At 40.2% G+C, this 115,343-nt stretch carries 80 protein-coding genes and 1 riboswitch (1 of these 81 only partly in view); of the genes, 52 read left to right on the top strand and 28 right to left on the bottom strand.

All coding sequences use genetic code 11. The features are described 5' to 3' along the window. Nucleotides 1–85: 85 nt before the first annotated feature. From ACRD69_RS10925 to ACRD69_RS10740, 38 genes are all read left to right on the top strand, one after another. On the top strand, nucleotides 86–3,268 hold the full coding sequence (locus ACRD69_RS10925; protein WP_430815120.1) for a SusC/RagA family TonB-linked outer membrane protein: 3,183 nt from the start codon (nucleotides 86–88) through the stop codon (nucleotides 3,266–3,268). Nucleotides 3,269–3,313: 45 nt separating this feature from the next. Further along, nucleotides 3,314–4,897, top strand: coding sequence for a RagB/SusD family nutrient uptake outer membrane protein (locus tag ACRD69_RS10920; protein WP_430815119.1), 1,584 nt, complete (start codon nucleotides 3,314–3,316; stop codon nucleotides 4,895–4,897). 39 nt (nucleotides 4,898–4,936) lie between these two features. After that, on the top strand, nucleotides 4,937–5,902 hold the full coding sequence (locus tag ACRD69_RS10915; RefSeq protein ID WP_430815118.1) for an Ig-like domain-containing protein: 966 nt from the start codon (nucleotides 4,937–4,939) through the stop codon (nucleotides 5,900–5,902). Nucleotides 5,903–6,038: 136 nt separating this feature from the next. Beyond that, nucleotides 6,039–7,094, top strand: coding sequence for a family 16 glycosylhydrolase (locus tag ACRD69_RS10910; protein WP_430815117.1), 1,056 nt, complete (start codon nucleotides 6,039–6,041; stop codon nucleotides 7,092–7,094). Nucleotides 7,095–7,103: 9 nt separating this feature from the next. Beyond that, nucleotides 7,104–8,384, top strand: coding sequence for a glycosyl hydrolase (locus tag ACRD69_RS10905; protein ID WP_430815116.1), 1,281 nt, complete (start codon nucleotides 7,104–7,106; stop codon nucleotides 8,382–8,384). Between the two features lie 31 nt (nucleotides 8,385–8,415). Beyond that, entirely contained in the window at nucleotides 8,416–9,711 is a 1,296-nt protein-coding gene (locus ACRD69_RS10900) for a cellulase family glycosylhydrolase (RefSeq protein WP_430815115.1), read from the top strand. 157 nt (nucleotides 9,712–9,868) lie between these two features. Next, on the top strand, nucleotides 9,869–14,611 hold the full coding sequence (locus tag ACRD69_RS10895; RefSeq protein WP_430815114.1) for a glycosyl hydrolase: 4,743 nt from the start codon (nucleotides 9,869–9,871) through the stop codon (nucleotides 14,609–14,611). A 194-nt stretch (nucleotides 14,612–14,805) separates the two neighbouring features. Continuing rightward, nucleotides 14,806–20,835, top strand: a complete 6,030-nt coding sequence (locus tag ACRD69_RS10890; RefSeq protein WP_430815113.1) for a PKD domain-containing protein — start codon at nucleotides 14,806–14,808, stop codon at nucleotides 20,833–20,835. A 326-nt stretch (nucleotides 20,836–21,161) separates the two neighbouring features. Beyond that, complete coding sequence (locus ACRD69_RS10885) at nucleotides 21,162–23,087, top strand: DUF5005 domain-containing protein (protein WP_430815112.1); 1,926 nt, start codon at nucleotides 21,162–21,164, stop codon at nucleotides 23,085–23,087. 88 nt (nucleotides 23,088–23,175) lie between these two features. Further along, a complete protein-coding gene (locus ACRD69_RS10880) occupies nucleotides 23,176–24,687 on the top strand; it encodes a sulfatase family protein (protein ID WP_430815111.1) in 1,512 nt (503 codons plus the stop codon). A gap of 194 nt (nucleotides 24,688–24,881) precedes the next feature. Next, complete coding sequence (locus tag ACRD69_RS10875; RefSeq protein WP_430815110.1) at nucleotides 24,882–25,844, top strand: sialate O-acetylesterase; 963 nt, start codon at nucleotides 24,882–24,884, stop codon at nucleotides 25,842–25,844. Between the two features lie 12 nt (nucleotides 25,845–25,856). Then, nucleotides 25,857–27,644 carry a sulfatase-like hydrolase/transferase gene (locus tag ACRD69_RS10870; protein ID WP_430815109.1) on the top strand — a complete coding sequence of 596 codons (1,788 nt, stop codon included), beginning with the start codon at nucleotides 25,857–25,859 and terminating at the stop codon, nucleotides 27,642–27,644. A gap of 65 nt (nucleotides 27,645–27,709) precedes the next feature. Beyond that, entirely contained in the window at nucleotides 27,710–29,359 is a 1,650-nt protein-coding gene (locus tag ACRD69_RS10865; RefSeq protein WP_430815108.1) for a sulfatase family protein, read from the top strand. A 271-nt stretch (nucleotides 29,360–29,630) separates the two neighbouring features. Continuing rightward, nucleotides 29,631–30,941, top strand: coding sequence for a T9SS type A sorting domain-containing protein (locus ACRD69_RS10860; RefSeq protein WP_430815107.1), 1,311 nt, complete (start codon nucleotides 29,631–29,633; stop codon nucleotides 30,939–30,941). 206 nt (nucleotides 30,942–31,147) lie between these two features. Beyond that, on the top strand, nucleotides 31,148–34,318 hold the full coding sequence (locus tag ACRD69_RS10855) for a SusC/RagA family TonB-linked outer membrane protein (protein WP_430815106.1): 3,171 nt from the start codon (nucleotides 31,148–31,150) through the stop codon (nucleotides 34,316–34,318). A gap of 19 nt (nucleotides 34,319–34,337) precedes the next feature. Further along, the gene (locus ACRD69_RS10850) at nucleotides 34,338–35,900 is read left to right on the top strand and encodes a RagB/SusD family nutrient uptake outer membrane protein (RefSeq protein ID WP_430815105.1); all 1,563 of its coding nucleotides are present in this window, start codon (nucleotides 34,338–34,340) and stop codon (nucleotides 35,898–35,900) included. Nucleotides 35,901–36,146: 246 nt separating this feature from the next. Next, complete coding sequence (locus ACRD69_RS10845; RefSeq protein WP_430815104.1) at nucleotides 36,147–36,761, top strand: RNA polymerase sigma-70 factor; 615 nt, start codon at nucleotides 36,147–36,149, stop codon at nucleotides 36,759–36,761. A 183-nt stretch (nucleotides 36,762–36,944) separates the two neighbouring features. Continuing rightward, on the top strand, nucleotides 36,945–37,952 hold the full coding sequence (locus ACRD69_RS10840; RefSeq protein WP_430815103.1) for a FecR family protein: 1,008 nt from the start codon (nucleotides 36,945–36,947) through the stop codon (nucleotides 37,950–37,952). Between the two features lie 61 nt (nucleotides 37,953–38,013). Beyond that, on the top strand, nucleotides 38,014–41,361 hold the full coding sequence (locus ACRD69_RS10835; RefSeq protein ID WP_430815102.1) for a TonB-dependent receptor: 3,348 nt from the start codon (nucleotides 38,014–38,016) through the stop codon (nucleotides 41,359–41,361). Then, nucleotides 41,358–42,869, top strand: coding sequence for a RagB/SusD family nutrient uptake outer membrane protein (locus ACRD69_RS10830; RefSeq protein WP_430815101.1), 1,512 nt, complete (start codon nucleotides 41,358–41,360; stop codon nucleotides 42,867–42,869). The genes ACRD69_RS10835 and ACRD69_RS10830 overlap by 4 nt, the downstream gene beginning before the upstream one ends. Nucleotides 42,870–43,106: 237 nt before the next feature. Next, nucleotides 43,107–45,434 carry a GH92 family glycosyl hydrolase gene (locus ACRD69_RS10825; RefSeq protein ID WP_430815100.1) on the top strand — a complete coding sequence of 776 codons (2,328 nt, stop codon included), beginning with the start codon at nucleotides 43,107–43,109 and terminating at the stop codon, nucleotides 45,432–45,434. A 164-nt stretch (nucleotides 45,435–45,598) separates the two neighbouring features. Next, nucleotides 45,599–47,086 (top strand): sulfatase family protein, encoded by a 1,488-nt coding sequence (locus ACRD69_RS10820; RefSeq protein WP_430815099.1) that lies wholly within the window; start codon nucleotides 45,599–45,601, stop codon nucleotides 47,084–47,086. 272 nt (nucleotides 47,087–47,358) lie between these two features. Then, nucleotides 47,359–49,839, top strand: coding sequence for a DUF5005 domain-containing protein (locus tag ACRD69_RS10815; RefSeq protein WP_430815098.1), 2,481 nt, complete (start codon nucleotides 47,359–47,361; stop codon nucleotides 49,837–49,839). A 173-nt stretch (nucleotides 49,840–50,012) separates the two neighbouring features. After that, a complete protein-coding gene (locus tag ACRD69_RS10810) occupies nucleotides 50,013–51,389 on the top strand; it encodes a sulfatase family protein (RefSeq protein WP_430815097.1) in 1,377 nt (458 codons plus the stop codon). Between the two features lie 5 nt (nucleotides 51,390–51,394). After that, nucleotides 51,395–53,752: a GH92 family glycosyl hydrolase gene (locus ACRD69_RS10805; protein ID WP_430815096.1), complete on the top strand. Its 2,358-nt coding sequence runs from the start codon at nucleotides 51,395–51,397 to the stop codon at nucleotides 53,750–53,752. Nucleotides 53,753–53,763: 11 nt separating this feature from the next. Then, nucleotides 53,764–55,191 (top strand): sulfatase family protein, encoded by a 1,428-nt coding sequence (locus tag ACRD69_RS10800; RefSeq protein WP_430815095.1) that lies wholly within the window; start codon nucleotides 53,764–53,766, stop codon nucleotides 55,189–55,191. Nucleotides 55,192–55,196: 5 nt separating this feature from the next. Continuing rightward, entirely contained in the window at nucleotides 55,197–56,756 is a 1,560-nt protein-coding gene (locus tag ACRD69_RS10795; RefSeq protein ID WP_430815094.1) for a sulfatase family protein, read from the top strand. 7 nt (nucleotides 56,757–56,763) lie between these two features. Then, nucleotides 56,764–58,308 (top strand): sulfatase family protein, encoded by a 1,545-nt coding sequence (locus tag ACRD69_RS10790; protein ID WP_430815093.1) that lies wholly within the window; start codon nucleotides 56,764–56,766, stop codon nucleotides 58,306–58,308. Between the two features lie 66 nt (nucleotides 58,309–58,374). Continuing rightward, nucleotides 58,375–59,352, top strand: a complete 978-nt coding sequence (locus ACRD69_RS10785; protein WP_430815092.1) for a hypothetical protein — start codon at nucleotides 58,375–58,377, stop codon at nucleotides 59,350–59,352. Nucleotides 59,353–59,413: 61 nt separating this feature from the next. Continuing rightward, nucleotides 59,414–59,785 carry a hypothetical protein gene (locus ACRD69_RS10780; RefSeq protein ID WP_430815091.1) on the top strand — a complete coding sequence of 124 codons (372 nt, stop codon included), beginning with the start codon at nucleotides 59,414–59,416 and terminating at the stop codon, nucleotides 59,783–59,785. A 178-nt stretch (nucleotides 59,786–59,963) separates the two neighbouring features. Further along, the gene (locus tag ACRD69_RS10775; protein WP_430815090.1) at nucleotides 59,964–60,131 is read left to right on the top strand and encodes a hypothetical protein; all 168 of its coding nucleotides are present in this window, start codon (nucleotides 59,964–59,966) and stop codon (nucleotides 60,129–60,131) included. Between the two features lie 954 nt (nucleotides 60,132–61,085). Next, nucleotides 61,086–62,027 (top strand): TIGR04222 domain-containing membrane protein, encoded by a 942-nt coding sequence (locus ACRD69_RS10770; RefSeq protein WP_430815089.1) that lies wholly within the window; start codon nucleotides 61,086–61,088, stop codon nucleotides 62,025–62,027. Continuing rightward, nucleotides 61,979–63,046, top strand: coding sequence for a radical SAM protein (locus ACRD69_RS10765; RefSeq protein WP_430815088.1), 1,068 nt, complete (start codon nucleotides 61,979–61,981; stop codon nucleotides 63,044–63,046). Before ACRD69_RS10770 ends, ACRD69_RS10765 begins: the two co-directional genes overlap by 49 nt. A 106-nt stretch (nucleotides 63,047–63,152) precedes the next feature. Then, the gene (locus tag ACRD69_RS10760; RefSeq protein ID WP_430815087.1) at nucleotides 63,153–63,800 is read left to right on the top strand and encodes a hypothetical protein; all 648 of its coding nucleotides are present in this window, start codon (nucleotides 63,153–63,155) and stop codon (nucleotides 63,798–63,800) included. 190 nt (nucleotides 63,801–63,990) lie between these two features. Next, nucleotides 63,991–65,463, top strand: coding sequence for a DUF5687 family protein (locus tag ACRD69_RS10755; RefSeq protein WP_430815086.1), 1,473 nt, complete (start codon nucleotides 63,991–63,993; stop codon nucleotides 65,461–65,463). Next, nucleotides 65,463–66,203, top strand: coding sequence for an ABC transporter ATP-binding protein (locus ACRD69_RS10750; protein WP_430815085.1), 741 nt, complete (start codon nucleotides 65,463–65,465; stop codon nucleotides 66,201–66,203). Before ACRD69_RS10755 ends, ACRD69_RS10750 begins: the two co-directional genes overlap by 1 nt. Nucleotides 66,204–66,619: 416 nt before the next feature. Beyond that, nucleotides 66,620–68,167 carry a beta-N-acetylhexosaminidase gene (locus ACRD69_RS10745; protein WP_430815084.1) on the top strand — a complete coding sequence of 516 codons (1,548 nt, stop codon included), beginning with the start codon at nucleotides 66,620–66,622 and terminating at the stop codon, nucleotides 68,165–68,167. A 391-nt stretch (nucleotides 68,168–68,558) separates the two neighbouring features. Beyond that, complete coding sequence (locus ACRD69_RS10740; RefSeq protein ID WP_430815083.1) at nucleotides 68,559–69,665, top strand: methyl-accepting chemotaxis protein; 1,107 nt, start codon at nucleotides 68,559–68,561, stop codon at nucleotides 69,663–69,665. A gap of 51 nt (nucleotides 69,666–69,716) precedes the next feature. On the opposite strand, the gene ACRD69_RS10735 is transcribed toward ACRD69_RS10740, so the two are convergent. The 3 genes from ACRD69_RS10735 to ACRD69_RS10725 are packed head-to-tail and all read right to left on the bottom strand — an operon-like array spanning nucleotide 69,717 to nucleotide 71,741. Then, the gene (locus tag ACRD69_RS10735) at nucleotides 69,717–70,256 is read right to left on the bottom strand and encodes an RsmD family RNA methyltransferase (RefSeq protein WP_430815082.1); all 540 of its coding nucleotides are present in this window, start codon (nucleotides 70,254–70,256) and stop codon (nucleotides 69,717–69,719) included. Beyond that, nucleotides 70,247–71,101, bottom strand: coding sequence for a DUF3822 family protein (locus ACRD69_RS10730; RefSeq protein ID WP_430815081.1), 855 nt, complete (start codon nucleotides 71,099–71,101; stop codon nucleotides 70,247–70,249). Before ACRD69_RS10730 ends, ACRD69_RS10735 begins: the two co-directional genes overlap by 10 nt. Before the next feature lie 7 nt (nucleotides 71,102–71,108). Next, nucleotides 71,109–71,741: a hypothetical protein gene (locus tag ACRD69_RS10725; RefSeq protein WP_430815080.1), complete on the bottom strand. Its 633-nt coding sequence runs from the start codon at nucleotides 71,739–71,741 to the stop codon at nucleotides 71,109–71,111. Between the two features lie 89 nt (nucleotides 71,742–71,830). Here ACRD69_RS10725 and ACRD69_RS10720 point away from each other — a divergent pair, with 89 nt between their 5' ends. Next, the gene (locus ACRD69_RS10720) at nucleotides 71,831–73,255 is read left to right on the top strand and encodes an ATP-dependent DNA helicase (RefSeq protein ID WP_430815079.1); all 1,425 of its coding nucleotides are present in this window, start codon (nucleotides 71,831–71,833) and stop codon (nucleotides 73,253–73,255) included. 213 nt (nucleotides 73,256–73,468) lie between these two features. Here ACRD69_RS10720 and ACRD69_RS10715 read toward each other — a convergent pair whose 3' ends face one another. From ACRD69_RS10715 to ACRD69_RS10695, 5 genes are all read right to left on the bottom strand, one after another. Further along, complete coding sequence (locus tag ACRD69_RS10715; protein ID WP_430815078.1) at nucleotides 73,469–75,217, bottom strand: phospho-sugar mutase; 1,749 nt, start codon at nucleotides 75,215–75,217, stop codon at nucleotides 73,469–73,471. 35 nt (nucleotides 75,218–75,252) lie between these two features. Continuing rightward, a complete protein-coding gene (gene rfbD / locus ACRD69_RS10710; protein ID WP_430815077.1) occupies nucleotides 75,253–76,122 on the bottom strand; it encodes a dTDP-4-dehydrorhamnose reductase in 870 nt (289 codons plus the stop codon). Next, complete coding sequence (rfbC, locus tag ACRD69_RS10705) at nucleotides 76,122–76,682, bottom strand: dTDP-4-dehydrorhamnose 3,5-epimerase (protein WP_430815076.1); 561 nt, start codon at nucleotides 76,680–76,682, stop codon at nucleotides 76,122–76,124. Before rfbC ends, rfbD begins: the two co-directional genes overlap by 1 nt. A gap of 185 nt (nucleotides 76,683–76,867) precedes the next feature. Continuing rightward, on the bottom strand, nucleotides 76,868–77,812 hold the full coding sequence (locus ACRD69_RS10700; RefSeq protein WP_430815075.1) for a UDP-glucuronic acid decarboxylase family protein: 945 nt from the start codon (nucleotides 77,810–77,812) through the stop codon (nucleotides 76,868–76,870). Between the two features lie 87 nt (nucleotides 77,813–77,899). After that, on the bottom strand, nucleotides 77,900–79,225 hold the full coding sequence (locus ACRD69_RS10695; protein ID WP_430815074.1) for a UDP-glucose dehydrogenase family protein: 1,326 nt from the start codon (nucleotides 79,223–79,225) through the stop codon (nucleotides 77,900–77,902). A 354-nt stretch (nucleotides 79,226–79,579) separates the two neighbouring features. On the opposite strand from ACRD69_RS10695, the gene rpsA reads away from it, so the two are divergent. The 12 genes from rpsA to ACRD69_RS10635 all read left to right on the top strand — a co-directional run bounded on the left by rpsA (nucleotide 79,580) and on the right by ACRD69_RS10635 (nucleotide 98,178). Then, a complete protein-coding gene (gene rpsA, locus ACRD69_RS10690) occupies nucleotides 79,580–81,436 on the top strand; it encodes a 30S ribosomal protein S1 (protein WP_430815073.1) in 1,857 nt (618 codons plus the stop codon). Nucleotides 81,437–81,454: 18 nt separating this feature from the next. Further along, nucleotides 81,455–81,811 (top strand): STAS domain-containing protein, encoded by a 357-nt coding sequence (locus ACRD69_RS10685; RefSeq protein ID WP_262327134.1) that lies wholly within the window; start codon nucleotides 81,455–81,457, stop codon nucleotides 81,809–81,811. Continuing rightward, a complete protein-coding gene (locus tag ACRD69_RS10680; protein WP_430815072.1) occupies nucleotides 81,811–82,728 on the top strand; it encodes a ribonuclease Z in 918 nt (305 codons plus the stop codon). The genes ACRD69_RS10685 and ACRD69_RS10680 overlap by 1 nt, the downstream gene beginning before the upstream one ends. Before the next feature lie 245 nt (nucleotides 82,729–82,973). Next, entirely contained in the window at nucleotides 82,974–86,045 is a 3,072-nt protein-coding gene (locus tag ACRD69_RS10675; RefSeq protein ID WP_430815071.1) for a SusC/RagA family TonB-linked outer membrane protein, read from the top strand. A 36-nt stretch (nucleotides 86,046–86,081) separates the two neighbouring features. Beyond that, entirely contained in the window at nucleotides 86,082–87,569 is a 1,488-nt protein-coding gene (locus ACRD69_RS10670; RefSeq protein WP_430815070.1) for a RagB/SusD family nutrient uptake outer membrane protein, read from the top strand. 73 nt (nucleotides 87,570–87,642) lie between these two features. Further along, entirely contained in the window at nucleotides 87,643–88,938 is a 1,296-nt protein-coding gene (locus tag ACRD69_RS10665; protein ID WP_430815069.1) for a hypothetical protein, read from the top strand. A gap of 106 nt (nucleotides 88,939–89,044) precedes the next feature. Further along, nucleotides 89,045–90,070 carry a LacI family DNA-binding transcriptional regulator gene (locus tag ACRD69_RS10660; protein WP_430815068.1) on the top strand — a complete coding sequence of 342 codons (1,026 nt, stop codon included), beginning with the start codon at nucleotides 89,045–89,047 and terminating at the stop codon, nucleotides 90,068–90,070. Nucleotides 90,071–90,188: 118 nt separating this feature from the next. Beyond that, nucleotides 90,189–92,822 carry a glycoside hydrolase family 2 protein gene (locus ACRD69_RS10655; RefSeq protein ID WP_430815067.1) on the top strand — a complete coding sequence of 878 codons (2,634 nt, stop codon included), beginning with the start codon at nucleotides 90,189–90,191 and terminating at the stop codon, nucleotides 92,820–92,822. 255 nt (nucleotides 92,823–93,077) lie between these two features. Next, nucleotides 93,078–93,938, top strand: coding sequence for an ROK family protein (locus ACRD69_RS10650; RefSeq protein WP_430815066.1), 861 nt, complete (start codon nucleotides 93,078–93,080; stop codon nucleotides 93,936–93,938). Nucleotides 93,939–93,986: 48 nt separating this feature from the next. Next, on the top strand, nucleotides 93,987–94,859 hold the full coding sequence (locus ACRD69_RS10645; RefSeq protein ID WP_430815065.1) for an ROK family protein: 873 nt from the start codon (nucleotides 93,987–93,989) through the stop codon (nucleotides 94,857–94,859). 134 nt (nucleotides 94,860–94,993) lie between these two features. After that, a complete protein-coding gene (locus ACRD69_RS10640; RefSeq protein WP_430815064.1) occupies nucleotides 94,994–96,778 on the top strand; it encodes a glycoside hydrolase family 9 protein in 1,785 nt (594 codons plus the stop codon). A 134-nt stretch (nucleotides 96,779–96,912) separates the two neighbouring features. After that, nucleotides 96,913–98,178, top strand: a complete 1,266-nt coding sequence (locus ACRD69_RS10635; RefSeq protein ID WP_430815063.1) for a family 8 glycosyl hydrolase — start codon at nucleotides 96,913–96,915, stop codon at nucleotides 98,176–98,178. A 142-nt stretch (nucleotides 98,179–98,320) separates the two neighbouring features. Here the strand turns inward: ACRD69_RS10635 and ACRD69_RS10630 are convergent, their stop codons facing one another. From ACRD69_RS10630 to ACRD69_RS10535, 20 genes are all read right to left on the bottom strand, one after another. Continuing rightward, nucleotides 98,321–99,364, bottom strand: a complete 1,044-nt coding sequence (locus ACRD69_RS10630) for a permease (protein WP_430815062.1) — start codon at nucleotides 99,362–99,364, stop codon at nucleotides 98,321–98,323. A gap of 61 nt (nucleotides 99,365–99,425) precedes the next feature. Continuing rightward, a complete protein-coding gene (locus ACRD69_RS10625; RefSeq protein WP_430815061.1) occupies nucleotides 99,426–100,124 on the bottom strand; it encodes an aromatic aminobenezylarsenical efflux permease ArsG family transporter in 699 nt (232 codons plus the stop codon). 1 nt (nucleotide 100,125) lies between these two features. Further along, nucleotides 100,126–100,584, bottom strand: coding sequence for a nitrophenyl compound nitroreductase subunit ArsF family protein (locus ACRD69_RS10620; RefSeq protein WP_430815060.1), 459 nt, complete (start codon nucleotides 100,582–100,584; stop codon nucleotides 100,126–100,128). 36 nt (nucleotides 100,585–100,620) lie between these two features. After that, nucleotides 100,621–100,848, bottom strand: a complete 228-nt coding sequence (locus ACRD69_RS10615) for a thioredoxin family protein (RefSeq protein ID WP_430815059.1) — start codon at nucleotides 100,846–100,848, stop codon at nucleotides 100,621–100,623. 59 nt (nucleotides 100,849–100,907) lie between these two features. Further along, a complete protein-coding gene (locus tag ACRD69_RS10610; RefSeq protein WP_430815058.1) occupies nucleotides 100,908–101,207 on the bottom strand; it encodes an ArsR/SmtB family transcription factor in 300 nt (99 codons plus the stop codon). Nucleotides 101,208–101,284: 77 nt separating this feature from the next. Continuing rightward, entirely contained in the window at nucleotides 101,285–101,659 is a 375-nt protein-coding gene (locus tag ACRD69_RS10605) for a DUF1987 domain-containing protein (protein ID WP_430815057.1), read from the bottom strand. A gap of 480 nt (nucleotides 101,660–102,139) precedes the next feature. Next, the gene (locus ACRD69_RS10600) at nucleotides 102,140–103,066 is read right to left on the bottom strand and encodes a molybdenum cofactor synthesis domain-containing protein (protein ID WP_430815056.1); all 927 of its coding nucleotides are present in this window, start codon (nucleotides 103,064–103,066) and stop codon (nucleotides 102,140–102,142) included. 35 nt (nucleotides 103,067–103,101) lie between these two features. Then, a complete protein-coding gene (moaC, locus tag ACRD69_RS10595) occupies nucleotides 103,102–103,551 on the bottom strand; it encodes a cyclic pyranopterin monophosphate synthase MoaC (protein ID WP_430815055.1) in 450 nt (149 codons plus the stop codon). A gap of 5 nt (nucleotides 103,552–103,556) precedes the next feature. Next, a complete protein-coding gene (locus ACRD69_RS10590; protein ID WP_430815054.1) occupies nucleotides 103,557–104,357 on the bottom strand; it encodes a GTP 3',8-cyclase MoaA in 801 nt (266 codons plus the stop codon). Further along, a complete protein-coding gene (locus tag ACRD69_RS10585; RefSeq protein ID WP_430815053.1) occupies nucleotides 104,341–105,516 on the bottom strand; it encodes a molybdopterin molybdotransferase MoeA in 1,176 nt (391 codons plus the stop codon). Before ACRD69_RS10585 ends, ACRD69_RS10590 begins: the two co-directional genes overlap by 17 nt. Then, nucleotides 105,513–106,043: a hypothetical protein gene (locus ACRD69_RS10580; protein ID WP_430815052.1), complete on the bottom strand. Its 531-nt coding sequence runs from the start codon at nucleotides 106,041–106,043 to the stop codon at nucleotides 105,513–105,515. Before ACRD69_RS10580 ends, ACRD69_RS10585 begins: the two co-directional genes overlap by 4 nt. Then, nucleotides 106,040–106,585 carry a molybdenum cofactor guanylyltransferase gene (gene mobA / locus ACRD69_RS10575; RefSeq protein WP_430815051.1) on the bottom strand — a complete coding sequence of 182 codons (546 nt, stop codon included), beginning with the start codon at nucleotides 106,583–106,585 and terminating at the stop codon, nucleotides 106,040–106,042. Before mobA ends, ACRD69_RS10580 begins: the two co-directional genes overlap by 4 nt. After that, entirely contained in the window at nucleotides 106,585–107,316 is a 732-nt protein-coding gene (locus ACRD69_RS10570) for a sulfite exporter TauE/SafE family protein (RefSeq protein ID WP_430815050.1), read from the bottom strand. Before ACRD69_RS10570 ends, mobA begins: the two co-directional genes overlap by 1 nt. Nucleotides 107,317–107,445: 129 nt before the next feature. Continuing rightward, a riboswitch (molybdenum cofactor riboswitch) is annotated at nucleotides 107,446–107,583 on the bottom strand. Nucleotides 107,584–107,706: 123 nt separating this feature from the next. Further along, a complete protein-coding gene (locus ACRD69_RS10565; protein ID WP_430815049.1) occupies nucleotides 107,707–108,327 on the bottom strand; it encodes a rhodanese-like domain-containing protein in 621 nt (206 codons plus the stop codon). Nucleotides 108,328–108,403: 76 nt separating this feature from the next. Continuing rightward, complete coding sequence (locus ACRD69_RS10560) at nucleotides 108,404–108,994, bottom strand: YeeE/YedE thiosulfate transporter family protein (protein ID WP_430815048.1); 591 nt, start codon at nucleotides 108,992–108,994, stop codon at nucleotides 108,404–108,406. 13 nt (nucleotides 108,995–109,007) lie between these two features. After that, complete coding sequence (locus tag ACRD69_RS10555) at nucleotides 109,008–109,532, bottom strand: YeeE/YedE thiosulfate transporter family protein (RefSeq protein WP_430815047.1); 525 nt, start codon at nucleotides 109,530–109,532, stop codon at nucleotides 109,008–109,010. 34 nt (nucleotides 109,533–109,566) lie between these two features. Beyond that, nucleotides 109,567–110,508 (bottom strand): NrfD/PsrC family molybdoenzyme membrane anchor subunit, encoded by a 942-nt coding sequence (gene nrfD, locus ACRD69_RS10550; protein WP_430815046.1) that lies wholly within the window; start codon nucleotides 110,506–110,508, stop codon nucleotides 109,567–109,569. A gap of 18 nt (nucleotides 110,509–110,526) precedes the next feature. Further along, nucleotides 110,527–111,060 carry a 4Fe-4S dicluster domain-containing protein gene (locus tag ACRD69_RS10545; protein ID WP_430815045.1) on the bottom strand — a complete coding sequence of 178 codons (534 nt, stop codon included), beginning with the start codon at nucleotides 111,058–111,060 and terminating at the stop codon, nucleotides 110,527–110,529. Between the two features lie 12 nt (nucleotides 111,061–111,072). Continuing rightward, nucleotides 111,073–113,307 (bottom strand): molybdopterin-containing oxidoreductase family protein, encoded by a 2,235-nt coding sequence (locus ACRD69_RS10540; RefSeq protein ID WP_430815044.1) that lies wholly within the window; start codon nucleotides 113,305–113,307, stop codon nucleotides 111,073–111,075. Between the two features lie 671 nt (nucleotides 113,308–113,978). After that, nucleotides 113,979–114,149, bottom strand: coding sequence for a (2Fe-2S)-binding protein (locus ACRD69_RS10535; RefSeq protein WP_430815043.1), 171 nt, complete (start codon nucleotides 114,147–114,149; stop codon nucleotides 113,979–113,981). Between the two features lie 560 nt (nucleotides 114,150–114,709). On the opposite strand from ACRD69_RS10535, the gene ACRD69_RS10530 reads away from it, so the two are divergent. Next, nucleotides 114,710–115,343: the beginning of a SusC/RagA family TonB-linked outer membrane protein gene (locus tag ACRD69_RS10530; RefSeq protein WP_430815042.1), read on the top strand. The gene runs 2,570 nt beyond the window's last position; only the first 634 of its 3,204 coding nucleotides appear in the window; the start codon lies at nucleotides 114,710–114,712; the stop codon falls past the right edge of the window.

The following is a 115,343-nucleotide window of genomic DNA, read 5'->3' as shown; positions in this document are numbered from 1 at the left end:
TATTGGATCGGACGATAATATTCTTGCAATCCAATCAGATTTCTGATGGGGATAAAGAGTTCGATAACCAAGTAGAAAGAATCTAATGAAACGCATTTTTAGTTTGTTAATAGCAGCTATAGTATCGCTTAGTCTGTATGCGCAGGAACAATGGACCATTAGTGGAACATTAACCGGTAAGTCAGATGGATTGCCGATTGCCGGAGCTGCTATTATTGTAAAAGGAACCGCACAGGGAACCATCACTGATTTTGATGGAAATTTCAATCTAACAGTTGAACCTCAGAGCACAATCGCCATTTCTATGATTGGCTTTAAAGCTCTTGAGAGAAAAATAACCAGTAATAATATGGTTTTGAACCTTCAGCTGGAGGAGGATAATATATTAATTGACGAAATAGTTGCTGTTGGATATGGTACCATGCGAAAGAGTGATCTTACTGGAGCAGTGGCTTCAGTAAAGGCTGATGATCTGCAAAAGACACCTGCTGCCGGTTTAGACCAGGCCTTACAGGGAAAAGTTGCAGGAGTGACTGTTAACGCCAATAGTGGTCAACCGGGTGAAGCCGCAGTCGTTCGTATTCGCGGTATCGGAACAGTTAATAATAGTGCACCGATCTATGTGGTGGATGGAATGATCGTACAAGATATCTCTTTCCTGAGTCCCAATGATATTGAATCAACAGAAGTTTTAAAAGATGCTTCATCAACAGCTATTTATGGATCAAGAGGCGCCAATGGGGTTATACTTATCACAACCAAGAAGGGTAAGAAAGGTATGACCAACGTCACTTTAAACTCTTATGTAGGTGTGCAGAACCGCTGGAATAAGTTGGATTTAATGCAACGTGATGAGTTTGCCGAAACGTTGATGCGCATTAATCCAAAAGCATCTTCAATTGCCTTGTACCAGCAAGAAGGCTTCAATGCCTGGATGAAGCTGAATGTGGGAGACTCTCCTTACTTTCCCTTGCTAAAAACAGATGCAAATCCCTATGGAATGGATTATGCTTCGGTGGAGACCGACTGGCAGGATGAGGTATTTCAGGAGAATGCTGTTATACAAGACCATTACTTATCCATCAGTGGAGGAAGTGAGAACAGCACATATGTCATGAGTGCCAGTTATTTTAATCAGGATGGTACTATAAAGGGCTCTAACTTTGAGCGCTTAACATTACGAATTAATAGTTCTTTACAGGTTAACAAGTGGCTGAAAGTCGGACAAAACCTTGCTTTTGTAAATGCTACAGGGCGAAATGCAATGCATAACAGCTCTAGTCCGGGAGCATCTATTCTATCAGGTGCTATTGCAATGGCGCCGTGGGACCCGACACATTACCCCGAAGGCTCGATCAATAAGCTTGGTCAGAACTTAGGGGGACAGATTTCAGCAGCGTCTAATTTCAAGAATGTGACTAACCCGTTCTCAATGGTAACACATAATCACCCCGAGAGTATTACTGAACGTTGGGTGGGTGATATGTATGTTGAGTTAACTCCGATCAAGAATCTTAAATGGCGCTCAGCCATCAGTATGGATCTGGCCAATAATCGTTACCGTGGCTTCGGTGATGAATATCAGTATTCCGATTACGATAAGCGAAACAAGAACTTTCTGTCAAGTAATATGCAGCATTATCGTACTTTGATTATTGAGAATATTGCCAACTATAATTTAGATATTAATCGTCACAGTATCTCATTGATGGCTGGTCAAACAACAGAACAATGGGAAAACTACGGTATGGGAGGAGCAGGTGCATCAATCCTTAACCCTGTTGAATCGAACTGGTACCTGTCTAAAACAACAGAAGATAAAACCGAATCAAGTGATAATGTAGGACGTACGCGTATGTTCTCATTACTTGGACGTCTGCATTATTCTTTCAATAAACGTTACCTGCTTACTTTGAATTTCAGGGCCGATGGTTCAAGTAAGTTTCCTGAAAATGTTTGGGGCTACTTTCCTTCAATGGCAGTTGCGTGGCGTTTGAGTGAAGAGAACTGGATGCAGCAATTTGAGTCTCTGGATTATTTAAAAGTACGATTTGGTTGGGGGCAAATAGGTAACGATAAAATTGCATCCAACAGCTTTGCTACAACCATGTTTGAATCAAATAATGTATTTACAGGATACCCATTTGGATATTCACAAACACTTGCTAATGGAGCGGCGGTTCTAACTTATGCAAACAAAGGCGGAAAATGGGAAACAACCGAGCAGTTGAGTGCGGGGATCGATTTTGCCTTCGGTAACGGATTTATCAATGGTAGTCTGGATGGATTTATCCGTGATACCAAGGAGATGTTGTTAGGAGTGAAAGCGCCTGCACAGGTTGGTAACCGTTTCGATCCATTAGCAAATGTAGGTACAGTAAGGAATCAGGGTATTGAGTTATCTCTTGGACATCAAAGAAAAGCCGGTAATCTGTTTTATTCAATAAGTGGTAACGTATCATTCATTGAAAATGAGTTGACAGCATTGAATGGTGGTAGTCCTGTATATGGAGACCGCACATTGAGCGATGAAGGTTTAGCTCTCTATACACTATGGGGGTATCAGTTCGAAGGTGTATATAAGTCTGATCAGGAAGCTTTGGATCACCTTTGGTCATACAGTCCTGAAGAAATTGGTGTTCATGCAGGAGATGCACGTTATAAAGACATCAGCGGACCAGAGGGAGTGCCTGACGGAAAAATAGATGATTTTGACAAAACAGATATCGGAAATCCTTTTCCATGGCTAACCTACGGTTTAAACCTGGAAGCTGAATATAAGGGATTTGACTTACAGGTGTTTTTTCAGGGTGTATATGGAAACGAAATATATAATGCAGTTCTCCATCGTACCGAAGGATCTGGTAATGAGTCAACATTAAGCACAACGATGCGCGATGTGTGGGTCGATTATTCAGACACAATGAAAGAAAGTATGGAAAGCTATGGCGTTGACTGGACACAGCTTATAAACCCCGATGGGAGCATTCCAAGCCCGGTTGGTAATCCAATGAACCGTGAAACATCTGACCGTTTAGTAGAAAGTGGTGCTTATCTGAGATTAAAAAACCTTCAGTTAGGTTATACCATTCCAAAGCGAATAACTGAAAAGGCGAATATCTCACGTTGCAGGTTGTATGTGAGTGGAAGTAACATATTCACCATAACAGATTACTCTGGCTATGATCCGGAAGTAGGAAGTGGAATTGACTATGGAAACTACCCACAGGCCAGAACATTCACTGTTGGTGTTAACCTCGACTTCTAAACGATTTTCAGACAGTTATTCATTATCCGATTAAAAATATAAACAATGAAACAAACATATATATATACGCTTGCTTTAGCTCTGCTGGCGATCCTGTTCAGTTCATGTGAATCATGGCTCACAGAGCCATCTCCGGCTGTTACGGAATTGGAAGATTATTTCATCTCAGGCGAGTCAGGTATCTATACAACCAACGCGGCCTATGTGCCATTATCATGGGAGTATAACTATACCTACTACAGTAATTTCTTTATCGGAGATATCATGTCAGATGATGCCTTAAAAGGAGGTCAGAACATCAGTGATATGGCAGATGCCTATGACATGGAAAACTTCAAAACGATAGCTAACAATGGATTATTACTGGATTATTACAGGGCACAGTACCAGGGTATCGGGCGCTGTAATCTGGGACTTAGAGAAATTCCGCTATTGGAAGTAGATTCTGCCATGAATGAAAGAATGCAGAAGCGTTTACTGGGTGAGTTAAAATTCTTAAGAGCAACCTACTATTTCAACCTGGTACGGGTATTCGGAGGGGTTCCAAAGGTTGATTATGTGATTGAATCAGCAAATGACTGGCAGCAACCACGTGCAAGTGCTGAAGAGGTTTATGGTTTGATAGTAAGTGATTTGGAAGAAGCGGAATCTTTGCTGTGGCACAAAAGTGAATATGCCGATGAGGAGCAGGGACGAGCAACCAAAGGCGCCGCACAGGCTATGTTATTAAAGGTTAGTTTGTACACGAAGGATTATGATAAAGCTGAAGCATGGGGTCGAAAAATAATTGGAGATGGTGAATATGGTTTATTAGGCAATTATGCCGATAATTTTACTTTGCCTGAAGAAAATGGATGGGAGTCAGTTTTTGAGGTCCAATATGCAGATGATCCGACAGGCGATTACGGTGGATCAAACGGAGAAGGCGGTAATGGCTTTACCCGCGGAACATTCTCTATTATTTTAACCCGCTCACGCTCTTCTTTATTAGGTGGTGGATGGGGATTTAACAAGCCAACTCAGAATTTATATGATGAATATGAAGCGAACGATCCACGACGCGATGCAACCATCCTGAATCCGACAGATGATCAAATCGAGAATCCTGAGCAGGAGATCTACCTGGGTTCAAGATATCTTAATCGTAAAGCAGGTTTTTACGACAGCGATGGTATGGCCATTGAAATATCACATCATGCACGTGGTCCATTGAACCGTAAGGATATCCGTTATTCAGATGTACTATTGATGTATGCTGAGGCTTGCTGTGAAAAAGGTAATCTGACAGATGCCAAAAATGCATTGGAAGAAGTAAGGTTACGCGCACGCCATGGTGATGCAGGTATTCTGCCCGAATTCCCGAACTATAATGGTTATACAGATACACAAGATGATTTAAGGAAAGCGATTCGTCATGAGCGCCGAGTAGAGCTAGGCATGGAAGGCCACCGCTGGTATGATCTGTGCCGATGGGGTATTGCCAAAGAAGTGATGGACGCCTACAAAGCTACTGAAACACCAGAAGCACAAAGCCACATGGCTGAGTTTATCGCCGGTAAACATGAGCTATTGCCTATACCAAGTAAAGAGATCGAATTAAATCCAATGGAGCAAAATCCATTCTATTAAGAATACATACAAATTAGTAATAATTAAAGTTTTATGACTATGAAAACAAATGCAATCAAATTTTTATTAGCAGGTTTTGTAGCCCTTTTTATGGCTAGCTGCGGAGGTAGTGATGATGATCCTAAGATTGAAGTGACAGGTATTGCCATCGATCAGAGTACCCTTGAGGTTGAGGTTGAACAAACAGCTAACCTGGTGGCTAGTTTACTACCGGCTGAAGCAGATGGTGCAATTACGTGGAGTTCGTCAGATCCAAGTGTAGCTGCTGTAAACGAAGGTGTTGTAACAGCACTAAGCGAAGGAGATGCTACAATTGTTGCGGCACACGGTGTTTTTACAGCAAGTTGTGCAGTAACTGTAACACCTAAACCAATTCCATTGCACGAAACACTTAAAGGTTCAAATTACACCATCGTACAACTTGATGAAACATCTTATACTGCAATCCAGGATAAAGTGATCAATGATGTACGTCCTGATGATGAGAATAAATTCCTTTACGTTTGGGACGGAACCTTTACCGGTGGAACATCTAACGGGCCTAACTTCTATGGTCATACAGAAGGTTGGGTGAGCCTGATCGTAGGTGGTGCCGGATGGTCAGGTGCCGGTTATTTCGTAGGTCCTGATTATGCACAGGTTGATTTGACTGATATGTATGCTAATCCTGATGATTATGTATTCCATATTGGAATGAAGAGTGCACAGGAAAGTAGTTCATACCTTCTTATTTTCAGCGATGGTACTGCAGAAGCTAAGATTTGCGTTGGATCTGAGGATTTCAATGATGGAGGAACGATTTTCGAAGCTTACAAAGATTTTACCCGTGATGGTGAGTGGAATTCCATTGAAATTCCAGCAAGTAAATTAAGAGAGCTGGGTGTATTCTACAACCAGACATTTAACGATACGAATGTGTTTGCTTTCCTTGCCGGTGGCGTACAGGGTACAACAATGGATTTTGATGCGGCTTTCTTTTATAAAAAGCCTGCTGCAACTGAATAAAGAAGAGGGGTAGAACCCGTCGTGTTTCAAAAGTAGTTACTGAAAGTTGCTGATGTATAATGGTTAAATGCTGTTGTTCTTTAGCTTCTTTCAGTGGCGACTTTACCAATTAATTACTCAAACAAAAATAACTACAATGCAACATTTGTCAGCTTTTATATTAGTGTTATCGCTATTGATATTATCCAGTGCATCTTGTTCTGAAGATAATGTAGATGAACTGAAAGAACTTGAATTGAGTCACAATGAGATGACTTTAGAGGTGGGCGAAAAATCAATTATACAGGTAACTCAGGCACCTTCTGTATCAGCACCGGTCATATGGTCTTCGAATGATGAAACTGTCATCGATGTATTTCACGGCAATGTGACGGCTTTAGCAAGCGGAACGGCAAATGTTACGGCAACAATGGGAGAGTATTCCGCTACTTGTGTGGTAACCGTACCAGAACGCAGTTACGAAATGGTTTGGGAAGAGAATTTTGACGGTAACTCCCTTAATCCTGATAACTGGACCTATGAGGTCAATGGCAGTGGGGGTGGAAACCAGGAGTTGCAATATTATACAGACCGCACAGATAACCTTAGGGTTGAAGATGGTTTATTAACCATTGAGGCCAGGAAAGAAGAGTACAGTGGAAAGCAGTATACATCGGCCCGCATTGTTAGTAAAAACAAAAAAGACTTTACCTATGGAAAAGTAGAGGTGCGCTTAAAAGTACCTAAAGGGCGCGGAACATGGCCGGCATTCTGGATGCTGGGTTATGGTGGATGGCCCCAGGCCGGTGAAATTGATATCATGGAGCACGTTGGATATGATCCGAATACATTTCACTGTGCTTTACATACAGCCAATAAAAATGGCATGAATGGTCAGAATATGCACGGAAGTCAAAGCCTGGATGAGCCTGCTGCCGATAACTGGCATATCATTACAATGGAGTGGGTCGAAAAAGAGTTTATGGGCTATGACCGTATTCACATTTATGTGGATGGAGTAAAAACAAAAACATTTGGCGAAACAGCCCAATTGCAGGATTCAGGCGACTGGCCGTTCAATGACCCATTCTACTTCATTATCAACCTGGCTATTGGTGGTACCTGGGGGGGGGCTCATGGAGTTGATGATAGCATGTTTGAAAATCCGGTGTTGTTTCAGGTGGATTACATTAAGGTTTATCAATTACAATAATATATAAAAATGAGAACTGTTGCTTTACTATTGTTTGTGGTGTCATTGCTGACTGCCTGTAAGTCTGATGACACCGATAAGTACGTCCCACGTGAACCGGTTTACCAGGGTAAAAGTGTAAAGCGTGGTGTCTCATTTTCTTTTCAGTTTGAAGAAGATGTATTGGCATTAAGTCCAGGTACTTCATGGTCTTATAATTGGGGACCATCTCAAAATATAAGCTACCAGGCGGTAATGACTGAACATGAAATAGACTTTTGTCCAATGGCCTGGAATGGCATTGATGAAGTTGTTTTAGCAGAATACCTGCAACGTAACCCGGCATGCGAATACCTGCTGGCATTTAATGAGCCAAACCTCACCGATCAGGCCAATATGACACCTTCTCAAGCAGCCGAGCGCTGGCCTGCTATAAAAGAAGTTGCTCAAAAATATAAGCTTAAAATTATTTCACCGGCAATGAATTACGGAACATTGTCGGGGTATCACGATCCAATTGTTTGGTTGGATGAGTTCTTTACATTGATACCCATAGAAGATATAGAAGGCATCGCTATTCATTGTTATATGCCGAGTGCTTCAGCTCTGAAATCTTATGTGGAGCGCTTTAAAAAATATGGTAAACCAATATGGCTTACCGAGTTTTGCGCCTGGGACGGACATGTAACACCCGATAGTCAACGAAAATATTTATCCGAGGCTTTTAACTACCTGGAGAATGACCCTGATATATTACGCTATGCCTGGTTTATACCACGATCAGGAGGCGGGCATGACAGATTTCCTTATATGTCACTCTTAAAAAATTCTTATCCGGTGGAGCTAACCGAGTTGGGTATGATCTATAATCAGATGTCTGCTTTCGATAAGAGTATATTCTATGTGGAACAACAACAAATTGAAGCTGAACACTACTCAGATATCTGTATTACTGAAAGTATTGGTAAGGCCGGATGGACAAACGGGCCGGCTTTACGATTAACGAGCGATGCTCCCAGCGAAACTCTGGAGCTATATAATTTCCTGAATGGTCAATGGGTTGACTATCAAATTCAGGTTGATAGAGACAAAACATATGAGCTTCATATTCGATATGCTACATTTATTGATACTGACCTGGAAATATATAGTGATGGTGAATTAAAGGGATCTGCCACTTTAATTAACACCTCCCAGGATTATGTATGGAATACTGCAATCATACCTGTTAAACTCAATAAAGGACAACAGACCCTCAGATTAAAAGTAGCTGACGGAAAAACGTGTATCAACTGGCTCAGATTTCTTTAGTTTTAAAATGACATATCTAAAATACCTAATAATGAAAACCTCCTGTATTTATATCGCATTGGTCGTAACGCTGCTTTCATCGTGTATTCATCCGAATGAAAAGGGCAGTACAGCTAAAGCCATTGTTTCACAGGCGAAGAGTCCTAAAAGGGGAGTATCATTTGGTTATCAGTTTGTAGATGATATTAACGTATTGAGCAAAGGCATTTCATGGTCCTATAACTGGGCTCCGGCACAAGATGAAATGTTTGATAAAGTGGCCAGGGAGAAAGCCGTTGATTTTTGTCCTATGGCCTGGAATGGAATTGATAAGGAGGTGCTGAGGGACTATGTAAAGCGCAATCCGGACTGCAGCTATTTACTGGCCATCAACGAACCTAACCTGGTCGATCAGGCCAACATGACGCCCCGGGAAGTAGCAGATAAATGGCCGGATATCAAATCAATAGCCAGTGAGCTTGGTCTGAAGGTCATTTCGCCGGCTATGAACTACGGGACATTAGAGGGGTATCATGACCCTGTCACCTGGCTCGACGAGTTTTTTACTTTAGTGCCAATTGATGAAGTGGATGCCATTTCAATTCATTGCTATATGTCACATCCTTCTGCAGTTAAGTGGTATATAGAGCGTTTTAAAAAATATAACAAACCAGTTTGGTTAACGGAGTTTTGTGCATGGGATGGTTTGAATGAAGAAACATATACAGCCGCAGACCAACAAATGTTTATGTCTGATGTCATTAACTACCTGGAGTGTGAACCATTAATTGAGCGTTACGCCTGGTTCTTGCCAAGAGGTGGAAAAAGTGAGAAAAGTTTTCCGTACATGTTTCTTCTTAAGAATTCCACTTCCGTTGAATTAACTGATCTGGGAAAGGTTTATACACAGTTGTCCACCATGGACAAGAATACCTATTACACACCACAGCAAAAAATAGAAGCAGAGCACTATAGCTCCATTTGCATTAGCGAGTGTATAGGTAATGAAGGGTGGATAGGCGGTCCTCGTGTTCGTGTTTGCACAGATGCTTCAGATGAATCTTTAGAACTTTTTGATTTTAAAGAAGAACATTGGGTGGAATATCAGATTGAGGCTCCCGAAGAAGGAGAATATGAATTTGATATTCGATATGCCAGTGAAAATGGCGCGCAAATAGACCTGAATATTGATGGCTTGCCAAATCATACTTTACTATTAAGTAATACGGGGGGAACGGAAGCCTGGCAAACGGTTCAGGCATCAATTAAGTTATTAAAAGGAAAGCAAACGATACGGATTAAACTCAATTCAGGTGTAATGATGTTAAACTGGTTTTCATTTAGTTAACATGACACAAGAATAGGAGATAAGAAGTTATAACACGATACATCAGGGAGTTTTCAAAGTTGAGATAGTCACTTTGTTAGTTTGATCTCCGCCATGTGAAAGCATTTGATTCAGTAAAATACAGCTAGTAAAAGTTAATAAATTCAAGAAAAAGATCATGAAAAAATTTTGTACGTTAATGCTGATACTGGCATTAAGTTCGGTATATCATCTTCATGCACAGGTGGTCAATGTTGGAAGTGGAAGCTATACCACTCAGCATCCCGGTGTTGATGAAGCCGGTCGTAATGGTTATCCGTCTGGTACACCACAGCTAAGTGGTAATGCCGTGGGTAAACCTGTGCCAACCAATGATTGGTGGTCAACGCTTGTAAAAGAAGATCATGCCAACAACCTGTTTAACTATCCAATGGGCTTCAGAACCCTTAATTCGGGCCTGCTTATCAGCTATATTCCATGGGGTGTTTTTGATGATCTGGAACCTATTATTGTTGGGGTAACAGACTTAAATGCAAGTAAAGCGACTGTTGCTGATCATAGTGATTGGACGGTAACAATGAACTGGACCAATGATACACATAACTTTGAAGCTACGGCCGGTATTGGGATGCCATTTGTTTATTTTAATAAAGCTGCTTCTGATATAGCACGTGTTACCGTTAACCATGGTACAGTGACTGTTTCGGGGGAAATGTTGTTAATTGAAGATGCCCACAGTAATGCAGATTTTATAGTCTATGCTCCGGCAGGAAGTGTCTGGGAAACAAATGGAAGTGACTATACTTCAAGCTTAAATGGGAAAAACTACTGGTCAATAGCCATGGCCCCGCAATCTGCAACGAATCTGTCAACTATTGCAAACGATTTTAAGAAATATGCTTACGTATTTCCGACTAATACCACCACATCATGGAGTTTTGATGAGACAAATTCTGTATTAAGAACAGATTTTGTTGTAGAAACAGACGTTAAAGAGGGAACAAATACAGATATGCTGATTGGCTTATTGCCGCATCAGTGGGCTAACCTGGCTTCTGACTCACCTCAGCCAGAGGAGGAATCTTACGCGTCTGTCAGAGGAGAATTAAAAATGTTAGCCGGTAACACCTTTAGTGTAGAGAATACCTTTCATGGTATTTTGCCAACACTACCTTATGTTACAAATTATAGTGACGGTTTTGATCTGGGCGCGTTAAGCGATAAGGTGCAGGCTTTGGAGAACGATGAATTAGCTACATGGACAGATTCTTATAACGAGGGCCAGGTGATGAACCGTTTGATCCAAACCGCTCGCATAGCCGATTTAATGGGAAACACCGCATCGCGTGATAAAATGATCGCGACTGTTAAAGAAAGGCTGGAGGATTGGTTAACATACGAATCAGGTGAGGTGGCTTTCTTATTTTATTACAATGATACATGGTCGGCTATGCTGGGGTATCCGGCAGGTCACGGACAGGATAGCAATATTAATGACCATCATTTTCATTGGGGATACTTTATTCATGCTGCTGCATTTATGGAGCAATATGAACCTGGCTGGGCAGCAGAATGGGGTGATATGATCAATATGCTTGTTCATGATGCTTCAACACCAAACAGGAACCACGATAAATATCCATTCCTAAGGAATTTCAGCCCATATGCCGGGCATTGCTGGGCCAATGGATTTGCAAGTTTTCCGCAAGGTAACGACCAGGAATCCACTTCTGAGAGTATGCAGTTCCATTCGTCATTGATACACTGGGGAACCATAACAGGAAATGATGAGATCAGAGATTTAGGAATTTATCTGTACACAACTGAGCAAACCGCAATTGAAGAGTACTGGTTTGATATGTATGAGCGAAACTTCAGAGCCGAACAACAGTATAGCCTGGTATCGCGGGTATGGGGTAACTCATACGATAATGGAACATTCTGGACTGCTGATATAGCAGCGTCGTACGGTATCGAAATGTATCCGATACACGGTGGATCCTTATACCTTGGGCATAACACCAATTACGTGCAGAAGCTTTGGACAGAGATCACCCAAAACACTGGAATTTTAGGGAATGAAGAAAATCCAAACTTATGGCACGATGTCATGTGGGAATACCTGGCTTTTATTGATCCGGCAGAAGCGATCCAAATGTATAACTCCTATCCCGACAGAAATTTAAAGTTTGGTATATCCGATGCCCAGACCTATTACTGGCTTCATGCTATGAATGCCCTTGGTACCGTTGAGACAACCATAACCGCAGATTATCCGATGGCTGTGGCATTCAATAAGAACGGTGAAATAACCTATGTGGCTCATAACTATTCAAATACGGATATCGCAGTTACATTCTCTGATGGATACGCATTTATGGTGCCTGCCAATACTATGGTAACCAGTAAAGATGTGGAGGTGGATGCAACGCTTACTTCCAGCTTTTCAAGTGCCTTTGTTAATGGAAGTGTTGACCTGACAGTGACTTTAGGTAGCGGCAGCACTACCAAGGTGGAGTTCTTAAGTGGAAGTACTTCGGTCGGCGAAGTAACAAGTGCACCCTATGAATTAAAAGTAAGTAACTTGTCTGCAGGAGTGCATAAGTTTTATGCGAAAGTTTATGATGGAGAAGTCTTTGGTGTTACCAATGTCGTGTCTGTAGTGGTAGGTCGGCAATTACCTTATACGGGAAGTCCTGTTGCCATACCAGGTGAAATAGAACCCGGCAAATACGATGTTTTTGAAGGTGGCCCGGGTCAGGGAATAGCTTATAATGATCTGTCAGCTAATAATGAAGGTGGATATCGGTCTGAAGAATATGTTGATGTTCTTGAGGTAAATGGAGAAGGAGCCACAGTAGGATGGATTTCAGGTGGTGAATGGATGGAATACACCATTGATGTTGCAGAGTCTGGTTTACATGATCTGTCATTTAGATATGCATGTGGAAATAATAATGGTGGTGGTCCCTTTTATCTGGAATTAGATGGTAAGAAGATCAGTGATGATATTTCAGTTGGAGCCACTCATGCTACCAATGGTTGGGACACTTGGGCATCAGCAACAGTGAATGATATACCCTTGACGAAAGGAGTGCATATACTACGAATAGCTTTTGATAGTGGAGAGTTGAACCTGGGTAAACTGACATTTACATACGCCTCAGCCTTGCCATATAACCAGCCGGTGGCAGTTGCAGGAGGGAACAAGAAAGTATTACTACCTGCTTCATCAGCAAGTCTCGATGCAAGTGGAAGTGAGAGTCCTGGCGCATTACCTTTAACTTACAAGTGGACGCAACTATACGGACCTTCGGTAATTACATTTAATGATGCAGCTGCTGTTCAACCAGTACTTTCTAATTTGGAAGAGGGCATATACGCTGTTGAACTGGAGGTCGATAATGGAACTTACAATGATAAGGATGAATTATTGGTAATTGTAAGTGCAACTGAAAATATTGAACCAATGGTGTCTGTTACTTCACCGGAAGAAGGTGACTTTTTTCTGGCTGGAGATCAGATCACTATTACTGCCAGTGCCAGTGATCTGGATGGTACGATTCAACAGGTTGAATTTTATCAGAATGGCAGCTTAATAGGTACTGATACATCTTCTCCCTATTCAATGTTATGGACAGGTGATGCCGGAGAATACGCGATCACTGCTAAAGCAAGCGATGATGGAGGAGCTGTTGTCACTTCTCAGGCGATCAATATTTCATTTTTAGAGGTGATGTCATGCAGTGAAACATCGACTGAAGCACAACAGGGAACCTTTGATCTGGGTTACGAAGCGACCTTTGAAACAGTTGGAACAGATGTACATGTGAACTTTGAACTATTCGATGAAAAATTAGGCTTAATAGCTTATTTATGGGTGCAGGAGCCATTCTCCGAGAAAAGTATGGACCATGTTGAAGGACAAAAATTCTCGACTGTTCTTTCAGGTCAAACACCCGGAGAAACGCTGAACCTGGCATGCAAATTTGCTTACGCCGGTGGAGCTTCAGTCACTAAATACTTGTCTTATATCGTTGGTAGTAGTTGTACTCCGGATTTTGAGGCACCAACTGATTTTACTGCTGAAGTTGGTACTATAACAGCAACCAGTGTGGAGCTATTATTAGGTGCTGTGGATAATTCAGGTGCTTTGGTTTATAACATCTCTTATGGTGGTATAACAAAGATAACAACAGCGGTATCAGGAGAAATAAAATCCTGTGTGGTGGCCGGCCTTAGCCCTAATACAACTTATTCATTCTCCGTTTCAGTGACCGATAACTCAGATAATCAGGCGGCAAATAATCCGATCGTTCTGGAAGCCAGCACAACAGAGAGTAATAATACCGATTGTTCAGGTCTTTCAGCTGAAGCGTCACAGGGAACTTTCTCAGTTGGTTATAACTATGGCTTTGAAACCTCTGGTACTGATGTGGATGTGACATTTGAGTTGCTCGACAACCAATTGGGTGTTGTGGCCTATCTCTGGAATATGACCTCTGGTTTTGAAGAATCACCAATGTCTGATAATAATGGTGTTTTCTCAATTCGCTTAACCGATCAGGTTCCGGGGACAGAGTTGCAGCTTGCATGCAAATTTGCCTATGCAGGCGGTTTGTCCGTAACAAAAACGTTCACTTATACTGTTGGTGACAATTGTACTTCAACGTCTATTGGTAATACTTTTGGAAATGGGCTCCGTTTTTATCCAAATCCTGTAACTGACTTATTAACAATTGAATTACCGGATGAGTTATGTGCTATTCGGGTTTATGATACAAGGGGGAATTTATTAGATAGCATAGAAAGTGCTTCATCACAAGTGCTTTACCAGATGAGTTCATACCCACAGGGCGTTTATGTGTTCGAAGTTATATCAAATAGTGACAAACAGGTTTTTAAAGTCATTAAGAGATAGTTTTTAAGCCATTAGATTTCATAATGAATGTGATTTAAATTCAAGCAGGACTGGTGATCTTTTTCATCAGTCCTTAACAATCTATGACAATGAAACACCTCATGAGAACTGTTTCTAATACGTAAGATACATTCATAGGGAGTACGGTAGCTATCGTACCCATCGATTGCATTGAAAGTTAAAATAATAATGAGATGAAAATTTCGATCAATATATTGGTTATACTTCTTCTTGGGCTGGTAAGTTTGCAGACAGTCAATGCCCAGGTTGGCCAGATCATTTGGGAAGATAACTTTAATACCCTGGATACGGACAGGTGGAATATCACCTCCGGAGATGGTTGCCCTGAGTTATGCGGATGGGGTAATGAAGAGTTGGAATATTATCATCCTGATAATGTAAAGATTGAAGAAATTCCCGGTGAACCAGGGAATTTTGCCCTTGTCCTGGAGGCACGCTCTGAAGTAATGGGCGATAAGTCATTTACCTCGGGAAAAGTAACTACAGAAAATAAGATTGCCGTTAAGTACGGAATGATCGAAGTCAGGATGAAAGCGCCTGATGTGGAAGTAGGCCTGTGGCCTGCCGTTTGGCTGCTGGGAACCAATCACAGTGCTGTTGGCTGGCCGCAATGTGGTGAGATCGACATAATGGAAATGGGGCAGAAGCAAGTGTTTTTATCCAATAAAGGCATTGGAGATGCGTCCCCTAATCAGGTGGCAGGATCAAATCTGCTGTTTTTTGATGATGAAGCTTGTACCAGCGAGAACGCTGATTGTGCTGCCAGTATTGCTTTTGATAATTATTACTGTACACCATACAAAGCGGGAGTGCCTTTAAACGAACGTTTTGTTATTTACCGCTTATACTGGGATGATCAGGAAATAAAATTCACGGTTGAGGACAATGGTGTAACCCATGAGATGTATGCAGGACCTTTCCCCATTGGTCATGCCGCACAAGAGTTCAAAAAGCCATTTTATCTGCTGATGAACCTGGCAGTGGGTGGTAATTTTACCGATGCTGAAAATGTCGGTCAGGTAACAGCGTCTCTGCCTGGTAAAATGTATATAGATTATATCCGCATCAGGAAATGGAACGGAAAGGGAGAAGTTACCGATACCAATGAACTGTTGGCCAATGCCGGAGGTGATATGAATGTGGCAGAAGGTGAAACGGTCACGCTTAATGCAGCGGGTAGTTATGGTAGTATCGCTTCCTATGTGTGGAGTATCGGTGAAACGGTTTTAAGCAATGAAGCCTACGCTGAAATTGAACTGCCTGTCGGAGTGCATAACATTAAATTGACTATCGCCGATGCAGGGGGAAACTCTGCATCGGATGAAATTGTTGTCCAGGTTGGTGATGAAAGTATCGGCGAGATTTTGTGGGAAGAAAACTTTGACTCTTTTAATTCAGATATCTGGAACGCAGTGACAGGTAACGGATGCCCTGAATTGTGTGGATGGGGTAATGAGGAATTACAATCCTATCAGCCAAATAATGTTTTAATTGAGGCAATAGAAGGTGAAGAGGGAAACAATGCTTTGGTACTGGAGGCAAGGCATGAAAATAATGGTGAAAATGAATTTACATCAGGAAAAGTAACAACCGAAGACAAACTGGCCATTAAATACGGCCTTATTGAGGTGAGAATGAAGGCACCCAATGTTGAAAACGGATTATGGCCCGCGGCCTGGCTTTTAGGCATTAATCATCGCGAAATAGGCTGGCCCTATTGTGGTGAGATGGACATGATGGAGATGGGGCACGCCGATAAAGAACGATTGAGGCAAGGCTATGGCGGTGTTTCCAGAAACAACTATGTTGGCGCAAACCTTATTTGGTATGAATCGGGAGCTTGTGCTGAAGATAACCCTACATGTGCTGCCAGTATTGCCTGGGATACTTTTTATGACAAACCCTATGTCGCTCCAACGGGTCTAAACAACCGGTATGTCATCTATCGAACCTATTGGGATGAAAATGAAATACGATTAACAGTAGAGGATGAAGGCGTTGAATATGATTTATATGAAGCGCCTTTTCCAATTACTGATGTTACGGATGCTTTTAGAAAGCCTTTTTATTTTATACTGAACCTGGCTGTTGGTGGTCAATTTACAGGTCTTTTGGAGCCCAATGATATTACAAGTCCGTTACCCAACAAGATGTATGTGGATTATGTCCGCGTACGCAAGTGGAAAGGGAGAGGCGAGGTTTCATACGTCGATGGTAATTCGCTGGCAAATGCTGGTGCTGATCAGGCTATTGTAGATAGCGATAAGGATGGCGTTGAGACAGTATCACTTAATGGAACCGGTAGCTACGGTGATATTGTCAGCTATGACTGGTCGGAAAATGGTGCGCAAATTGCCATTGGTGAAAATCCCACGATCGAACTTACAGCAGGAAATCACTTTCTAACATTGACAACCACCGATGCTAATGGATTTGTATCACAAGATGATGTAATGATCGATGTTCGTGAAATTATATGGGAAGATAATTTTAACAGCCTAAACACGGAGATATGGAATGTTGATACCGGAGATGGCTGTCCTGACCTATGTGGTTGGGGTAATGAAGAGCTTCAGTATTATCATGAAGATAACGTATACACTGAAGAGATTTCATCCGAACCGGGAAATCATGCCCTGGTTCTGGAAGCAAAAAAGCAAAGCATGGGATCCGGTGCATTCACTTCAGGTAAAGTAACGACTCAAAACAACATGAGCATCAGGCATGGACTTGTGGAAGTCAGAATGCAGGTGCCGGACCTGGAAACAGGTTTATGGCCGGCTGCCTGGATGCTTGGGATCAATCATGAAGAAGTTGGCTGGCCGCGCTGTGGAGAGATCGACATGATGGAAATGGGGCAGAGGGAGCAGTTCAGAATTGAAAAGGAAATCCTGGGTGCAACAGAAAACCAGGTTGTCGGCTCAAACCTGATATTTTATGATGATGAGGCATGTACCGGAGAAAATACCGATTGTGCTGCCAGTATCTCCTACGATAATTATTATTGTACACCTTACAAAGCATCAAACCCTTTAAATGATAGGTTTGTGATCTATCGTACCTACTGGGATGATATGAAAATTCGTTTTACCGTTGAAGATGCGGGAAAAGAATATGACCTCTACACCGCACCATTTCCTATAGGTTCTGAATCAGCTGAATTCAATAAACCCTTCTATTTTTTATTGAACCTTGCAGTAGGAGGTAACTTCACCGATGCTGCAACTGCCGGTGAAGTTACTGCGCCATTTCCTGCAAAATTGTTAATCGACTATGTAAGGGTAATGAAGTGGAATGGGAAAGGCGAAGTCGCCTTTTCAAGTGGATTAGTTGCCAGTGCAGGTACCGATATTATAGTCATTGATAAGGATGGCGATAAATCAGAAATTGTTAATCTTGATGGTACCGGAAGTTCTGATCAGAACGGTACAATTACATCTTATTTATGGAGCATAGACGGAAATGAAATTGCAAGTGGTGAAGCTCCATCTGTTAGTTTAGCAAGAGGTAGCTATGATGTGCTGTTAACAGTAAGTGATAATGATGGAAATACAGCAACTGATGTTGTGAAAGTTGTTGTTAGTGGAGGTGGTCTGGCGCCCACAGCCGATGCCGGGTCTGATATTATGGTTGAAGATGATAATGGGGATGATATCGCTTCAGTTACACTTGATGCTTCGTCAAGTTTTGATTCCAATGATGTTATCACGGCATATTCATGGCTTATAAGCGGTATTGAAATTGCAAGTGGTGTAAACCCCACCATTGAATTAAGTACAGGAATACATCATATCACCCTGATAGTGACCAATTCTGAAGACCTGAGTGATGAAGATGAGATAATTGTCACTGTTGTAGATCCGGATAATGTCGCACCTTTGGCAGATGCAGGCAGTGACCTTACTGTTAACGATGACGATGGTGATGATCTGGTGTCAATTACCCTGGATGCATCGGCAAGCAGTGATTCAGATGGAACTATTGATGTTTATTCATGGCAAAAAGATGGCCTTGAAATAGCTACAGGGCTGTCACCGACCATCGAGTTATCAACCGGCATTCATATCATCACACTTGTGGTAAGCGATAATGATGGAGTTAGTGCTGCCGATGAAACCACCATCATGATAGTTGATCCTGATAACATGGCTCCGTATGCCCATGCAGGTGATGATATACTGCTGATTGATGAAGATTTAGACGGGCTGGTTAACTACACCTTTGATGCCTCTTTATCCACAGATAGTGATGGAACAATTTCATCCTATTCATGGACTGAGCATGCCATGGTGATCTCAACAAGTGCTACTTTTTCGATGGACCTGTCTTTGGGACAGCATGCTATTACTTTAACAGTGACTGATGATGATGGTGTTTCATCAAATGATATGCTTAACATTGTGGTCAATCAATTACCTGTCGCCATTGCAGGTGAAGACCAAAGCCTTGTTGATTCTGATGAAAATGGCTATGAGTCCTTTTCACTCGATGCTTCAGGCAGCTACGATGCCAATGGCACAATAGAGAACTATACCTGGTTACTTGACGAAACGGTGATAGGTACCGGCCTTACTTGTGATCACAACTTTAACACCGGTACCAATGTAGTTACCCTGGAACTATACGATAACATGGGCTCCAAAGCATCTGATGAAATTGTTATCATTGTCGCAAGTCCAGGTAACCAGGCGCCTGTGGCTGATGCGGGCAGCGACATTGATCTGTATGATAATAATAATGATGGAGTAGAGATCTGTCATCTGGATGCTTCAGCAAGTACTGATGCTGAAAATGCCATATATAGCTATGACTGGTATGAAGACGGACTGGTGATAGCACATGGTTTGAATCCTGAAGTTACATTAGCTAAAGGCATTCATCAAATAGAGCTCGTGGTGACAGATAACCAGGGTGCAACAGCAAGTGATATGCTCGAAGTAAGCGTTCATTCGGTAGCATGTAATTTTGATGCATGTACGGGCGACTACACCGCGGAGGTTTTATCATCAGGTGCATCCAACACATCTGTTACATTCATTCCATCTGTTGAAGGCTATGGTGACGCAACATGTTTACTTTACTATGGCACTAACCCCAACGGGCTGGCAGGATATCACGTTAACCCACATGAGCCTTTCAAACTAAGCAATTTATCTGATGGACAGCTTATCTATTTCTACTACACATACAGTAGAACCGATGGTCCTGAAAACTCTACAAACGCATGTAAACACAGTTTCAATGTTGGCGATTGTGGTTCTGACAGTTATGTAGGTAATGATGCGCCTGTTGCTGTCGCAGGTGATGATAAGACACTTATTTTACCTGATAATGATATTGTTCTGGATGGTTCAGGAAGTTATGATCCGGATTCAGACCCTATAACATATGAATGGGAACAAGTGAGCGGACTTGTGATCAGTGTTTCAAACACAAGCTCTTCAGGTATCGCATTGACAGGTTTAGCAGAAGGTATGTATAAATTTAGACTCACGGTAACAGATGATAAAAATGCATCAGATAGTGATGAAGTAACAATAACTGTCATTGATAATTCGGGTAATGCTAACCTTGCTTTAAACAAGAGTACACATACAAGTAGCGATGAGCATGGAGGCACGATCGGCGGCATGGCTGTTGATGCAGATCAGTCAACACGTTGGGCCAGCCAATTTAGCGATCCCCAATGGATCTATGTTGATCTGGGAGCTGTTTATGACCTGAATAGAATTTCACTGACCTGGGAAGCTGCCTATGCTACAGCATACGAAATTCAGGTCTCTGATGATGCTGCCAATTGGACAAGCATTTACACTGAAGCTTCAGGTAATGGTGACCTTGATGATATTTCTGTGTCTGCCAGTGGAAGATATGTCAGAATGTATGGAACATCAAGAGCTACAGTATATGGTTATAGTTTATATGAGTTTGAGGTATATGGTACCCTTTCAACAAGTATAGGTGAAGAGGAGGCCATAACGTTCATGTGTCATCCAAATCCTGCAAAAACACATGTTATATTAACGCTTGACAATAATAGTGGAGTGGCGTACCTGCGCGATATAAGCGGAAATATATTGACAGAAATTGAAATCGTGGATTTTGAGCAAAAGATCGATATGACTGCCTGTCAGCCAGGACTATATTTCATTACTGTTCTTCAAAACAATAGTTCAGCAACAGTAAAGATCATTAAACAATAAAAACCAGGATTTGACATTAAATTTCGACCCCAGGTTAAAAGCCTGATCAATTTTGATTCACAAAAAAAGGATTCAACGAATAAAGGTTGAATCCTTTTTTTTTGCTCTGGTTGATAGCTGTTTTATTTCAAATAAGGCAAAAGATTTTGAAGGCTAATTGCGCCATGAAAGACGGTAAGAAATAAAAGATGTGAATGTTTAGCGTCAATGGGATTATCTTTTTTGATGACAACAAGTAGGGTTTGATTCGTAATCTGGTGTTTATTTACTGAAGTGGAAGATGAATTTTCAGATACCTTCAAAAATTGCTACAATAAACCAGGATTATGAAAAAAAATACAGGATTATATGCTTCTCTATTACTTGCTGTTTCCTTACAGTTTTGCATAGTTTCAATATCTGCGCAAAACGCTTTTCCATCAAAAGAAATGCCACTCAAAGCAATTGATGCGCCTGAATGGGATGATATTTTCAAACGTACATCCGGTTCAGGGTGGTATTCGGGCGATGGTATTTTTATGGTTCCATTTAGTGGTGATGATCGTCAGGGGCAGAAACAAAGCACTAAAACCTTGATTCTTTTTAGTGACTCACATACCTGCGAAAATATGGATGCCAATACCTATGTGGTATCTGGCGATAAAATGATGAATCATGCCATTGGTGTTCTGAGTCCATTACAAGACCTTGATCAGCAACAATTTACAGATGTGGAGTATCATTGGGGAGAGGATGATGGAAAGCGCATTACCGGAGACAGAAATATTTTTATCGAGCATGCCTGGGCCATGGATGGTCTTTATCAGGACGGTAAGATCCATATGTTTATGACTGTTGAAGTCAATAAAGCAGGAGTGTCTGGTGTAAACATGGTACATATTCCAATTGTGGATAATGATATTGATTTGACCAACTCCGCTAATATGATGGAAACAACACCATTCTTTTGTGCTGATGGAGATAATAATACACGCCTGGGCTCAGCGCTGATGGACAATTCCATAGCAGGAGGAGCCCATACACCTGATGGTTATATTTATGTGTATGGTGCGCGAAAGGTTAAAACAAAAAGAGGGGCTGTTGTATCCAGGGTAGCAAAAGCGGATTTCACAGATTTTTCGAAATATGAATTCTGGAATGGAAGTCAATGGACCACTGACTTTATGGATCTGGATAGTGATGATGCCGAGATCTTTCCAATAGTGTCGAGTGATCGATACAGTGTTACTCCAATCAGAACCGGACCTTTTTCCGGTAAATATATGGCTATCTATTCCAGGAAATTATCGCAGCCTGTAGTGGAGTATAAAATAGCGGATTCACCCGTTGGTCCATGGAGTGATGGTGTCCCTGTATGGGGAATTGTTGATGAAATGGATGAGTTGGGACCTAATATCCCAAACTTTTATGGTGCCAAAGCTCACCAGCACTTGTCTGATCCGGGTGAATTATTGATTTCTTACTGCGTTAATTGCTATCAGCCCAATGTAAAAGATCACAATAAAAACCGTGGGCGTTTTTTTAGAATTGATTTGAATGAGTTGGCTACCAGTGCACCACAGTTTATCGTTTCTCATACCTATGAAAAAACCAATGCTTCCGGTTTTAACGGAAGTACTTATAAGCATACTAAAGCTTTTAATGTGAATGCCAGGGATGAATCTAAATGGCAGGATGTCACCTCAGGTGATAAATGGATATCCATCGATTTAGGTCAGGAGTATTACATTGACAGATGGCAAATGTTAAATGAGGGACAACTCAGTGGCAATAGTCATTTAAATACCAGAGATTTCAAGTTGCAGGTCAATGATAGTGACAATGATGATAATGGTTGGAAAGATGTTGATATAGTATTTGACAATACCGCTGATATATATGATGCTCCTGTCAAAGAAACAAAAGGGAGGTATTGGAGAGTTTATATTACAACACCTAGCCAGGATGGTAGTGATGTGGCAAATGTGTTAAACATCAACTTGTTTGGACGAACAAATGCTAAGCCGGTAGATGCGACCATAACTGATAAACCGATAAATGAAGACTCAGCGATTGTTTACCCAACACTTGTTAAAGATGTTATTCACATTGTTGACCCTAAAACTGAAAATAATATTAAAGTATATTCTGTTTCAGGGGGCCTCTGTGTAAGTGAAATTACCAGTGCAAGCAGTATCAATCTTTCGACACTACCACCAGGTAGTTATATTCTTTGTGTTAACAATGTTTCAACAAGGATAGTTAAAGAATAATTCTTCTTAAAAAGTAATCCCCGTAAAAAAGTCTTCAGGTTTTATCCATCCGTGGAGTTTAATTGATAGTTAAATTAAATCGATAAATATGAAAAAAGTTTGTATTTCAGTGGTCCTGGTACTTCTCGTTATCTGTCCTTTATTTGCCCAAAAACAGCCTAATATTGTTTACATTTTTGTTGATGATCTCGGTTATGGAGATGTTCAGGCGAATTATCCCAAAGGAAAAATTCCAACACCAAATATTGATCAATTGGCTCTTGAAGGTATCCGTTTTACAGACGCCCATTCAGGAGCTTCGGTTTGCAGTCCTTCAAGATATGGTTTACTAACCGGGCGACAGTTTGCACGTGAAGACTGGGATGGTAAAATAGGTTCAGCTAACAATGCCTGTATGATTGAACCGCAACAGGTAACAGTAGCTGAATATTTGAAAGAGAAAGGTTATCATACCGCTTGTATTGGTAAATGGCATTTGGGGCAAGCATGGTATAGTGCACCTGATCAAAAGCATCCGTTGGGAAATAAAACAGATTATACTGTTCCTACAAGCGATGGTCCCAATGACCAGGGCTTTGATTATTTCTTTGGTTTGCATGGTGCTTCCACATCATCGCCATACACCTATATGCGCAATAGATTGGTGACGGTTATTCCGACAGAAAAAGGACGTAAAGGCAAGCCGGCTGCTCCAGGCTGGGATTTTTCTGCCATTTTAGCTACTGTCACCGATGAAGCTTTGCAATACATTGATCAACGCGCTGAAGATGAAGACACACCTTTCTTCTTATATTTTCCTTTAACCTCTGTACATACGCCCATCTTTCCGGGTAAAGACTGGCAAGGCAAAAGTGAAGTTGGTTGGTATGGTGACTTTGTGATGGAAACTGACTGGGTTGTAGGAGAAGTATTAAAAAGATTGAAAAAGCATGGTATTGATGATAATACAGTGGTCATATTCTCAAGCGACAATGGCTCGCATGGACGATCTAATCCTACGCACATTAAACCTCATAATGTGGGTAGTGCTCAATCGCATTATGGTCATGATATGAATGGTGCCTGGCGAGGAGTAAAAGGAGATATGTATGAAGGAGGTCACCGTATACCTATGATTATTAAGTGGCCGGAAATAGTCAAACCTGCTTCTGTTAATCATGAATTGGTGATGGTTGAGGATTTTTATGCAACACTTGCCGACTACTTTAATGATTCTTTGAATGAATATGTTGCTGAAGATAGCTATAGCATCCTGCCATATCTGAAAGGAGAAACGCCGGGAAAACCAATTCGAAGCTATGCTGTTCTTAATACCTTTTTCGGGTATGATTTTATCAGGTGTGGTGATTGGGTATATGCACCTTTTGAAGGAAGTGGTGGACCATATAGCCAGCTGGGAAAAGGAGGTAAGAAATCTAAAATAGCTCAAGAAGCCCATGCTCGGGGACAACTATACAATTTAAAAACTGATCCTAAGCAGGAGAATAACTTGTGGGAGGAAAATCACGAGAAAGTTAAAGAACTTTCAGCGATGTTGCGATTACACCTTGAACAGGGGCATAGCATCGGTATCAGGAGATCAGACGGAGCTGATCACTAAAATTCACATTCGGTATTATTATTAGAAAGCGCAAACAGTGAGGGTGTTCGTTGATGAGCATCCTCTTTTTCGTATGCCTGGTAGGGTTAAAGTATCAATACGTTGTTATATGAATGAGGAACTGTTAATTGATTCACCTTTCAACGGTGTACACCTCAAGAAAAAAAAACTTAAGCATAAATAACTAAAGCTAAATGAAAACAATCTTAACAATTTCGCTCATTACATTGATGGTGTTCTTCACTAAGGGGCAGGACAAACACTTATTCCTGCTTAGCGGTCAGTCAAACATGGGTAATCTGGATCCTTCCACCTCTTTTAAACCAATCATTAGGGCAGCTTTTCCCGATGATGAAGTATTCTTTGTGAAATGGGCAAAAGGGGGTAACTCTATCCGTAACTGGATTGATAAGGATGAAAACGGAGAACTTAAAACGCACCGCCATTTTATCACACTCAATAAATTGGCTAAAGAGGAGTTAACGAAAAACAAAGTCGACAAAAAAGAGTTAACAACGGTGACATTCCTTTGGATGCAAGGTGAAGCCGACCATGATACCACTAAAGTGAAGTCGGTGAACAGTACTGCTAATTATAAAATTTACCTGGAGGCTTTAATTGCGGCTTTAGAAAAGGAATATGCACCAGTAAGCTTTAATGTTGTCATTGGTCGGCTTAATGATGCACGACTAAAACCTGGTACTGATGAGTGGCGGGTAAAAAACTGGTCTGCCATTCGAAAAATTCAGGAAGAAGTTGCTTCGAAGCACAAAAGTGGTGCATGGATTGATACCGATGATATGAATGATGAAATGGCTCTGAAGAGAGGAGCCAATGGAAAAGTTGCTGTAGATGAACAAGGTAATAAATTGTACGAGTATCAGCCTGGTTTAATTGGTTATGATGTACATGGCAGTGACCTCGGATATAAAAAAATGGGAATACGCTTTGCCACAGAGGCCATTGCGTTAATTAGTGGTCAGCGCCCTGTAATTGATGAAGCCGCATTTGTTATTCGTTGCAAAGATGGTTTGGATAACTACAAAGGGAAGTATATAACCCCGTTAATTGATCCAACATACCAGACGAATAATCCGGAAGGAAGCTGTTCCAGTAAGCCGGTTATGCTTAGTGATATTTTTCCAGCTACTAATTAAATTCAAGACTGTATGCGAATTAAAAGTTTATTACTGATTCTATTGTGTCGCTTCATATGGCTCAACGGTAACGCATCTGACAAAGTAACTACTTCATCAAAACCCAATGTACTCATTATTCATTGTGATCAGCTAAGTAAATGGCCTTTATCTTGTTATGCGGATAAACTAACCGGCTATAAAGATTTGGATGCGCCACCGTCATCAACACCAAACATTGATAAGCTGGCTGATAATGGTGTCATGATGCACAATTTCTTTTGTAATAGTGGAGTCTGCACGCCATCAAGGGCGAGCCTGCAAACAGGGCGTTACCCTGATGCTACCGGGGCATATGAAAATGAGATCCCCATGAACCTGAATGAACGAACATTAGCAGATGCTTTTAATGATGAAGGGTATACATCGGCTTACATTGGAAAATGGCATTTGTTTGGCAATGGCAACAAGAAAAATCCTATTGCTGCAGGCTGGAGCCATCCTCCTTTTCAAAGTAAGGAACCTGATGTACCTTATGTAAGGTTTGGTTACAACGATATGACGTATCGTTACAATGCCTCACATTTTAAATACCTGGATTTTATAGATCGATCAGGGCCCCCATACGAAGATTACGATTTGGTTGGTCAGAATGATAATACCTATCCGACAAATGTGTTTGCCGATAAGGCCATTGATTTTATAAAAGATCAGGGTAATAATCCTTACTTCCTGATGTTGAGCATTCCAGATCCTCACGGACCTGATAAGTTACGTGAGGATTATAGTGGCAGAAATACCGAAGAGGCACAGTACGTTCCGCCAACAGTAACCGATGATGCTTTGTCAAAAGTGAAACGAAAAAGGAAGAAATACTGCAACATGGTTAGCCTGATCGATGATAAAGTAGGTGACATCATTGATGCTGTTAACGAAACCAACCCCAATACCATCATTATCTTTACCTCTGATCATGGTGACTATATGGGTGAATACGGTGAGTTTGGTAAGAACTTAATGTACAGTTCAGCCAATAACATCCCGTTTCTGATACAATGGCCAGGTCATATTCCAGCAGGTGTTGAGATCGAAGAAGTAGCTAGTAATGTTGATATCTTTCCAACACTAATGGGATTGATTAAAGGTGATATGCGAGCAAGCAATCCGATACATGGCGATGACTTCTCGCACATTTTACTTGGTGAACAGGGACAATGGAAAGATGAAGCCATTATATACCATAGCTCACAACAGTTTGCCGGAATCGTTAATCGCGAGTATTATTTATGGGTTTCAAATAATGATGATTCAGCAATTGCTGATAAATGGTACATGGAACGGAATGCCCTGTTTGTGCGCGATGGAAGTTGGGAGAAAAAAGAGACAAACCTGTTTAATAGTCCGGAATATCAGGCGTTGAAAGAAACATTAATAAATAGAATTAACTACTTTAATAAAAGAGATGATGCTGGTGCTTCAAAATGGCTTCTTAAGCAGTATGGCGAACCAACTGTTCCTACCAGGATTGAAAACAGCGAAGTAAGAGCCGGCGATTCAAGTGTGATTTCAATGGAACAGAATATTCCTAATCCGGCAACAGCATCAACAATTATAAATTACTCTCTATACAAAGAAGGTCAGGTTCAGCTCTTGCTTTTAAATATATTGAATCAGGAAGTTGAATTACTGGTCAACGAATATCAATCAATAGGTAACTATTCAGTTGAAGTTAACTGCAATAAAATTAATAATGGAATTTATTTATACACTTTGCTGCAGGGGCAAAATAGGATTAGTAAAAAAATGCTGGTTGTAAGATGATAAGTATTATGTATCTTTAACTGAATATGAAATCATAAGTTGATCATCACTAAAAAGAAAAGTCCATGTTTGAAATAATGAAATTTAAATCAATAAAAAATAGTATTATTCCGCTGGCAATGATTCTATTGTTACTGTCTTCTTGTGGGCATAAAAAAGAATCGACCCAAAGTCAAGCTCGTCCAAATATCATTTTTATGATGTCTGACGATCATGCTTATCAGGCGATAAGCGCCTATTCAGATAAGTTGATCCAAACGCCCGGTATTGATCGTCTGGCCAATGAAGGCATGCTTTTTTCCAATGCCTGCGTGACAAATTCAATCTGTGCACCATCAAGAGCTGTAATTTTAACAGGTAAACATAGCCACATAAATGGTAAAGTCGATAACTATTTTCCTTTTGATACAACGCAGGTGACTTTTCCACAGCTATTACAAAAGGCCGGTTACCAGACAGCCATGTTTGGTAAATTGCATTTTGGTAATAATCCTAAAGGCTTTGATGAATTCAAAATTTTGCCCGGACAAGGAACCTACTATAATCCTGATTTTATAACCAAATCAGAGGGAAATATCAGAGTGGAAGGATATGTTACGGACATCATTACAGACATGGCCTTAAACTGGTTGGAGAATGAGAGAGAAAAAGAGGAGCCATTCTTGCTAATGTATCTGCATAAGGCACCACATCGTGAATGGTTACCAGCTGAACGCCATTATAAAACTTTCACGCAAAAAACATTTCCTGAACCTGAAACACTATTTGATAATTACACAGGCCGGGGCACCGCTGCTAAAACTGCCGAAATGAATGTATTGACCCATATGAATTGGGCAGGCGATTCTAAAATTTATCCTGCACTAATGGATGAACTGGGGATACCTGAAACATGTAACTGGGATAAATCGGCTTTCGAACGAGAAGTCGGCAGGCAAAATGCTGCGCAAAGAGCTGCCTGGGATAAAGTTTATGGTCCTATTAACGATGAGTTTAAGAAGAATTATCGTAACATGAGTGAGAAGGAGTTGATGCAATGGCGCTATCAGCGTTACATGCAGGATTATCTTGGTACCATCGCTTCGGTTGATGAAGGTGTAAGTAAAGTACTACAATATCTCGATGATAATGACCTGACTGACAATACGATTGTGGTCTACACTTCCGATCAGGGCTTTTACCTGGGAGAGCATGGTTGGTTTGATAAACGTTTTATTTATGATCAGTCTTTTAAAACTCCCCTTTTGGTGCGTTGGCCAAATGTGATAACACCCAACACGACCAATACCCAGATGGTACAAAACCTCGATTTTGCCCAAACATTCCTTGAGGCAGCTGGCATTGATCAGCCGGCCGACATGCAGGGCGAAAGTCTTTTACCTTTATTTAAAGGAGAAATAGAAGGATTTAGAGACGCTGCCTATTACCATTACTACGAATATCCATCGGTTCACATGGTAAAAAGACATTATGGTGTTGTAACAGAAGATTATAAACTAATTCATTTCTATTACGATGTTGATGAATGGGAGTTATACGACCGTAAAAAAGATATCAATGAAATGACGAATGTCTATAATGATCCTGAATACGCCGAAGTGGTAAAAGACCTAAAAAAGAAACTGACAGAGTTAAGAATTAAATACAAGGATTCGTCAGAACTGGATAGCCTTTACCTCAATGATTTTTTAAAAAATACACAAGCAAGTCATTAAAAGAACAAATCGGATTTAATAAAACTACATCTTAATAAGTAATGGGTGCATCGGGCTTTTTTAGTTGATGCACCCATTTTTTATGAATTATTAAGTGAGGATAGACTAATGTGAAAAAAAACTAAAAAAATGATAAAAGTGAAGTAGGGTTGAGTAATAAACCTGGTGTTTTAGATGTGTATGCATAATTCCTCTCAATGAGAAAACGAATGAAGGAAGGCTTATTGCATAAACTTTTAGCTAAGTAATAAACATTTTAAAAATCCATGTTATGAAATTTAGATCTCTACTATGTAAAAAATCAATCTTCACATTGTTCTTAAGTGCATTAGTATGCAGTTCTGCAATTAGTCAGGAATTAATAACAAATGGCAATTTTGAAAGCTATACAGCTGTCACTATGACCGATCCACCAAGTGAATTTTCGGTTAATTTCAACGGATGGACAAGTGACATAACCAATAATAACAGAAATAATACAAGGGACTTGCGTTATGCCGACGGCGAAGGAATTAATGGTTCAATAGCCGCAATGATTCTGTCCGCAAAAAATAATACAAAAGGCAAGCTTATTCAGGAAGTAAGTGGAATTGACAGTACAAAAACCTACTTATTCTCTGTCTATGTTAAGGCAGCTTCAACAAGCACCATTGGCCAACCATTCAAACTTGTTACGAATGCCGTTTTAGATGGGAGTCATAATGGAAGTAAAACAGTAAATGCAATTGCTGCTGAGGAATACGTTAAATATGGAATACCTGTTATCATTAATTCAAAATATGACGGAATTAAAACTCAGATTCAATGTAATCCTGACGTTGATATTAACACGAGATTTTACATCGATAATGCCAGTTTAACGGAGGTCTCAAATTTCATAAATCTTGATTTTGAAGAAGGTATTCACTACGTGTGGAAGAGTGTGGTTGAGGGAACTGCTACTATTGATAACGAAGCAATTGAAATAAATGGAGGTACGAATGCTGCAAATTTAACCTTGGCAACAGCCACAGATACGGCAACTATTTCAAATGATATAAGAGTTCCGATTACTTTAGGTAAACAATACGCTATTTCTGCCATGGCTAAAGTACTTGCCGATAACGGCAATGCCGATAGTCTTAAAATTGTAGCAAAAATGTATGATGACAATCATGATGTGGTTAGACTGGTTAATACCCGCTTTGATGTAACTAATACATACAAGAGTTATACAAACACTGTGGTAGTGGAAGCAACAGAAAAGTATATGGCCATTGAAATTGAAGTATGGAATCAGGCAGGTAGTTACATAATTGATGATGTATCCGTTACAGAAAGCATTGCTAATTCAACCAATGATATTTTGGTCAATGATATTAAAGTCTACCCAAATCCGGCTAATGATTACATCAATATTCAAAGCCTGAACGGTGAAACGCTTGACGTAAAAATATATGATATTACGGGTAAATTTGCCATGCAGCAAAGAATGGTGCGCGCAGGCGAACGTATAGATATTCAGTCATTAAGTAAAGGTATCTATGTTATTGAAGCGAGATCTGCTAATCATACAAGTATATCCAAATTCGTTAAAAAATAAATTGATTCTTAAGTGACTTTCAGGTTCTTTGGCCGGAACCTGATCTTAATACGGAATTGCTGTAACATTAGCCACTGCCAGGATTGGAGGGCTGTGTTGCAGTGATACTAAAAGTTAACTGCCCAAGAATAATGATAAAGGTAAAAGACAAAATGCAAGACAAGAGAAAAAAACTACTTAGAATAAGTAGGTTCAAAGTTTGTTTGTTGGCGATTATTGCTTCTGTGGCAATAGTACCTGACAGTTATGCAAACTGGAGTTTATCCGGCTTATTTCAACAGCAAAGTGTCAAAACAGTAAGTGGAGTTGTTAGTGATACAAAAGGTGAACCATTACCTGGCGTTACCATCATGGTAAAGGGTACCCAGATAGGTAACATTACCGATATTAATGGGGCTTTTAATGTTAATATGCCAGAGGGAAATACAACACTTGTTTTTTCTTTTATCGGTATGAAAAAGAAAGAAGTGGAAGTTGGTAACCAAACACACATCAATGTGGTGTTGGAAGATGACGCCATTGGTTTAGATGAAGTGATAGCTGTAGGTTATGGATCACAGCGTAAATCAGATTTAACCGGTGCTGTTGCCCGCATTGATCAGGGACTGTTCGAAAACTCAGTTAAAACAAATGTGGCTGAAGGACTTCAGGGATTAGCTGCAGGTGTACATGTTACCCAGGCTTCAGCGCAACCGGGTGGAGGAATGAATATTCGAATTCGTGGTATTTCCTCTATTAATGCCAGTTCACAGCCTTTATTTGTTATTGATGGAGTACCTATTGATAATACCGGCGAAAATACCGAGGAAGGAGACGGACCTACGGTTAATCCAATAGCTAATATAAATCCTGATGATATTGAGTCGATAGATATCTTAAAGGATGCATCTGCGACAGCAATTTATGGTGCTCGTGGATCAAATGGGGTAGTTATTGTTACCACTAAAAGAGGAAAAGAAGGTAAGCCTCGTGTTTCTGTTAATGTTTCTTCCGGCATACAAACTGTCGCAAATAAAATGGATGTACTCGATGCACAAGAGTATTTGCAAATGAAAAACCTTGCAAAATACAATGATAATGATCGTGATAGTGCTTTGGTAATCGAAAATGGAGGGTTCTACTCTGAAGGTTATATCGATTCTGCTAAGACTGTTAATTGGCAGGATGAAATTTTCCGAACGAGCACATTTCATAATGCGCAAGCTTCCTTGTCTGGTGGTTCAAATGGAACCAGTTATTTTATGTCATTAGGGCACACACTAAATAATGGTGTGATTGAAAATTCTAAATTTGAGCGTACTTCATTGCGTGTTAACCTATCGAAGAAGATTAATGATAAACTGGAGATAGGGGAGAACTTAAGTTTTAGCTATGTGGAGTCGGATGTCATTCGAACAGAATCGGATAACCAGAGTGGTCCGGCCGCGAGTGTTATTTTTTCTGCCTTACGCTATTCACCGGTTATGGGTGATTCATTTGATCCTAACGGTAATTTCGTAGGCGATGAAGATAATGCCAACCTGGATAATCCTTTGGCACTGATAAATGATGTTACCAATACACTTGAAAAGCAACGCTTAAATGGGAATGTTTACCTGAAGTATAACCCTTGGAAAAGGTTGACTTTTAAAACGCTTTTGGGATATGATTTTTCAAATAATACTGGTAATCTCTATTCGCCACGTTCAACCCGCAAGGGACGTGAGATGAACGGTATTGCTAAAGTCAGTATTAAAAATAATAAGCGTTTTACCAGTACGACCTCATTGCAATACAATCCTAATTTAGGAAAGAACAATAAGTTGAGTATACTTGGGGTTTACGAATTAAATAAGAACGATTACAGATCGTACTTTATGGAAGCAACAGGGTTCCCAACCGATGCGTTGCGTGAGAACAAACTTCAGTCTGCCGAGAATCCTGGCGCACCACGTAATAATCGTTATGAAACAGTCTTGATCTCATACTTATCACGCTTAAATTATTCGTATAAGGGGAAATACCTGTTAACAGCATCAGGGCGTTATGATGGCTCATCACAATTGTCGCCTGAGAACCGTTGGGCCTTTTTCCCCTCAGCTTCTGTAGCATGGCGTATCTCGCAGGAAAACTTCCTTAAGAACTCAGATTTTATTTCCAACCTGAAGCTTCGCCTAAGTTATGGGGTGGCAGGTAACCAGGCTATTCCATCCTATTCGACCTTTACAACTTATAACTCAAATTATTATGTGTTTGGTGAAGATGGAGGGAGTAGTTCTGTTGGTTTTGCTCAAACAACACTGCACAATGAAGATTTAAAATGGGAGATTAAGAAGCAGTTCAACGTAGGGTTCGATTTCGCTCTGATTCAGGGGGGACGACTTTCAGGTACCGTTGAATACTATAACGACCGTACAGATGACTTGCTATTCTTAAAGAACGTAGCTTTGAGCTCAGGTTTTAGAAACAGTTGGGTTAATCTAGGTGCAATTGAAAATAGTGGATGGGAATTCTCAGTGAATTCATATACTATCGATAATGCTAATTTTAAGTGGCGAACAAATATAAATATGGCATTGCCACGGAATAAAGTCCTTGACCTGGGTGGAGATGATAATGTTCGTGTTGGCCTGTCTACTACCAGTATTAATAATTCCCAATTATTGCAGGTAGGTCAGCCACTTGGACAATTCTGGGGATATATTATAGATGGAATTGCCAAACCGGAAGTGTTAGATCCTGAAACCGGTGAGGTAATTCGTCCGGCTGATGATGTGTCATTAACCTATAGTGGGAAAAATTTTGGTGACTATTTGCGTCGTGATATCAGTGGTCCAAATGGAGAACCTGACGGGGTAATCGATGAGTACGATAAAGTGATTATAGGTAATGCATTCCCTGAATTCTATGGGAGTATCTCAAACACATTTACTTATAAAAACATTGAATTATCATTCTTATTCACCGGAACCTATGGTAATGACATCTTCAATGCCAATAAGGTTAAAATGGAGTGGTCAAAGATGTCAGGTAACCAATATGCAACGGTATTAGAAGCTTATGATCCGGATACGAATCCCGATGGTGAGATTCGGATGGTTCGCAATTCATCTCATGGTCCGCGGGGGGAAGATGCCGATACACGCTTAATTGAAGATGGTTCATATTTACGACTGGATAATGTGGTATTAAGCTGGCGCATGCCATGGTTATCAAAAGCCAAAATACACAATGCAGTCATTTCGTTTACAGCCACTAACCTGGTTACCTTCACCAATTATTCGGGTTACGATCCCGAAGTAGATGCACGCTCATCAGGAGCCTTATCATTTGGTCATGACCAGTTTGGATATCCAAGAAACAGATCATACTTATTAGGACTAAAATTTGACTTGTAATCGTTTGAATGACAATGTTATGAATAAATTAAAGAATACAATAATAGCGATTGCCTGCAGTGTAGCTTTCGTTGGGTGTCATAACCTCTTGGATGTAGAACCATATTCGGTTCTCACCGATGACAACTACTTTCAGGATATTAATGATGTAAAGTCTGCAACGACGGGGGTATATGATGTTTTATCTGATAAAAGCTCAGGATTATACTGGGGAGAGTTGATTATATTTGATATGCTGGCCACAGATGAGGCTTATACTGAACGTCAAAACGAACGTGAAATTTCCGAGTTTCTGTATAATCCTTCCACAAAGTATGTCGAAAAACCGTGGCAAGGTTCTTATAAATTGATCAACCGCGCAAATAAGTTTATTGAGAAAGTTGAAGCTATGGATTCAACCATGGTCGATCAGGATGAAAAGAGAAAGTATTTAGGACAAGTTCGTTTTTTGCGTGCTCTTAATTACTTCAACCTGGTGCGTCATTATAATGAAGTGCCTTTGCGTTTACATTCAGCAACAGGAGTGGATGATACGCATGTGCCCGTTTCTCAACCAGAGGATGTATACAAAGTAATTATCGCCGATCTGGATTCAGCCATCGGTGCGTTACCAAATCATTATGGAAGTGGCGACCTTGGACGTGCCGATAAGGCAGCTGCCATAGCGCTAAAATCGAAAGTATATCTTACTATTGCGGGCTATCCGTTATTCGGAGGGGAAACAGGACAAACCGAAGCCTATACCATGGCCCGGGATTTAGCACGTGAACTAATTGATAATCAGGCTGAATATGAATTGGGCTTATGGGACTACTATGGTGATGAATTTGAAACAATGAATGACAATGGTAAAGAGGATATATTTTGTGTGCAGTTTAGCTCGTCCGTAGGACTGGCACCCGCATTTGAAGGGGCTAATATTCACAAAGAAACCTTTAAATCTACAACAAAAAACGGGATCAAATATGATGGAAAACATACGGTCAGACCATCTACCTATTTGAAAAATACCATTACGAAAAACGATGCACGTGGTAACTTGATTAGCAATGTGTTTTATATCAACGGTAAAAAATATACCAATAAAGAGAGCAGTAAAAAACCTAATATGCAGATGTTCCATAAATGGATCGATCAGGAAATACTCGACGGAGCTTTAAATGCACAGGTGAGTGACCAGGATTGGAAAGTATTTCGTTTAGCCGAAATGTACCTGATTGCTGCAGAGGCAGAAAATGAGTTAAACGGACCTACGGCAGATGCTTATGCATGGATTAATACAATTCGTGAAAGAGCCAGAAATGATAGTGATGGCAACCCGGTTGAAGGAGCAGTACCGGATCTGGAAGGTCTGGATCAGGAGAGCTTTAGAAAAGCTGTTCTAAATGAACGTATGATTGAATTACATGCTGAAGCCAAACGCTGGTTTGACTTGGTTAGGACTCAAACATTTGAAGAACAGATAGCTGCGGCTCAGCAGGCGCGTGAATTTGAATTCCCCAACCAGGTACCGGAGGGTTATATTTTACCTATCCCTTACGAAGAGTATGTTTCTAACGATTCTATTGACTATGTGCAATAGTAATCCGGGAATTAAGCAGTAGTATTTAAAAGTGTCAGATAGTTGTTCTTAATTGTATTTAAGAAGAGTGAAACGCGTCGGTTGATATAATTCAATCGGCGCTTTTTTATACTTCTAATAGCAGTGTTTTCCTTAAAGGAAGATCAAATGGTATGAGTATTGCAGGAGAGTATGTTTATTGCTGTATTTCTTATTGAAATTCAGTTTAAAATCATATTTTTACGCATATCTAAAAAACAGTATTGGGTGAATAATCAGCTAACAGACGGACAACTATTAGAGGGTATAAAACGAGATGATTCGGAATCTTTTGAACTTTTATTCAGAAGGTACTTCAATCGCTTGAAAGCTTTTACATTGAGTTTTGTAAAAGACGACATGTTGGCAAAAGATATTGTGCAGGAAGTATTTATTAAAATATGGGAGAAACGGGCAACGATTAAAGATATTTCACTGGAAGTGTTTCTGTTTAAAATGGTTCGTAATCAGTGTCTTAATTATTTACGCCATGTTAAAGTTGTAGAAAACAGGGCTGGAAACCTTAAAGATGCGACGCAAATGGAGGAACTCTATCGCATCGATATTATAAGGGATGAGCCTTACCTGTTGATTGAGAAAGAACTGGAACAGGAAATTGTCGACGTCATGAACGAGTTGCCTGAGAAATGTAAAGAAGTTTTCCAACTGAGCCGGATTGATGGATTGATGAATGCGGAGATAGCCGAGAAGCTCGATGTGTCTGTTAAGAATGTTGAGAAGCACATGACAAAAGCCTTAAAACACTTTAGGGAACATTTTAATGATCGTTTGCCTGTTCAGGTAATCATACTTGTGTTACTAAACTATTACGACAAATTGTAACAAGCTGAATTAGCCTGTTGTGCAGCATTCTGACAGGGGAAGAAATTCCTTTCCGTTTTTATAGGGCTATCACTCTCTGAATTTGTATATTCGAAATATAATACCGGCATGGTCAATTAAAATAACCTTGATGGTAGGGTTGTAACCATGAAACGGTGTTTAATAGTTAGAAAGGATATTAAAATGTCAGAAGTAGAAGAATATTCACTATTAATCAATAAATACCTCCAGGGAAACCTGACACCGGGCGAAGTTGCCAGGCTGAAGGATTGGCTGGAGGAAGACATTTCTCACGCTAAAATCTTAGAAGAAGCCAAACTAAACTGGCTCCCTGAAGCTGGTGCTGATGAGGAGCTTGAAAGTGCAACACGTGAAATGCGTTATAAAGTCAGATTAAGTCAATCCCTGGAAAATGGCTTCTCTAAGGCGGAAAAAGGCAGAAGGAAATTGTACATTCAGTTTTTGAGAATCGCCGCGGTATTCCTTGCTGGTATTTTAATGACCCAGATTCTTAACATGACATTGTTTTCCGCTGATACTGGTGAGGCAACGTACTGTACAGTCGATGCTGACCGGGGACAAAAGTCAAAGTTGACCTTACCGGATGGAACAAAAGTATGGTTAAACTCCGAATCGAAAATACAGTTTACAACAGAGGGCTTTCTGACCAATCGACAGGTAAAATTAAGCGGTGAAGCATATTTTGATGTTCAGCACAATGACAAAAGACCATTTGTTGTTATCACAAAGGATTATAATGTTGAAGTACTGGGTACTGAGTTTAATGTAAAAGCATATGAGGATCTGGAGCGTACAGAAACAATCCTCGTAAAGGGAAAGGTAAGAATTAAGAAAGGCGAAAAAGAATTCACCCTTAATCCAGGACAAAAGGCGACATTTGAAGCAAATCGTCTATCAATAAAAGAGACAGATACTAAAACGGCAAGTAGCTGGAAGAGAAATGAACTTCGTTATGAAGGTGTGTCTTTTAAGGAGTTGGTATTCAGTTTGGAGAGATGGTTTGATGTGCAAATTACAATTACAGATCCAAGACTGTACGAAGTGAAATATTCAGGCGTATTTAAAAATGATGAATCAATAGAGGAGGTACTGGAAGCATTAAAGTATACTACATCTATTAATTTCCAGGTTAAAGGTTTACGTCAGTATGAAATAACTTTTGATGAGTAAGGGATAAAAAAAGTGGCGGATAATTAGTATGTAGACGTTATTGATTGAAGTCGAAAAACACATGAAAAGAGGACTAAAAAGTTATGTTTGGATAACAATGCTATTGTTGCTGTGGACTTCAAAGGCCTATGCTCAAAGTAATACATTGGACCTGGACCTAATTGATGTCAGCTTAAAGGAGTTTTTTCTTGAAGTAGAAAAGCAAAGTGAATTCTCTATTTTTTATAAGGAAAACACGATTGATCCGGAGGTAAAAGTTACAGCTTCATATCAAAATGCAGGTATCCGTCGTATATTAAACGAGGTATTAAAAAAACATCAATTGCAATATCAGATTCGTAATCGCCTGATAGTAATTACGCCGATCCATTCTAACTCCAATGGAAAAAAGAAGGTCTTACGGGTGACTGGTTCTGTTTCTGATGAAGAAGGTCAACCAATTCCGGGTGTTAATATTCTTCTTAAAGGAACCGACAGGGGAACCATATCAAACCTGAATGGTCAGTTTGCCCTTGCCATTGATCATTACAAACAAGAATTGGAGTTTTCTTTTATCGGCTTTGAGAGTCGCCATATAAAGCTGAAAGGCCGGAAATCAATACAAGTCGTCCTTAAGGAGGCAACGGTAGGTATAGATGAGGTAGTGGCTATCGGTTATGGAGTCGTTAAAAAGAGCGATTTAACAGGCTCTGTTTCATCAATAAAATCAGCGCAGATACAAGAAATGCCTTTTTCATCAATCGATCAGGGATTAGTTGGACAAGCAGCCGGTGTTAATGTAACACAAGCTTCCGGAATGCCGGGATCTGTTGCCGGAATCCGCATAAGGGGAATAAGCTCTTTGGAAGGAGGTAATGAACCTTTATTTGTCATTGATGGATTTCCAATATACAGTGGCACTGGATATGGCAATACCGGAGGAAATATTAAGCTTAGTGGATTGTCATTTTTTAATACTTCTGATATAGAGTCCATAGAAATTTTGAAAGATGCATCGGCAACAGCAATTTATGGAGCCAGGGCATCCAATGGTGTCGTATTAATAACTACCATGGGAGCAAAAGAAGGTCCTGATAAAGTGGTTTTTGATTCATATTATGGTGTTCAAAGTGTTATTAATACTATTGATTTGATGAACGCCGGACAATATGCTGAACTGGTAAACGAAGTACAGGCTAATGAAGGTCTTCCTCCATATTACAGTGAGGAAGAGATGGATTATTTACGTCAGAATCCTAAAGGAACAGACTGGCAGAACGAGTTATTTCGCATTGCTCCCATTCAAAAGCATCAGATTCGCTTCTCAGGCGGACATCGAAAAACCAAATACCTGGTATCAGGTGATTACTTTCATCAGGAAGGTATTATTATTAACTCAGGCTTTAAGCGCTTGTCGGCACGTATGAACCTGGACAGAAGTATTCGTGATAACCTGCGATTGGGAGCCTTTACTACTATTAGTTATGGTCGGTTTAAAAATGTAAAAACCGATTCTAACATAAGCTCTCGGGGTGTTGTCAATTCTGCATTGAAGATGAATCCTGTTCTTCCTGTATATTCAGATGAGGAGCAAGGTATCTATACTCCTGCCAATTCTCCTGGAATTGATTATCCAAATCCAGTTGCCACAGCTAACGAACAAGAACTGAATAACCAGACCATACGACTGATGGCCAACGCTTTTGGCGAATGGGAAATAATCGATGGATTGAAAGCCAAGTTTTCGTTAGGCACCGATTTATTCATCAATAAATACGATGCCTATACACCATCTTCTATCTATGAAAGTCCCACAGGTTCAGCTTCCATTCGCAATGATATGGGATTTAACTGGCTTAACGAAAATACAGTGACATGGGAGAAAACATACAATGAACAACATCACCTGCTGGCAATGGGCGGAGTCACTTTTCAGGAAAACAGGGAAGAAGGATTTCTGGCTGCTGCAGAAGGGTTTGTTAATGATATTCTTGGAGCGGATAATATAGGAGCAGCCGACACTTACAATCAACCCCAATCGGGTAAAACAACATGGTCATTAATCTCATACCTGGGGCGTTTAAATTACAACTATGGCCACAAATATCTGTTCTCATACAATATGCGTATTGATGGTTCTTCACGCTTTGGCAGTAACAATAAATATGCTGTATTTCCATCAGGTGCTTTCGCCTGGCGTCTAATAGAAGAAGACTTCATTCAGGGCCTCAATGTTTTCTCCAACATTAAGACCCGAATTAGCTATGGATTGACGGGAAATCAGGAGATTGGATTATATAATTCATTACCAACCTTAACGGATAATAACTATCAGTTCGGTGAAACGATTGTTACAGGTTTTTATCCTGATAAAATACCCAATCCTAATCTGAAATGGGAGAAAACAGCTCAACTCAATGTCGGATTGGATTTGGGCTTCCTGAAAAATCGTATGACACTGGTAACTGACTGGTATCATAAGAAAACAAGCGATTTGATTTACAGTAAGGCAATTCCATTGGCAAGTGGTTTTGCAACATCCATCGATAATGTAGGAAGTATACAAAATATAGGATGGGAGTTTGAACTTGGCGCTAATATTATTAACGGACGTTTCAGATGGAGTTCAACACTTAATGTGGCAACCAATAAGAACAAGGTGCTTGAACTGGGGGGCGAAGCTTTTGCCGATGTGGAAACATCATCTGATTTGTTCAAAATAGGAAATGTACACCGTTTGTTCGTTGGTCAGCCGATTGGAGTTTTCTATGGTTACCGCTTTGATGGCATCTTCCAGAATGAACAGGAAGTCGATAATGGAGCACAAGGACCAACCAATTGGGTTGGAGGACAGCGCTACAAAGATATCAGTGGACCCGATGGAGTGCCTGATGGAATCATTGATGCAAGTTATGACCGCACCATTATAGGTGATCCTAATCCAGAGTTTCATGGGGGATTTACCAATAATTTTTTCTTTGAAGGTTTTGAATGTGATGTCTTTTGCCAGTTCTCTTATGGGAATGATATTTTAAACTATAATGCCGTTGAGCTTGGCTTACCCTCAGCGAACAACAATGTGTATGCAGATCTGGTTAATCGATGGACGCCTGATAATCCAAGTAATAAATACCCAAAGGCAACAAAAAACAGAACCGTCTTATTTAATGATTCTCATATTGAAGATGGCTCATATCTAAAAATTAAAAGGATTACGCTTGCCTATAACTTTCCCAAACTACAGGTGAAACGACTCGATAGATTAAGGGTGTATATCACAGGGCACAACTTACTTACATTTACCAGTTACAAAGGATATGATCCGGAGGTGAACTTTAAAGGCGCATCCAACCTTGAATTGGGACAGGATTTTGGTGGGTATCCACATGCCCGCACTGTTATGTTAGGTGTTAAAGTTACTTTAAGATGATGAGGTATTTAAAGAACATATCAGGGGTAGTACACTACTTTCTATTATTGGTTTTAGTGAGTCAATTGTCGTCTTGCTCGTCTTTTCTTGAAGAAACGCCAACAGATCGTTATGTGGTTGGTAATTTCTATAATGACGCGGATGATGCCGAAGCGGCTGTAAATGCCATATACGGTCAACTGTATAAAATCTACAAGAGGCATATGTACCTGATGGCCGATTTGCCAACGGATGATCATAAAAATGGACTGGGTATGCCCAATAGCTATCTGATTAATCTCGAGTATCTGCGACATGGGGCCGAAAATCAGTTTGTACGGGAAATGTGGCAATATAATTACGAAGGTATTATGATGGCTAACGCTGCCGTTATTAATATTCAAGCCATAAAGATGGATGAAAATTTAAAGGATCGTCTGCTTGCCGAAGCTCGCTTTTTAAGAGCTCTTTATTACTTTAATTTGGTGCGCTTTTATGGGGATGTTCCCTTAATTGAAAAACTATTCTCGCTTACCAATATTGAAATTGATCGTACACCCAAAGAAATAGTGTATGATTTTATAGTTGACGATTTACAATTTGCAGAACAAATGCTTCCAATAGAGTATTGGGAGGCAGAACAGGGACGAGTTACCAAAGGAGCTGCAAAAATTCTGATGGCAAAAGTCTACTTGACCCGAAAACAATTTAAGGCTGCAGCTGATAAGCTTTATGAAGTTGTTGAGCACGAAAATGAATACAATTATGGCTTGCACGAAAACTATAAAGCCAACTGGGAAGAAATAAGCGAAAGAGGGAAGGAGTCGGTTTTTTCAATAGAATATGATGAAAATGGGGTTCAGCGAAATAACCAGATGGCTCTTTGTGGTCCTCGTTACTCGATTCACCAGGGAGCTGGTGTTCCCGGTTTGAAGAATGCCAATGAAGCTGATATACCTACAGTAGAATTATTTAACGCATTTAAAGAATCAGATGGACGTAAATATGTCACCTTTAAACTGGAGTATTTAAGTCCGGCCGATGGTGAAGTTTATACATCAAGAATTCCTCTTTTTGGCAAATACTGGGAGGATGGACAAACAGCATTGAACCGTTCGTCTGTCAATATGCATATTTTACGCTATGCAGATGCTTTATTGATGTACGCCGAAGCGCTCAATGAATTAGGTCATACAGAGTTGGCTGTGTCCTGTCTGAACAGAGTGAGGTACCGGGCTTTCAAAGATGAGTCGGAAAACTATACCGGTCTGGATCAGGAGTCCTTTAGGTTGGCGGTATGGAATGAGAGGCGCCTGGAGTTAGCCCTCGAAGGGCACCGATGGTTTGACCTGGTGCGCACCGACCGTTTGGTAGAACGTATGCGGCAACATGGGAGCAATGAAGCGATCCTGGCTGAAGATGATAAAACCGAGATAAGCAGTAACATTAAAGAACACATGGTATTGATGCCGATACCTCAATACGAAAGAAACCTGAATCCGAAATTAGAGCAGAATCCGGGCTATTAAAACCGGTAAAATAACAATTCAGTAATTATCCATATAACCTGCAGTTGATAAAAAGTCAACTTGCATGACAGGGATTGTTATGCCTGATTTTAAAGCTATGAATCGAGCCTTGAGAGTCGATTCTCACACAGGAAAAGGTCCAGATTGGGCGAGTTTTATGTGGTAATAAAAAACAAAATTTAAACACATGAGAACAACCGGTTTGATGAAATAATACATTAATTAAAGAAAGATAAAATGAGAAAAAGTCTGATTTATTTATTCGCCGGATTGATGTTTCAGAGTGCTGTGGCCAATGAGCCGGAAAAAAAACGCACTGATTACATCAATCCAATTATTGGAGCAAGTACAAATAACGAAATAGGAGGCAGTACCCATGGTCTGGGTAAAACATTTCCGGGAGCTGCCACCCCCTTTGGAATGGTGCAGCTCAGTCCTGATACACGAACAGGTGACGATACGGGCCCCGGTTACTCGTGGCATCATACCACCATAGAGGGATTCAGTTTTATACACATGAGTGGAATAGGCTGGTTTGGAGACTTTGGTAACTTTTTGGTGATGCCGGCAACAGGGGAGTTGAAAACAGCCAAAGGTGCTGATGAAAAACCTGAAGAAGGCTATCGGTCAAGGTTCAGAAATGAAACAGAAATTGCAAAAGCAGGCTATTATTCAGTGATGCTTGACGACTATAATATTCGTACCGAGCTGACTGCTGCACCAAAGGCCGGTTTTATACGTTTTACCTATCCGGAGAATAAAAAATCACGCGTTCAGATTGATTTATCGCGTCGCATAGGAGGAACTTCAACCGAACAATATGTTGAGTTTGTTGATGACCACACCATTAAAGGCTGGATGAAATGCCCACCTGAAGGCGGTGGTTGGGGTAATGGTAAAGGAAAAGCCGATTATACAGTTTATTTCTATTGCCAGTTTTCAAAACCTTTGAATAATTCAGGGGTGTGGAGCGTTGATGTACCTGAAGGCATGGTGCGCTTGCGCGATGAAGTGGCAGGTGAGGAATTCCAAAAGTTGGTTGCTCAGGCAAAGGTAGAGCGCGATATAAAGAAGAAACAAGGAAAACACCTAGGTGTGTTTCTGGAGTTTAATACACAGGAAGGTGAGCAGGTATTGTTACGTAACGGTATTTCATTTGTGAGTATGGAAGGTGCTCAAAAGAACCTCGAAGCTTCAATTAACCACTGGGATTTTGATAAAACGCGTTTGGAGGCTGAAAAACTATGGGCCAAGACCTTAAATAAGATTATCGTTGAAGGAGGAACAGAGGAAGATCATATCGTATTTAATACGGCTCTTTATCACTCGTTTATCGACCCTCGCGAGGTCAACGATGTTGATGGTAAATATTTTGGTATCGATAAGAAAATACACCAGTTAGATGGTTTTAAATACCGTTCAATCTTTAGTGGCTGGGATGTGTTTCGAAGTCAGTTTCCATTGATGACATTGATTGATCCCTCAATGGTTAATGATGAAATTAACTCATTAATGCAAATGGCAGAGTACAGTGGGCGTGAATATTATCCGCGTTGGGAGATTATGAATTCATATTCCGGATGTATGTTGGGTAATCCTGCCGTATCAGTTTTAGTAGATGCTTATGCCAAAGGAATACGCAATTATGATATTGAGAAAGCTTATAAGTATGCAAAGAGGAGTGTTGATGTTTTTGGAAATAGTGAGAAAGGATACACCTCAAAATCAGCCACCAACCCAAAGATAAAATCCGTTTCTCATACCCTCGAATACGCTTATTTTGAGTGGTGTGTCTCAGAAATGGCTCGCATGTTAGGTAAAGAGGATGATGCACTTAAATATTTCGAATTAAGTAAGAGCTATCAAAACATTTGGAATGATGAAGTGAAGTGGTTTCGTGGACGTGATGTTGATGGTTCATGGTTCAGGTGGAAAGGAAAAACAAAACACGGGCAAGGTTGTAAAGAAAGTAACCCATATCAGCAGGGTTGGTTTGTACCACATGATGTACAAGGGCATATGGAGTTGATGGGTGCCGAATTATTTGAGAAAGAGTTAATCGCATTCTTTGAAAATGTACCTGAAGATTTTATGTGGAACGATTATTACAACCATGCTAACGAACCGGTTCACCATGTGCCGTTTTACTTTAACCTGATCAAAAAACCTTGGTTAACGCAAAAGTGGACACGCATTATTTGTGACAGGGCTTATGGAACTGATGTTCTTGGTTTGGTAGGCAATGAAGATGTAGGGCAAATGTCGGCATGGTACATTATGTCGGCCATTGGTTTCCATCCTGTCTGTCCTGGCGATACAAAATACCAGATTACCAGTCCGGTATTCAGCAAAGCGATTATTCCGTTGGATAAGCAATACTACGGAGGAGGGGTGTTCACGGTTGTTGCCAACAATAACTCACCCAAAAACATTTACATCCAGTCAGCCAGGCTAAATGGTAAACCAATGAACCGCAGTTGGATTGACCATAAAGAAATAGTGGCTGGTGGCGAATTATACCTGGAGATGGGCCCCGAGCCTAACAAAGAATGGGGAGTTGAATAACAATTTACTGAAATTAAGGGAGCAGCTTATTGCTCCCTCTGATCACAATATAAATCAACAAAGATGAAACGAACATGTAAATTTTAATCATAAAAATTACACACTGGGTAATGATTAAAATTACTTGAGAGTTCCATGTGACAACTGAAAGAAAATTTAAACACATGAAAGTACTATTATCAGCTCTTGCAGTTACATTATCTTTATTTGCATGCACTGCCAGTAAAAAGGAAACTCCTGAAAAACCAAACATCATCATTATTTTGGCTGACGATATGGGTTATGGCGATGTGCAGGCTCTGAATACCAAATCAGAGATTGCAACACCCAACCTCAATAAATTGGCCAGTGAATCGGTTGTTTTTACCGATGCTCACACTCCTTCTTCGGTTTGTACACCAACCCGTTATGGTTTACTTACCGGGCGTTATTGTTGGCGTACACGACTAAAAAAAGGTGTGTTGCGTGGATATGATAAACCGCTCATCAAGGAAGACAGACCTACCATTGCCTCTTACCTGAAGGAGGAGGGGTATGCGACCGGCATTATCGGTAAATGGCATCTGGGACTTGGATTTCAAAAAGACGAAGCAAAGAGCAAATCAAAAAAGCCGGTTTATGATATCACCAGGCCACTTTATGCTTCGCCCAATAACAACGGCTTTGATTACTCCTATGTATTACCGGCTTCACTTGATTTCGCGCCATATGTTTATGTGAAGAACAATAAGGTAACAGCAACAGAATACACACATGTGCCGCATACCAATTTTCCACAGTTGCGCAGGAAAGGTTTAACTGATAAGAAATTTGAATTTGAAGGTGTATTAGATCACTTCCTTTCCGAGGCAAAAAACTATATTCGCCGACAGGCTAAAAGTGAACAGCCTTTCTTTTTATACTTCCCGTTTACAGCCCCACATACGCCTTTACTGCCAACAGAAAATTTCAAAGGAAAATCAGGTAAAGGCGTCTATGGTGATTTCATCATGCAAGTTGATTGGACAGCCGGGGAAATCTTAAAGCTTTTGGATGAGTTGGAAATTGCTGATAACACACTGGTGATTTTCACGAGCGACAATGGTTCGCCTATGGCCCGTATTGACAATAAGCATGATGCTGACCACTGTCAATATGATTCTTTACAATACTACAATGCAGATAAACACCAGGCCAATCACCTTTATAGCGGAATCAAAGGAGATGTATTGGAAGGTGGTCATCGGGTACCGTTTTTTGTTCGTTGGTCCGGGCGATTTAAGCCATCTGTTGTTAATGATGCACCTATCTGTTTAACGGATGTAGTCAGTACTGTGGCAGAATTGATCGGAAGCGATTTACCGGCAGGTGCGGCAGAAGACAGTTATAGTTTTTATCCTGTTCTTACCGCTAAGCAGAAGAATGTCAATCGTCCGGCCATTGTTCATCATTCAGGCAAGGGTATGTTTGCGGTTCGTAAAGGTGACTGGAAGCTAATTTTAGGTAATGGATCGGGTGCCAGAACGGAGCCAATAGGCGAACCTTTTGCTGGTCCTTTTCAACTTTATAACCTGAAAGAAGATATTCAGGAACAAACAAATCTTATTGATAGTGAGCAAACTATTAAAACAGATATCGAAGTTGCATTTGAAAAAATAAAGACTGAGAAGTAGTAAACTGTTTGTTAGTATTTATTGAAAGAGGCAGTCCGAATTTTAAGTTTCAGGCAAAGGTCACTAAGAAATACCCAAAGACCGCGAAGTATAGCGCATGTTCATTGCATTCTTTGCAAATTTTGCACACTTTCTTTTTGCCTTCTTGGCGTGAAACTTTTTTACTTTGAACAGCCTCTTTTGTCATTACCCATGATAAAATAGTAGGGTTGAAAGCTGATAGGAGTGTTTTAGTTATTGGAACTATAATCTGTTAATGATAAATCACTTTTATGAGTTTTAAAAATCTACTTTCAAATCATCTTTATAGTATAATACTGGTAACAGCGGGCATAACCTCAGGTTCTTTATCTAAAGCTCAATTGGTTTCTGAAGAAATGCCTATCAAAGTGATTGAAGCCAGTGAATGGGATGAGATACAGCGCAATAACGGAACAGCTGGCTGGGTATCCGGCGATGGACAAATGAGTATTCCCTTAGATGGCTGCGATAAAATTGGTCATGCGCAAAACGTAATGACTTTCTGGATAAATAGTGATTCACGTTTTTGCACCGAACTTGATCCATATACCTTACGAATGGAAAATGGAAAAGCTTTTATTAATCATTCGGCTGCTGTAATGAACAAAGTAAACCCTGATGAGGCACCAACATTCGAAGATCTTGATTATTGGTTTGGGGGAAACAATGATAAAGTAAGCAAAGAAAACCTGTTTCCGGTAGGACTTAATCATGCCTGGACAATTGATGGCTGGGCTGATGGTAACTTCCTGCATCTCTTTCTTCTGGATAAAGATAAAGTCGATGGTACTTTGCATGACTATGCTGTTCACATGATCAAATTACCCATTGTAAAAGATAAGTACGGTGAAATTGTGGATGTTGATTACTCCTCATATACTTATGAAGAATCAATCCCCTGGCTGCTGCGTGATCCTGACAATCCGGGGTATTCAGAGCCCAAAACCGTGATGGCTTCCTGTTTGCACGATAATACGCCTGAAGGAGGTGCTGTTTTTAATAGCGATGAGTACATCTATAATTATGGCGTTCGAAAGTTAAAGGTGAGCAGAAATGTGGTTCTTAGCCGTGTAAAACGTTCTGAATTTACCCAATGGGATAAATATGAATACTGGAATAATGATACACAATCATGGGGTGATGATGAAAGTGTTTTATACGATGGTCGTGGAAATATTGTGAATGGTGTAGGAGGTATTTTCAGTATAACACCTATTACATCAGGTCTGTACGAAGGTAAATACATGTTGGTCACCATACGAAAACAGGATAACCCAACCATTGTCTACCGTATTGGGGAATCGTTGACGGGACCTTTTGGAGAAGAACATGTAGCATATGGTGCATTAAAAGAGATGGATGCCTATGGAAACAGTGATGTCAATTTTTACAATGGGAAAGCCCATCCGCATATATCAAATCCGGGTGAGTTGCTTATTAGCTATAGCGCCAACCGAAAAGAGGATAAGAGTTGGTTAACGACAGATAAAAACCGTATTCGTTTTATCAGCTTAGTATTGGGTGAACGCGCCGGTGAAGCACCCTTATTTATAGTTTCACTGGGAGCAGGGAATGCCAACTCCAGTGCTTCAGGATATATTAGTTCCGATTATAAACCATCCAATGCCTTTTCCAAAAGTTGTGAAGATGCAAAAAAATGGAGCGATGATACACCCGGTGATAAATGGTTAAAAGTTGATTTACAGAGACCTTTCTATGTAGAGCGCTGGCAGGTGGTCCACGAAGGTGGAATATATCCCAAAGGGGAGGGGGATGCAGGGAAGAATACCCGGGATTTTAAGCTACAGGTCAGCAATAATGAAACCGATTGGACAACAATTGATGAGGTGACAGGCAATGTGGCTGATTTCACAGAACGTGATATCCCTGAAACGGAAGGCCGCTATTGGCGTTTGTATATAACCAATCCATCGCAGGATGGAACAGATGTGGCAAACATCGTCAATATGAATTTAATCGGAAGGGTACAGCCAACAGAAATTAAGGTAGCCACACAAAACCTTGGTTTAAATAAGGCCGTTGTGGTAAGTTCCGGTCTGTTGAAAGAAAACATCACCGATGGGGCTTATAACACCAAATGGAGTGTCGATGCTGCTGATGGACAACAATGGTTTTACATTGATTTAGGTGAAGAGAAAGATATTTATCGTTGGCGATTAAGTACGGCAGGTGTTAACGGGGACAGGGCAGCCCGCAATATTTTCGATTTTGATGTACTGCTTAGCAACGATGCTCAAAGCTGGACTAAAATCAATGAGGTGCGATATAATATTCGCCAAACCATCAGGGGGAAAGTAGAATACAGAGCCCGTTATATCAAAGTGCGTGTAGTGACACCTACACTGAGTTCAGACCCTGAAGTCAGCATCAATGAGTTTGAAGTATTCGGAGGTACAGGGGCTACTATAAAGTCTCTGGATGAGGTTACCGCTCTGGATGATATTTCATGTCCTCAATTGGAAGTTCTTCAATTAACACCTAATCCTTTTGAAAATTCTTGCTCTCTAAAGTACACCTTGTTTAGTCAGCAACACCTTAATGTTTCTGTTTCCAATGCCATTGGGCAAACTGTAAAGGTGCTTGTGAATAAAGAGCAGGCGCCCGGTACATACGAACTAAATTTAGTTGGTCGTGAACTGGCGTCGGGAGTTTACTACTGTTCTTTAAAAACAGCTAATTTTCAACTAACAAAAAAAATAGTAAAGCGCTAATTGTTTGTTTTTGTAGAATACACTGTACCCGGAATCGCCTTCAATTATAATGAGGGCGATTCTTTTTTAAGGTAGTAACATAAGGTTAACAAGCGCAAAAAAAAGCAGTAGTAAAGGTAGGGCTGGCCTTGTTTTCTGGTGTTTAATAAACAAACACGCGTAAACAAGTTTGTATGAGGAAAATTTTAACGATTATAGCTGTATTAACTATTGCATGGAGCAGTATTAAGGCCCAAAAAGATAAACCTAACGTTATTATCATTTTTACCGATGATCAGGGATCTGTTGATCTGAATTGCTATGGTACAAATGACCTTAAAACACCCAACCTTGACAACCTGGCCGGGGGGGGAGTGAGGTTCAATCAATTTTATGCAGGCTCATCGGTTTGCTCTCCTTCAAGAGCGACCTTATTAACCGGTAAAACGAATTTAAAAGCCGGATTACCAGGTAATGTACCGATACCGGAATATCAGAAAGAAAAGGGAAAAACAGGATTGCCAGCAGAACAGGTAACCATCGCCGAAATGCTTAAGGCAAACGGTTATTACACGGCGTTAATTGGTAAATGGCACCTGGGGCATTCGCCCGAACAGTTGCCAAATGCCCAGGGTTTTGACTACTTCTTTGGTCATGAGCGAGGATGCATCGACAACTATTCACACTTTTTTTATTGGGCAGGTCCTAATAAACACGATTTGAACCGAAATCATGAAGAAGTGTATTACCCCGGGCAAAACTTTGGAGACCTTATGGTGAAGGAAATGAAGCAAATCATCAATGAGAAAGATGAAGAGCCGTTTTTTGTCTATTGGGCATTTAACGCACCACACTATCCTTACCAAGGCTCTGTTAAGTGGCTGGAGTATTATAAGGATTTACCAATGCCCCGACGCGAATACGCCGCTTTTCTTTCCACCATGGATGAACAAATCGGTCAGGTTTTGGATGAACTGGATAGCAAAGGACTTGCTGATAATACTATCGTTATTTTTCAATCGGACCAGGGACATTCAACTGAGGAGCGCGCCTTCTGGGGTGGTGGTAACGCCGGTCCATACCGGGGATGTAAATTCACCTTCTTTGAAGGCGGAATACGAGTGCCGGCCATCATACGTTATCCCGGAGTTATACCTGGCAATGAGCTTAGAGAACAGATGGCAAGTGGTATGGATTGGTTACCAACCATTGCTGAGTTAACAGGCTCTGAAATACTTGACAACACCATTGAAGGAAAGAGTCTTATGCCAATAATCAGAGATGCTGAGGCTAATACACCACATGATGAGTTGCATTGGCAGGTGGGTAGTTATGACGATCAGAAGAGTCAGTGGGCAGTGCGAAAAGGCGATTGGAAACTTTATGCCAATGCCAAAGATCCGGAAACGAAAAAGCGTTTTAAGAAAGAGAATGCATTGTTTCTTATCAACTTAAAAGACGATATAGCTGAGCAATATAATCTTGCCGGTCAATACCCTGAGAAGGTCCAGGAATTAAAAACGCTCCACGAGCAATGGCTTCATGAAATTATTGAAGAAGGTAAATACTAGATAACATGAAAGAAATGAAAAAAAATCTGCTACTGCTGTTTTTGCTTTTACCAGTGGCCTTAACCGGCTGTATTAATAAGAAAGAAACATCAACAAAGCTGGTTGAGCACATTGATCCATTTATAGGAAGTGTTGCCAAAAGCAAATATTACGGGCGTACATTTCCAGGAGCGGTTGTGCCTTTCGGAATGGTACAGTTAAGTCCCGATACTGAGACAGCCAAAGATAATACCACCGGTTATTCATTTAAACACAAAACCATTGAGGGATTCAGTTTTGTTCGTTTGAGCGGAGTAGGCTGGTTCGGTGAATTCGGTAATTTGCTTGTTATGCCGACCAATGGCGAATTGCAAACTTCGAGAGGCAATGTGGCTAAGCCGGAGAGTGGTTACCGTTCTCGTTTTTCACACGATACAGAACATGCCGAAGCCGGTTATTATTCAGTTCATTTGGATGACTACGATGTGAAAGCTGAAATGACAGCAACAGAACATGTGGGTTTATTGCGGTTTTCGTTCCCAAAGGATAGCTCCAATCGCATTCAGATTGATTTAGCCCGTCGTATTGGGGGTACCTCGGTAAAACAATACATTAAGGTAATAGATAATCAGCGTATTGAAGGCTGGATGCATTGTAACACTGATGGTGGAGGCTGGGGAGACGGTCGTATTCACAATGCTAAGTATACTGTTTATTTCTCAGCTGAATTTTCCAGGCCATTTCAGTCGTCGGGTGTGTGGACGGCCGATATTCCGAAGAATCAGAGCCGAAAGTGGGATGGTGTTAACAGCAAAAAATACCAGCGTCTGATAGCAGATAGTCGTATTATAAATGGAGTGACTGAGCTGGAAGGTGAGCACTTAGGATTCATTGCCAATTTCCCAGACCTGCATTGTGGCGAAGAGGTGATGTTTAAGGCAGGGATCTCTTTTGTTGATCTGGAAGGAGCTCGTAATAATTTAGATACAGAGCTAAAGCACTGGGATTTTGAAAAAGTAGTGGATGAGGCCCGCCATAAATGGGAAAAAGCTTTGAATGTCATACAAATTGAAGGTGCCACTGATGAGCAGAAACAAGTATTTTATACCGGCATGTATCATGCCATGCTTGATCCGCGCCGGTTCACAGATGTTGACGGAAGGTACTATGGCGGTGATCATCAAATTCATCAGACAAATAACTTTACCTGTCGCACCGTGTTTAGCGGATGGGATGCTTTTAGAAGCCACCTGCCTTTGCTGACCATTATCGATCCCGAATCGGTAAATGATGTTGTATGCAGCCTGGTAGAAAAGGCTGAGTTGGGTGGCATGGGACTACCAAAATGGGAAATCGCTTCCAGCTATTCCAATTGCATGCTGGGCGACCCGGCCATACCGGTCATATTGGATGCGTACCGAAAGGGAATTACTGATTTTGAAATAAATGCAGCCTATAAGTATAGCAAGCAAACGGTTATGGGACCAAATACATTACGTAACGGCTGGAAGGAATATAACCAATTAGCTTATGTACCATGTGATTCAAGCGATCGATGGAGAGGTTACTACAAAGGCCTATCAGCAACTTTGGAGAATTGTTACGCCGATTGGTGTGTGGGCCAGATGGCCAAAGACCTTGGTTTTGAAGATGACTATGCTATGTTCAACGAAAGAGCTCAGTATTATAAAAATGTTTATGATTCTGAAACAGGATACATGCGTGGGCGCTTAAGTGATGGTAGCTGGTTGCCATGGAACAGTAAACTTGATTTTGGAGGAACAGGCTGTATCGAGAGTAATCCATTCCAGCAAATGTGGTTCGTACCTCACGATGTTCGTGGATTGGAAAAACTTCTGGGTAAAGAGCGTTTTCTGTCTGAACTGGAAGAGTTATTTGAAAAGACGCCTCAGGACTTCAATTTCAACAAATTTTATAACCACGCTAATGAGCCGGTGCATCATGTGCCATATTTGTTTAACTATACCCATAAACCATGGTTAACCCAAAAGTGGGTGCGTATCATTATGTCTCAGGCTTATAGTACCGGACCATATGGAATAAAAGGCAACGAAGATGTTGGTCAAATGTCGGCCTGGTATATTCTGAGTGCAATGGGTTTTCATCCTGTTTGCCCCGGTAATAATCAATATGAATTAGGAAGTCCATTGTTTGCTAAAGTGGTTGTTAAGCTTGATTCCAGGTACTACCCGGGTCAAACCTTTACAATTATCGCCAATAATAATTCTCCTGAAAATGTATATGTGCAAAGCGTTTCCCTTAATGGTAAGCCCTTAAAGCGGACATTTATTACACACGAAGAGATTGTAAATGGGGGAGAATTAATTTTTGAAATGGGCGATCAGCCAAAACTTAACAACTAACAATTACACCAATGATGAACGTCAATAACTATGTTAGAAACATAGCTGTGCTGCTGGGTTTGATTCTTGTATGCTGGCAGGTTAAAGCCAGTGAGCCTGAAAAGCGCCCTAATATTTTGATTATTCAACCTGATCAACACCGTGGATCGGTATTGGGAATTGATGGCGATGTGGATGCCATTACACCTCACCTGGATGCGATGGCGAAAGATGGTATACGCTTTACCAATGCCATTAGCGGTGCTCCTGTGTGTTCTCCTTTTCGCGCTTCATTGATCTCGGGCATGCATATCCATAAGCATGGTGTTGTGGGGAATAACATCTTGCTTAATCCTGAATTGCGTACACTTGGTAATATTTTTGAAGACGCTGGTTACGCAACCGGTTACATTGGTAAGTGGCATCTCGACGGTGGTATCCCTGAAGAAAAAGTAGGTGGCTATATTGAAGCGGGAGAACGTCGGCAGGGCTGGCAGGAATTTATGGGTTATGAAAAGTCGCATGAGTTTATAGATGTATGGAGATACGATGACAATAAACAAAAGGTAAGGGTAGAGGGCTATGATTGGGAACCGACCTGGCACACTGATATGGCATTGGATTTTATCAAACGTAAAACCGCCGAAGGAAAGCCCTGGTGCTATTACCTGGCTTACGGACCTCCTCATTTACCCGAACAATGTCCCACTAACTTTCTGGGCATGTATGATCCATCGTCTTTTCATTTACCACCCGATATTGTGCAGAATCTGAGTGACAGCCAACAAAAGGAGCTGCGTGAGGATTTGCAAATGTATTATGCACAGGTTACTGCCATCGATTTTGAAGTTGGCAGAATAATGAAGCATTTAAAGGCCATGGGAGTGGATGAAAATACCATTGTTCTGTATACCAGTGACCATGGTGATGTGTTAGGCAGCCATAACCAGGATATTGCAGATAATTACAAGGCATTAGGTATTAAACGCAAGTCAACTCTGCGTACAAAAGGAAAACCATACCTGTCGGCTATGGACGTGCCCTTGTTGATTAGGTGGCCGAAACACATTGCCACCGGGCAAGTATGCGACGCACTGGTCAATACCATTGATATTACGGCAACTATTCTTGATTTGGTAAATCTGGAGAAAGCATCAGGAATGCAGGGGACCAGCATGGCCGATTGGTGTCTGAAAGGAGAAGGAACGAAAAAAGATGCCCTCTACATTGGCCTGTCAAAAGGTGCCAAAGCCTGGCGGGGGGTCTATGATGGGCGTTATATCTACTCTACGCTTGGCTGGCCTGTATTGTACGACCATGCAACCGACCCCTGTGAAATGAATAATTTGTATGATTCAGAAGAGCATGCAACAATTAAGGAACAACTACACCAACTCACAATAGAGAAGGCGGTTCTGTTTGAGGATCCTGCTGTTAGAGCATTAAAGAAACAAAAGTAAAAAGTATGTATAAGAAAGTTATCAAAGTCCTGGGAGTGATGGTTTTGTCATTGTTCTGTGTAAACGGAGCATTGGAAGCCATGGGCAGGGAGAAAGAAAAAAAGAAACCGAATATCTTATTTATTTTATCCGATGATCATACATCCCAGGCATGGGGTGTATACGGTGGTCTCTTAAAAGATTATGTGACGTCGCCTAACATCAGCCGACTGGCAGATGAAGGTATTGTATTGGATAATTGTTTTTGCACCAACTCAATATGTACGCCAAGCAGGGCTGCTATTTTAACCGGAAAGCACAGCCATAAAAACAAGGTGTATAATTTGTCACATAACCTGGATCGCCAACAGCAAAATGTGGCGAAGATTCTGCAAAAGGATGGCTACCAAACAGCTGTAATAGGCAAATGGCACTTGTATACCAAACCATCGGGTTTTGATTATTTCAATGTATTGCCGGGGCAGGGCCGTTACCATAATCCTCTTTTAAAATCTGAAGAGGGATGGGTTGATGGTCATGATGGTGGCATTGAGTATAAAGGGTTTTCGACCGATGTAATCACTGAACAGTCGATTAAATGGATGAAGAATCGTGACAAAGACCGGCCGTTTATGATGATGTGTCACTTTAAGGCAACGCACGAGCCCTTTGATTACCCTGAACGCTATAAGGATTTATACAAGGATATTGAGATACCTGAAGTAGAATCGTTGTTTGAATTTGATAATGCAGAGTCGGGCCGCACCATTAATGGTCAGACATTGGAGGAATTGGCTAAACGATATACTAAAAATAAACAGGCTTACTATCCGGATATGCCATTCAGTGTTGAAGGACTGGATAGTGTTCAGTTGAGAAAAAAAGTGTATCAGAAACTGGTGAAAGATTTCATGCGCTCAGGGGCCGCCATTGATGATAATATTGGTAAACTTTTAGAATTTCTCGATGAAGAAGGATTAGCCGAAAATACCATTGTTATCTATACTGCAGATCAGGGCTACTATTTAGGAGAACATGGCTTTTTCGATAAACGACTGATGTATGAGGAATCGCTGCGCATGCCATTTGTTATTCGTTACCCCGGGGAAATTCCAGCTAAAAAACGCAACGATGATTTAATTCAAAACATCGACTTCGCACCTACTTTATTGGATTATGCCGGCATCGATACCCCACCTGATATGCAGGGAATGAGTTTTAGAAATAACCTCACAGGCAACACATCGAAAGACTGGCGTAATGCAATCTATTATCGTTACTGGATGCATCAGACCAACAGACCGGCGCATTTTGGTATTCGCAACCACCGTTATAAGCTAATCTTCTTTTATGGATCGCCACTGGATTTTAAGAAGGTGAGCAAAAAAAGTACCACGCCAAGCTGGGAGTTTTATGACTTAATGAATGATCCCAGGGAGATGTACAATGCCTATAATAATCCTGAGTATGCCAAGATAATTGCAAGCATGAAGGATGAACTATTGAAGTTACGTAAGGACATAGGTGATACAGATGAGGAATGGCCACAGATGCAGGAAATTATTGACAAACACTGGAATAAATAAGAGGGATATGATAAGGTTAATAATTGCAGTTTTTACATATCTGTTGGGAACAATAAATGTAAATGCCAGTTCTAATGGTGATCCGGTTAAGGATAAGCAGAATGACAAACGGCCCAATGTCATTATCTTTTTTGCCGATGATCTGGGAAGCGGGGATGTGCAGTGCTACAACCCGGTTTCAAAGATAAAAACCCCCAATATTGATAAGCTGGCCAGTCAGGGCGTTCGTTTTACCGATGCTCACACGGTCGGGTCGCTTTGTGCACCATCACGCTTTGGTTTGATGACAGGGCGTAATCCGGCAATATGGACCAATTACACCGATATTGAATCAGAGGCATGGAATTGCCTGATGATGCCAGAGATGTTTCAACAACAAGGCTATGCTACAGCTTGCATTGGTAAGTGGCACTTTGGGGTCTTGTTCGAAGGTAAAGATGGCCGTTGGGGGGCTCCATCACCGGTTGGTAAACGATTTCCTGCTCCTGCAGATAACTGGAAGTTGACGGCTCCTACCAAATCAGGACCTGTAGACAGAGGCTTTGACTATTTTTTTGGTACACCCTTGCAACCCGGGGGTGGCTGGCATGCCAATATGGAAGGCAATACCTTGTTGGGTAATCCAAAGCTAAAACCAAATTTACCGGCTACAAAGGATTTTGATAATCAAAAGTGGATGAAGGTTATATTGGGTAAAACCAAAGAGAAGATTGATGAATTGTCGGCAGGAGACAAGCCTTTTTTCTTATACTTTCCTATTAACTCACCCCATAAACCAATTATCCCGGATGAAGAGTTTATAGGTAAATCAGGTATTGGTAAGTATGGCGATTATTGTCAACAGGTAGATTGGTGCGTGGGCGAAGTGATGGAAGCTATTGACAAGGCAGGCATTGCCCATAATACCATATTGATCTTTACCAGTGACAATGGTTCTTTCTACTATCCGGGATCGGTCAACGGTAACGAAGATGATGAGCAGGAATTAAGGGGCAATAAGCACCGTGCTAATAGTATTTACAAAAAAGGGAAAGGACAACCCGAAGAGGGGGGGCATCGGGTACCATATATTGTACGCTGGCCCGGTCAGATTGAAGCGGGAACAGTTAACAATACCACCATTTCCCTGGGTGATCATTTTGCCACTTTTGCTGAACTTACAGGCTATGAATTAAAGCCTGAAGATGCGATTGATAGCTGGAATATTCTGCCAATAATAAAGGGAGAGCAGCCGACTGAAAATTACTCACAAAGGGTGTTTTTTCATTTCAATAATAATCCACGTGTCGATGCTGTTCGCATGGGCCAATGGAAAATGATACCAGCGTGTTATTACAAAGAAAAGAAACCCAATAAGGGGCGAAAAGGAAAATTAAGTCCCGAAGAGAAAAAGAAGATGAGAACATTTGTGCCTGGACAATTATATGACTTAAGCCAGGATCCGGGTGAACTAAACAACCTATGGGAGCAACACCCTGAAATTGTTGAACGCTTAAGCATAGAATTAAAGAAATACAAGAAACGAAAGCACAATGCCTCACACATTGAATAAATTCTGATTCCCAGGGCAGGTTGTTTCGAAGGTTCGGAGCAGCTTGCCATTTTAAATCATAGAACAATGAAAAACCTTAAAACAACAATACTACTATCACTTACGCTGCTCATAACAGCATGTGCTTCAGAAAAGGTGCAGGCTCACCCATCAGAAAAGCAAGCGTATAAAAGGGAAAACTGGTCGTCAGAGCATTGTCCTGATGGTATTTATGTGCGTATGATTACTTTGGCTGCACCATTTCAAACCAAAGCCAAAACAGCTAACTGGATGCTACCCGATTATACCGCTCAGGACATACTTGCCCGCATTGCGGAATTAAAGCCGGATTGCCTGGAGCGTTTTATTACCGGTAAACAGAATCCTGATCAATTGGTGCCTGTTGCCAAAGGCGAAGAGCCAATGACGGTTCTGGAGTTCCTGAATAAAGCCATAGCTGCCGGCAGTCCTGAATGCATCATCATACCAAAATTAAACCTAAAATGGGGTGAAGAATACTTTTGGGAGGCAGCACAGAATCTATACAACCTGCCACTTGACAAGCCAATAAGGAATATCAATCTAGATTGCTGGCCTGACTACTGGAAAGAACATACAACTGAAGAGACCGAGGCTATGTTAAAGCGCCTGAAAGATATCGGTTATGAAGTGATTGGCATTAATATGACGGGAGGATACCATCCCGGATATGGCTATGTTGATTACATGGATTTCAATATCAATAAGGAAGACTGGACAGTGAATACGAAAACCCTAAACCGCCTGAAAAAGGACAAGGAACTAAAACGATTCTATATGTACATCGATTATCCGGGTGCCATGGACCAGTTTAGAAAAGAGAATTCAGTAGATGAGCAAGCCCATATTTATATCCATAACATTCATCCATTTCAGGAAGAAATGGGCTTTACGTTTGTATACGCCATTTTTCAGGATGATTGGGATGCGACACAGGAATTTACCTCAGCGAATGGTCCTTATGGTGGCAAATCGATGTTTGACATTACCCGCCAATTAATTGAGGAGTCGCGAAAACAGGAATAAGAATGATAATGTATCACCTCCCAAATTTATTTATTAGCATTTAAAATTTAATTTGAACCACATGAAGAGGTATTTAATGAAAGTTTTACCAGTAATTATTTTAGCCATTATTTGTAATACTGGTTTTGCACAGGAAATAAGTGAAAAGCGATTAGCCCAAATGAAAAAGACGGTTGAGAGGATGGGTGAAGTAATGGAATTGGATAAGCAGGAGAAAGTAGAAATTCTGGAACTAAAGAAATTATCAGAGGTCAAGTATCAGGAAATAAACAATACACACAAGAAAGGAACAGAGGCATATAAAAATGCTCGAAAAAGTATAAATCGGAAATATCAGCTGGCCTTAAAGAAAATATGTAGCAAAGAGCAAATGGAAGCCTGGCGTCAATATCAGAATGAGAAGAAAAGTAAGAAAGTTGCATCAATCAATTAGGCTTTTTTCGTTGTATTTACTCCCCATATTCTAATCGATATGGGGATTTTATAGTCTATGCATTGACATACGTGTTTCGCGTATTTTTATCACTTAAGTGCTCCCCTCATAAGCCGAAGCTGAATACCCAGCATCTTTGTAATGTAAGTTTTAGTTATCCACTTAAAAATTTAGAAAGATGAAAAAGTTAAGATTTTTATTCGCAGCCATGGCCATAGTAGCCAGTATGAGTTTGGTATCGTGTAGTAACGATGATGATCCGCAACCTGAACAACCGGTTCAGCCCTTGCCTCCTGAAAATATTGAGCAACCATTACCAGACAATCCGGAAGTAACACCATATTGAGCGCTAATCATTCTGATATTTGGATAATATCTGGATTTACATTTCCCTTCATCTGCTGATGAGGGGATTTGTGCGATGGAATAAATTAGACGCAACGAAATAGACTAAATTAGTTGAATACAATGTGTTTTTGCGATAGCTGTTTGTGTTTTATCTGTAACAGTTAATAGTCCTCAAACAGACTGCGATAATCGTTATAGTGAATATCACTGTTAAATTCAGATGAAAAAGACCATCAACTGACATCTGAAATCATTCTTCGCTTCGGTATTTACCCGACTCACAATTGAACCACCTTCGGAATCGCTTCGGTAACTCTTCGGAATCGCTTCGGTAATCCTTCGGTAATTGTTCGGCCACGCGCGTAGTCGACCATTTACCGAACAATTACCGAAGAAGACCCGAAAAAGGCCCGTTTAAGGGTCAAACAGCATCAAAAAAGGGTGATTTTACATCATTTTTTAGTGTTTTCGATCAAAAAAGGCTTTTTCTCTAACGTGTAATGAGTTATGGCTTTTAACATAACTAGGGTTGGAGATGGCTTAAAGTACAGAATATGAGTTGAATGGTGTTTTTCTCAAATTACAATGCATGCATTGTAATTGACCACAGCTATTTATTCATGTATGTTTGTTGAACATTCAAAGTACAAACCACACTAAAGCAACAATTATGATTGTCAGGAAAAGGAGTGAAATACAGATCAGCAAGTATATTTTTTTTAGCGGGCTTACCTGGCCAGGCTTTAAGGCGCTCGACCAGACAAGCGAATCGGTCAGATACTACCTGAATTGTAGGTTTATCAAACAGACAATTGATCTTGTGCAATGACTTGGATGTGTGAAAAATAATAGCTTTTTTTATGATGATTAAGGAAGTCATGTCACACTTATCTTTAAGTATTTAAACTGAGCATTGTGCTTCCTGTTTAAGTAAGGTCACATATTTACAAAAATGATAGATAAATTAATTAGTATTCCTGGTCCTGTCTTTTTAGGTATTTATACGCTTTTTGCATTAGTTGTGATTGTTTTGTCAAAGAAATATCTTTCAAAAGATTCCTCCCTGAATTACCCGCTTCCTGAGCCAACTAAATTGGAACCATTGGATATTGCAATTCTTAAAAATGGTTTTAAAGGAGCCATTATAACATCAATATTTAATTTATGGAGATTTGAAGCGCTTGATATTAAAAGTAGCAATAAATCAGTTGTTCTTATTAAGAAACACACTTATACTTCCAGGTTTAATACGTTGGAGAAAGCTATTTATAAATCTCTTGAGCAAACAACATATTATCGTCAGTTATTTAAGAGGGACACGGTTAAAACCATTAATAAAATGCTTAAGCCCAACATAAAAAGGTTACAAAACCTTCATTTGGCACCTGATTCATATGTTTCCAATCAGCTATGGAAAGGTTTTATTTTCGGGACTCTTCTTTTGTTAGGGTTTGGGGGACTTAAATTGTATTACGGTATTGTACGGGATAAACCGTTTGGACTATTGGTCGTGTTAATGATATTATCAGTCATAGTCCTTTTTATAATTATTAATCCCCACAACACTAAATCAACCGCATTAGGCAAGAAACTGCTTTATAAATCTGAGCTTCGGTTTGCGTGGTTAAAATCTAAAAACAGTGGTATGGAATTACTTAAGGATGATAATCTCTTATATGGCATTGCAGTTTTTGGCATAAGCGCATTTATTGGTTCAGGATTAGGAAATATGTTTGAAAATTCAGTTTTATTAGAACGGCGAACAGGGCCATTTATACCGGGAATAGGATTAGGATGTGCAGGATGTGGCGGTGCGGGATGTGGTGGAGGAGGCTGTAGTGGCGGATGCGGTGGAGGTTGTGGCGGTGGTTGTGGTGGCTGTGGAGGTGGTTAATTGATATGAAAAGAGCATTACCAAATAGAATAGTATTCCAATGGCATATTACGGAACAATGCAATTTCAGGTGCAGGCATTGTTATCAGGATAGCTATGCTTATCAAGGTTTGCCCTCGGAACAGTTAGCGTCAGTTCTAGAATCTTTAACGGAATTTGTGATGGCATGTAAAGCCGTCCATCATCGGGTTAGTGCCCACATAAATATAACGGGAGGAGAACCGTTTCTCAGATCTGACCTACTTCAACTGATTGAAAAGATCAATGAAACTAAACTGTTCTCTTTTGCTATCCTCTCAAATGGATTATTACCCGATTTAGATATTCTTGCCAGACTGAAGTCTTTAAATCCTGGATTTGTCCAGGTTAGTCTTGAAGGCAAGCGATCAACAAATGATAAAATAAGAGGAAAAGGTAGTTACGATTTAGTCTTACGATCACTAAAAGAATATAATAAGTTCGGCATCCCAACTATGATCTCTTTTACGGCAAACGCTGATAACTACAATGAATTTCCGCACGTTGTTAAAGTAGCACGGAAGTATAAAGCGTTTAAGGTATGGACTGACAGATACCTTCCTCTGAATAAGGATGATAAGCTGTTAATGAGCACTGAACAGTTTGAGACACTCGGTGACCTCATTAATAAAGAAAAGAATCGTAAAAGCTTATTTCGAAAGCGCACGACAGAGGTGTCGTCAAACCGAGCCTTACAGTTTTTATTTTCAGGTGGACAACCCTATAAATGCTCAGCCGGTAATACGCTCCTGGCAATTTTACCAAATGGTGATGTATTGCCATGCCGCAGGTTACCTATTAAAGTCGGTAATGTGCTTACAGAAAAGCTAACGAACATATATACCGAATCAAATCTATTACAGAAAGTTATTTCACCTGAGAAAAAGGACGATGAATGTTTACAGTGTTATTATAAGGAAAGCTGTTCTGGTGGATTGAAATGTCTTTCATTTGCAACTAAAAAGGATCTTAGTATAAAAGATATAAACTGTATGATATAAATTAGTTAAACTTTTGAGCCTTTTAAAAATTTGAATGAACCTAAGCGAAGGAAATATAATTAAGAACTTCTGTAAATCGTGTAAGAATAGAAGTTTAAGTAAAGACATGAAACTTCTGTGTGGCTTGACGGGTACACGTCCTCAAATTTACAGGAATTGTGATAAACACACCTATGATCCGGGACTGGAAGTTGTTTTAAAGAAGCACTTACTGGAGAAGCGATATAAACGTAATACCTTAACTGATTTGATTGATCCTGAATACGATGAATCAATAAAGCACATTCATCCCAATTCGAGCAGAACAATAAGGTACAGTCCCTTTTCAAGGTATTTCAGCATTGGACTTTTTAGTGTTTTAATTGCTTTCGCAATCGGTTTAATTGTCATTCGTGCAAACTTTGATATCGTGACTTTATTCTATATAGCTTCTATATTTGGATTTATTATCCAGATACGAAAGTCCTTAGTTTATAATAATGAAATTGTTATAGATGTGGATGGAATTCAATTTGACGGTCATCAATTACTATGGCGGTTTATTGCAGGTTTGTATTTATACAGCGAAAATAATGATAACGATTATAACAGTCAGGAGATCATGATTATCCTGCATAAATCAGGAAAAGAATTTCAGGTAGATACAACCATGTTATCATCTACAGATTGGAAACTGAAAAGAGTCATCAATTCCTTTAGACACTTTGGATACTATAAGAAAAAGTCAGTTTATAGCAAACCGAGTTTAGTCTAGGAGGATCAGCTTATTTATTCCCTTTATTAGTCTTGTAGATAATGACAATGATCTTATTGATGTCGTAACATAATTTATAGGATATTATTAATTTTAATGGACTTTTTAGATAACTTCAAAAATTAAAACCAACAAGAACTTAAAAATCAATTTTACTAACTCATAAACAAAGCACAATAACTAAACTAATATGAGAAACTTTACCTTACTGTCCCATCAGTGGAAAGCAGCCACCCGATCTGCGGCAGTGTCCAAAAGTATAGGGATAAAGATCTTTATGGGATTTATCTTTTTTATACTATTCCTTGAGCTGCTTGGTGCCGGATTTTACCTGGGCTCCAATATGGCTAAACACTCTGAACAGCCAATTGCCGACCTTTTGCGCTATGGATTTTATTTCTTTTTGGCTATTCTTTTGACGCGCTACATGTTGCAGAAGCTGCCAACTTTAATGGTTAAACCCTATCTTGTTTTGCCAATTAAGAAACGGAAGCTGGTTAACTTCATGCTTACCAAACCCTTGTTCAACAGCCTTAACATCCTGCCCATTAGCTTTGTTTTAGCTTTGATGTTGGGTCTGCATCAACACATGGATGCTTCTACGTTTGGGGTAATAGTTGGCAGTGTTATCATTGGCGACCTGTTCGTTAATTACCTGTCCATTTATGTCAAAAGGGTACAGATCAAGCATGAATATGTTTTTTATGTCTTTTTAGCATTAATAGCCGGCATCTTCTCACTGGATTATTTTGCAATTATTGATGTGCAGGCAGCTTCTTCATTTGTTTTTATGCAGGTGATCACTCAGCCATTGTGGTTATTGGCCGGTATCTTTCTTTTTGCAATAGCTTATTACCTTAATTTCCAATTATTATACAGGCATTTCTCCTTAGAAGACTTCGGAAAGGCTGACACCAACCAAAAAAGCAGTCTGGAGAATCTTAGCTACCTGAATCGCTTTGGAAAAATAGGAACATTCGCCTTGCTCGAACTTAAAATGTGTGTAAGAAACAAGCGAACCAGAACCATGCTGTTTATGACGCCACTGTTTCTGTTGTATGGCATGTTCTTTTATACCAATCCTGTTTACTTTGAAATGAAGGGCTTCCTGATCTTTGTAGGTTTATTTATTTCAGGTGGTTTTATGATGAGTTTTGGCTTATACTTTTTTGCCTGGGAATCGGGACATTTTGACCTGATGCTGACAGCCAATACAACTTACAAGGATTATATAAAAGCTAAATACTTTCTGATGCTTTCTACCAGCACCATTATCTACCTTTTATCGACCTTCTACGTTGCTTTTGGTTTGGAGATACTATATATCAATAGCATGTGCTTTTTGTTTAACATTGGCGTTAACAGCTTATTGCTTTTATACTTCGCAACAAACAATAACAAGTATATGGACCTGTCAAAAGGTTCGGCATTCAATTACCAGGGGGTAGGAGGAAGGCATTTCGTATTAATGATCCCCTTATTGGTAACGCCCATATTCATCTATCTGCCTTTTGGTATGATGGATCAGGGTAATGTAGGTTTTGCCTTGATTGGTATCCTGGGGATCTTAGGTTTATTGTTCCGTGAAAAGATGATGGATATAATTACCCGGCGTTTTATTAGAAAGCGATACCAAATGTCGGAAGGTTTTAGAAATAAGTAATGATTAAAGAAAATAATACGATGATATATATAGATAATTTAGGCAAGGCATATAACGCAGTTAAAGTGTTAGATATTGATAAATTGGAGATTCCGCAAGGCCAATCTTTCGGATTAGTGGGTAATAACGGTGCTGGAAAAACCACCTTATTCCGATTGGTTTTGGATCTTATTAAAGCAGACAGAGGCAGGGTATTGAGCAAGGATATTGCTGTAAACACTGACAGCCAGTGGAAAAATTACACGGGTTCATTTCTGGACGAAGGCTTTTTGATTGACTTTTTAAAACCGGAAGAGTATTTCAGTTTTATTGCTGATATCAACGGTGTTACAAAAGAAGAATTAGATGTGTTTTACAGTGATTTTGCTGATTTCTTTGGTGATGAAATTCTGAACAGGAATAAATACATCCGTGATTTCTCCAAAGGAAATCAGAAGAAGATCGGCATTTTTGGCGCTATCATCAGTCAGCCTGAGGTATTGATCTTAGATGAGCCCTTTGCCAACCTTGATCCGTCTTCTCAAATACGTCTTAAGACGTTGCTCAAAGAGCTGCATCAGAAAAATAACTTAACCATGCTGATTTCCAGTCACGACTTGAATCATATTGCCGAAGTTAGCCAGCGCATTGTGATATTGGAAAAAGGACTGGTGGTTAAGGACCTGTTAACCTCCGATAATACCATTGAAGAATTGGAGGGATATTTTAATCCTGAGACGACCGTTGAGGTGGAGCCATAATCCGTGTAATCCGTGGTCAAAAGAAAAAGAAAACCGTGGTTTCAAAGGAAGTAGAGTATTGTACAATACCAATGATTAAAATAAAAAGTAAGAATGAACCACGAATTACACGAATTGTGCAATCGCTACGCGATTACTATGGCGCAGCCATACCCCGATACATCCGATTACTCCGATAGCCTTCGGGGCGTTTAATCCGTGGTTATTTCAAAAAAATCTTGGTTTTGCTGAAATCATAAAGAAAACTCAATTCTTTATGATTCCGAGGTTAAAAAGTTAAGAATTCCGCAGGAATACAATCCATTAAAATGCTTTTTTATGCCTTAAAAAGAAAGGTTTCAAAAGTGTTTTTATATATTTGAGAAGCGTTACAAAACGTAAGAGAGAGTAAACCTATAAACTTTAAATTATTTACGATGATTAAAAAAACAATGGCAGCACTTAGCATGGGGCTGTTAATGCAATTGGGAGTATCTTGTCATCAGCCAATTCCGGCCGATCTTAGCCAAGTCAGTTTGATTCCGGCGCCCGTTAAATTAAAGGCCAATGGTTCTTCCTATTTAGTAAGTGAAAAAACAACGATTTATATCCAGGATAATGCCGGCACAGATAAACTAGCTTCTTTATTATCACAGCAGATTGAATCAGTAACGGGCTTAACGCTTAAGGTTGAGAAAAGCGACAAAGCACCTGCAAAGGGAATTTACCTGGCAATTGATTCAGAAACAAAGCTGGCAAATGATGAGGCTTATGACTTGAATATCGGCGAGCATACGATAGTGCTGAAGGCCAATGGACCTGCCGGACTGTTCAGAGGTATACAAACCATTGACCAGGCTATTGTAAAACATAATGGAGAAAAGGCTGGCTGGATTATACCAACGGGCAGTATTGTGGATTATCCGCAATATGAATATCGTGGTGTCATGTTAGATGTATCGCGTCATTTCTTTGGAGTTGATGATGTTAAGCGTGTGATTGATCTGGCAGCTGCTTATAAGATCAATGTGCTGCACTTACACTTAACCGATGACCAGGGCTGGCGAATTGAAATAAAGTCGTGGCCTAAGTTAACATCGGTTGGTGGTCAGACTCAAGTTGGTGGAGGTGAAGGCGGTTTCTACACCCAGGAGCAGTTTAAAGAAATTGTAGCCTATGCCGGAGAACGATTTGTAACTGTTGTACCTGAAATTGATATGCCCGGGCATACAAATGCTGCAGTTGTGGCCTATCCTGAATTGAATGGCACAAAAAAGAAAGCTGAACTGTACACTGGAACGAAGGTTGGATTCAGTACTTTGGCCACCCGTAAAGAAGTGACCTATCAATTTGTCGATGATGTTATCCGTGAGTTATCTGCAATCACTGAGGGACCTTATATTCACATAGGAGGTGATGAGTCACACGTAACTAAGGAAGATGATTACGTCTACTTTATAAATCGTACAAAAGAGATTGTAGCGAAGTACAATAAAATCATGATCGGGTGGGATGAGATCGCACATGCTGCTATTGATGCTTCTGATGTGGTACAATATTGGGCCAAGGATAAGAACGCAGTGATGGGTGTTGAAAAAGGAGCCAAGGTGTTGTTGTCACCATCAAAACGCATGTACCTTGATATGAAATATGATTCTACAACGCACATAGGTTTGGACTGGGCGGCACTGATAGAAGTGGATCAGGCCTACAACTGGCATCCGGAGACTTTAGTTGAAGGAATAGATAAGGAAAATATCCTTGGTCTGGAGTCTCCCCTATGGACAGAAACCGTTGAAACGATGGATGATATTGAATACCTCGTTTTCCCACGCCTGATCGGGCATGCAGAGTTGGGCTGGTCAAAGCCTGAGCATCGCGATTGGAATAGCTATAAGCAACGATTGGCTGACCATGGACAACGCCTGAAAGCTAAGGGTGTTGATTTTTATAAGTCCAGTTTAATACCCTGGAATGTAGAGTAACTAACAGGATAGTATAAGTATATATTAAAAGGTTCGCAGTTTATATTGCGAACCTTTTTTTGTTTGCTCTGATTCAAAGGATGATGATATACAATGAAGGATAGTCCTCGATGAGTTAGAGAGAAATGCTGGCTGGAAGTCGGCTTCGGCTATTAACGTTTTTTAATTCTATTTGACAATTCCCAAAAAACTATCTGCGTTTACACACGTTAGATAGATTAAGGGAACTCCTGTAAAATCTGGTATTGAGGCTATATACTATGCGTAATTACATATCATGCATACTTGATGTATTGGTGGGTTAGTGCGATGAAAAATAGCTGCGACTCGGGGTTTGTTTTCGGCTTGTAAGGAGTATATAAAGGGAAAAAAATAAAGGAAAGATTTTATTATGAGTGATTTATTGATTGAGCTTATTAAAACGGCTGTAACTATTCCAATTGCTATCGTTATTCTGCGATTGATCTTTAAAAAGTCGATCATGTTTAAGTTTAGTATGTGGATGGTTTCATTTACCATTTTTGTGGTGTTTATGAAGACGATTGAGTTTTATGGAGCTTCGTTTTGGCAATATGTTGTCACACCTTTTAATGTTGTGTTGGGTATTTTCTTATTCAGATACATCAATAAAGTTCTTAAGGAACCATTGGTGGATGCGATCAAAGAGCTGGATGATCTGTCAAATGGAAATCTGAATGTAAAAGCCGTTAAGACAGAATCAAAAGATGAACTGGGGGTACTTAATAATGCTGTTGTTCATTTATCGGATAAACTTAAGGAGGTAATGTTGGAGATCAGAACCGGCTCTGAGGTACTGCTTGAAGCCAGTAATAAGTTAAGTCATGCCGCTGAAGAGTTGTCTGCCGGTTCTAATGAGCAGGCTTCTTCTTTGGAAGAAGTATCGTCAACCATGGAGGAGATAGCCGGCAATATTGCCAGTAACTCTGATAATGCCAAAGAAACGTCGGCTATAGCAGAGGAATCATCCAATAGCATTGCTGATGTAACACGGGTATCAAATGAGAGTAACCTGGCTGTTCAGAATATTTCCGAAAAGATGACGGTTATTAACGATATAGCCATGCAAACCAATATACTGGCATTGAATGCTGCTGTTGAGGCGGCCAGGGCAGGTGAAATGGGACGTGGTTTTGCCATTGTTGCTGCCGAAGTACGTAAGCTGGCCGAGAACAGTAAAAAGGCTGCAGATGATATTTTACAAACAGCAGAAGTTACCAAAGAGCAGACAGATGAGGCCAACCTCTTATTGAACGATATGAAACCCAAGGTTGATAAAACCGCCAACCTTGTGCATGAAATTGCGGCAGCCAGCTTTGAGCAGAACAATGGTGTTGACCAGGTTAATGGTGCCATTCAGCAACTAAATGCCATGACACAGCAAAATTCGGCCGCTGCCGAAGAAATGGCGAGCAGCTCTGAAGAGTTAACGCAACAGGCTAATAATCTAAAAGCGTCTATTTCCTTTTTTAAGTTATAAGAGATGGATATTGAGAATATTGTTGGTTGAGGACATCAACCAACAATGCTTTTATTTATCTGTAAAGAATGAGAAATGTACTTTTCCGTATTTTTTAACTTCATTGAAATTAGGGTGATCTTCAAAGCTCATCTTATCTGAGTGTTCAAGAATAAACACACCGTCTTCTTTGAGCAGACTGTTTTCAAAGAAGCGTGCAGGAATGGTTTCAAAGTCTTTTAAATCAAATGGAGGATCGGCAAATACAAGGTCATATTTAAAGCTGCATTTCTTGATAAACTTAAATACATCGGCTTTAATAACACCAATTGCATTTTCGAGCTTAAACTCTTTTACCATTGATTTAATATAGCTGAAGTGCTTAAAGTTTAGCTCTACTGTAGTTATTGCCTCACATCCGCGCGATGCAAACTCATACGAAATACTCCCTGTTCCACCAAAAAGGTCCAGAACAGACAGGTCATCAAAGTCGATGCGGTTGTTTAGAACGTTAAATAAACTTTCCCTGGCAATATCGGTGGTAGGTCGGGCCGAAAAGCTTTTAGGTGGCGAAAAACGTCTTCCTTTTAATGAACCGCTGATTATACGCATATTGGCAGATTAAATAAGTTATGGAATACAAGTTTATCACCTTCCTTTATTCGCATGTGATTGCTAAATTTGAAATGAGGCGTTGGAGCACTCATTTTGGCTTGGCGAAGGTAGTTTTTTAACTCTTTATAAAGAGGGTTTTGCTTATCATCAAGACCATGCACTATGACATTGGTTGTTTCAGCTTCCAGCTTTAATTGTTCAAAAGTAAACAATACAAAATACAGGAAGTCATTGACATTAGCATAGGCATATGAATTGCACAAAATCATTTTACGCTCCTTGATTACCAACAGGTCAAAGAATTTATCATGAACAGCAATATGCATGTTAAGCTCTTTCTTCTTTAACTGACTGCTAATCAAACAAGACTCAATAAAAGGTGAGTAATGCTGGTAAAATTCAATGCTGTCGAACTGTGTTTTAACCAGGTGGTACATAAATTGAGGAATACTGCAGATATTCCAGGCATCAGCCATCTTTATTTTTTGAGCGACTAATTCATAGGGCTCTTCCGAACCTGAATGATTGAGGTTGAACAGCTCGCTGTGTTTGTTGCTGTCGTATAATGCCGACGGTACCAGTGTTGCCTTAGGCGAATCGTATAAAAAGAATACCTTTTTATAGGGTAATTGAAGCAATTCTTCTTTTAGGAGTACTTCCTGTGTTTTAATATTATCATTGCTGGTGTCAACAAATGGAATATTGGCAAACGCAATATATGTGTTTGTTACAGGATCAAGTACACAAAAAGAAAGTCCACCCGAAGAAGATCGGATGGACAAAAAATACGATGTTGTAATACTTGAGTCAAATGACTGATCTACAACGTATGTCTTGGTCATAAAACTATTATTCCCAGTTACCTGCGTTATTGTTGGCAGATTCTAATGAACCTACTTTAAGACCAGGATATCTTTCCAACTTCTCAGTCTTATCGTTAAGGTTAATCACTTCCTGAGCTTCAAGGCCAGCAAGGTAAATGTTGTTGTGTACTTTGGCTTCGAACACCTGTACCTTAACACCAGAACCTGTTACTACGACACCTGCACCCATTTCATACATCTTTCCACCTTCGATAAATGGAATGTACTTCAATGAATCAACAGGATATCCAGCAGGGAATAAAGAGTCTTTTACACTTACACGAATTGTATCACGGCTAATAATACCAAGAGCTAATGCTTTAATCTCTGTCATACCTTCAGCTCGCATGCTATCAGTTAAACTACCTTCTTTTTTAACCAATGGAAGCGAGTCATTCATGATGAAATTGATCAATGTATCATAGCTACCTGTATATTTATTATAAACAGATTTATAAGCTACCTGTGCATCTCTGGTATACATTAACTTTTCAACATTCGCATCTTTTCTTAGAGCATGTTGCTCTTGAAAACGAATTGGTTTTTGAATACTTTCAACACAGAAGTAACCTAGCGCGATAATTGCAATAGTAAGAACAATCTGAATAACTGTTTTCATTATCTTCGGATTTTTGTTTTAGTTTGAAGTCACAAATTTAAAAAAAAAATCAAACTACGGTTTTCAAATAGCTTTTATCTATCTTAAAAATGCTAAATAATCATATATCAAGCTTAATTAATGAGAAATTTTCTTTCAATCCAACCAATTCGCAGCAACAATTGATTGATGGATTGGGTGAATTTATAATGGACGAGACTTCACCTTCGGTATGTTTGGTAAAAGGATATGCCGGAACCGGTAAAACGTCATTAATGAAAGCGTTTACTGATGTACTGGAAGAATTAAAAATTCCATGTCAGTTAATGGCACCTACAGGACGGGCGGCAAAAGTATTAAGCAGTTATACTCAAAAACCCGCATACACCATTCATAAACTTATTTACAGGCGACAGTCATCCAACGATGATTTTGGTTCATTTAACTTAAACTATAACAAATCAAAAGATGCCATATTTATTGTCGATGAGGCTTCAATGATATCAAATAGCAGCATGGACTATACCATGTTTGGTACCGGGCGTTTACTGGAAGATCTGTTAAACTTTGTGTTTGCTCAGAACAGGTGTAAACTGGTCATTATTGGTGATGTGGCACAGTTGCCACCTGTAGGGTTTGAGGAAAGTCCTGCTTTGGACAAGCTCTACCTGGAGAGCCTTGGAATGCAGGTTCGCGATTACTTTTTAAGCGAGGTGGTTCGTCAGGAGGAGGACAGTGGTATATTATATAATGCCACAAAACTTCGTTTTATGCTTGATGAAGGTTTGTTTGAACCGACATATCCGGCACTGGAAGCAACCGGCTATCCCGATTTTAAGCGCGTAACGGGTGAGGAGCTGATTGATGAACTCAACTGGTGTCAGGAGAACTACGGACTTGATGAAACGCTGGTTGTATGCCGATCAAATAAGCGGGCCAACCTGTTTAATAAGGGTATACGTGGCAGTATATTATACCGGGAGGAAGAACTGACTGTTACGGATCATCTTTTAATAATGAAGAATAACTACCATTGGTTAAAAGACAGTAAAGAAGCTGACTTTATAGCCAATGGCGATATTGCAGAAGTTGTACGAATTAATGGCTACGAAGAATTATATGACAGACGCTTTGCCAATGTTACGCTTCGTTTAACCGATTATGAGCATCTCGAAATTGATGTAAAAATTATTCTTGATGCCCTGCATACTGATACCGCAGGTTTCTCCAAGGAAGAACAGGAAGCTTTTTTTCGCAATGTGATGGAAGATTACGAAGATGAGAAATCACAACGCAAGAAGTATGAAAAGGTAAAAGAGAATCCCTATTATAATGCCTTGCAGGTGAAATATGCTTATGCCATGACCTGTCATAAGTCCCAGGGTGGGCAGTGGAAAGCCGTTTTTATCGATCAGGGATATATTCCGGAGGAACAAATGGGAACCGCTTATTTCAGGTGGTTATATACAGCTGTTACACGTGCAACTGAGCGGGTGTACCTCGTTAATTTTAAAGATGAGTTTTTCGAAGATTAATAAAGAATAATATCCTAAAAAAAATATTTCTCGCAAAGAACACAAATGAAAAAGCGCAAAGGTCGAAAAGTATAGAAATCTATTGATACATACTTCGTCGTCTTTGCGCAATTCTTAGCGATCTTTGCTTGAAACTTAAATGTCAGGCACTTTTCTTACTATTTTATCCTGAGCCAGAAAACTCACTCAGTTTATTGTTTAGCAATTGGTCGCCTATATACCCAGGTCTTTAGCAATATCATCGATAATGGCATCCGCCTTTTCGTTGGCAGGATAAAATTCGTCCTTACTGTTCATAGGTACTTTAACTTCCATATAGAACTTGATCTTAGGCTCAGTACCGGATGGGCGTACTGAAACTTTGTATCCGTTCTCGGTAAAGAACTGTAGCACATTAGATTCACCTGGCAGGTCAATAGCTTCGTGTCTGTTCTCCAATACATGGAAAGCATCTAACTTTGAATAGTCTTTGATGATGCTTACTTTGTCGCCCGCTAATGTCTGTGGTGGCGTTGTACGGAAGTTAGTCATTAACTGTTTGATCTCATCTGCACCCGACTTACCTTCACGAACGATATAGATCATTTTCTCTTTTGAGAAACCATATTCCATGTAGATATCCTGAAGAACATCAAACAGGGTTTTACCATTGTCTTTAGCCCAGGCTGCTATCTCAGCAGTGATGGTAATAGCTGCAACTGCATCTTTGTCGCGCACATAATCGCCCGGCAGGAAACCGTAAGATTCTTCACCACCGCAAATGTATTTTTTCTCGCCTTCCAATTCGCGAATTACTTTTGCTATCCACTTAAAGCCGGTGTATACATCGAAATATTCTACTTCGTTCTTAATGGCTATTTCTTTCAGTAGCTCTGAAGTAACAATGGTTTTAACGATATACTCTTTTCCCGTTAACTTGCCTGATTCTTTCCACTTTTTAAGCATGTACCAGGTAAGAAGAGTAGCTGTTTGGTTGCCGTTAACCAATACAAATTCACCCTTTTCATTACGAACAGCAATACCCAGGCGATCACTGTCAGGGTCAGATGCCATAACAATGTCAGCATTGGTTTCTTCAGCTTTGTTTAAAGCCATTTCTAATGCAGCAGGTTCTTCGGGGTTTGGTGATATAACCGTCGGGAATTCGCCACTTACCACATCCTGTTCAGGAACGTTGATCACATTTTCAAAACCGCACTTGCGTAATGCTGCCGGAATCATTTTAACACCTGTTCCATGAATAGGTGAGTAAACAATTTTTAAATCTTTATTACGATCGATTAAATCCTGATCTAATACAAGGCTCTTTACCTGTTCAAGGTATTGGTTATCCATCTCTTCGCCAAGTACTTCAATAAGCGCTTTGTTACCTTCGAATTTGATATCATCAATTGAAGCAATATTATTGACTTCATCAATTACATTGGTATCGTGCGGTGCAGTTAGCTGCGCACCATCGTTCCAGTAGGCTTTGTAACCATTATAGGCTTTAGGGTTATGCGATGCAGTGATGATGACCCCACTTTGGCAACCCAGCTGACGGATAGCATAAGAAATCTCGGGAGTTGGGCGAAGGTCTTCAAACATATAAGCCTTTATGCCATTGGCACTGAAAATATCAGCTACAACTTCAGAGAACAGGCGGCTGTTGTTACGGCAATCGTGTCCGATAACAACTCCAATTTGCTCAACATCACTGAAGTTTTTAAGCAAGTAGTTAGCCAGTCCCTGGGTAGCTGCACCAACCGTGTATATATTCATTCGGTTAGAGCCGGCACCCATAATTCCTCTTAAACCACCGGTACCAAATTCCAGATCTTTATAGAAAGAGTCGATTAATTCTGTTTTATCTTCTTTGTCCATCATTGTTTTGATGGCAGCCTTTGTTTCAGCATCGTAGTTGCCGTCAAGCCACTCCTGAGCTTTTTTAACAACAGCATTTAGTACATCCTGATTTTGCATTTTTGTATTATTTGTGGTGTGTTAGATAATCTGATTTATTTCATCTTTGATAAGCATACATCCAAACTGTCTCTCCAATAAGGGATTTCAATATTGTAAACAGCTTTGATCTTTGACTTGTTAAGAACACTGTAATGCGGCCTTGGAGCCGGTGTTGGGTAATCCTTTGTTTCGATTGCTTTTACCTTGCAAGATATGTTCATTTTTTCCAGAATAGCAAGTGTAAAATCATACCAACTGGCAACTCCTTCGTTACTGTAATGATAAATGCCGGCAGTAAATGGAAATTGAAGCTTGTAGTCTGACTCTATTATGTGTAAAATGGCATCAGCCAGATCTCCGGCATACGTTGGCGTGCCGATCTGGTCGTAAATAACACCTAATTCATCACGCTCTAGTCCGAGTCGAATCATGGTTTTAACAAAATTATTTCCGTGAGCAGAGTAAAGCCATGAGGTTCGGATTATGACAGAGTCAGGGTTGGCATTCAGTAAGCGCTTTTCTCCTTCCAGCTTTGTTTCACCGTAAACCGATTGAGCTGATGTTTGAGCTTCTTCCTTGTATGGGAAATGATTTTTTCCGTCGAACACATAATCAGTTGATACATGAATGACCTTGGCACCGATGCTTTTTGCGGCTTCTCCAATTTTTTCAACCGCAACTGTATTTATTTTTCGCGCCAGTTCCTGCTCACTCTCAGCCTTATCAACAGCAGTGTATGCAGTGCAATTAACAATGTAGCTGTATGCTTTTGATCTGATGGTGGCTGTTAATTCCTGTGTGTCGGTTACATCAAGTGTTTCAAGTGATGTAAATGTGAATTGCAGGTCAGAAAGTTTTGTGCATCTGTCTTTAATTTCTGTGCCTAACTGCCCTTCTGAACCTATTACAAGTACTTGTTTCATTATATGCCGTAAACAAAATTGTGTTCTGCTTCTTCAAATGATGGCAGAATACTGTCCTTAGATGAGATGATGGCTTTGTCAGCTGGTATTTTCCAGTCAATATTCAGGCTGGCGTCATTATAGGCGATACCTCGCTCAGCTTCCTGACTGTAATAGTTGTCACACTTGTATGTGACGATTGCTGTTTCACTTAAAACTGAAAAGCCATGTGCAAAACCCTGGGGGATGAAGAATTGCATCTTGTTTTCAGCAGATAGTTCAACAGCAAAATGTTGTCCGAATGTTGGGGAGTTTTTGCGCAGGTCAACGGCCACATCCAGCACTTTACCTTCAAGAACATGAATTAGTTTGGATTGAGAATAGGGTGCTAACTGGTAGTGTAAACCCCGAATAACACCATATGTTGACTTGGATATGTTATCCTGAATAAAGTTAGCGCCTATGCCGGCTTCCTTGTATCTGTTTTGAGTGTACGATTCCAAAAAGAAGCCTCTGGGGTCGCTATACACCTCCGGTTTAATAATTAATAAGTTGGGTATGTCTGTTTTTATAATTTCCATATAAATAACAATTTGTTATTGGGTTGACTCACGGTATAAAACTATGAATGTACAAATATAGGAAGATAATAAGTGTATTCCTTAATGAATTAACAAATTAAAACTAAAGCAGTGTTAATGTTGCTTAATTATCATTTCTCTCCGTTGTAATAGTATTATAATCGGAATGAATCGGTCTTTTATTCCTATCCTTTTTTTAATAACTCGTCGAAATATGCGATTGTGTGTTTTAATCCTTCTCTTAATTGTACTTTAGGCTCCCAGTCATTCAGTTTTTCTTTTGCCAGGTTGATATCCGGTTTTCTTTGTAAAGGATCATCAGCAGGTAGAGGAAGGTACACCAGTTTTGATTTGGAATTGGTCAGCTCAATGACGTTTTTAGCGAGCTCTAACATGGTGAATTCATTAGGGTTACCTATGTTAACTGGTCCTGTGAAATCATCATTATTCATCATTCGCATCATTCCCTCAACTAAATCATCAACATACTGGAAGCTTCGGGTTTGTTTACCATCGCCAAATATGGTAATATCTTCTCCTTTTAAAGCCTGGACAATGAAGTTGGACACAACACGTCCATCATTAGGATTCATTCGGGGACCATAGGTGTTGAAAATGCGGATTATTCGTATATCTACATCATTTTGCTGATGATAATTGACAAACAAACTTTCGGCACATCGTTTACCTTCATCATAACAAGAGCGAATACCAATAGGATTTACATTGCCCCAGTAATCTTCTGTTTGTGGATGCACAAGAGGGTCACCGTACACTTCACTTGTTGAAGCTTGTAATATGCGTGCTTTGATTCGTTTAGCCAATCCAAGCATATTGATAGCACCCATTACAGATGTTTTAATGGTCTTAATTGAGTTGTACTGATAATGAACAGGTGATGCGGGACAGGCCAGATTGTATATTTGGTCTACTTCAACGAAATAGGGATGTGTCACATCGTGGCGAATAAGCTCAAAGTACGGATTATCCATTAAATGAACGACATTCTCTTTGGAACCTGTGAAATAGTTATCCATGCAAATAACTTCGTTGCCTTCATTTAACAACCTTTCGCATAGGTGTGAACCAATAAACCCTGCACCTCCTGTTATTAATACTCTGTTCTTCATGATGTATGATTATGGACTGATGTTTTGTTTAGACACGATAAAGCCTGAAAGTTAATTATAGGCTTTCAGGCTTTCAATTTTATATGCTTATTCGCAAATAGCAGGTCGGCCAATGCTATAATAGGTATATCCGAATTCTTTCATTTCAGCAGGTTCATAGATGTTGCGGCCGTCAAATACTACTTTTTGCTTGAGTAGTTTATCCATTACTTTATAGTTAGGCACTCTAAACTCGGGCCATTCAGTAATAAGGATTAATGCATCAGCATCGATAAGAACATCATATTGGTCTTCACCATAAGAAATGGCATCGCCAAGTATGTGTCTGGCTTCATCCATTGCTACCGGATCATAAGCTTTAACTTTCGCTCCCAGTTCAACAAGTGTTTTTGCTATAACCACAGAAGGAGCTTCGCGCATGTCGTCGGTATGAGGCTTAAAGGAAAGTCCCCACATGGCAAATGTTTTCCCTTTAATGTCAGGAAAATGAGTCTTTATTTTGCTAATAATTACTTTTTTCTGATCATCGTTTACGTTTTCTACCGCTTCCAAAATGCGGAGATTATAGTTGTTGAGCTGTGCTGTTTTGATGATAGCTTTAACGTCTTTAGGGAAACAAGAACCGCCATAACCCGCACCGGCATATATAAATTTATTGCCTATTCGTGAGTCAGAACCAATACCGCGTCTTACATTGTTTACATCGGCACCGACGATTTCACATAAATTAGCAATGTCATTGATAAAACTGATTTTCGTTGCCAGCATGGCATTGGCAGCATATTTTGTCATCTCTGCTGATGGAATATCCATAAACAGGATAGGGTGACCATTTAATACAAAAGGTTTATAAAGTCTGCTCATCAGTTTCTCAGCTCGTTCCGACTCAACGCCAACAACAATCCTGTCGGGTTTCAGGAAGTCTTCGATGGCGTTACCTTCTTTAAGGAATTCAGGATTGGACGCCACGTCAAAATCTAATTCAACACCTCTTTTCTCCAGTTCATCCTGAATGGCAGCTTTAACTTTTTTAGCAGTTGCAATAGGTACAGTACTTTTGGTTACAACAACCAGGTAGTTGTTCATGTGTCTGCCTATTTGACGAGCCACTTCAAGCACGTGGCTTAAATCGGCACTGCCATCTTCACCGGGAGGTGTTCCTACTGCGATGAAGATCGCTTCTGAATGTTCCAGGCTCTCTTTTAGGCTGGTTGTAAAGTGTAATCTTTCTTTTTCAACATTTTTAAGAACCATTTGATCAAGTCCTGGTTCGTAAATTGGAATGATACCTTTCTTTAATTTGTCGATTTTATCTTTATCGATATCAACACATGTAACATTAATACCGGTGTCGGCAAAACATGTGCCGGTTACCAATCCTACGTAACCAGTTCCAACAATTGAAATTTTCATATGTCTTAATTTTTATCTTAGATGTTTCAAGCCAAGTTTATTCAGCAATGAAAGTACTATTATAATTCATTTAATACAAAAGCCAAAAGTATAATTTTTATTGATAGTTATGACCTATTATATAAGTGTTATATAATATATGTCTCTATTGTTTGGTGCCGAATGACACCTTATAAATGAGGCCTTAAAAAAGGAGTAAATTTCCTCACTTGACGTAAGCGTTTATCCGCCTTATTTTTATGTCTTGCTGTTTATTTGTTCTGAAGCTTTTTTACATGGAAAAAAGTTTCTACTTTTGCAGCGATTTTTTTCAATATAATGTCTAACTACTAGTTATTAAAGATTTAAACAAAAATGGCAGAAGAAAAAGTAAATGCTGAGGAGCAGGAAAATGCTCCTGAAGTAAAGGAAACGGTAGCTAACGTACCAATGGAAGATTTTGATTGGGATAGCTATGAAGCAGGTGACGTTGTAGGAGCCGGTGCTTCAAAAGAAGAGTTGGCAGAAATGTATGATAAAACATTATCTACTATTTCTGAAAAAGAAGTTATTGAAGGTGAGGTTATTACTCTTACAAAGCGTGAGGTTGTAATTAACATTGGTTTCAAATCGGATGGTATCGTTAGTCGTAACGAATTCCGTTACAATCCTGAGTTAGCAGTAGGCGATAAAGTAGAAGTTTACGTTGAGAGCCAGGAAGACAAAAAAGGACAGCTTGTTCTTTCACACAAAAAAGCACGTGCTTTACGTTCATGGGACAGAGTAAACGAAGCGTTGGATAACGATGAAGTTATCAAGGGTTACATCAAGTGTCGTACTAAAGGTGGTATGATCGTTGACGTATTTGGTATCGAAGCTTTCTTACCAGGTTCTCAAATTGATGTTAAGCCAATTCGCGACTATGATATGTACGTAGGTAAAACAATGGAATTCAAAGTTGTTAAGATCAACCCTGAGTTCAAAAACGTTGTTGTATCTCACAAAGCGCTTATTGAGGCTGAGCTTGAGCAGCAGAAAAAAGATATTATTTCTAAGCTTGAAAAAGGTCAGGTTCTTGAAGGAACTGTTAAGAACATCACATCTTACGGTGTATTCATCGACCTTGGTGGCGTAGACGGATTGATTCACATTACTGACCTTTCTTGGGGGCGCGTAAATCATCCGGAAGAAATCGTTCAGTTAGATCAGAAATTGAACGTTGTAATCCTTGATTTTGATGATGAGAAGAAGCGTATTGCTCTTGGATTGAAGCAATTGACAGCTCATCCATGGGATTCATTGGATGCAGAAATGAAAGTTGGTGACATTGTTAAAGGTAAAGTGGTTGTAATGGCTGACTATGGTGCGTTTGTTGAAATCGCAGCTGGTGTTGAAGGTCTTATTCACGTATCAGAAATGTCATGGTCACAGCACTTGAGAAGCGCACAAGACTTCTTAAAAGTGGGTGATGAAGTTGAAGCTATGGTATTGACTTTGGACCGCGACGAGCGCAAAATGTCACTTGGTATCAAGCAGCTTAAGGCTGATCCATGGGAGAAAATTGAAGAGAAATATGCTGTTGGTAGCAAGCATTCTGCTACTGTTCGTAACTTCACTAACTTCGGAGTATTTGTAGAAATCGAAGAAGGAATTGACGGTTTGATCCATATTTCAGACCTTTCATGGACTAAGAAAATTAAGCACCCTGCAGAATTTACAGCTATAGGTGATTCAATTGAAGTTGTAGTGCTTGAAATCGACAAGGAAAACCGTCGTTTAAGCCTTGGTCACAAGCAACTAGAAGAGAATCCATGGGATGTATTCGAAGGAATTTTCACTGTTGATTCAATTCACGAAGGAACAATTGTTGACATTTTCGACAAAGGTGCCGTAATTGCATTACAGTATGGTGTTGAAGGTTTCGCTACTCCTCGTCACTTGGTGAAGGAAGACGGAGCGCCTGCTAAAGTAGATGAAAAACTTGATTTTAAAGTAATTGAGTTCAATAAAGGTGCTAAGCGTATCATCCTTTCTCACTCACGTACTTTTGAAGATGCTAACAAATCAGAAGAAGTAGCTGCTAAGAAAGCTGCATCAAAAGCAACTAAAAAAGGTGTGAAGAAGTTGAATGATAACTTAGAAAAGACTACTTTAGGAGATATTTCTGAATTAGCTGCGTTGAAAAATCAATTGGAAGCTAACGAAGGAAAACCTGAAGCAGACAAAGAATAAGTTAAAAACCAACGATATATGGACTTCAAGATTGATAAATTAGATGATTTTACACTAGTTCAGGTTCTGAAAGAGAAGATGGATACACATGTGGCTCCAACCTTAAAATCAGAATTGGTACTATTATCAGGTAACGGTGAGAAAAATATTTTGCTCGACCTGGGGAAGTGTAACTACTGTGATTCGTCTGGTTTGAGTGCGATCTTAGTTGCAAATCGTTTGTGTAAAAATGCTGATGGTGTATTTGTATTGGCAGGATTGCAGCCGGCAGTTGAGCGTTTGATCTCAGTGTCGCAGTTGGATTCGGTCTTGAATATAGCACCATCTTTAGAGGATGGTATTCAAATGATCCGTAAAGCCATTGAAGCAATTTAATGTCTTTATCATTAACCATTCTTGGTAGTAATTCAGCATTACCAACATCGGATAGATATCCTACCGCTCAGATACTACGCGTATCTGAGCGGTTTTTTTTAATTGACTGTGGAGAGGGTACGCAAATGCAGTTGCGTCGTAATAAAATCAATTTCTCCAAAATCAACCATATCTTCTTATCTCATCTTCATGGAGATCATGTGTTCGGACTGATCGGTTTAATATCAACATTTGGCTTGTTAGGGAGGCGTAAGGCTTTGACGATACACGCACATGAAGATCTAAAAGGTTTAATGCAGCCACATCTGGAGTATTTTTGTGCTGATTTACCTTATCAGATCGTATTTAGTGAACTGACTTATGATGAGCCAAAAGTTATTTATGAAGATAAAAAGGTTGTTGTAAAGTCATTTCCTCTATCTCACAGGGTGCCAACCTGTGGCTTTTTATTTCAAGAGAAGCAAAAGCAGGCTAATATTCGCAAAGAAGCCATTGAGAAGTATCAGTTAACCGTTCCCGAAATTGTAGCAATAAAAGATGGGCAGGAGTTTATTGGTGAAGATGGTGTTCCTGTGCCGGGTGAGGAATTGATGATTCCAGCTCCCAAGTCGTGTTCTTATGCTTTCTGTTCGGATACGCGCTATTATCGGCGTGTTATACCTGTAATCGAAGATGTGGATCTGTTGTACCATGAAGCCACTTTTCTTCATGAGTTAAAGGATCTCGCGAAACGAACCAGTCATACAACAGCTAAGCAAGCGGCGACAATAGCACGCGATGCCCGTGTGGGAAAATTGCTTTTAGGGCATTTTTCTAGTCGCTATAAAGATTTAACTCCACTATTGTCTGAGGCAAAAAGTGTATTTGATGCTACTGTCTTGGTTTCTGATAATCAAACCTACACGATAGAGCGTTAGAAAGTATGGTTTTATGCATTCCTATGTAATGCCTCCTAAATGCTATTGATCTCAAATTGTAAAAAAATGTAAATAATCGATACGTATCGTATCCTTTATTGGCTCTGCTTTGCGGTGATATTATCTTCGCATCCTTCAGTTGCATGGATAAAATAAACAATGCAAACGCTTGCATTATAAAAATGATTCATTCATATTTGTATTGATTTTTAATTTGAAATATCGTTTAACCAAAATTAGATCAAATGAATGAAAATCCGATTAGTCACGCCTTTAGAGGTGGTGTGATGAGAATTGGCAGGCGTTTAATGTTTTTTGCATTATTGGCATTGCTTTCTTCGGCAGTGCAAGTGTTTGCACAAGGTCAAAAAACTATAACAGGTAATGTGGTTGATGTGACCGGCGAATCATTGCCTGGAGTTAATGTTTCTGTTAAAGGAACGACAAACGGAACCATTACGGATATTGATGGTAATTTTACATTGTCTGTCCAGGAGGCAGATGTTTTGTTAATTAGTTTTATCGGGTACAAAGCACAGGAGATAGCAGTAGCTGGTCAAAACAACTTTAATGTTATTCTAGAAGAGGATGTAACTGATTTGGATGAAGTGGTGGTCGTTGGCTATGGTATTCAGAAGAAATCTGATGTTACCGGGGCTATATCATCTGTTAAATCAGAAGAGTTAGTAAAGCGTGATGTGGCTTCTGTGGAACAGGCTTTGCAAGGTCAGATTGCCGGTGTAACTGTAACGCAGGGATCGGGTACGCCAGGTTCCACTCCCAATGTGACCATCAGGGGATTAGGTTCTTTAAGTAATACAACACCATTGTATGTTGTTGATGGTATGATGATGGATGATATCTCACACCTTAATTCAAAGGACATTGAATCGACGCAGGTGTTGAAAGATGCCTCAGCCTCGGCTATTTATGGTTCTCGTGGAGCAAATGGTGTAATTATTATTACCACTAAAAAAGGTGTTGCCGGACAAGGGAAGGTAGCCTTTAGCGGCTATTATGGTGTGCAAAATTTCAGGCATACACCAGAATTAACTACTGCCAGTGAGTGGGCGATGCTAAATAATGAAGCGCGTTTGGCTGCCGGAATGGAGCCTGATTATCCGGATCCTGCAGCGCTGGGAAAAGGAACTGATTGGCTGGATGCCGTGACAAATGAGAATGCGCCTATTCAAAGCTATGACTTATCATTCTCAGGAGGTACGGAGAAAAGTACTTATTTTATCAGTGGTCAATACTTCGATCAGGAAGGTATTATCAATAATACGGAGTATAACCGACTTTCGGTACGTGTTAACTCAGAGCATAAAGTCAAGGATTGGTTAACTATTGGTGAAAATATTTCTGTTACCAACTCCAATCAGTCAACTGTTTTGGAAGGTGATGAATGGAATAACTTATTGATCACGCCTCTTAATATGGAGCCGGTTACGCCGGTTTATAATGAAGATGGTTCGTATGCTGCTTCAAACAACCAGGTGAATAACCCTGTGGCTGCAATTGACAATACCAATGATAACAGAGAAGAGTTTAGAGTATTGGGTAATGTTTATGCCAATGTTAATCTTTTGAAGGGTTTGGTTTTTAAAACCAATTTTGGTGCTGATCTGTCGTTTAATGAGGACGATACCTATAATCCAATCTATTTTGTTTCGCTAACTGACAGAAATGAAATGAATAGTCTGGCAAAAGGGCATGATCGCGGTACGCTTTTGACCTGGTCAAATACGCTGAATTATAGCAGAACGTTTAATTCTAATCATGATGTATCTGCTATGATAGGAACAGAGTACCTGAAACGTAAGTACGAATATGATGGAATTACCGTTACCGATTTCCCAACAGATGATGAGGATTACAGAATTATTGATAATTCAAGGAATGCCCATCAGGGTAATACCTATGGTTCTTTTATAGAAGATAATCAGATATCGTACCTGGCGCGTTTAAATTATTCTTATGGAGGGCGTTATTTACTGACGGTTAACTTCAGGGCTGATGGCTCATCTAAATTTGGTGATGCTGAAAAGTGGGGGTATTATCCTTCATTTTCTGCCGGGTGGCGTATTGTTGAAGAGAGCTTTATGGAAGGTGTGGATTGGATCAGTAATTTAAAACTTCGTGCAGGTTGGGGGCAGATTGGTAACCAGGCGGCGTTAACGCCATACCGTCAGACTACTACAGCCTCAGCGGGGCAGAATTATGTATTTGGGAATCCTCAGGTTATTACAAGTGGTACTGCATTTAATAGTATTGGTAATAATGAAATTATGTGGGAGACTGTTGAGTCAACCAATGTAGGACTGGACTTTGGGTTTTTCAGAGGGAAGCTTTCTGGTAGTGCGGAATATTACATTAAAAATACCCGCGATATGCTGTTGACACCACCAACGCCTTCGCAAACCGGTATTGTTGATTATCCGTGGCAAAATACCGGTGAAATGGAAAATACCGGTATGGAACTTGAATTGAATTGGAGAAGTAAAATCGGACAAGTTGAATATTCGCTTGGGGGAAATGTTACAACAATTAATAATGAGGTTGTTAGTTTGGGTTCTTCTACTCATGTTGATGATAATGATTTCCGTAGTTCGGGTTTTGTTAACCGCACTGTTGTTGGTCGTCCGATATCAAACTTTTATGGCCTTGTGGCTGAAGGATTATTTCAGACACAGGATGAGATCAATGAATATTACAAAAATGCTGCTGATGGCGTGCCGTCAAGTGTGAAACCAGGTGATATTCGCTATCGTGATGCCGATGGTGATGGTGTATATGACTATGATTTTATTGGTAGTCCAATACCTGAATTCACCTATGCGATCAATGGTAATGTGTCTTACAAAGGAATTGACTTTAGCTTTTTGCTTAATGGAGTTTATGGTATAGATGTGTATAATGGTCCGGGTTACTATCAATTGAGTTCGATGGCCTACTGGAATAATAGCAAGGAGATGCTGAATCGTTGGACAGGTGCTGGGTCCACAAATGATCCCCGTCATCCGCGTATGAATGCCAAAGATTCTCACAATACACGTATCTCAAGTCGTTACGTGGAAGATGGTTCTTTCCTGAGGATCCAGAATGTTCAACTTGGGTATACCCTGCCGGGTAGTATTGTTAATAAGCTTAAGTTAGAGACTTTAAGGGTGTATGTGAGTGGTCAGAACCTGTACACATTTACCGAGTATACGGGTTATGACCCTGAGGTTGGAGGATATGGAACGGCTATCGGTTTAGATCGTGCTACTTATCCGATACCACGTACGATAACATTTGGCATGAACCTAAGCTTCTAAGCGGTAATTCCATTTTGCATATTAAAAAATAGAAAAATGAAGAAATTAAATATATTAACATCTGCTATAGCTTTTATAGCTTTGTTTGTGGCCTGTTCTGAAAGTTTACTGGATACACCAGCGCCAAACATTTCAGATGAATCATTCTTTAGTTCTGATGCGGCTGCATATGATGCCCTGGTTGGGGCATATGATCCATTGGCGCGTTATAACTACACCCAAATTCACGAATGGATGATTGGAGATATTGTGTCTGATGATGCTGAAAAGGGTGGAGAGGGGCCTAGTGACTGGGCTGAGTGTCAGGATTTAAAGGATTTTAGAGCGAATGCTGAAAATTCAATTTTGGCGGGGCGCTGGACAGAGCCTTATGTGGGTATTGCCCGTGCTAACAAATTAATTGCCGGTATTCAGGAGAATGAAAACATATCTGCCGGGGTTCAGAAGCGTTATATTGCAGAAGCTAAATTTTTACGCGCCTGGTATCATTTTCACTTATTAAAGGTTTTTGGTGGTGTGCCGATTGTTAATAAAGTGCTTCAGCCATCGGAGTTTACTGAACCCCGAAATACTGTTGAAGAAGTCTATGCGCAAATTGAAAAAGATCTTAAAGAGGCTGCTCCGGACCTGCCAACAAAGCCAGAGTTAAATGCGGATGAGATGGGGCGTGTGACCAAAGGTGCTGCAGAAGCATTTTTAGTGAAAATGTATGTTTTTCAGGCTAAGTGGAGTGAGGCTGCTGACTTGTCTCAAAAGTTTATAGACGAGTATGACTGGTATGATCTGGAAGATAACTATGCCGATGTTTTCACCGCTGCTGCAGAAAACGGAAAAGAGTCCATCTTTGAAATACAGTATTCATTTATTACCGGTGATGACAACTGGGGTGATGATAATGAAGGTAATGTAACTGCAATTTACCAGGGTAGCCGACAGTTATATAATGGTAAAGGTGAAATAGAAAGCGGCTGGGGCTGGGGTTTTAACCTGCCAACGCAGAATTTATATGATGAGTATGAAGAAGGAGACTTGCGTCGTGATTATACCCTGATTGATGATGGTGATGTGCTTTGGGAAGGGACAGATGATGAGGAAGTTATCTGTACGCAGCATATCAATGGTATAGGATATACGCAGAAAGTTTACCATTCAAGGAAATACTATATTCCTAAAAGTGAGCGCAACGGTATGTCTGATTCGCCAAATAACTGGCGGGCTATCCGTTATGCGGACTTGTTGTTGTGGAATGCTGAAGCCAATGCTCATGTAGGAGGCGATTGGCAGTATGGAGTGAATGAAGTAAGGACTCGGGCAGGTCTGGATCCTACAACAAATACAGATGGCCTGGATGCGGTATATCACGAACGTCGTGTTGAATTGGCAATGGAAGGTCACCGTTATTGGGACTTGGTGCGTACCGGAAGAGGTAACTTAATGGCTGGTTATAGTGATAACAAGCGTTATATGCCAATTCCCCAGGGAGAAATTGGTTTGAATCCTAATTTGGAACAAAATCCTTACTAATACTATCATGATTTGGCAAAGTCGATGGCTTTTCCATTGGCTTTGCATCCAAGTAATTTCAAATACTAAGAAAATGAAGAAATTAATATATCTATTTACCTTGCTTGTTGCTGTTGTGGCATGTACGCCCGAGGTGGAGCTTCGCGAGCAGCCCGCAGAATTACCGGCTCTTGAATTTACGGTTGATGCGACAGATCCTAATCAGCCGATTCTGACGATCAATGACGAAACAGTTTTTAATGTAAACTGGATTTTTGATGATGGTACCTTATTGCAAGGAACCAGCGTTCAATGCTTTTATCCTCTTGAAGGAGATTATGGCTTTGAGATTGTGGCGATGAATGGAAAAGGTCAGTCTTCCGGAACAGGTTCGGTTAATGTTCCGGAAAGTAATCCGGATATGGTGTTCGGTATCCCTGAGTATGTAATGCTTTGTGGAGAGAAAGAGGATAATGGTAAGTACTGGGTGTGGGCGCAGGAGGAACCAGGTGGTGATGTTTCCTACATGACCGATCCTGTTGACTGGACTGTGTTTTGGTGGAATCCGTATACTGTTGGTGATGGAACGGCTGAGGATTTACCGGACTTATTGAATGAAATCAAATTTGATCTGGATGGGGGGTTCAATTTTACACGCTTTGAAACCAAAGATGTTATAGCTGAAGAAGGTAGTTTTACGCTTGATCATGAGGCTTTAACGATAAAGATCAACAATGCCGCAATTCCTAATTTTGACGATCCGAATATCGATCCTGATATTGCAGCTGGTGGAGCTTATAAGATCCAGGTATTAAGTGATTATGAGTTATTGTTGTGGCAGGAGCATCCAACGATGGGTTATTCATGGGCCTGGAAATTTAAAGCGCGTGATCTGGTGCCACCTGCAAATAATCCGTTGTATAAGCTAGCCGGTGAAGTAGGAGAGGGTGGAAGAACCTGGGCCTTTGATAATGATTCTAAGTCATTGGGAGCATGTTATATGACATCGCCTACGAACCATGAAGAATCGTGGTGGACGCCATATTCAACTTTGGAGTCGATTCCGGAATATGACCATACGATCAAGTTTGACCTGGAGTTTAATTATACTCGTTTTGATGGATCGGGTGCGGAAGTGGAAGCAGGTACTTATGAATTTAACATTAAAACCGGAGAGTTGACGTTGAATAATGCTTATGTGCCTAACCATGAGGTACGTAATCCGGATGCAGATGCGGATTCAAACATCGATTTGGATGTGGCTGCAACTGGCAGGTATATTGTTCAAAGTGTTGATGATGAGCAGTTGTTTATCTGGCAGGATCATTCGCCGGCAAACGGAGGCGCGCATGATTATGGTTGGGCATGGATTTTTAAGCCCGTAGAATAATAAAAAAAACAGGGCTGGCACTTATGTCAGCCCATTTATTAAGTATTGGATTTAGTTTAATACGCATGTTTTTTATTATTTTGCCGTAATAACTAACTGTAGGACCATGTCATCAAAAGAAAAACGCGAAATAACGATCAATGATATTGCAAAAGAGCTTAATATTTCCCCTTCAACTGTTTCACGTGCATTGAATGATAATGCAAAGATCAGTGAGGCAACCAAGAAGAAGGTGAAGGCTGTGGCGCAGGATTTGGGTTATGAGCTCAATTTGGTGGCGTCAAGTCTTTCGAAGAACAAAACCAATGTTATTGGTGTGATCATTCCCAATATAGGTTCGCAGTTTTTTGCACAGGCATTGAGCGGCATTCAGGAGAAGGCGCGTGATAAAGGCTATAATGTTATTATTTGCCAAACCAATGAAAGTGTTCAGCAGGAAAAGGAAATGACTCGCGTAATGAATTCAGCCCGGGTCGATGGTTTGGTTTGTTGTTTGACAATGGAAACCAAAGATGTAAGTCATTTTGATGTTTTTGCAAAGAAAGGCATTCCTGTTGCTATGTTCGACAGGGTTAGTTATGCGGTTCCCGGTCCAAAGATTGTTGTTGATAATTATGAGGCTGCCTATGCTGCGACTGAACACCTGATAAACCTTGGTTGTAAACGAATTGCTCATTTGGGGGGTGTAACATCATCAAAGGTGTTCAGTGATCGTATTGAGGGTTATAAAGATGCCCTGGCTAAGAATGGTCTGCCACTCTTGTCTCAGTTCTTATTATCAAGTGATCTGTCGGAGCAGGATGCCCGTGAAGCTGTGCGCATATGGCTAAACCTGCCCGAAAAACCCGATGGAATAGTTGCTGCAAGTGCTTCGGCTGGTTTAATTATAGCCGCCTCGGCCAAGGCGTCTGGTCTTAAGTTGCCGGAAGAATTATCTATTATTTCGCTGGGTAATGAACGATGTAACGAGTTTGTAACGCCATCCTTGTCGGCAGTTGATATGCCTGGTTACGATATGGGTAGATCTGCTGTAGAGAAGTTGATCGAATGCATCAAGGAAGGCAAAGTAGATAGTTCAATTACCCTTAAGCCTATTCAGTTGCTTATTCGAAACTCTTCATTTAAACACTAGTTGTAGGTATTATTTATTGAATTGCCGGTGTGAATATTTGTCTTGCATAAAAATATGCAACCGCTTGCATAGATTGCATTATTTGTGCATCTTTGCTTCAAACCAAAAAATATTGCAAATGAAACTAACAGTATTAATGAATTGGATTTGTGGCATTTTCGTGTTATCCATGATGAGTTGTCATGTGCACGAAAGCGACAATTACATACAGGAGTTAAACTCTGATTGGTCGATACAGTCAACTGACAAAGTCAATGATGGAGGTTCGCATTTAAGCATGCCATCTTATCAACAGATGGATTGGATTAAAGGAGATATACCTGCCACTGTAATGACAATACTAAGGGAAAGTGGGGAATACCCTGACCTTTTTATGGGGGATAATATTGATAAAATAGACAACACACGTTTTAAGCAGGCCTGGTGGTATCGAAAGGTATTTGAGATTCATGATCTTGATAAAGATGGTAATTATCAATTGCGGTTTGAGGGATTGAATTATAAGGCTAATATTTGGGTGAATGGGCAGCAAATTGCTGATGTTAATATGGTTGAAGGGCCATTTAGCCGATGGACGTTTAATGTGAGTAACTATGTTACTGAAGGCAAAAATGCCATTGCGGTTGAAATTATTCCACCGGTAAGAGGAGATTTGACGATAGGTTTTGTGGATTGGAATCCGGCAGCACCTGACCAGAATATGGGATTGTGGCGTGGTGTAGAGTTGATAAAGAGTGCTGAGGTGTCAATTGAATCTCCTTTTGTAACTACTAAACTAAACCGGGACAACTGGACGGATGCCGCATTGACCCTTACAACGTTGGTGACCAACCATTCTGCAAACACAGAAAAGGTAACTATTAAGGCTGAAATAGCCGGAATTGGTCTTGTGAGTAAAGAGTTTGAACTAAAAGCCGGAGAATCAAGGGATGTTACTATCACTCCTGAAGATGATGCGAAACTGAATGTTAAAAATGCAAAGCTTTGGTGGCCTAATAACCTTGGGGAACCTGACATGTATTCAATGGTCGTTAGTGCTGAGGTAAAAGGAAAAGTGTCGCAACGTATAGACACACGTTTTGGTATTCGCGAAATTGAGCAGTTTATAAATGAAGAAGGGCATAAAGGATGGAAAGTCAACGGTAAGCCATTAACAATTAAAGGTGCCGGCTGGGTTGATGATATGTTCTTGGCAGATAGTAAAGAGAAGGTGATCGCACAGGTGGAATATGTGAAGCATATGAACCTGAATTGTATCCGTCTGGAAGGTTTTTGGGGCAGAGACAAAACCATATATGATGCAGCAGATGAAAATGGCTTGTTAATTATGATCGGTTGGAGCTGTCACTGGGAATGGGAGGCATATTGCGGACGACCTGAGACGCATTATATGGCCATCACAGGTGAAGAAGAGATTGAACGCCATGCGTTGTCTTACCGTGACCAGGTTCTCTATTTACGCAACCATCCGAGCGTTTATTTATGGGTTTTTGGTAGTGATAAACTACCTGTACCTGAGTTGGAAGCCAAATTAAATACCTATATCACCGGGGTTGATGATTCACGACCGATACTGGCGGCATGTAAATACCAGGATTTTGGTACGGATCATTACAATCACAGTGAAGTAAGTGGTTCAACCGGCGTTAAGATGTTAGGACCATATGGTTATGTTCCTCCTGTTTACTGGTATATTGATACAATTGCAGGTGGTGCTTATGGCTTCAACACAGAAACCGGTCCCGGGCCTCAGGTGCCTCCATTGGAAAGTATCAAAAAGATGATCCCCAAGGATAAATTATGGCCCATTAATGATATGTGGAATTTTCATTGCGGCCGACATCAGTTTGGCTCATTGGATCGTTATCTGAATTCATTTAATAGGCGTTATGGTGAAGCTAATGGTGTTGAGGAGTTTGCCTTTAAGTCGCAAATTTCCAACTATGAAGCCATTCGCCCTATGTTTGAAGCTTTTCAGGCTAATAAATTCAAGGCTACTGGTGTCATTCAATGGATGCTTAACTCCGCCTGGCCTGAAATGTTCTGGCAACTATACGATTACTACCTGGTGCCCAACGGTGCTTTTTACGGAACTAAGAAGGCCTGTCAACCGCTTAATGCCGTTTATAACTACAAGGATAATAAGGTGTACTGGGTCAATGATTACAATAATAATATGAATGATTTGAGTCTGCATGTGGAAGTATACGACTTGCATTCAAAGGTATTGTTAAATGAAAAAGTGGCATTGAGCTTAGAGGCACATTCTTCAGGTGTGGCCTATGAGTTGCCTGAACTTGAAGGTATCGGCGAAACATATTTCGTAAACCTGGAGTTAGTTAATACTGCTGATGAATTGGTAGCTGATAATTTCTATTGGTTATCGACCAAGGCTGACGAAATGAAGTTTGAAGAAACAACCTGGGTTTATACGCCGCCTAAAGATTATGCCAACCTGACTGGCATCAATGATATGCCGTCAGCTAATGTTGCCGAGTCATGGAAAAAGACAGTTGACGGAGATTATACGCTGTTTGAGTGTCAATTGGAAAATAAGTCAGATAAGATCGCCTTCTTTATTGAAGTTGCGGTGCTTGATAAACAAACGAATGAACTGGTTGTGCCTGTGTTCTGGGATGATAATTATGTGAGTCTGATGCCGAATGAGACAAAAACCATTACAGCAAAGATTGCCAGCGACAAATTACCAGAGAATGTTGAGTATAGGATCGAGGGTTGGAATATTAAATAATGCTGGTAAGATTTTTTAAATCTCTGAAATAGCGTTTTTACAGAGTTTGAGTAGTTAAGTAAAAGAAGCCGGTAATTCAACACGCAATCAAAACCCGACCTAAAGAAGAAGCCGGCTTCTTTACTTTAGCCTTTTTGCAAAGTGCTTCAGGTTAAAGATAAATAATTACTGAGAGATAAACCTTTTATCGCATTTTTTGAGAGAGAATGCGATTAGAAGCCATATTATGGCGAACATAACGACGAAATGATAAAAATGGAACAATTAAGAACAATAATTGGAGTTGATCTTGGGGGAACAAACATGAGAGCCGGACTTGTTACAGGTGATAAGATTCAGAAGGTGTCTTCTTGTTTGGTTCCAAAAACAGATGTTGCATCCGAGGTTACCGAGGCCTTGATATCGACCATCAAAGAAGTAATCACTCCTGAAGTTGAAGGAATAGGAGTTGGAGTGCCCAGCCTGGTAAAATCAGTTAGCGGCGTTGTTTATGATGTTCAGAATATTCCATCGTGGAAGAAGATACCATTGAAAGATATTCTTGAAAAGGAATTTAATCTGCCGGTGTATATCAATAATGATGCAAATTGCTTTGCGGTAGGAGAACGAGTTTACGGTGCAGGGAAGGAGTATACTGACTTTGTTGGACTGATAACCGGAACAGGCCTTGGAGGTGGTATAATAAAGAAAGGGCATTTGCTTCCTGATCAGAATTGTGGAGCAGGAGAGTTTGGTATGATGCCTTACCTTGATCATGATTATGAATACTATTGTAGTGGTCAGTTTTTTGAAAATGTGTTTAATGTTAGTGGAGGTGAGTTGGCACAACGCGCTTCTGAAGGCGATGAAACAGCCTTGGGGATTTTTGCCGAGTACGGTACGCATCTTGGGAAGGCCATCAAAAATATACTGTTGGCTGTTGATCCCAACGCGATTGTCCTGGGTGGTTCAGTTTCCAGGTCATATGAATATTACAAGGATGCCATGTGGAAGGAGATATCTACTTTCCCATTTGGTTTTGTACTTGAAAATTTTGTCATTGTACCGTCTGTCGTCAAGGAAATTGCTATTTTAGGTGCCGCTGCTTTGTATGTTGATGCAGCAACTGATGAATAATACCTGTTTATTTTATTGTAAATTTGGTATAACTACAATTATTAAGATATGTTACAAGATATGACCGTTCAAAACCAATGTGCTGTGGGTGTTTACCTTGGTGGTAAAAACCTGCGTGTTGGTCGTGTTAGAAATAATATTGTTGAGGCTTCACTGGCACTTGAGATTGACAATCATAATTCAGAAGAAGTTATTCTGAAGGAGATAATGGAAGCCATTGATCAGGTTTTTAATGAAGATGTGGGTGGTATTGGTATCGGTGTTCCCAGTCTTGTTGATGTATCAAAAGGTATAGTTTACAATGTTGAGCACATGCCCTCATGGCGTGAAGTACATTTGGGCGATTTACTGTCAGATCGTTACAAGGTAGGCGTCTACGTAAATAATGATGCCAACTGCTTTGCCATTGGAGAAAAGTACTTTGGTAAGGCCAAAAAGTTTGCCAATGTGGTTGGTGTAGTGGCTGGCATTGGATTGGGTTGTGGGGTTATTACCAACAATCACCTTTATTCAGGAACTAATTGTGGGGCGGGTGAGTTTGGTTGCATCCCATATCGCGATCATAATTACGAGCACTATTGTACAACGCAGTATTTTGAAACCAAGTATGGTTTAAAGCCTGATGTACTTTTCAGACGAGCTAAAAAAGATGATAAAATTGCTTTGGCAATTCTGGAGCAATTTGGCTTTGATTTTGGACAGGCCATAAAAACTATTTTATATGCATATGACCCCGAGTGTATTGTTATTGGCGGTAGTATAAGTCGCTTTTTCCCTTATTTCGAAGAGTTTATGTGGAAAGTGGTGCGGAAGTTTCAATATGAGAAAACAGTTGAGAAACTAAAGATCGAAGTAAGTGAGCAACCTGATATTGCTGTGCTGGGAGCTGCTGCTTTGTATTACGACGCCATTTCCAAATAATGCATCAGAAATAAGACCGATTAACTAAGGAAAGTTTGATAAAAGTATTGATAATGAGCCTTTAAGTAGGTTCGTTTTAGGCGGCTACATGCCTTTGTTTGAGGAATTTTAAGATAAACCTTTAAATATTACTTATGAATAAGTCCTTCATTTTTATGATTTTCAGTGCCCTTTTAATGGCATGTACAAGTAATAAACTTGTGGAAGGTGATGTGTTGATCAATCACCTTGGCTACCATAAGCAGGCCTCTAAGGTGGCTGTGCTACAAACTAAATCAATGATCGAACCCGAAAAATTCATTGTGCTTGATAAGGAAGGACATGAAGTTTATTCAGGTCAGTTTAACAAAGGAGGTCAGGTTGATAACTGGCACACCGGTTATGCCTATAGAGCTGTATTTACTGAAGTAATGCAAACGGGAACTTTTACCCTTGTTGCCCATATTGACGGGACGACCTTAAGCTCTGAACCCTTTACCATTTTTGAAGAATCTTTAGCCAATGATGTATTACCATTATTAACAAAGGCGTTTCAGTTGCAGCGATGCATCGATCCGTACAATGCTAAAGATAAGGCATTGTCGTTCTATGGAGAGCGTGATGATGTGGTTGATGTCAGTGGCGGATGGTATGATGCTTCGGGTGAGAAGGGGAAATATTTGAGTCATTTAAGTTTCTCCAACTATATGACGCCACAACAGCTTCCAATGATGGTATGGAATATGCTTGAAGCTGTTGATGTTATTGAGTCAGCTAAATTAGCTGACCATAATACGATTGTAAGCGATTTAAAAACTGAAGCCGCCTATGGTGCTGACTACCTGGTGCGTATTCAGGATGAGGAAGGATATTTCTATGCAACAGTATTTGCCGGATGGACAAAAGATCCTGAGCAAAGGCAAATTTGTGCCTATGAAGGACAGGATGGGAAAAGAAACGATCGTTACCAGGCAGCTTTCCGTGAGGGAGGAGGAATGGCTATTGCTGCTTTGGCCCGTTGCGCTCATGCTAATGTAAGTGGTGAGTACTCTGCCCAAACTTATTTGCAGCTTGCCGAGAAGGGGTATGCCCATCTTAAAGTCAATAATCTGACGTATTGTGATGATGGTAAGGAGAATATAATTGACGACTATTGTGCCTTGATGGCAGCCATAGAATTGTATAAGGTCACTAAGAAGCCCGCATATCTTAATGACGCTCGTATGCGTGCCGAATCATTAAATCAGCGTTTAACAAGTGATACTAATTTTAATAATTGGTTACGAGCCGATGATACAGGGCAACGGCCCTATTTTCATGGCGCTGAAGCTGGGCTTCCCGTGATAGCCATGATGCACTATATGGGCATTGAAACCGATAAGGAGAGACTTACACTTGCCAAGGGATTTGTAAACAGATCAGTAGCTTACGAACTGGCTATTACCAATGAGGTAATAAATCCTTTTGGTTATGCCCGTCAGTATGTTAAAGCTGTTAACGAAGATAAGCCACGTTCGGCATTCTTTATTCCGCATAAAAACGAGACCGCTTACTGGTGGCAGGGTGAAAATGCACGTCTGGCTTCATTGGCAACGGCTATGTTTAAAGCACAGAATGTGTTAGATGACAAAGTGAAGCTTGCAGCCGTTAACCTGGCATATGACCAGATCAACTGGGTATTGGGCCTTAATCCGTATAATGTATGTATGCTGCATGGTGCCGGTCGTAATAATCCGGATTATAAAGAAGATGGTAAGTCAATGAATTACCTGGGAGGGATATGTAATGGTATAACCGGAGGTTTTGATGATGAAAGTGATATCGCATTTCGACCCTTGCCATATGATAATGATCCGGCACAACGCTGGCGCTGGTCTGAGCAATGGCTGCAACATGGCGGATGGATGATTCCTGCTATAGCATATACAGCTTCCCGGTGATAGTGATCGCTTATGCTATTGAGACTAATGGTAGCATTCTATGTATTACCTGATTATTATTAATATACACAAACCTTTAGATTGGAAGGCGGAATATTAACAAATAGATGTTCCGCCTTTTTAAAACCCCTGTTATGCGATATTTATTACTCATTGCTTTCATTTCCTTTAGCCTGTATTCATGTGAAGGTAATGATCATGAAAAGAGACCAGAACAAAGGAAAGAATTTGTACATGCACCATTGGAGGCTTTAAAACCCTTTCCTCAGGCAATAGCCTTCAATAACTGTATAAAACCCAATCATATTTCACAAGGGCAAATGAACCAGGATATTATAGACTATTATTATCATTGGTTGAGGAGCTATGTGCGTGAATCAAACGGAACAACTCCGGGTGGAGGCTATTATGTAAAAATGCTGGGGACCGGGGGAGATGGAAACGAGATTACAACCTCAGAAGCTCATGGTTATGGGATGATAATTTTTGCTTTAATGGCAGGCCGGATTGCTGATGCCCAAAAGTATTTTGATGGCATGCTTAATATGTTTGACAAACATCGAAGTACCGGAAATCCTGAGTGCATGTCATGGCTTATTCATAAGACCGAAGAAAGCCGATACGATAAAGGCAGCGCCACCGATGGGGATATGGATATAGCATATGCCTTGCTGCTGGCTGATAAACAGTGGGGCTCTGAAGGTGCCATCAATTATTTGGAGAAAGCCCGGACAATGATCAGTAAAGGTGTCAGGCAAAGTGATATGTCAAGCATATCAAAGCGTTCGATGCTGGGCGACTGGGATACCAACAATTATTCAAGCCGTTCATCGGATTGGATGACTGCTCATTTTCGAAGCTATCATGCTGCTACATCTGATGAATTTTGGCTTGCGGCGGCCGACGAGGTGTATCAATTAATTGATGCCCTGTCAACCAACTACAGTTCAACCACTGGCTTAATGCCCGATTTTATAGTCAATAAGTCTCCACGGCCGGCAACGGAATATTATTTAGATGAGTATAAAGAAACGGATGAATACAGCTGGAATGCCTGTCGATATCCATGGCGTATAAGCACTGACTATGCACATTTTGGAACAGCCGATGCCAAAAGAGTCATGATGAAGTTGCAGGACTTTATAATCGCTTCAAGCGATGGAGAGCCTTCCGACATAAAAGCAGGCTATTATTTGGATGGCAGGCCCATCAATTCCTATTCAAGTAATGCTTTTACAGCTCCTTTTGTAGCTGCTTCCATCGTTGATCCTAAATACCAGGTATTTCTAAATAAAGGATGGGATGTGATCAAGGCTGAAAAGGAATCGTATTATGGGGATACCATCGGTTTGCTCAATATGCTTTTGATATCTGGTAATTGGTGGAATCCTGCTGAGTAAAACGTCTTGGGAGAAATCACCGAAGGTAATTGATGCTGTTACTAAAAGATAATCGGTAATACTACCAAAATTTCAATAAACTAAAACAAAAAGGAGGTAACCGTTTGTGGCTGCCTCCTTTTTTATACTGTCGTCTGCTGACTTAAATTATCCAATTGAATAAATAGCCCAGTATGATGATAAACAGGGTAATTGTTCCAAAGAAGATGCCTATCAATTTCCATTGCATCACTTTTTTAAGCAATGTTGCTTCAGGCAATGACAAGCCTACTACAGCCATCATAAAGGCGATGGCTGTGCCAAGCGGCACACCTTTGGCAACAAAGACCTGTATCACAGGTACAATTCCCGCTGCATTGGCATACATGGGAACCGCCAGTATTACAGCCAATGGAATGGCGTACCATTTATCTTCAGATAAATATTCCGTGAAGAAATCTTCAGGGACATAACCATGCATGGCTGCTCCAATAGCAATCCCAATAATAACATAGAGTAATACCTTGCGCACAATTCCCCATCCATCGGCAATAATAGCAGGGAGTCGATCGATAAATGGTGTTTTTTCACCCTCCCATTGATCAGCTTCCATCTGGGCATTTTGTTGTATCTGCTTGACCCAGTCACTCAGGTATCTGTCCAGCTTGAATTTGCCCAAAATATAGCCGCCAACCATTCCAAGCAGGATTCCGCTTCCGGCATATATAAGTGTCGCTTTCCAGCCAAATAGACCTAAAAACATAGCAACTGCCACTTCATTGACCAGTGGTGATGTGATAAGGTATGCAAAGGTTACCCCCAATGGAATGCCCCCTTGTACAAAACCAATAAACAATGGTATAGATGAGCACGAGCAAAACGGCGTGACCGCCCCAAAAAAGGATGCAAAGAAATATTGCAGACCATACATTTTCTTAGTGGTCAGATAAACACGCAGGCGCTCAACCGGAAAATAGGCATTAACAACTCCCATCAATGAACTGATAATAAATAACAGGATCATTATCTTGATGGTGTCGTAAAAGAAGAAGTTAATAGCCTGTCCAAGATGTGTTTCAGGCTTAAGAGGCAATAATTGGTAGGTAAAATAATCAATTAATGGCTGTAAGTAGGTATAAAGGGCTATTAATGCCGGTAGTATAACTGCTACTGCAGCAATTAATTTCTGTTTCTTTTTTTGTTCCATTTTATATTGTTCGTAAAAAGACGAATTGTATTTTCAAAAAAAAAGTAATGACTATAAACCCTTACAAAAGCAGGGTGATAACAAAGTATACGCCAATGCCGATGAATACAACAGCTATAATACGTCGAAACCAAAGCTCAAAATTCTTCATTTTATTGTAGAAGTTGCCTATCGATCCCACGCTGTATGCAATTAACCAGGCAAATATTATTACCGGTATGCCTGTTGCAATGGCAAAGATAACAGGTAAATAAAGTCCGCTGGCACTGGCCACTGTCATAGGTATCAGCATGCCAAAATATAGTACACCACTGTAAGGGCAAAATGCCAGGGCAAATACAACACCCAGTAAAAGAGCTCCCCAATAGCCATTGCTGGCTTTCTTTTCCAGTTTATCATTGAGGTAATCAAGACCCGGAATAGCCAACTTAATGACACCAAGCATAAATAAACCTATTACTATGAGCAGTGGACCCAGTAATTTCTCGCCCCATTCCTGGAAGAAGCCTGATAGCTGAAACTGGCTCAAGCCAAAGAAGAAGATGAGTCCCAGTCCTGTGTACGATATGGCACGTCCCAATGTGTATACGAGTCCATTTACAAATACACGCCTTTGACTTTCAATATCTTTACTGATAAATCCAATGGCTGTGATATTGGTAGCAAGGGGGCAGGGGCTGACCGCTGTCATCAACCCCAGTAAAAAAGCCGATAGAATTGGAAGTTGTGAGTTTTCCAATAAATTATGTAGTACTTCCATACTATGACATTGATTCTATGGTCGACTTAAGTAGTTCTTCCAGCTTCTCTGGCTTGGTACGGGCATTTAAAAAAGCCTCGTTGGTAAGGTTTTTTACCTGGTCGCCCTTTATCACTAATAACGTTTGCCACTCTACATTGTATTTTTTAGCCAGTTCTTTCTCCTTTTCGCGGTTGATAGAGTAAAAAGGAACCGACTCATCAAAGTGTGTGGCTAAGGTTTCTTTGGTTACTTTTTCAACAGCCTCGCAGGTAGCACAACGACGGGTGGCGTGAAAATAGACTACGCTTACCTTAGTAACATCAATGCTTTGAGTAACCAGATCTGATGTGCTGCAGCAACTTTTACTTTCGGCTGAGCAGCAAGCCGTCTCTTTTTCATTTTTTTGCTTGTTTGTATTGCATCCTGCAGTAAGAGCCAGTGTTGCAATAATAAATAGGGTGTAAATTAACTTGTTCATTATGAGAATTATATTAAAAGGTTAGTTGTAAATAATCTATAGTAATGCTTTTATTTCATCAATCGAGGGTACGCGTCCTTTAATGGCAACTTTTCCGTCGATAACCAGGGCCGGGGTTGTCATTACACCAAAACTCATGATCTGCATAATGTCTTCTACTTTTTCAACCTGAGCATCAACGCCTTTTTCTTCAACTGCTTTGCGGGTTATTTCTTCTAATGATTTACATTTTGCACACCCGGTGCCTAATACTTTAATAGTCATATTCATTCAATTTTGTTATTGGTAGTTCGTAAAAACACGAACTTATAAGTTAAATTTTTTTATTGGGCAAAAAACGTTTCAAGAAGCTCTTTAGCTTCTTTCCAGTTTTCTTTATTAATACAATACTTAATGCGGGGAGCCTCTGTTTCACCTTGTATCAAACCGGCATCTTTTAATTCTTTAAGGTGCTGTGAAAGTGTGGATTTGGCAATGGGCAATATCTCTGTAAGGTCGCCACTGTAGCAACACGATTGTTGCGAAAGTGTTTGCAATACAAAGATACGTACCGGATGGCTCAGGGCTTTGGCATATCTGGCCAGTTGCTTCTGTTTGTTGTCAATAATCGGTTTAACTTCCATATGTATTGTTCGTAGTTCGTAAAAACACGAACAAAGGTAGAAATAATTTTCTTATGCAAACTATTACTGACAACTTTTTATTCTGCGATGATATTAATTGGAATATCAACTATCGACTGATAATCTTCACCTGCTTCAATCATATCTTCATCATTTTTATCACAATACCAACAGATGTCAGTAACGTTTTTGTCAATGTAAAGCTCCTTTAATTTTTTGAAGACATTGAGTAAAAAAATAGATGAAATAGTATTGAAATAATCCAGTTTGATCTCCACTTTGGTTACCGGCGAAGGGTTTGTTGAGTAGGTGTCGAGCCATTCTAAGATGGGGTCAAACAACATGTGTGGATTTTCTGGAATCGATCTCCCCCTTATCTGAATATGGCCATTATCCGGATTAAAATTCAGATAAGGTGTTTTGTTGGTTGCTTCTTGTACCAATGGTTTCATATCTGGTGAATTAAGCTGGGTGATACTTGAAATCTAATTTAATAATTTTTTGTTAATATAATAATGTGTAATGCAATGAATATGAAAATATAGGGTTATTTTATCCTTAATAAATAAGTATTATGAATAAAATAACGTATTGTGTTAGGTAAGTTTGCCTGGCCTGTATGAGAATTAATGTCTGGCGTAACCTGGTCTTGAATATCAAGGCTGATTCTAAATAAGCCTTCTGTATGTCTTTTATGTTGTTGGTCTCAAGAGATATGGTAGTATATCCTTGAATATCATGATGATGGCAAATGGGTATTCCTTGATCATTACAGGTAACAGGAATGCACTAATGGTTCAACGTGTTTAACCAATAATTTGTGCCAGTAGTGTCTGACTGCCACAGTATGCAGTGCCTGACAGCCACAGCATGCAGTGTTTGATCACCACTACATACAGTGTCTGTTTGTTGTCTTCAGAATTTGATTTCTTTTAATGCGCATCGATCCCGTGCAACATTCTTAAAGAATGTTCTATTGTTGGGTTTATCTCTGTCATATATTCTTTGACGGCTTTAAGGCTGCCGGGTAATACATATACGAGACTTTGGCCAATAACACCAGCCACACTTCGACTCAGCAGGGCATTGGGTTTGTCAAGGCCATATTTGACCCTGATGGCTTCCATAATGCCGTATATTTCTTTGTCGAGCAATGGTTTAATAACGTCCGGTGTAATATCCCGGGGACCAATTCCAGTGCCGCCCGTTGTTATGATTATATCTGTACCACCCGCTACTAACGTGAGTACCGTGTTTTTTAACTGTTCTTCGTCATCAGGCAGAATAGTTCTATTAAAGCTGTACTGACGTTTATATTCATCAAAATGAGCACTCAGTATTTTTTCAGTGAAAGGTCCGCTTTTATCTTCATAGATACCCTGAAATGCTCTGTCGCTTAAAGTGATGATGTGCACATTAATGATACGGGGTATGTATTTAAGTGTGTCGCCCGGCTGCAAGTTACCGCCTTTAATAACCCTGCAAAAAATACCTTCTTTCGGCATGACACAATCTCCTGTCAGCTCTTTGATCTCGCAACCATTGTGGCATTTTTTGCCAATTTGCGTTACTTCCAGTTCAATGTTATCATTGACGAAGCGATCGAAAATATTGGAGTGGTGAAGAGCCAGTCCTTCAGTGGTTATATTTTCGGCAAAGTCACCATGATTCAGTTGTGTGCCCGATGCTTCTTCTGTTTTATGGTAGCTTTCGGTTCCCAGTAAACTGACCTGCCTGTGCCAGTGCCCTGAGTGGGCATCTCCTTTAACACCTGTTTCATCGAGTGTAATGTTATGTTGAGGTACTTTTTTAATCCCTTTTTTTTCTGAGATATTAACTGATTTTATCTGAATCTTCATCGCCATGATCATTTAATGTTATTGCTGTATGGGCTTTAAACTTTAGTCTTTTCAAGTAAACGGATATGACCCATTTCCATGTCTTTGTCCACTGCTTTGCACATGTCGTAGATAGTAAGAAGCGCGACATTAACTGCGGTTAAGGCTTCCATTTCTACTCCTGTTTGTCCATCGCAACGCGATAATGAGTTGACTTTAATGCCATTGGCTTGAATTTCAAAATCCACATCGACTTTTGATAATTGCAGGGCATGACACAAGGGAATAAGAAAATGCGTTTGTTTGGCCGCCTGAATACCTGCGATGCGGGCAACAGAAAGCACATCGCCTTTCTTCATCTCATTGCTATTAATGAGTTGAATGGTGTTTTGATGAAGCTTAATAAAGCCGGTTGCTTTAGCTGTACGCTTTTGTATTGGTTTATCGCCGACATCTACCATGTTGGCTTCACCCTTTTTATTGATATGTGTTAATTTATCAGACATATTTTTTAACCTCCGATGTTGTAAAATTGATGATTCTGGTTGATCGTACCTTCTTGTGGTTTGGCTCCCAGTGCTAATTTAAAAGCCTCCCTGATTCCATGCTTCCTGACATTGTATCCGCTGTTGCTGAACAGACAGGGTTTAATATCTCCATTGGCCATTAATCGAAGTCGGTTGCATAATTGACAGTTGCCACCTTCTCCTCCTTCAACAACTGAAAAGTCGCCCGTTTCAAGATCCATTTGATGAATATATCGAATGCTTAATCCTTCACTGTTACAAAATTGTTCAATGGCTTCAATATTCTGCTTGTTGGAGAATTTAGTTTTCACCACATTTATTTTAATGGGAGTGAGGCCTGCTTCCTGTGCAACCCTGATACCTTTTTTTACATCCTCAAGATTACCAGTACGTGTAATGTTTCTGAACTCATCCTCATTAAGGGTATCAAGACTAATATTGACCCGGTTTAATCCGGCTTTTTTAAGTTCATGGGCGTATTTACTCAATAGAATTCCATTGGTTGTCATGGTAATTTCATTGATACCATCCACCTGTTTGATCATTTCCACCAGCTCAACAATGCCCTTTCTCACCAAGGGTTCACCACCGGTCAGTCGTATCTTTTTAAGCCCCATTTGTGCACCTTCACGAATCACTTCCACAATCTCTTCCAGGGCTAAAACGTCATCATGCTTTATCAGCTGAATTCCTTCCTCGGGCATGCAATAGCGGCATCTTAAATTACATCGGTCTGTAACAGATACGCGCAGGTAAGTGATTTTTCTGTTATAAGAATCTAACATTGACCAAATCTCCTTTCTTAATTTCTTTAGTTCCAATGGGTATTTCAAACAGCACCAGAGCTGCACTTAAACCATTAATGTGTGCCGAGCCATGAAAGTTAAGGGGTACAACTTCACTCTTTTCATTGATAGTGGCAGGTGCAAATAAGAGTCGGGCATCTTTTTTACGCGAATAATCGGTACTAACAGGCAAAGAGAGTTGAGTTGGCTGGTAGTTGTGCCCCATAAGTGCATATAAAAATGGGCGCACATACAGTTCAAACTGTATATATGATGAAACCGGGTTGCCTGAAAGCCCAAAGCAATAGCTGTTTCCTTTACGGGCAAAAACCATTGGTTTTCCAGGCTGGATAGCTGTTTTTGAAACCATTATTTCATAGCCGAGTTTCTTTAGCAGATCAGGTATTAAGTCGTATTCTCCAACTGAAACCCCACCGGTAAGCACCAATACATCATTTTGTTGTAAGGCCATGGAGATACTTTTTTCCAGTAAGTCACCATCATCCTTAATAATGCCTTTGTAGCTGGCCGTAATGCCACATTGTTGTAACTGAGCGAGTAATTGGGATGAGTTTGAATTTCGTATCTGAAAAGATTGGGGTGTTTCACTGGGTTCAACTAGTTCGGTACCACTCGCTATAATAGCAACACTGGCTAAGCGACACACCTTGACCATTGTGTGGCCTGCCATTGCCAATACCGGCAGATGCCGTGCTTCAAGTCTTGTGTTGGCTGCCAGTAAAACATCACCCTTTAAAGCGTCTTCACCCTTCAGACTGATGTTACTTTTTGTAGAGGTATTGGTGCAACGAACAAAAGCATCATTGATCAGTTCAGCATCTTCGATCATAAACACACAGTCTGCACCTTCAGGTACGACTGCTCCTGTCATTATTTTGGCGCACTCATTTTCTTCAATTTTGTTTTCAGGGTCCTTTCCTGCAAATATTGTCTCTATTATCTTTAATTCATTGCCCAGGTCAGCTCTGCGACAGGCATACCCATCCATAGCTGATTTATTGAATGGGGGCATGTTCATGTCGATACATACATCAGATGCCAACACCCTGTTAAGAGCACTTCGTAGCTCGATGTGTTCTTCCGAAAGCACTTCAGACTGTTGTTTTATTACTGTTATTGCCTCTTCGTATTGAATCATTGTTGTTTGCTTATGATTAATTCTTCAGGAGGAAATACTTCCCTGATATTTAAATGTGTTGCTTCATCGGGCGATAAAATCACAGTATTATTGCCCTTGCGAATGTTTTTTTGTTTCGTTGTATCTTCACCTTTAATATAATACAAGGTCCGGGGTTCAATAAAATCATACAGGCCTCCCGATTCAATTATGACTGGTTTATCGTCGGGCAGGTAGCTTTTTAATGAAATAAACATATGTGGCAGGTTGTGGTTCTTACATTGAACGTAAAAAACAACAGTTGCTCCTGCCATTAACATCCTCGAACTGTCTTTACGGGTTTGTAAGCTTTCTTTTACAATGCAGAATTCATCCGTTTGAGTAAGTATAAGAGCGTCTTTATCCAATGGATGAAAGTGTGATGAAATTTTAACCGCATACACATCTGTTATCTCCGATAAATGCTTGATCATTCGGCATGATAAAAGGGTTTTCCCAACATTGCGCCCATTTCCTGCAACCAGTATGATATTGGGGTACGTGTTCATTGTATATCCTCCGGATAGTTAAAGTTCAACAGTTGTTTGGGGTCGGCAATGCTGATGGCTTTGGCTTTTAATTCTTTCAGGAGCCATTGAAGCTTATAATTCTGATGCTCTATTTGCTGTAATATAAGTGGCAGGCAACTTTTATTGTAATAGCCTAATGTCGGGTATAGCTTGTCAGATGATGATTTAATTATTGCAGCGACGCTATCAGCTTTCTCATCAAGTATCTTACGAAAAACATCAGGGGTGATAAAGGGCATGTCACATGGACACACAAGAATATCATCAGTTTTGGCTTCGCAAATAGAAGCATAAAGGCCACCGATCGGCCCTGTTTTTTCGTGTACATCTGCAATAACCCTTAAGCCGTATTGCTCATATTCAGGATTGTTGGAGCTAATGATAATTTCGGTGCATAAAGGCTTAAGCGCATCAATGCTGTATTCGATCAACGCACGCCCTTTATATTCCAGCAATCCCTTGTCTTGTCCCATGCGGGAACTAAGTCCTCCGGCTAATATGATTCCGCTTATATTCATCATCAGGCAAAATAAAAGAGTTTAAAACTGGCAAATAGCAAAACAACAGAAAGCACCTGCATGAGGTACCGGGGTGTCAGTTTCTTTTGACCTAAGTAGGAACCGATCATACTTCCTGTGATGCCTAATGCTATCAATACATAAATACTACTAACAGGTTCAAAACCATGGGCTAAAACACCCAGTATCCCGCTGGCAGAGTTCAAAAAGATGAAAATTGCCGAGATGGCTGCTGTTTCCTTAATGGTGGCCCAACCCATTATAAGAAGTAAAGGGCTTAGGATAATTCCACCGCCAATTCCTATCATACCGGAGAAGAAGCCGAGAATAGCACCTAAAAGAAGCGCAAGGGGCACATGAATTGCTTTGGTTTCTTTTTCTTCCTTGCTAAAAAACAGCATGCGCACAACAGCAATCAGTAAAAATACGCCAAGTATTATTTTGTAAGTGTGGGCATTGACCTCAACTCTGGCTCCTATATAAGACATGGGAATGGAAAGAGCAATAAAGGGCAATAATAGTTTATACCTGAAATGACCACCCCGATAGAAATGATAAAACGAGATGCCGGCAACAAACATATTTAAGGTGAGGGCAGAGGCTCTCATGTATACCGGCTCTATGGCAAATAACGCCATTATGGCCAGGTAGCCACTGGCACCACCGTGTCCTACCGAAGAGTATAAGACGGAAGTGAAAAAGATTGCCAGATAAAAAAGAAACTCTGTTTCCATTGTACTTAATTATTGAACTAAATAAATGAAAGCAGAAAGGTGAACCATTCGTTATGAATGGCCATAAATACCTGCTAATATCATATTAGTATATGATATGCGGTTCAGGCACTTAATGCATTGAGTGAAAATCGCTTGATCCTTTCTCCTTTCCAAGTCATTCTGAAATATCAGAAATCGGGAGGACTGATTGTTTCCGATCAATCCCATCGGTAAGTATTCCTTGTCCATTGATTTAGGAATAGTTACTCGAAGAAAATGTATTTTAAACTTAAGGAATGCCTGCCTCTGAATACAAATAGGCACAGTGCAGGCATTCTTATTTTTTGTTGACCTCCTTAAATTACAACATTCTAATTGTTTAAAGAAAGGCAACAGTTTTTTTATTGCTTAACAACCTCCGGCAACTCTTTTCTTCTTTGGTCGCTTTTTGATAGTTGGTTTTGGGGCTGATGGCGCATTTTCGGTTGCTGCATTTAAATTACCGCCTCCGAGAGCAGCACTGGCACCTTTTCTGAAATCATACCTTGCAAATTCATCATCAGGACTTGTAGATGATGGCATTTGAGGATTCATGATGGTTTCAGCGTAATGATTTAAACCACCTTGCATCACATAATTATTAATGTACCCAAGCTGTCGCGTAATCATCCAGGCTTCATTTGACGTTGTAGAGCCATTGGAATAGAACACATTCATTTTTACATCCTGGTTCAAATAATCTTCATTTTCAGGCGAAAGAATATCCGCCAAAGGAATATTAATAGCTCCCGGTAAATGATATTTATCAAAGCTGTCTTTATCACGCACATCAATAAGTTGTAGAGAAGGATCCTTTTGAACAAGCATGTCAGCGACTTCATCGGTGGAAATGAACTGAATGCCTTCTTTTACTTCGTCTAACAGCTGTGGAGCTGTCAGTTTATATGGTCTTGTTGTGTTTTCCGGCACAGCTGCAATAATGATTCCCAAAGGAATAATTGCCAGGGCCAGTTTTAATCTCATTTTCATCTGTACTTATTTTTAGTTGTTACACCTTAACTGATAGTGTTCTATCAATCTAAAAATTGAATCTCAAAGCTCCTTGTTAGTATTCTTCTCTTGGAAATTTGCGTTCGGCCCATTCTCCTACAAAGAACATGCCCAGAGCGACAAAGATCAGGATTAAGCCAAAAGCTCCTCTGGAAATACCTAATAATTCATTAATTGTCGGTGTTCCCATATTCTCGGCATAAAATAACTCTTCCAATAGCGGAAAGCCCTCGGTGAATATTAAAACGCCAATAACCAGGCCTCCGATGAAACTTAAAGCATCAAGTTTACCGATGGATACTGCACAAAATGCCGTACCCGGGCAAAAACCCCCTAATATAAAACCTGCTCCCATAATAACGCCGCCAACAATAGCTGACCACAAGAAGGTTGGGTTGATGTATATTAAATTCAGGTCGATCCAGCCAAACAGACTGAAAAACAACAAGCCAAGCATTGCTACAATAGCTGCAGTGAAAAATACCTTTAACACTGTGGTATCGTAACCATAAAACATACCGGCCAGTTTACGCGATGATGAAAAGCCACTTCTTTCAAGTACAAATCCAAATCCAATTCCAATTATAAATGCCAAAAGGAGATTGGTGTTGTCTGATATATATTCGTATACAATTAAAGGTCCCATGTTTGTCTCTTTATTAAATCCATAATTTACGTGCAAAGTAGGCTAAAGCGAAAGCTGTTCCGAAGATGAATGCCATGCTTATAAAACCGCCAAGTGATAATACGGCCATTCCGCTTAGGGCCGAGCCGCTGGTACAGCCACGGCCCAATTGTGAGCCTAATCCAAATAGAACACCACCAATGGCTGCGAAGATGAGTCGTACCTTGCTTGTGATCTTTGGATTGTGTTCAACTTTAAACTTCAAACGGCCTGCCATAGCGCCTGATATAAAACCGCCTACTAAAACACCCAGCATTTCCCATACCAGCCAGTCTTTTAATGGGCCGCCACTGTGAGTCTCCTTATAATTACTGTAAAATTCGCTTGATTCTACATGTGATGGAGAAATCGTTTCAACACTTGATACCACTGCACTTTTTATTGCACCACTGGCACCCAGGCCTCTGCCTGAGACATAGAAAGCTGCTAATAGGACCAAGCCAAGTAATACCCCGCCCATATAAGGGTTCATATACTTTTTACTTCGTTCTGTGTTCATATATAAAGATTTATTTTATTAATCTTACTAATTGTTAATATAACCATCGACTCATTTGGCCGGCATAGGCCATGATAAATCGGAACAGTAATCCTCCGAAAAGCACCATTACCGGAGCCACCATGTAAGGTATTTTTTTGTTGCGCATTTCAAGCACTTCCAGTATGGCCGGTATAACAAGACCCAGCCCTACAACAAACACCCAGAAAGGGGCTGTGAATTGCCCGCCCAAAAACATGGCTGATGCATCAATCTGTACCTGGGAACTGGCTCTGAAGCCCATGAACATATGAATGATCAGGAACAGTTCAATGGCAATTAATAAAAGGTCGATGCGAGCAAATGTGTGTCGTTCCTCCTTTGATTTTGACAAAATGATAATGGCTGCAGCACCGGTTGACATACCAGATACCAAAAACAAAGGGCCTAAAATTGAAGTATTCCAAAGTGGACGAGCATTAAAAGCTGACAGAAGAATTCCGGTATAAATCCCCAGAATTACTGACAAGATCATAATGGCCCAGGCAATTGGTGTTTTATATTCTTCCAATACCTTGATGGCATCTTTCGCAATGTCAAACTTCCAGTCCCATTTCGGGAAAAGTGTTTTAATATTAAGAGCGGCCCATATTCCTGACAGAGGCATAATGGCCATAAGTGTCCAGGCTCCCCAACTCATTGGAGATTCAATCTTAAAAGCAGTGTAAAGTCTCCAGAAATATAACTTGTGTTTCAGGTCAAGAAACAGGAACACAAGTCCCAGTGCAATAAGCACCGGTGTAAATATTGGTGCCAATTTCACTGCGGTTGGATACTCCTCGGATTTACCTTTAATGAAAAAGTAGCTGGCAAAAAATAATATGCCGGCTGCTAAACCACCCAAAAATAAGTAAGCTGGAATATGCCATTCCCAAATTTCTAATTGCGGATCAATATGAGGATTCATTCGTCCACTGACTATTAATTCTTCTCTCATTTTTTTCTTATGAATGGTTTATATCAAAAAGTATAATTGAGGATTGGTTCCTGCCTCAGGAATCAATGTTTTGTATTTGCGTTTCTTTATCACCCTGCTGACTTCAGAGTTCGGATCATCAAGATCGCCAAAGTACATGCACTTGGTTGGGCACACTGCCACACAAGCAGGGTCTTGTCCTTTTTTGACCCTGTGAAGACAGAATGTACATTTATCCACATATCCTTTGGGGTGAGTATAACGTGCGTCGTAAGGGCATGAAGCGATACACGCTCCGCAACCAATGCATTTATGCTTAGTTACCATTACCACACCACCATCACTGTAATGGCTGGCACCTGTAGGGCAGCACCTTACACAAGGAGAATTTTCACAGTGGTTGCATCTTTCAGATCGATGTTCCAGTTCCAGTTGTGGATAAGTACCATCCGTTACTTCCACGATCCAGTCACGGCAGTATCCGATGGGAACATTATTTTCAGTCTGACACGCTACCACGCAGTCACTGCAGCCCACGCATTTTTTCGTATCTACGGCCATTGCATATCTCATAGCTGTCTCTCTTTATGCTTTATTAAATCTAAATGTGATAAAATTACCTCTCATGCCGGTTCCCCCCATAATAGGGTCCATCATTACATTGGTTATCAGTTCCGAATCACTGGCACCGCGACCATAGGCACGACTTAATTTGTTGTTGGCATGACCAAAGCCATGCACCATATATACCGAATCCCAACGAATGCGTTCTGTAATTCTTACTTTAATTGGAAATGAAGAAACTACATTATCCTGGTTCTGCAGATAAACTTCCTGTCCGTTTTTTAAGTCCCACTCTTTCGCCACCTTCGGATTAACCCATACCGTATTCTCATCCATCAGATCAGTTAAGTTTGGATTGTTGGCAGTCCGTGAAAAGGTGTGCATTGGAGCCCGTCCGTAAATCAAACGATAGTAACCTGCAGGAGGCTCAGGGTGAGCGGTGTATTTTGGCATTGGATCAAAACCATACTCTTCCAGTGAAGAGGAATATAATTCTATTTTACCGGTATTGGTATTGAACTCAATATCCTCACCATCTTTATAATACAGGTCGTCATAGGCTCTCGGCATTTTCTTAACGCCAATGCGTTGCATCTCCTCAAGTGACGAACCGACCTTTTTCAACTGGTAATCCAGTTCTTCTTCTATCGAATCAAACGGGAAATACTCCCCTTTACCCAATCGTTCGGCCAGGTTTTTAGCCATCCACCAGGCCGGTTTAGAGTCGTATTTAGGCTTCATAGCCGGCATACGCAGTGATATAGTAGGTTCACGATGTTGTGTGATTCTTAATGAGTCGTATCGCTCGAGGTAGGTACACTCAGGTAAAACAACATCAGCAAAACCAGTAATCTCCATTGGCATGGTATCAACTACAACCATTAGATCAAGCGCGTTAATAGCTTCAATGGTTCTTGGCCTGTTTGGTAATGTTTCAATGAGGTTGGTTCCATTAACAATCCATGCTTTGATATTACAATCCATGGTTGCTGAAGGTACTGTTGCATCACAAACTCCATTGGCCAGTGCCAGGTCAGCTAATTCATACTTGCCTCCCATGGCGTCACGCCAGGTCCTGCGTGGTTTGGGATATGGCGGATGTGGAACCCCAGGTACTTTGGCCTTGTCCGGGATGTAAAAACCACCTCTGCGCCCCCAGGAGCCTAATAACGCATTAAGAATGGCCACGGCTCTTAATCTCTGTGTATCGTCACCATACCACGTTACATGTCGACCAGGATGAACAATTGTCGCAGGAGACGCATAAGACATCTCACGGGCCGTTTCACGAATGACCTGTGGTTTAATGGTTGTAATACCATAAGCCCACTCAGGGGTCATGTGCCTGACATGTTCTTTGAGTTGCTCAAAACCAAAGGTATATTGTTCTACGTATTTTTTATCGTAACGCTCTTCATATATTAATACATGAATCCATGCCATAAGCAATGCCAGGTCGGTGCTTGGTTTTATTGGTAACCAATATTTTGATTTGCTGGCAGCAGTAGAGAAACGTGGATCGACAGTAATAATAGTTGCTCCTTTATCTATGGCATCTGACATTTCCTGAACGTGTCCGTTATGCATGTTCTCGCCAATGTGAGAACCAATCAATACCATGCATTTACTGTCGCGAATATCTGTCGGCTCAGGTGAGCTTAAGCCATCACCAAATGTAGCTATAAAACCAACTTCTCTTGGTCCGCGACACTGAGCATATGAAGGTGCTGTTATGTTTTGGGAACCCAGTGACTTTAACAGGTTACCAAAGTATGTACCTCCTGATCCATGAGTGAACAGGGCCAAGCATTCAGGACCATGCTCTGCAATAACTTTTTCAAGTTTTTTCTGAATGTAATCAAACGCTTCATCCCATGACGCTTCTTTAAAGGTCTGTTTACCGTCGGCTCCTTTTACACGAATCCAAGGCGTTTTAAGACGATCTTCATCATAGTACATTCCAACACCTCCGGTCCCCCTTGGGCAGAAGCGACCATTACTATTAGGATCATCATCATTACCAATTATTTTTTGAATTTGTCCTTCGTCATTTTTATAGGTCCAGCCAGCACACTTCCAGAAACACACCTCGCAATAGGTCGGTGTTCGCACCAGATCATGTGGCATAGCCCATGGCCCTTTAAGGTTTTCAGGAATGACCTTATTGTTATGAGCCATTAATAACCTGGAACCAGCCCAAAGACCTGCTGTTCCAAGTGATGAAATTTTGATAAAATCTCTTCTGCTTTTACCCATCGGTTTGTACCTTTTGAATGTTACGATGGTAAAAATAGTAAAATATACACATAACTAGATGTGTGGATTGATGAATAATTGAATATGTAACTAATCAATATTTAGACTTAATCTTAATTGGAGGGTAGTGTTCTAACATGTACATGTTGATGCAAACGCCGCATGACAAACTTAAAATGGAAGTAAGCAGCATGATGTTAGGACGACCTTTCAATGGTGTAAAGTTATTCCAGTACACTATTAATAATCTGTATAGTAATTCCAGGATTGGACTAAATATGATCTGAGTTCGTTCGATGTTCGTTCGATGTTCGTTCAATGTTCGTTCAATGTTCGTTCAATGTTCGTTCAATGTTCGTTCAATCAAAATTGTATAAATATTGACAAAAATAGGATTGATTAATCATTGAATTATGAGAAGTAGTTAGAGTAGTTCAATCAATGCTTCCTTCCGCCTCTTTAATTTATCTTCTGGCTTTTGCGTCAACTTAAGGACGAAGAGCAATAGATTGGATAGTAGTGCTTTTGATAACAACTTTAATAATTCGCTATGTCTGTTATTTGAATGGTATTTGGCAGAAATTACAGTTAGCCAAGTTCCTGCCGTATTGATTTGTGCATGGGAATAGCTGAGGACGATTGTCCAATGAGATTAATTACAACAATAGAATTTATGCTTTTTGTTTTATCAATGTTTCAATTGCGTTAATGCATCTTCCACAATTGGTTGCGGCATTTGTGTTCTCCTGGATTATTTCGAGACTTGGGAAATCGATCTTGTTAATCAGGTCTTTTATTGTGTTCTCCCGAACCCCCTTACATAAGCAAATTAGTCGATCCATCTTTTTTTTGTGCGAATGTAGTGTTTTTGCATTAAAAATATAAAGCTTTTAAATAACCCTTTACATACAGGGGGTGTAGATGTGGAATTAATAAAAATTAACAAATGTTTATAAATATTTTGCTTTTTAATTCGAAAAAAACTAAGTTTGGGTAGTTCTTTGATTTATAGGAAAGTAATTGTTCACATTGTAATAGCATGTGGTAATTACAGATTGTTTGCAAAAGATGAAAATTTGTTTCGAATTATAAATTATATACTTTTGTAATGTCAAATTCGCCATTTGACATTTATTAAAAGAAAACAACACAATTAAAAGAAGTTTAACCTTTGTCGCCATTATTAACTTTTTTAAACCTTTAATCATGTACACTAGAAACCGTATTTACTTTCAAAAGATTCTTACTTAGAATTTCTAATCTAACTGTCAAGTGTTAGTACTCTATTGAATATTCGCCAGTATTCGGTAGGTGTGTGTCGCTTGGTGGGATAATTATGTATTAAAATTAACGTGAAAGGCGTTAAAATTTATCACTATTATTAACTTAAACCTTTTGTTTTATGCGCAGATTAGCATTAATCGCGTCCCTGATATTATTCGTGGGACTGAACGCAATGTTTGCTCAAACAACAACTATTACCGGTCTTGTAACCGATAGTGAGTCAGGTGACCCGATGCCGGGTGTATCTGTAGTTGTAAGAGGAACAACTATTGGTACCGTTACTAATGTTGACGGTAACTATTCATTAAGTGTACCCGATGATGCAACAAACCTGTTGTTCTCATTTGTTGGTATGAAAACACAAGACGTTTTAATTGAAGGTCGTACTACAATTAATGTCGTTTTAGAATCTGAAGCCATTGGGGTGGATGAAGTTGTTGTAACTGCTTTAGGAGTTTCACGCGAAAAAAAATCACTTGGGTATTCTTCTCAGAGTGTAAATGCCGAAGAATTGAATTCAGCCAATAACTCTAATGCTGTGTCGGCATTAGCTGGTAAAGTTGCAGGTGTTCAAATTTCCGGATCTAACTTTGCAGGATCTCAAAACGTACTTATTCGTGGAGCCAGTTCATTAACAGGTAATAACCAACCTCTTTATGTAGTTGACGGTGTACCTTTAGATGCATCTAACTACAACAGTACCAGTACTCAAAATGGTAGTGGTGGTATTGATTATGGTTCAATGAGTAATG

The organism is Carboxylicivirga agarovorans (genome assembly GCF_050589845.1).
In the GTDB taxonomy this organism is placed as follows: Bacteria; Bacteroidota; Bacteroidia; order Bacteroidales; family Marinilabiliaceae; genus Carboxylicivirga; species Carboxylicivirga agarovorans.
The sequence above is the reverse complement of the archived record's forward strand: the minus strand, read 5'-3'. Positions and strand labels throughout refer to the sequence as shown.

Coding starts and splice junctions, on each gene's coding strand:
- ACRD69_RS10730 (WP_430815081.1), bottom strand. CDS start 71,101: ATGACCAAGACATACGTTGTAGATCAGTCATTTGACTCAAGTATTACA.
- ACRD69_RS10610 (WP_430815058.1), bottom strand. CDS start 101,207: ATGGAAGTTAAACCGATTATTGACAACAAACAGAAGCAACTGGCCAGA.
- ACRD69_RS10885 (WP_430815112.1), top strand. CDS start 21,162: ATGAAAAAAAATACAGGATTATATGCTTCTCTATTACTTGCTGTTTCC.
- ACRD69_RS10775 (WP_430815090.1), top strand. CDS start 59,964: ATGAAAAAGTTAAGATTTTTATTCGCAGCCATGGCCATAGTAGCCAGT.
- ACRD69_RS10590 (WP_430815054.1), bottom strand. CDS start 104,357: ATGTTAGATTCTTATAACAGAAAAATCACTTACCTGCGCGTATCTGTT.
- ACRD69_RS10780 (WP_430815091.1), top strand. CDS start 59,414: ATGAAGAGGTATTTAATGAAAGTTTTACCAGTAATTATTTTAGCCATT.
- ACRD69_RS10630 (WP_430815062.1), bottom strand. CDS start 99,364: ATGGAACAAAAAAAGAAACAGAAATTAATTGCTGCAGTAGCAGTTATA.
- ACRD69_RS10925 (WP_430815120.1), top strand. CDS start 86: ATGAAACGCATTTTTAGTTTGTTAATAGCAGCTATAGTATCGCTTAGT.
- ACRD69_RS10805 (WP_430815096.1), top strand. CDS start 51,395: ATGAAAGAAATGAAAAAAAATCTGCTACTGCTGTTTTTGCTTTTACCA.
- ACRD69_RS10760 (WP_430815087.1), top strand. CDS start 63,153: ATGAAACTTCTGTGTGGCTTGACGGGTACACGTCCTCAAATTTACAGG.
- ACRD69_RS10670 (WP_430815070.1), top strand. CDS start 86,082: ATGAAGAAATTAAATATATTAACATCTGCTATAGCTTTTATAGCTTTG.
- ACRD69_RS10900 (WP_430815115.1), top strand. CDS start 8,416: ATGAAAACCTCCTGTATTTATATCGCATTGGTCGTAACGCTGCTTTCA.
- ACRD69_RS10565 (WP_430815049.1), bottom strand. CDS start 108,327: ATGAAAATGAGATTAAAACTGGCCCTGGCAATTATTCCTTTGGGAATC.
- ACRD69_RS10615 (WP_430815059.1), bottom strand. CDS start 100,848: ATGACTATTAAAGTATTAGGCACCGGGTGTGCAAAATGTAAATCATTA.
- ACRD69_RS10790 (WP_430815093.1), top strand. CDS start 56,764: ATGATAAGGTTAATAATTGCAGTTTTTACATATCTGTTGGGAACAATA.
- ACRD69_RS10880 (WP_430815111.1), top strand. CDS start 23,176: ATGAAAAAAGTTTGTATTTCAGTGGTCCTGGTACTTCTCGTTATCTGT.
- ACRD69_RS10700 (WP_430815075.1), bottom strand. CDS start 77,812: ATGAAGAACAGAGTATTAATAACAGGAGGTGCAGGGTTTATTGGTTCA.
- ACRD69_RS10665 (WP_430815069.1), top strand. CDS start 87,643: ATGAAGAAATTAATATATCTATTTACCTTGCTTGTTGCTGTTGTGGCA.
- ACRD69_RS10860 (WP_430815107.1), top strand. CDS start 29,631: ATGAAATTTAGATCTCTACTATGTAAAAAATCAATCTTCACATTGTTC.
- ACRD69_RS10840 (WP_430815103.1), top strand. CDS start 36,945: ATGTCAGAAGTAGAAGAATATTCACTATTAATCAATAAATACCTCCAG.
- ACRD69_RS10570 (WP_430815050.1), bottom strand. CDS start 107,316: ATGGAAACAGAGTTTCTTTTTTATCTGGCAATCTTTTTCACTTCCGTC.
- ACRD69_RS10545 (WP_430815045.1), bottom strand. CDS start 111,060: ATGAGATATGCAATGGCCGTAGATACGAAAAAATGCGTGGGCTGCAGT.
- rfbD (WP_430815077.1), bottom strand. CDS start 76,122: ATGAAACAAGTACTTGTAATAGGTTCAGAAGGGCAGTTAGGCACAGAA.
- ACRD69_RS10920 (WP_430815119.1), top strand. CDS start 3,314: ATGAAACAAACATATATATATACGCTTGCTTTAGCTCTGCTGGCGATC.
- ACRD69_RS10820 (WP_430815099.1), top strand. CDS start 45,599: ATGAAAGTACTATTATCAGCTCTTGCAGTTACATTATCTTTATTTGCA.
- ACRD69_RS10625 (WP_430815061.1), bottom strand. CDS start 100,124: ATGGAAGTACTACATAATTTATTGGAAAACTCACAACTTCCAATTCTA.
- ACRD69_RS10715 (WP_430815078.1), bottom strand. CDS start 75,217: ATGCAAAATCAGGATGTACTAAATGCTGTTGTTAAAAAAGCTCAGGAG.
- ACRD69_RS10865 (WP_430815108.1), top strand. CDS start 27,710: ATGTTTGAAATAATGAAATTTAAATCAATAAAAAATAGTATTATTCCG.
- ACRD69_RS10875 (WP_430815110.1), top strand. CDS start 24,882: ATGAAAACAATCTTAACAATTTCGCTCATTACATTGATGGTGTTCTTC.
- ACRD69_RS10680 (WP_430815072.1), top strand. CDS start 81,811: ATGTCTTTATCATTAACCATTCTTGGTAGTAATTCAGCATTACCAACA.
- ACRD69_RS10640 (WP_430815064.1), top strand. CDS start 94,994: ATGAATAAGTCCTTCATTTTTATGATTTTCAGTGCCCTTTTAATGGCA.
- ACRD69_RS10540 (WP_430815044.1), bottom strand. CDS start 113,307: ATGGGTAAAAGCAGAAGAGATTTTATCAAAATTTCATCACTTGGAACA.
- nrfD (WP_430815046.1), bottom strand. CDS start 110,508: ATGAGAGAAGAATTAATAGTCAGTGGACGAATGAATCCTCATATTGAT.
- ACRD69_RS10535 (WP_430815043.1), bottom strand. CDS start 114,149: ATGGATCGACTAATTTGCTTATGTAAGGGGGTTCGGGAGAACACAATA.
- ACRD69_RS10745 (WP_430815084.1), top strand. CDS start 66,620: ATGATTAAAAAAACAATGGCAGCACTTAGCATGGGGCTGTTAATGCAA.
- ACRD69_RS10850 (WP_430815105.1), top strand. CDS start 34,338: ATGAATAAATTAAAGAATACAATAATAGCGATTGCCTGCAGTGTAGCT.
- ACRD69_RS10915 (WP_430815118.1), top strand. CDS start 4,937: ATGAAAACAAATGCAATCAAATTTTTATTAGCAGGTTTTGTAGCCCTT.
- ACRD69_RS10740 (WP_430815083.1), top strand. CDS start 68,559: ATGAGTGATTTATTGATTGAGCTTATTAAAACGGCTGTAACTATTCCA.
- ACRD69_RS10825 (WP_430815100.1), top strand. CDS start 43,107: ATGAGAAAAAGTCTGATTTATTTATTCGCCGGATTGATGTTTCAGAGT.
- ACRD69_RS10685 (WP_262327134.1), top strand. CDS start 81,455: ATGGACTTCAAGATTGATAAATTAGATGATTTTACACTAGTTCAGGTT.
- ACRD69_RS10815 (WP_430815098.1), top strand. CDS start 47,359: ATGAGTTTTAAAAATCTACTTTCAAATCATCTTTATAGTATAATACTG.
- ACRD69_RS10770 (WP_430815089.1), top strand. CDS start 61,086: ATGATAGATAAATTAATTAGTATTCCTGGTCCTGTCTTTTTAGGTATT.
- ACRD69_RS10650 (WP_430815066.1), top strand. CDS start 93,078: ATGGAACAATTAAGAACAATAATTGGAGTTGATCTTGGGGGAACAAAC.
- ACRD69_RS10720 (WP_430815079.1), top strand. CDS start 71,831: ATGCTAAATAATCATATATCAAGCTTAATTAATGAGAAATTTTCTTTC.
- ACRD69_RS10660 (WP_430815068.1), top strand. CDS start 89,045: ATGTCATCAAAAGAAAAACGCGAAATAACGATCAATGATATTGCAAAA.
- ACRD69_RS10600 (WP_430815056.1), bottom strand. CDS start 103,066: ATGAAGATTCAGATAAAATCAGTTAATATCTCAGAAAAAAAAGGGATT.
- ACRD69_RS10910 (WP_430815117.1), top strand. CDS start 6,039: ATGCAACATTTGTCAGCTTTTATATTAGTGTTATCGCTATTGATATTA.
- ACRD69_RS10580 (WP_430815052.1), bottom strand. CDS start 106,043: ATGAACACGTACCCCAATATCATACTGGTTGCAGGAAATGGGCGCAAT.
- ACRD69_RS10585 (WP_430815053.1), bottom strand. CDS start 105,516: ATGATTCAATACGAAGAGGCAATAACAGTAATAAAACAACAGTCTGAA.
- ACRD69_RS10735 (WP_430815082.1), bottom strand. CDS start 70,256: ATGCGTATAATCAGCGGTTCATTAAAAGGAAGACGTTTTTCGCCACCT.
- ACRD69_RS10830 (WP_430815101.1), top strand. CDS start 41,358: ATGATGAGGTATTTAAAGAACATATCAGGGGTAGTACACTACTTTCTA.
- ACRD69_RS10675 (WP_430815071.1), top strand. CDS start 82,974: ATGAATGAAAATCCGATTAGTCACGCCTTTAGAGGTGGTGTGATGAGA.
- ACRD69_RS10800 (WP_430815095.1), top strand. CDS start 53,764: ATGATGAACGTCAATAACTATGTTAGAAACATAGCTGTGCTGCTGGGT.
- ACRD69_RS10645 (WP_430815065.1), top strand. CDS start 93,987: ATGTTACAAGATATGACCGTTCAAAACCAATGTGCTGTGGGTGTTTAC.
- rpsA (WP_430815073.1), top strand. CDS start 79,580: ATGGCAGAAGAAAAAGTAAATGCTGAGGAGCAGGAAAATGCTCCTGAA.
- mobA (WP_430815051.1), bottom strand. CDS start 106,585: ATGATGAATATAAGCGGAATCATATTAGCCGGAGGACTTAGTTCCCGC.
- ACRD69_RS10605 (WP_430815057.1), bottom strand. CDS start 101,659: ATGAAACCATTGGTACAAGAAGCAACCAACAAAACACCTTATCTGAAT.
- ACRD69_RS10890 (WP_430815113.1), top strand. CDS start 14,806: ATGAAAATTTCGATCAATATATTGGTTATACTTCTTCTTGGGCTGGTA.
- moaC (WP_430815055.1), bottom strand. CDS start 103,551: ATGTCTGATAAATTAACACATATCAATAAAAAGGGTGAAGCCAACATG.
- ACRD69_RS10635 (WP_430815063.1), top strand. CDS start 96,913: ATGCGATATTTATTACTCATTGCTTTCATTTCCTTTAGCCTGTATTCA.
- ACRD69_RS10755 (WP_430815086.1), top strand. CDS start 63,991: ATGAGAAACTTTACCTTACTGTCCCATCAGTGGAAAGCAGCCACCCGA.
- ACRD69_RS10725 (WP_430815080.1), bottom strand. CDS start 71,741: ATGAAAACAGTTATTCAGATTGTTCTTACTATTGCAATTATCGCGCTA.
- ACRD69_RS10895 (WP_430815114.1), top strand. CDS start 9,869: ATGAAAAAATTTTGTACGTTAATGCTGATACTGGCATTAAGTTCGGTA.
- ACRD69_RS10560 (WP_430815048.1), bottom strand. CDS start 108,994: ATGGGACCTTTAATTGTATACGAATATATATCAGACAACACCAATCTC.
- ACRD69_RS10810 (WP_430815097.1), top strand. CDS start 50,013: ATGAGGAAAATTTTAACGATTATAGCTGTATTAACTATTGCATGGAGC.
- ACRD69_RS10750 (WP_430815085.1), top strand. CDS start 65,463: ATGATTAAAGAAAATAATACGATGATATATATAGATAATTTAGGCAAG.
- ACRD69_RS10655 (WP_430815067.1), top strand. CDS start 90,189: ATGAAACTAACAGTATTAATGAATTGGATTTGTGGCATTTTCGTGTTA.
- ACRD69_RS10555 (WP_430815047.1), bottom strand. CDS start 109,532: ATGAACACAGAACGAAGTAAAAAGTATATGAACCCTTATATGGGCGGG.
- ACRD69_RS10785 (WP_430815092.1), top strand. CDS start 58,375: ATGAAAAACCTTAAAACAACAATACTACTATCACTTACGCTGCTCATA.
- ACRD69_RS10695 (WP_430815074.1), bottom strand. CDS start 79,225: ATGAAAATTTCAATTGTTGGAACTGGTTACGTAGGATTGGTAACCGGC.
- ACRD69_RS10795 (WP_430815094.1), top strand. CDS start 55,197: ATGTATAAGAAAGTTATCAAAGTCCTGGGAGTGATGGTTTTGTCATTG.
- ACRD69_RS10835 (WP_430815102.1), top strand. CDS start 38,014: ATGAAAAGAGGACTAAAAAGTTATGTTTGGATAACAATGCTATTGTTG.
- ACRD69_RS10870 (WP_430815109.1), top strand. CDS start 25,857: ATGCGAATTAAAAGTTTATTACTGATTCTATTGTGTCGCTTCATATGG.
- ACRD69_RS10765 (WP_430815088.1), top strand. CDS start 61,979: ATGCGGTGGAGGTTGTGGCGGTGGTTGTGGTGGCTGTGGAGGTGGTTA.
- rfbC (WP_430815076.1), bottom strand. CDS start 76,682: ATGGAAATTATAAAAACAGACATACCCAACTTATTAATTATTAAACCG.
- ACRD69_RS10905 (WP_430815116.1), top strand. CDS start 7,104: ATGAGAACTGTTGCTTTACTATTGTTTGTGGTGTCATTGCTGACTGCC.
- ACRD69_RS10620 (WP_430815060.1), bottom strand. CDS start 100,584: ATGAACAAGTTAATTTACACCCTATTTATTATTGCAACACTGGCTCTT.